Origin of the sequence: Bacillus sp. SN32, from assembly GCF_002837495.1 — a bacterium.
In the GTDB taxonomy this organism is placed as follows: domain Bacteria; phylum Bacillota; class Bacilli; order Bacillales; family Bacillaceae; genus Bacillus; species Bacillus subtilis.
In genome coordinates, this window is sequence record NZ_PJCT01000001.1 from 1,378,030 (window position 1) to 1,490,833 (window position 112,804).

Consider the following 112,804-nt stretch of genomic DNA (forward strand, 5'->3'; position numbering starts at 1 on the left):
ATGATGATTTTCCCTTCATCTGTGACGGCTAGTACCGCTACAGCTCCAGGGTGTTTCACAATTTCACGTTTACTGGCTTTGCCGTTTGGCAGCTCTACATCCTCGACATAAAGATCAATGACTTTACCCGAAAAGATCTGTTCTTTGGCAATTGTTTTTTCTTCTAATGATTTCATTTCTTCATCTCCCGTTCTGTCTCTATATGATGCCCCATACATTTTATCATACTAGAGCAAAAGGGGGCTTCTTCGTGAAAGTGCACCGCATGCCAAAAGGTGTTGTCTTAGTCGGAAAAGCATGGGAAATTCGGGCGAAGTTAAAAGAGTATGGACGCACATTTCAATATGTGAAAGATTGGATCTCAAAGCCATAAAAGTTGAAACTTTAGCTCCTTTATATTACGGTCAATACAAAGCCTAAAAAAGGAGTGTGCACATGAGAAAGCGCAAATTGGGTACATCTGATTTAGACATTAGTGAAGTCGGACTCGGCTGTATGTCTCTTGGAACTGAAAAAAACAAAGCATTGTCCATTCTGGATGAAGCGATCGAGCTCGGCATCAACTATTTGGACACAGCGGATTTGTATGACCGGGGACGCAATGAAGAAATTGTCGGTGATGCGATCCAAAACAGACGCCAGGATATTATTCTGGCAACAAAAGCGGGAAACCGTTGGGATGACGGAAGCGAGGGCTGGTATTGGGACCCTTCAAAAGCTTACATAAAAGAGGCGGTAAAAAAGAGCCTTACACGGCTGAAAACAGATTATATCGACCTTTATCAGCTCCACGGCGGCACGATAGAGGACAACATTGATGAAACGATTGAAGCGTTTGAGGAATTAAAACAAGAAGGTGTCATCCGCTACTACGGCATTTCTTCCATCCGCCCGAATGTGATTAAAGAATATGTAAAAAAATCAAACATCGTCAGCATTATGATGCAATTCAGCCTGTTTGACAGACGCCCTGAGGAATGGCTCCCGCTTTTAGAGGAACATCAAATCAGCGTAGTCGCCAGAGGTCCTGTTGCCAAAGGGCTCTTAACTGAAAAACCGCTTGATCAAGCTTCAGACAGTATGAAACAAAACGGGTACTTGTCCTATTCATTCGAGGAACTGACAAATGCCCGCAAGGCAATGGAGGAAGTGGCTCCCGATCTTTCCATGACAGAAAAGTCGCTGCAGTATCTGCTAGCACAGCCGGCTGTCGCTTCAGTGATTACAGGCGCCAGTAAGATTGAGCAGTTACGGGAAAATATTCAGGCAGCAAATGCACGGCGTTTAACCGAGGAGGAAATCAAAGCGCTCCAATCTCATACGAAACAAGACATTTACAAAGCTCATCGCTCATAGCAGAAAAACCAGCACCTGTACGGGTGCTGGTTTATTTATATTGATGCCAATCCATTTGGCTTTCATTTAGGAGTTCTTCAAAGCTCTTATTTTTTTCGATCTCTTTTTTCTTTCTGATCTGTTCTGCTTTTTCTCTTTCCTGCCTCTTTTCATCCTCTTCCTTCAATTGGCTCTTCATCTCCATAAGCTTTGCTTTGATATCGGATTGAAGGCCGTCTTTTAGCTGGTGTTTGTCAGCGGATTTTTGTTTTTTCATTCAGACTTCCCCCATGTTTTGTTTTGAAGACAGTTTATCACGGAGCATATACACTGAACAAGCAGACTCTCTTCTGGTCACTTTCTCAGCGGAGCAGTGTTTAGGTATAATGATTTCAAACACGAATTACCTATATTTAGTTGAAAGGTGCTGTGACTTTTGAAGAAAATCCTTTTGGCCATTGGCGCTCTCGTAACAGCTGTCATCGCAATCGGAATTGTTTTTTCAAATATGATTCTATTCATCAAGAAAAAAACGGATGAAGACATTATCAAAAGAGAGACAGACAACGGACATGATGTGTTTGAATCATTTGAACAAATGGAGAAAACCGCTTTTGTGATACCCTCCGCTTACGGGTACGACATCAAAGGATACCATGTCGCACCGCATGACACACCAAATACCATCATCATCTGCCACGGGGTGACGATGAATGTACTGAATTCTCTTAAGTATATGCATTTATTTCTAGATCTCGGCTGGAATGTGCTCATTTATGACCATCGCCGGCATGGCCAAAGCGGCGGAAAGACGACCAGCTACGGGTTTTACGAAAAGGATGATCTCAATAAGGTTGTCAGCTGGCTCAAAAACAAAACAAATCATCACGGATTGATCGGAATTCACGGTGAGTCGATGGGAGCTGTGACCGCCCTGCTTTATGCTGGTGCACACTGCAGCGATGGCGCTGATTTTTATATTGCCGATTGTCCGTTCGCATGTTTTGATGAACAGCTTGCCTACCGGCTGAGAGCGGAATACAGGCTCCCGTCTTGGCCCCTGCTCCCTATCGCCGACTTCTTTTTGAAGCTGAGGGGCGGCTATCGCGCACGCGAAGTATCTCCGCTTGCTGTCATTGATAAAATCGAAAAGCCGGTCCTCTTTATTCACAGTAAGGATGATGACTACATTCCTGTTTCTTCAACCGAGCGGCTTTATAAAAAGAAACGCGGGCCGAAAGCGCTGTACATTGCCGAGAACGGTGAACACGCCATGTCATATACCAAAAATCGGGACACGTACCGAAAAATGGTGCAGGAGTTTTTAGACAACATGAATGATTCAACAGAATAAAAAAGCGAAAGGCCTCTTCGGCTCTTCCGCTTTTTTATGTTACAGAACGTCGGTAATGCCATCCATATTTTCTCTGATCCATTCAATCGCAAGATCTATCGTTGTAAACTCCTGCGTCTCGAAGGTCATTTCATCCTGCAATAGCCAGACATCTTTCTTGATGGACTCTGCTCCTCCGATTGACCAGTGAAGCAAGGTATAGGGATGGTTTTGATTCAGGAAGGATACCCACGTTTTATTTTGTGCTGTGTTCTTCATTGCCTTCAGCTTTTGTTCCACGTTTCGCGTCTCCTACTTTACTAATATGCTCATTCTGGGGCTGAGCATTTCAGCCGGGCTTTTCAGCGCCAATGTTTTGGCTTTTTCATTGTAATCGATCGTCATTTGATCGTCAAAAAACACTTTTTGCGACGATTGGATATACAGCGGAATGCCGTTCGTTTCCAGCTGCTCGCACTGTCCCGTTAATTCTTCTGCCAGCCAGATTGTCGGGACACCGCTTACAGCGCAGCCGCATCCTTCTGCATCGTAACGAAGCTGGACTTTTTTTCCCGGGTTGGCGTCAAACGCCTGCTGCAGTGCCTGTTTTGCTGCATCTGTCACATGTATGTTCATAAGGTGAAACCCCCGTTTTCATCATTTTCGCTATTGTAGCATACAACACTGCCATTCGCATTGTTTCTGCCTTTTTTCCACCGCTTCGCATTTTCTTCTGCAGTCTTGATCCACTCATCTTTCCCTTGTATGTACTGATTGATGCTGTCAGGATGCTGGGCCGCCAGCCGTTTTTTGAGAACGGCGTATTCCTTCGCTATGTTTGGATGAGCTCTGAGATAATCTCTGAATAACAGATGCCTTTCAATAGCAGGGTTTCCCTGTTCGTACATATGGACATGATGAGTGCGTTTATTTCCGCCCTTTTGGAAATAACGCCTGCCCGCTATGCCGTTCTCACCTTTTGGTATATAGCCGTTAGCCTTCATTTGTTCATCAAATTGGCTCACGACTTCAATGCTTCTGACTTCAATTAACATATCAATGATTGGCTTCGCTGCCATGTTCGGTATCGATGTGCTTCCGATGTGATGAACAGCGATAATCTCCGACCCGAACACCAGCTTCAGCCGTTCTTTTTCTTCATCGAAACATTCTGCCCATTTTTCGTTGTAGAGAATGACCTCAACTTTTCTTTTCGGATACAAATGAAAGACCGACAGCAATAGACCCTGCGCTGCTTTGACGGTTTCTGCCTTTTGGAATCCGGCCTGTGTATAGAGTGACACGGCCGGGATATTGTTCTCGGCTGTGACTACTTCGATTTTCTCAGCGTCTTCATTATGATCAATGACAAATTGCAGAAGTGCTCGTCCAATTCCTTTTCTGAAACCGTCAGGATGTACAACAAGCCTGCAAATGGTGAGATGATGCATGTTTTTCTCATATGAAATGACACCGATCAGCTTGCCGTTTTCCCGATATCCCGCAAACCGTTCATGGGATGCTTGAATATCCTTCACCTTCTCTTGTAAAGCGGGAATACCGTCAAAACCGATAATCTCTGTTTCCTTTATGTAGGCGGGGATCTGTACGGCTAAAATCTCACGCGCTATAGCGGCTTCCTTACGCTGGAGAAATTCAATCATTCGTGTTCTCCTGAAACAGCCGCTGTCTTTCGATTTTTGCGACGCGGACTGCATACGACTCGTACCAAACGCTTTTTCCTTTTTCTTTTGCCGCTTGATGTTCAGTGTGATGCTTCCAATGGTTAATTGCGTCCATACTGTCCCAATAGGAAACTGTGATGCCCCTTCCATCCGCTTCACGTACGCTTTCCACGCCTAAAAATCCAGGCTGATCCGCCGCAAGTGATACCATCCGCTCCGCTGTTTCTCCATATCCTGTGTCATTTTCGCTTTTGACAGAAGAAAAAATGACTGCATAGTAAGGAGGCTCAGGTGTTTTTGATAAAAAATCCATTATATTTCCCCCTCATATGTTTTTGACAAACAGTACCCTGTCTTGGCCCGGGCCATCATAGTTTGCAAACACTGAGATGCCATTTACCGTCTTGGTGCCCTTTTCAATATCAAACCCCAATTTTGTGTGATATGCGATTGATACCTTATTCACAGGTGAAGTGACGCACTTCACCCGGGTGCAGCCTCTTTGTTTTACTGTTTCGATAAATACATCATACAATTGTTTCCCAATTTGCATTTTTCTGAAATCTGGATGCACACCGGAAAAATGAATGTACGCCGTTTCAGGATCCGATTGCGATTGAAATCCGATTAAAAATCCGGTCATGCTGTTATGTTCGGATGTAATAAAGCTTGTGTCCTGAAAATGCTCAAAAAATAGTCTCGGCAATTTTTCTTTCAGCTGTCTGCCGCCCCACCATTCATTCAGTACAGACGTTACCATTTCATAATCTGAAGACGTGATTGTTCGAATATCCATTACGATTTGATCTCCCTCCGTCTGGCAAAACGAATGTCAGCTCTTTTTCTCACAATATAAAAATTATATTTTGCCTGGCTGGAATTGTAAATGCCTTCTTTCCTGTATCATACGTTTCCAGACTGCCGAGGGAACAATGTTTGATCATTTTATGCCTATTTCTCCCCCAAGCAGGAGGAGAGACTTTACAGCACAATATCAAGCACTTGATCAAGTTTCAGCTTATAAAGCTGATTCTCGTCTCCTTTTATCCATACTGCTTTTTCAAACTCTTCATACCGGCAGATCTTCCCGGTGCAGCGGACAATCTCACCGTCCTGAAAGCAGCTGACAGTGATATCCTGAGCAAACTCCATCGCGGCGCAAAGCGTTTGATTCAGCTCTTCCAGCTTATCGGGGTCAAGGATCGGCTTTTGCAGCTTCTGTTTAAGCCGCTTTCTCTCCAGCAGGCTTTGCTTATGTTCCGGCAGAAACATCCTGCTCCCTTCCCACAGCAGGTTGCCCCTTTTTAAATGGTCGTTCATTTATAGTGCCCCCCTATTTTAGCCGCGCGTTCAAATGCCTGGCCTGCCGCTGTCAGTGACGCCGCCCTGATGATTGCTGTATCGCCGAATCGATTTTTAATGCCGTCCATCACATAGCCTAGGCTCATTTTCTTTGCATAATCCTGAAATAAATTGAGCTGCCATATGTCATCAGATGAGAGCTGAGACAGATTGACACCGAGGCGGCGGACGGGTTTCCCGTCCCAAAATGTAAGAAACAGCCGTCGTACAGCCTCATATACATCCTGCGTAGAATTAGTCGGCTCTGCCAGCTTCACTTGCCGGTTGAAGCCCGTCGGCCAATCAAAATCAGCACCCCGGCAGCTCACTGACACTGTCTGCCCCATGACCCCGGCGTTTCGGCTTCGCCTGCACACCTCTTCACTCAGCTCAAGCAATACGACCTTGATTTCTTTGTCAAAGTGTTCGTAGTCTCTCGGGAGAGTCATTCCATGGCCTATCGCCTTTTGCCCGTCCAGAGACGAAGTTGACACAGGGGAATAGTCGATTCCGTTTGCCGTCATCCACAGCACGTGGCCGTTAATGCCCCATTTCTTTTTTAAAAGATCGAGCGGAAAAGCCGCGAGCCCGCCGATCGTGCTGATGCCCATTCGATTTAAATGATGCTTCATGCGGCTCCCGACGCCAAACATGCTGCCCACCGGGAGCGGCCACATTTCGGTTTTCATATTTTCTTTCGTTAAAGTAAAAATACCGTTCTTATTCTTTTTGGCAAAATTGTCACACGCAATTTTGGCCAGCGCTTTGTTAGGGCCGATTCCGACCCGTGCATAAACGCCGATCTCCCGCATGATTCTGCCCTGAATGCTTTTCGCGATCTCCATCGGCGTCCCAAACAGCTTCTGGCTGCCTGTAATGTCCATGAACTGTTCATCGATAGAATAAGGCTCCACAAGGTCTGTATACTCCTCGAGAATGGCCGTAATTTGCAGTGATACATCAATATACCGTTGCATACGCGGCCGGAGCACAACAGCCTCAGGACACTTTTCCTGCGCCTCCCACAGCCGTGAAGCATTCACCACACCCTTTTGTTTCGCCAGCGGGCAGGCAGCCAATACGACTCCGCCCCTTTTTTCAGGGTCACCCGAAACAATGACGGGCCTATTTTTCAAATATGGATTTTCCGCTTTCTCTACAGATGCATAAAACGATTGCATGTCAACGAGAAAAATCACTTTTTCTTTCATCATACACACCTCTAAAAAGAACTTATGTTCGTTTTTCATTATATGCGAAAGTATGTTCGTTTTATACTGGTAAATGATTCTTGTCTGACAGAAAATATGATCCAAGGGTTTGAGAGAAGAAAAACTTTTAGTAGAATAAAAGCGAAGCATAAGGATAGGAGAGTCATGATGGAGAAATTTGTCGAAAAAATGCTGGGACAGGCATTGCGTCAATACGGCAGAAACGTTGCCATAGATCCGTTAAGCCCGTATGAAAAACAAAGCCTGAAAGCGGCTCTACAAGAGAGACGGAATGAAGAACCAGATGAGGATTTGCATGCCCATATAGAAGATATCATTTATGACTATGTCACAAACCAAGGCCTGTTCTCTTAAACGCATGACTGTCAGTTCGTTCAGCCGCTGATGCGGCTTCCCTTTGAAAACACCGCCCGAAACAAATAAACAGTTTCAGGCTCACAGAAAAAAGCAGGATTTTCTCACGCTCCATAGATTCATATGGCCTGGCATAAAATTCCCCTCAGTGCTCGCGCAAAACGGAATAAGCTGTCCATGATCACGCGTATACACTTTTTCGAAGAGATGTGCTCTCTTGTTCTGTCATGCGGTCCATCGGTTTTCAGCTTACATCTTGATCTCATAGCCGGTTTCACTGCCGATATGATCTATGTCCTGGCGGCTTAAACTAACACACCCTCACTGACCAATCGCTTTGCTTTTCATCGGACATCCCGTCATTTTCCTTCTTCAATTTCAAGATGTAAACTCCGGCAGCCACACGCATCCTCAACGCATAGTATATTGCCATCCATACAATCAGGCATACTACATGTTAATAACGAAATATTTTGAATAATCTATTGGAGAAGGAAATTTTTTCATATATGATAGAGGAAGATCTTACATACAGGAGAGAATATAATTCATGAAGAAATGGAAAGATATCCACCCGATCAGCTGGACAATTATAATCGGAACCATTTTCGGCAGAATGGCAACATCGATGAGCATTCCTTTTTTAGCGATTTATTTGACAGCCGTCCAAGGCGCATCAGCTTCCTATGCAGGGCTGGTCATCGCCGCGAGCTCATCAGTCGGCATCCTCGCAAGCTTTTACGGCGGATATATCTCAGATAAATTCGGCAGAAAAAACATGATGCTTGTATCGATTTTCGGATGGATGCTGGTATTTGCAGGCTTTGCGGCGGCATCTCATCTCTGGGTGTTTTTTGTAGTTAACGCATTAAACGGTCTTTGCAAATCACTGTTTGAGCCCGCTTCAAAGGCCTTGCTGTCTGATATGACAGAAGAAAAAACGAGACTGCTAGTTTTTAATTTACGCTATGCGGCTATTAATACCGGCGTTGTCTTCGGACCTGTGCTTGGCCTATATTTCGGCTCATCGCAATCGACTACGCCCTTTTTGGTGCCTGCAGTCATTTACGGACTATACGGAATTGTGCTTGCCCTCCAATTTAAAAAACATCCATCCTTATCAGCACCAGTCCAGTCCCGAAATATGAGCGTGCGGGAAGCGTTTATGGTCACGCAAAAGGATTATCTTTTTACCATTGCTTTGGTCGGCATTACGCTATGCACCTTCGGCTACTCACAATTCAGTTCCACATTCCCTCAGTATATGGCGCAGAACCCCTTGATCGGCAATGGAACGAAGCTGTATGGGCTGATGCTGACATTAAACGCAATCGTTGTGTTGGCGACGCAATTTCCCATTGTCCATTTTGCAAAACGGTTTTCGCCGCTTTGTTCTCTGATGCTCGGTAATGTGATGGTTAGCATCAGCATGGCCATTTTCACCGCATCACACGGTGTTCCATCACTTGTAATGATTGTCATCACATTTACAATCGGCGAAGTTCTTTTATTCTCTATGATGGATTTGTATGTAGACCAGATTGCAAAACCAGGATTAAAAGGCACTTATTTCGGGGCAATCGGTTTTTCACAGCTCGGAAACGTCATCGGCCCTTGGGTCGGGGGGATATGTATAGACTTGTTTGGCGCTGGCCGGCCGATTTATATTTTTTCTGTCCTGAGCGGCATTACCCTGCTCGGCCTGCCATTTTTAGGGTTCGCCTATCGGCAAATGAAAATGGAGACCACAAAACACCATTCCCGTCTGGAAAAGCCGCTTTACATAAAAAACGGAAGAGAATGAAACTCTCCCGCAAACATGAGGTGAAGAACATGAATATAGGTGATGTGATGTTTCAGCTGTTTGTATTTATTATATTTGCCGCTGTCATCTTTGCGTCTGTTACAGGCTTCAAGTATGCGAAAAACCGAAAAGCGCAGCTGGATCGCATTGAGAAAAAGCTGAACAGCCTGTCCGAAGATCACGATTAACAGCTTGGGGCAACGAGCTCTACCTTAATCCGGTCCGGATCCTCACAATAGACTGCATAATGCCCGTCTCCTCCGGCAAAAGGATGCCTGTCTCGGTACAACACACGATAACCTTTTGCCGTCAGTTTTTCAGTCATCTGATCGACTTGAAGCTTGGATTCAGCATGAAATGCGAGATGGTTCAGACCGACTCGGCATCTATGGTATTCCGGCTCTAGAAATGGCTCTTTCGCCTGCACAATCACTAGGTAAAAACGATCTTTCTTCCAGCTGATGCCTGAGCTCCATTTTTGATACTCTTTATAACCAAGTTCTTTTAAGAACCAGCCCCAAAACCGCCTAGACGTCTCCAAATCAGAGACATACAGTTCAATATGATGCACAATTTCATACCCTCCTTACCAGCACTTCCTCGACCTTATGCCCGTCTCCCTTACGCAAAATGAGATCTGACCTGAATTTAGTCGGCAAAATATTTTCATATAAATTCGGCCGGTTGACACTCTCCCAAATCGAGGCTGCCATCTCGTCAGCCTCCTGATCGGACAAGTCTTTAAATTTATGAAAATATGAATCAGGATTTTGAAAAGCTGTTTCCCGAAGCAGGCGAAAACGCTCTAAATACCAAGTGAAAATCCGGCTTTCCTCCGCATCCACATAAATCGAAAAATCAAAGAAATCGGAAACAAAAATACGCGGGTTTTCCCGGTCATCCTCCAAGGTGGGCGACTGAAGAACATTAATGCCTTCAATAATCACAATATCCGCCTGTTCTACAACCTCGAACACACCTTCCTCGCGGTCATAGGTTAGATGGGAATACACCGGGGCCTTTACGCTGTCCTTTCCTGATTTTAAGTCATTCAAAAATTCGAGCAGCGCCTTTACATCATAGCTTTCAGGAAACCCTTTTCTAGACATCATATTTTTCTTTTTCAGCTCGGCAGTAGGAAATAAAAAACCATCTGTCGTGATAAGGCTCACTTTTGGACGGTCAGGCAAACGCGAAAGCAGCTTCTGCAAGATCCGCGCCGTCGTGCTTTTTCCGACTGCGACACTGCCGGCAATGCCGATAATAAACGGAATTTTGGCTGAATGTGGGTGCTTCAAAAAAACATTGACATGCTTATTGCGTTCAGCCGCAGACTTGACATGTAAATGAAGCAAGCGAACAAGCGGAATATAGATCGTTTCCACTTCTTCAACAGATAGATAATCATTCAATCCTTCCACAGCTTTTGCCTCTTCTTCAGATACAGCAATCGACAAATGCCCCCCAAAACCAGACCAAGACGCCCGATTGTGCTGTGTATATAAAGTATGTAGGTTAAGTTCTTTATTTTTCACTGTTTACACCTGACTCTCTGTAGGTTAAAACCCTTACAAAGATTGTAACGGAAAACCTTTTCACTGTCTGCTTATTTTTCATTTCGTTTTTTTAGCAAATCAGCACCAATTCGGTTATACGCAGCCATTTCATCTTTTGGAACCATGCTTCCTCCCGTTCCCCAGACGACATGTACGGCATGTTCCATCTTATATTTCTGACCATAGCGCCTTCCCTCTTCTGTCGAAAAAAGCTGAACCGGCCCGAACATGCCGGCAAGAGCAGAGGGCTCTAAATATTTATCTTCAGATACAGCCAGCATATGAAGCAAAGTATAAAGCGTATTGTCCTCTACCGTATAACAGCCGCTCAGAAGCGGTTCAATCAGCTTGCCGACAAATCCTGACGGCCTCCCTACGGCAAGTCCGTCAGCAGCCGTCTGATTATCCAGGCCGATATCCTGGACGGAGATCTTCTCGTGAAGTCCTGAATAAAGCCCTAAGAGCATACAAGGTGAATGAGTTGGTTCTGCGAAAAACACATGAACATCATCTCCGTATAGAAGCTTCAGCCCAAATGCTACACCGCCCGGTCCTCCGCCGACTCCGCACGGCAGATACACAAACAAAGGCGTCTCAAGACTCGGCTGTATATTCATACAGTCAAGTTGTGTTTTTAATCGGCTTGCAGCAACAGCATATCCTAAGAACAGCTGACGAGAATGTTCATCATCAATAAAATAACAGAATGGATCTTGTTCCGCCTGCCGTCTCCCTTCGTTCACCGCTTCGCTGTAATCTGTTTCGTACTCCATAACAGTGACTCCCTTTTGGCGGAGGAGATCCTTTTTCCACTGCTTAGCATCGGCGGACATATGCACTGTCACGCGAAAGCCGAGTGCCGCGCCGATGATGCCGATACTTAAACCCAGATTTCCTGTCGAACCGACAGCAATCGAATAGCGGGAGAAAAACCCGGTAAACCGCTCTTCCTGTAAGATGCGGTAATCATCGGTTTCCTGAAGCATTCCTTCTTGAAGCGCGAGATTTTCAGCATGCTTTAACACTTCATAAATCCCGCCCCTCGCTTTAATCGATCCTGAAATCGGAAGCTCATGGTCGCACTTTAAAAGCCATCTTCCCGGAAATGGCTGCTGATATACCGCTTCCAGCTTTTCCTTCATATGCTGAACCTCAAAAAGCGGAGACTCGATGATTCCTTTAGCGCCTTTCGTCTCAGGAAACACCTCGGCAATGTAAGGTGCAAACCGCCGCATTCTTTTTTCCGCTTCCGCTATCTCGGTTGCCCACTCATCTGCACGGGGTAATGGCCCCTCTTTCTTGCCTGAATTTGCCCAGAATACAGGCTCTGCATCAATCAGTTTCTGTATAAACGGATCTTTAAGCAGAGCATGAAGGACTTCTGAATGAACTGACATTCAACAATCTCTCCCTTCCACTATCAAAAACTGCCTCGTGAGAAACAAGCCACTCCACCACAGGCAGTTCCATCATTATTTTTTCATGAACGCGCGTCCTGCCAGCTTTTCTACAAGAGCTGGAAACAGCTGATACAGCTTAGTGCCGGCATTCATTAAACGCGGAAGATTGATCTCCCGCTTTTTCGTAAAAATTGCAGCTGTAATTTGAGCTGCTACGTCATCAGGATCAAGCATCCAGCGGCCGACATTTTTGGCGTAGTCCCCGCCTTTATCAGCAATGGAAAAAAAGTCCGTCTGAATCGGTCCCGGGTTGACTGTTGTCACATAAATGCCGGTTCCCGAAAGCTCCATCCGCAAAGCGTTTGAGTAACCTAACACGGCATGTTTGGTCGCGGAATACAGGCTAGACTTCGGTGTTGCGATTTTCCCCGCTTGAGAGGCGATATTGATGATATGGCCCTTTTTTTGCTCAAGCATTTGCGGAAGCACCGCTTTTGTACAGGCGATCAGGCCGAAGACATTCACATCAAACATCGCTTTCATGTCATCCAATGTAGAGTCTAAAACCGTTTCAAATATACCGAAGCCTGCATTGTTAATCAGTACATCAATCGAGCCGATCTGATCGCGGACCCGGGCGATATCCTCTAGGCGGCCGACATCCAGAGGAAAAATCTCACACTGTCCGCTCCATTCCTCGGTTATTTTCCTTTTGATTTCTATCAAACGATCCTCGCGTCTAGCCGACAGCAGGACATGGGCTCCTTCAGCCGCGCATAAGTATGCGATTCTTTCTCCAAGCCCTCCTGAAGCGCCGGTTATCCAAATCCTTTTTCCCGCTATATGTTTCACCCATTTCACCTCTTCATTGTTTTAAAGTATGCGGTATTTCCTTCCCAATATGACGTGATGGCTTCTTCAGCCTCCAACACATCAAGGTGACCTGCCGTTTCTGACATCGTTAAAAACAATTCCTTTTCATATACAGCAGGAAAAAGCTGCTGACAGACCTGAAAAGCGGTCATCGGCTTTTCATCCAGCATGCGACGCACATCCTCCGTCCTGTTCCTCTGCTTGTCAAAACGCTTCTCAATCAGCGCTTGTACACTGGTGATAGGCTCGCCGTGACCAGGAAATACGATTGTTGGATCAAGTTGAGACAGCCTTCGCAATGACCGCTGATAATCCACTAAAGGCTTTGACCTGACGTCTCCCGCTTTCGGCGCTTCCAAAATCGGATTAGACGAGCTGTTTGCCAGCAGTAGATCGCCGCCAAGCATCCTTCCGCTTTTTTCATGGAACAGAACGATATGCGATTCAGCATGTCCAGGCATCTCCAACACAGACCAGCCCTCAAGCCCATCTATGCCCATACCTTCTCTGATTGATTTTGTCAGAGATCTCGTACAGGAAAATGCGTACGCTGATCGAATCAGCTTTTCCGCCTTCCCCGTATCAAATGGAACGCCTAATTCAGGCAGCAGCTTTTGAAAAAAACGTTTTTGCCAATCCATAAAGGCTTGATTTCGGCTGATATAAGGTTCGTTGAATGCATGCCCAATCACTTCGATTTCATCTGAAAAGACATCAAGCAAGCCTGCATGATCAGCATGATGGTGAGTCAGTACAACCTGCTCGATATCTGACAATTTCACATTTACAGCGGCAAGCTGCTCTTGTAAGGCTCTGGCAGCCTCTTTTGTATTCGGTCCTGCATCAATAAGTGTCAGTGCATCACCTTTTACGAGGTAAACGATAACATCGCCGACAGCAAACGGCGTCGGGACGCGGATCGCAATTACATCTTCAGTTGTCATCCTTTCGCTCCTTGTCTTCATTCATTATTCATATTTTAGCTTTTTCTCGATCTTGTGTCATTATTGCTGAATGAGAACAAACCTTTTTGAAAAAGCTATTGACATCAGCTTGTCCGCCATTGCATAATGAACAACAAACTAAAACGAGAACCATTGGAACGCTATGACGAGGAATAGTATACAAGGCAATGGCCTAAGAGAGCGATACCCCCCGGCTGAAAGGTGTTGCGGCCCGCTTGTTTGTAGAACCTGCCCTCAAGTCGCGGTTAGGAAAACCTAAACGTTTCCCGCGTTACGGGATTTGAGCTGAGCACAATTTGTGCTAATGAGGGTGGTACCGCGAACCTTTTCGTCCTTTACGTGATGAAAAGGTTTTTTTGTTGTTCTGATAGAAGGAGGATATCAATGAAAAAGATAGGATTTGTCGGCGCCGGGTCAATGGCAGAAGCAATGATCAACGGCATTTTGCAAAGCGGCATCACAAAACCAGAACACATCTATATTACAAATCGCTCAAATGACGAGCGTCTGATTGAATTAAAGGAAACGTACGGCGTGCGTCCATGCAGAGATAAAAATGAGTTTTTCACTCACACCGATATCATTATCCTCGCTTTCAAACCGAAAGACGCGGCGGAAAGCATCGACAGCATCCGGCCGTATATCAAGGACCAGCTTGTAATTTCAGTACTTGCAGGCCTTACCATCGAGACCATTCAGCATTATTTTGGCAGAAAGCTCCCGGTCATTCGCGTCATGCCTAATACATCGGCGGCAATCAGAAAATCAGCAACCGGATTTTCCGTAAGCGCGGAAGCAAGCAAGAATGATATAATTGCCGCAAAAGCTCTATTGGAAACAATCGGTGATGCAACACTGGTTGAGGAGCGGCATCTTGACGCTGTCACTGCAATTGCAGGCAGCGGCCCGGCCTACGTGTATCGTTATATTGAGGCGATGGAAAAAGCGGCACAAAAAGTAGGATTAGATAAAGAAACGGCAAAAGCACTCATTTTGCAGACAATGGCAGGGGCAACAGATATGCTCCTTCAAAGCGGCAAACAGCCGGAAAAGCTGCGTAAAGAAATCACTAGTCCTGGAGGCACTACAGAGGCAGGTCTTCGCGCTTTACAGGACTCCCGCTTTGAAGAAGCAATTATTCACTGTATTGAAGAAACAGCTAAACGGAGCGCAGAAATCAAAGAACAGTTTGCCGGTGCCGCCTTAGAGAGACATTCTTAGATGTAAGACAAAAACAGAAGGCACAGTGCCTTCTGTTTTTTATTTTTCCCGCAGCAGCTGGCCGGCAGATTCTGATTGCTTTAATAGCGCGGAGATCGTAAATGAAAGCAAATCGGGAAGCACTTCAAAGGAATAAGGCATATACAATCTTTCCGTCCATTTATGCGGGTCTTTACCAGCCGGACCGACATTTAAAACCGGGACATATAAAGCCTGATTTTTACCGCTTGGCAATGAATATCCTCTGTTAAAGAGCGGCATATTGCTTGTGTATGCATCAACCTCCTGCTTTTCCAGCTGAAGATAACTCAAGTCCGAAAGTCCGGGGAAATACTGAACCTCCCGTAATGCAATGCCGTATCGGTCAGCCGCGTACTGCATAAGCTGATCAGCTGTATTCCTGATCAATTGATCATCCTTCGAAGAAACCGCCGGATACAACGGCGGGCTGTAAAAAAGCACAATGAGCGGCGCATCCTCCTTACAAAGCGAAGCAAGCTCAGAAACAATTTTCGTCGAAAAATCCCTGTCTCCAAGCTCCCCCCTGTTAGCAAAGGCATAATTTAGAGCCCGCTCTGTTTCCGAGATCCCCGCACGCTTTTTTGCACGCGAGACCAGCTCATCAAATGTCAAAACAGTGATGTTCCGCTCAATCGGCTGAAATGGCTCAAATTGTTGAAAATCCTGTGTTTTCTTCCGAACGTTCGACATGATTTCCTCCGCCGCCTGTTCTGCTGTTTTAAGCAGCATCTGATGCATCTCACTAGCTGAGCGTTTCATTGACAGCACATTAAATAATGTGACAGCTGTATGCGGTGTCTGGACTGAATATGCCTCTTTCAAGTCCTTTTGCATTAAGTTTACCGGCGGCGGAGCGACCTCGCCATCAACCTTTTCGCAATAATCAGCATTCAGTTCAAGCAAACGGTTAATCTCAGATACCATTAAATTTGCGTTTAGGCCTGAAAACGGCTCTCCAACATGTGTCTCAATCCCCTTGCAGAAAAAACCCGCAAGCACCTTGCCAATGCTTCCTGTATAAAAATATTGCTGCTGATCGCCGGGAAATTTTTCAAACATCGGTTCGGCATTCAGGCAAGCGGTTAATGTGATATCATGCTTTTTCTCCATTTCCTTCAATGCAGGAACCGCTTCAATCATGCCTCTTGAATTCACTTCCTCGTCCGGAACCGTTATCAACAGCAGATTGCCCTCAAAATGCCCGTTCATTGCCCTCTCCAGCATCGACAGTTGAACACAAAGCCCCGCTTTCATATCCATCGTCCCTCTTCCGAACAGCCAGTCTCCGCTTTCGGCATCTCTTCTCACACGTTCCGGGAGCAGCTCTTTTTTCTCTAAAAAGGAGCTCAAAAGCTCAGCAGGCTTGCAAGCCATATGTTTAAATTCGCCGTAATCTTCTATGTCAACGACATCAAAATGACTCAGCAGAAGCACTGTCTTTTTGACATTCTTCTTTTTGACTAGAGCCGTAAGAAAAGATCTGCCATCGTCCATCGGATGAAGTGTTACATCATCAGGGTGCTTTTGAAAATAGGGCTTGTCCTTCAAAATAAAATAAAGATACTCTGCAAGTGCTGCCTCGCCCTTTGAACCGGTGATGCTTTCGTATTGCACAAGAGAAGTTAAAAGTGCCAGCAATTCGTCCTTCGTCTGCCAATTCATTGATTCCGCCCCTCCTATGAATAAAAATGCTTCTATACTGAAAAATAAACTGATTTCTCGTCTATTATACAGAAATGTTTGACAAAAACGGTTCTTTTGAGCAGTTTATATGACGGGAAAGATATGACTTGATATAATCAATCTCTAAAAACCTTACGGGAGGCGAAAGAAATGGCCAGAAAATTATTCACACCGATTACAATTAAAGATATGACGTTAAAAAACCGCATTGTCATGTCGCCAATGTGCATGTATTCTTCTCATGAAAAGGACGGAAAATTGACACCGTTCCACATGGCACATTACATATCGCGCGCAATCGGCCAGGTCGGACTGATTATTGTAGAGGCGTCAGCGGTTAACCCTCAAGGACGAATCACTGACCAAGACTTAGGCATTTGGAGCGACGAGCATATTGAAGGCTTTGCCAAACTGACTGAGCAGGTCAAAGAACAAGGTTCAAAAATCGGCATTCAGCTTGCCCATGCCGGACGTAAAGCTGAGCTTGAAGGAGATATCTTCGCTCCATCGGCGATTGCGTTTGACGAACAATCAGCAACACCTGTAGAAATGTCAGCAGAAAAAGTAAAAGAAACAGTTCAGGAGTTCAAGCAAGCGGCTGCCCGCGCAAAAGAAGCCGGCTTTGATGTGATTGAAATTCATGCGGCGCACGGATATTTAATTCACGAATTTTTATCTCCGCTTTCCAACCATCGCACAGATGAATACGGCGGCTCACCTGAAAACCGCTATCGTTTCTTGAGAGAGATCATTGATGAAGTCAAACAAGTATGGGACGGTCCTTTATTTGTCCGTGTATCAGCTTCTGACTACACTGATAAAGGCTTAGACATTGCCGATCACATCGGTTTTGCAAAATGGATGAAGGAGCAGGGTGTTGACTTAATTGACTGCAGCTCAGGCGCCCTTGTTCACGCAGACATTAACGTATTCCCTGGCTATCAGGTCAGCTTCGCTGAGAAAATCCGTGAACAGGCGGACATGGCTACTGGTGCCGTCGGCATGATTACAGACGGTTCAATGGCTGAAGAAATTCTGCAAAACGGACGTGCTGACCTCATCTTTATCGGCAGAGAGCTTTTGCGGGATCCATTCTTTGCAAGAACTGCTGCGAAACAGCTCAATACAGAGATTCCGGCCCCTGTCCAATACGAAAGAGGCTGGTAATGCCCATAAGAGATATCCTGTAGAGGATATCTCTTTTTTTATTTTTAGAGAAACGATCGGCTAAGGTTCTCCGTCTCCCTAGTAGAACCAATTAGAGGAGATGACTCCAATGAAATCAGCTTGGATGGAAAAGACATATACAATTGACGGATGTGCGTTTCATACACAGCACCGGAAAGGATCAAGCGGTGTAACGATTGTCTTTGAGGCCGGCTATGGTACTTCTTCTGAGACGTGGAAACCATTAATGGCGGACATTGATGATGAATTTGGCATTTTCACATATGATCGGGCAGGCATAGGAAAAAGCGGGCAAAGCAGAGCTAAACGAACAGCTGATCAACAAGTGAAAGAATTGGAGAGTTTGCTTAAAGCAGCTGATGTAAAACCTCCTTATTTGGCTGTTTCACACTCATACGGAGCTGTCATCACCGGTTTATGGGCCTGCAAAAACAAGTATGATATTATCGGCATGGTCCTTCTTGACCCAGCTTTAGGCGATTGCGCCAGCTTTACCTTTATACCCGAAGAAATGCACAAATCACATACGAGAAAGATGCTTGAGGGCACGCATTCAGAGTTTTCAAAAAGTCTGCAGGAGCTCAAAAAGCGTCAAGTCCACTTAGGAAACATGCCTCTCCTTGTGTTGTCATCAGGAGAACGGACTGAGAAATTCGCTGCTGAACAGGAGTGGCAAAACTTGCACAGCAGCATATTGTCTCTATCTAACCAAAGCGGCTGGATTCAAGCTAAAAACAGCTCCCACAACATCCATCACGATGAACCTCATATCGTTCACTTGGCTATTTATGACGTATGGTGCGCAGCGTGCCAGCAGGCCGCTCCTCTTTACCAGGCAGTCAATTAACGTAAAAAAAAGACCGGGCCGTAAGGGATTCCCGGTCTTTTATATTATTTTGTTTCACGGTGAAGGGTATATTTCTTTAAACGCGGTGAATATTTTTTCAGCTCCAAACGGTCTGGATTGGTGCGTTTATTTTTTGTTGTGATGTAATTTCGGTCTCCCGTTTCAGTGCAGGCTAAAGTAACATTTACTCTCATAATTAACGTCTCCTTATAAAGCGTAATGATTACGTTTTATTATACAACATCAGCACAAATTGTCAAATAAGAGCTCCGCCTTCAGCCTCGCGGGACATTTACCTCTAAGAAATCATATGCCGCCACGCTATTGGGGAAAACGTCAACCGCTTCTTTTTGAAGCTCCAAAGAAGCATCTCCCTGGTATCTTGCGCTGATATGGGTTAAAATGAGCCGCTTCGCCCTTGCTTCTTTCGCTGTTACAGCCGCTTGTTCCGTTGTACTGTGATAATAATCATAAGCAAGTTTACGGTCTTCCTTAGCAAAGGTTGCTTCATGAACAAGCACATCACAATCCCTCGCAAGCTCTTTTAGTTTGTCACTTACTCTCGTATCACCGGAGAACACAACAGATCTTCCCTTTTTGGGAGGCTCCAGAAAATCATTCCCATTGATGATTCGTCCGTCTTCAAGCGTTACCGTTTCGCCTTTTTTGATTTTCTGATATACAGGTCCGGGCGGGATGTTCATTTCTTTTAATACATCAGCCTTCAAGGAACCCGGTACGTCTTTTTCCTGCACACGGTACCCAAAGGCTTCCACTCCATGAATAACAGATACCGCTGTGACAATAAACTGATCGTCCTCAAACACGATTCCTTCTTCAATTTCCTGGATCGCAAGCCGATATGTCAAATGGGTCTTCGTGACGGCAAGGCTTGTTTCAATAAACGCCTTGATCCCTTTAGGTCCGTACACTGTCAGCTCGTCCTCTCCGCCTTGAAAGGAACGGCTCCCCAGAAGCCCCGGAAGTCCGTATACATGATCGCCGTGCATGTGTGTAATAAAGATTTTCTCTATTTTACGAGGTTTAATCGTTGTATGTAAAATTTGATGCTGTGTGGCTTCCCCGCAGTCAAAAAGCCATACCGAACGCCTTTCTTCAAGCAATTTTAATGCCACCGACGTTACATTTCTCGCCTTGGCGGGGATGCCGGCTCCCGTCCCTAAAAAAAGTAATTCCACGTTTCCTTCCTCCTACTAGAACCAGATACCTACAAGAATACAGGATCAAGCGCAAAATGTGAATCTTGCCTCTGAAAAGAACAATCCTTTCGTGCTAGAAACATTTTTTCAGCATTCTGCTTAAAAAAGGGCTTAAATGTTTGCTTTCGTTGAATTTTAGATTTAAAATGAAGGAAATATACGGGGTGTACTAAAATAAAGCTTCGAATAAAGTGAGGTACTTTTAGTGAAAACAAACCAACAACCAAAAGCAGTAATTGTCATATTCGGTGCAACTGGAGATTTAGCAAAACGAAAATTGTATCCGTCTATTCACCGTTTATATCAAAACGGACAAATCGGAGAAGAGTTTGCAGTGGTAGGAGTTGGAAGAAGACCTTGGTCTAATGAGGATCTTCGCCAAACTGTTAAAACATCCATTTCCTCATCTGCAGATAAGCATATAGATGATTTCACGTCTCATTTTTACTATCACCCGTTTGACGTGACAAACCCTGGTTCTTATCAAGAGCTTAACGTATTGCTTAACCAGCTGGAAGATACATATCAAATTCCTAACAACAGAATGTTCTACTTGGCAATGGCTCCTGAATTCTTCGGAACGATTGCAAAAACATTAAAATCAGAGGGTGTAACAGCTACAACCGGCTGGTCCCGCCTTGTCATCGAAAAACCGTTCGGCCATGATCTGCCAAGCGCACAGGCATTGAATAAAGAAATCCGCGAAGCATTTACGGAAGATCAAATTTACAGAATCGACCATTATCTAGGCAAACAAATGGTTCAGAACATTGAAGTGATTCGATTTGCCAATGCGATTTTCGAACCGCTTTGGACAAACCGCTACATTTCAAACATTCAAATCACATCTAGCGAATCACTAGGCGTTGAAGACCGCGCAAGATATTACGAAAAATCAGGCGCCCTTCGCGACATGGTGCAAAACCATATTATGCAGATGGTTGCCCTTCTTGCAATGGAGCCGCCTATCAAATTGAACACAGAAGAAATCCGCAGCGAAAAAGTGAAGGTGCTGAGAGCACTTCGTCCTATTGCAAAAGACGAAGTGGATGAATACTTTGTGCGCGGACAATATCAAGCTGGTGAAATTGACGGTGTACCGGTTCCTGCTTATACAGATGAAGATAATGTCGCTCCTGACTCCAATACAGAAACCTTTGTTGCCGGCAAGCTCTTGATCGACAACTTCAGATGGGCTGGTGTTCCATTCTACATCAGAACCGGAAAACGAATGAAAGAAAAGTCCACAAAAATTGTCGTTCAATTTAAGGACATTCCGATGAACCTGTACTACGGTAATGAAAACAACATGAATCCGAACTTGCTTGTCATTCATATTCAGCCTGACGAAGGCATTACGCTTTACTTAAATGCTAAAAAGCTTGGCGGAGCAGCACACGCACAGCCAATCAAACTCGATTATTGCAGCAATTGCAATGACGAGTTGAACACCCCTGAAGCATATGAAAAACTAATTCACGACTGTCTTCTTGGCGATGCAACAAACTTTGCACACTGGGATGAAGTTGCCCTTTCTTGGAGCTTTGTCGACTCTATTTCTGAAACATGGGCAGCAAACAAAACCTTATCTCCTAACTACGAATCAGGCTCGATGGGACCGAAAGAATCTGATGATCTTTTGGCGAAAGACGGCTTACACTGGTGGAATATATAAGAAAAAAAAGCCGAAAATGCTTGTAAGCATTTTCGGCTTTTTTGCAGTTGCCACAAAGGTATAACAATCTTTTTAATAACAAAACCCCCAAAGCTCTAGAGCTTCGGGGGTTTCTATTGATTACTTCATCCATTCAGTATGGAAGATGCCTTCTTTGTCAGTACGCTCATAAGTATGAGCGCCAAAGTAGTCGCGCTGTGCTTGGATTAAGTTTGCAGGCAGTACGGCTGTGCGGTAGCTGTCATAGTAGGCTAATGCGCTTGAGAATGATGGCACCGGCACACCTTGGGCAACTGCAAGTGAAATCACTTGGCGAAGCGCTCCTTGGTAGCTTTCTACAATATTCTTGAAATAGCTGTCAAGAAGCAGGTTGTCAAGCTCAGGCTCGCGATCGTAAGCTTCTTTGATCTTCTGAAGGAATGCCGCGCGAATGATGCAGCCACCGCGGAAGATCATAGCGATTTCACCATATTTCAGATCCCAGTTGTATTCTTCAGAAGCAGCTTTCATTTGGGCAAATCCTTGCGCGTATGAGCAGATTTTACTCATGAACAACGCTTTTCTGACCGCTTCAATCAGCTCTTCTTTATTTTCTGTAACAGGCTTCACTTCTGGTCCTGAAAGAAGTCCGCTCGCTTTCACACGCTCTTCCTTCATAGCTGAGATAAAACGTGCGAATACAGATTCAGTAATAATCGGAAGCGGAACGCCTAAGTCAAGTGCGCTTTGGCTTGTCCATTTTCCTGTTCCTTTTTGCCCTGCTTTATCAAGAATCACATCAACAAGCGGCTTGCCTGTCTCTTCGTCTTTTTTTGTAAAGATGTCAGCCGTAATCTCAATCAGGTAGCTGTCAAGCTCGCCTTTATTCCATTCAGCGAAAACTTCATGAAGCTCATCAGCAGAAAGGCCCAGCACCTGTTTCAGAATGAAATATGATTCAGAAATCAGCTGCATATCTCCGTATTCAATTCCGTTGTGCACCATTTTTACGTAATGGCCGGCGCCGTCCGGACCGATATATGTCGTACAAGGTTCTCCGTCAACTTTTGCAGAAATGGCTTCAAGAATCGGTTTTACAAGCTCATGTGCTTCTTTTTGTCCGCCAGGCATGATAGAAGGTCCTTTAAGTGCCCCTTCTTCTCCGCCGGAAACGCCTGTTCCGATAAAATGAATGCCGCTTTCAGCGAGTTCTTTGTTACGGCGCTGTGTATCTTTATAGTATGTATTACCGCCGTCAATTAAAATATCATCCTTCTCTAGATGAGGAAGAAGAGATTGAATTGTCGCATCTGTTGCAGTTCCCGCTTTAACCATTAATAAGATTTTGCGCGGTGTTTCCAAGGATTGGACAAATTCTTCAATGCTGTATGTGCCAACAACATTTTTTCCTTTTGCCTCCTGTAAAAACTCCTCAGTTTTACTGCTTGATCTGTTGTAAACAGAAACAGAAAATCCCCGGCTTTCGATATTTAAAGCCAGATTTTTACCCATGACCGCAAGTCCGATAACGCCGATTTGTTGTTTTGACATATTCTAACGTCCCTTCTGCAAACGTTTAATCATTTTAAAATTTAAATTAAAATAAAATGATATTTATAATAAAGAAATTACCATACATTCACCCTTTTTTTCAAGCGATTCAGCTTTTCTTTTCATCATGAAAAAAATCTTTATTAAAGCTTGTTCCCTTTGTTTTGCTCTCCTCTTTTTTTAACGTTGCCCCTTTTCTGATCAGTTTGGTACCGTACTTTTTATTCAGCTTTTCCATCATCTGCTGAATAGGCTCATCCTTCGCATCTTCATTAAAGCTGAACAAATCGAGCTGTTTATAGGCCTGCTCTTTTTCTACTAAATCCGTTCCGGTAATGCCAAGCAGCCTGACAGGATTTTTATTCCAGTGTTTAAAAAAGAGGTGCTCCGCTTCTTTCAAAATGTCATTTTTTTGATCAATCGGGTTTCTCAGCGTGGTGCTTCTTGTGATGGTTTTCCAATCCGCATATCTAATCATAATAAAAAGCTTCGAAGCCATGACTTCCTTGCGCTGTAAACGGGCACTCACAGAAGCAGCAAGCTTTCTAAAGACGCCTAACAGCTCTTCTTCATCACTGGAATCATGGGAAAGTGTCGATGAGTTGCCGACGCTTTTAAATTCGTAAATGCGCTCCGGGTCAACCGGCGCATGGTGAATGCCATTTGCTTTATTTTTAAGGCGCGGACCGTTTATGCCAAGCAGGCGTTTCAGGGAGTGTTCATCAGCTGCAGCTAGCTCTCCGATTGTATGGATGCCGAGTCCCTTCAGTTTTTCCGCTGTCTTTTTGCCGACTCCGTGCATCTCTCCAACAGGAAGCGGCCACAGGATATCAGGCACTTGCCTCTTTCTTAAAATCGTAATTCCAAGCGGTTTTTTCATATCAGACGCCATTTTAGCGAGAAATTTATTCGGTGCGATCCCTATGCTTGACGGGAGCAGCAGCTCTTTTTGCAGCCTGCTTTGGATTTCTTTTGCCGTCTCTAGCGCGCGGCTGCTGTATGGTGTATCGGTCATGTCCATATAGCCTTCGTCGATGGAGACAGGCTCTACTAGGTCAGTATATTCACGGAGAATGGTAAACATCGCTCGTGAAGAGTTTCTATAGCGGTCAAAGTTCGGCGGAAGAACGATGAGCTCAGGGCAATGGCGCTTCGCTTGCCAAACCGGCATCGTTGTTTTGACGCCGCGCGCTCTTGCTTCGTAGCTGCATGTTACCACAATGCCCTTTCGCTCCTTTACGTTTCCGGCAACTGCGACCGGCTTTCCCCGGAGAGCCGGATCATATGCCATTTCAACCGACGCATAAAAGCTATTCATATCAATATGGAAAATAATTCGGCTCTTTCCCGGCATAAACAAATCTCCTTTTCGGTCATTAGACAACAGCTTGTACATATAGTAAAATGAAGCTATTGAATGGATGTGATGACAATGTTTGTGGAATCGATAAATGACGTTTTATTCTTAGTCGATTTTTTCACAATTATTCTTCCTGCTCTAACGGCAATCGGGATTGCATTTCTCTTACGAGAGTGCCGTGCGGGCGAGCAATGGAAATCAAAACGAACAGATGAACATCAGACGGTCTTTCACATTAACCGAACAGACTTTCTTATTATTATATATCATCGCATTACAACTTGGATACGTAAAGTCTTCCGCATGAATTCGCCTGTGAACGATGAGGAAGACGCCGGTTCTCTTCTTTTATAAACCGCATTTATAAAAAGGAGGAGAACAAAATTGTTAAAAACATATCAAAAACTTTTGGCTATGGGTATCTTTTTGATCGTATTATGCTCGGGCAATGCTGCATTTGCAGCGACTAATCAGGTGGGAGGCCTCAGCAACGTAGGTTTTTTCCACGATTATTTAATCGAACCGTTTTCCGCTCTGCTTAAGGGTGTTGCCGGGCTGTTTCACGGAGAATACGGACTCTCTATTATCCTCGTAACCATTATTGTGCGTATGGTTGTACTGCCTTTGTTTGTTAATCAGTTCAAAAAACAGCGCGTGTTCCAAGAGAAAATGGCCGTTATTAAACCTCAGGTTGACAGCATTCAGGCCAAATTGAAAAAAACGAAGGACCCTGAAAAACAAAAAGAGCTGCAAATGGAAATGATGAAGCTGTATCAAGAGAACAACGTCAATCCGCTTGCTATGGGATGCCTCCCAATGCTGATTCAGTTTCCTATTGTGATTGGGTTTTATTACGCGATTCGCTCTACACCTGAAATTGCGTCACACTCGTTTTTATGGTTCAGTTTAGGACAATCTGACATTCTCGTGTCTCTTAGCGCGGGAGCAATGTACTTTATCCAGGCCTATGTCGCTCAAAAACTGAGCGCGAAATATTCCGCTGTCCCGCAAAACCCTGCGGCACAGCAATCCGCAAAATTGATGGTGTTCATCTTCCCTGTGATGATGACGATTTTCTCGCTTAATGTTCCGGCAGCCCTTCCGCTGTACTGGTTTACAAGCGGACTGTTTTTGACAGTGCAAAACATCGTCCTTCAGATGACGCATCATAAAAGTAAAAAAACAGCCGCTCTTACTGAGTCTGTGAAATAAAAAAGCAACCCCGCGCGAAAAGCCGGGGTTGTTTTTTTGTTACTTGCAAAGCATACCGCACCAAACAGTCTTGTTTATCATGGCTGAAGCAGAAATGGCTATCCTAAAAAAACAGCCGTACCGTTTAAAAAGAAGGAGATCGGGAATACCTTTACTCACCTCCATATGAAAGGAGCATGTACGTTGACGGAACGCTTTCAGCAAAAAAATATTTCTGTACCTGAAGGAATCTGGATTATGAGACAAACCTGGAATGATGTCTTATTTGCCCACTGGCCTGTTGATGTTTCTATCCTTCGCGCTTTGGTACCGTCCGTTTTAGAATTAGATACATATAACGGGCAAGCTTGGATCAGCATGCTTCCCTTTATGCTCACGAACCTGAGGGCGCGTTATCTTCCTGCCATTCCCGGTGCGCGTGCATTTCCTGAGCTTAACCTCCGCACCTATGTCACGTATAAAGGCAAGCCCGGCATTTATTTTTTTAGCTTAGATGCCGATCATCGGCTGGCCGTCCTTGGCGCTCGCACATTCTTTCATCTGCCTTATTTTTACGCGGATATGAAAGCCGAAAAAAACGGTGATGGCATTGACTATGTCAGCAAGCGGAAAGATGACAAAGAAGCAGCATTCCACGCCGCATACCGGCCCATTTCAGCTCCTTTTACAGCAGAAAAGGATTCGCTCGATTACTGGCTGACAGAACGGTATAGACTCTATACTACCAATCAAAACAAACTCTATTACGAAGACATCCATCATCATCCATGGCTGCTGCAAAACGCTGAAGCGGAAATTTCAGTCAATACGGTGACTGATGCTCACGGCATTACATTGCCAAAGTCAGACCCCTTGCTTCATTACGCTAAAAAACAGGACGTGTTATTTTGGCCGCTTAGGAAATGGAGCTAAAAAAACCCGATGCGGGAAATCGCACTCGGGTTTTCTTTTTTTATTTTGCCGCCTCTTCAATAATGGCAACAACCATTTCTGCCGTTTTAACGAGCTCTTCGATCGGCATTTTTTCATTTTTTGTATGGATTTGCTCATAACCGACAGCAAGATTGACCGTCGGGATGCCATGACCAGCGATTACGTTCGCGTCGCTTCCGCCGCCGCTCGTTTGCAGCTCGCTTGGACGTCCGATTTTAGCAGCCGCTTTTTTCGCGATTTCAACAACTTGGTCGCCGTCTTGATATTTAAAGCCCGGATACATAACCTCAATTTCGACTTCTGCGCGTCCGCCCATATCAGCAGCTGCCTCTTCAAAAGCAGCTTTCATTTTTTGAACCTGAGCTTCCATTTTCTCAGGAACTAAAGAGCGCGCTTCAGCAAGAATATGAACTTCGTCGCACACAATGTTTGTTTGTGTGCCGCCTTCAAACCGGCCGATATTAGCTGTTGTTTCTTCATCGATACGGCCCAATGGCATTTTTGAAATGGCTTTGCTAGCGATTGTAATCGCTGAAATGCCTTTTTCAGGTTCAACCCCGGCGTGCGCGGTTTTCCCGAAAATTGCCGCTCTTACCTTCGCCTGTGTCGGCGCGGCCACAATAATATTTCCGACTTTTCCGTCTGAATCAAGAGCATAGCCGTAGGATGCAGTGATCATAGAACGGTCAAGAGCCTTCGCTCCGATCAGACCCGATTCTTCCCCTACTGTGATGATGAATTCAATCGTGCCGTGTTCAATGTTTTCTTCTTTCAGCACCTTAATCGCCTCAAACATTGCAGCCAGCCCCGCTTTATCATCAGCGCCTAAAATCGTCGTGCCGTCAGTTTTGACGTAACCGTTCTCTACAACTGGTTTTACGCCGTTTCCGGGTACAACTGTGTCCATATGAGATGTAAAATAGATCGTATCTGTTTGTTTTGTCCCTTTTAGCGTGCAAATCAGGTTACCGGCTCCGTGGCCCGTGATATCCATTGTATCGTCTTCTTTAACGTCCACACCTAAATCAGAAAATTTTCGTTTCAGCACTTTGCAGATTTCAGCTTCGTGCTTTGTTTCTGAGTCAATTTGGACAAGCTCTAAAAATTCTTCCAGCAGGCGTTTTTCATTCACCATTTGTAAGTCCCTCCATATTAAAGCGGTATGTTACCGTGCTTTTTTTTCGGTCTCTCTTCTGTCTTATGTGCAAGCATATGAAAAGCTTGAATCAGTCTTCCCCTTGATTCTTCCGGCAAAATGATGTCATCGACCATTCCACAAGCGGCCGCTTTGTATGGGCCGGCGTTTTGCTTTTTGTATTCAGCTGTTTTTTCGCGTTTCGTCTTTTGCGGGTCAGCTGAAGCTTTGATTTCCTTTTCATACAAAATCGATGCCGCACCTTCTGGACCCATCACTGCGATTTCAGCATTCGGCCATGCAAACACAAGGTCCGCTCCGATCGCTTTGCTGTTCATGGCCACATAGGCGCCGCCGTACGCTTTTCTAATGATGAGTGTGACTTTTGGGACAGTCGCTTCAGCATAAGCAAACAATAATTTTGCTCCATGCCTGATGATTCCGTTGTGCTCTTGCTGAATACCCGGCAGAAACCCCGGGACATCTTCGACAGTCAACAGCGGGATATCAAATGCGTCACAAAAACGGATGAACCTTGCTGCTTTATCAGCAGCGTCAATCGTCAGGCTTCCCGCCAGATGCTTCGGCTGGCTCGCCACGATGCCGATTGCTTTTTCTCCCAGCCTTGCAAACCCAATGACAATGTTCTTCGCAAAAAATGGCTGAATCTCAAAAAAAGACTGCGGGTCGGCCAGCTCCCTGATCACCTTCCGAACATCATAAGGCTTTGTCGTGTCAGCAGGGACAAGACGGTTTAATAACGGTCTGGACGCCTCTTTCTCTGGCTTCGGCTCTGTTGTCCGGCCATTCAGCGGCAAATAAGACAGCAGTTTTCTCACCCCTGTCAGAACCTCCTTCTCCGTATGTCCGGAAAAGTGCGCGTTTCCGCTGACGGCATTATGTATCCCCGCTCCGCCTAAGCTCTCCGCATCAACCTGTTCCCCTGTCACTTTTTCAATCACCTTCGGGCCGGTAATAAACATCCGGCCGGTCTGTTCAGCCATAAATATAAAATCTGTGAGTGCCGGAGAATATACAGCGCCTCCAGCGCACGGCCCTAAAATAACCGATATTTGCGGAATGACTCCGGAATATAAGACGTTTCGGTAAAATATGTGACCGTATCCATCTAATGATACCACACCCTCTTGAATTCTCGCACCACCTGAGTCATTCAGCCCGATAATCGGCGCCTTATTTTTTGCTGCCAGATCCATCAAAGCGCAGATTTTCCTGGCATGGGTTTCGCCAAGCGCCCCTCCGAACACTGTGAAGTCTTGCGCAAATACATAAACTGAGCGGCCGTCAATTGTGCCGTACCCTGTCACGACCCCATCCCCTAACATGCGCTGTTCTCTTGTTAACACTTGACTTTCCATGAAGGGGTGTAATTCGATAAAGCTGTCCTGATCTAGAAGAAATATGATCCTTTCCCGAGCAGTGAGCTTGCCCTTTTGCCGCTGCTGAGCCAGCTTTTCCTGTCCTCCGCCTTCTTCTGCCTGCTTGCGTTTCGTGTATAAATGATCCATATGCTCATTCATGTTCATTGTGTTGGTCTCCTTTCGGTTCACAAAGCTCTACAAGAACACCGTTTGTTTCCCGAGGGGAAATAAACGCGATCTTTTTCCCGTTCGCCCCCTGTCTTGGATACCTGTCAATCAATTGAACATGCCGGTCAGACAATGCTTGAAGCTGTTCAGATAGGCCGTTGCACAAAAACGCAATATGATGCAGTCCCTGCCCTTTCTTCTCCAAAAATAAACGGACGGGGCTGTCAGCTGTCAACGGCTCTATCAGCTCAAGTTTGACGCTACCAGCTTGAAAAAAAGCAACATTCACCTTTTGCTCTTCAACCGTTTCTTGATGAAGAAATGCAAGCCCCAATACATTTTCATAAAAGCTTCTTGCATCTTTTATCGAAAAAACGGCTATCCCGATATGGTCAAGCCTGTTCATTTGCATCCCTGCTTTCGCTAATAGATATCGCTTGTCCGCCCATTCAAAACACGCTAAAATATAGACAGATTGTTTAAGGAGTGAAAATCATGTCTCAAAAACTGATGAAAAGCGTTTTGATCGTGATTTTGGGAGTTTTTATTCTTTCAACTGTACTCTCAGGAATCGTCATGTTTTTATAACGATAAAAAAGCAGGCGCCTTATTCAATGGGAATATCCTGCTTTTTTATCAGAGCTTTATGCTCGATGGCAATCTCCTCAAAAGAGCGGTTGTCGTCCGTGATCAGCACTCTCGTTCCTACTGGTATCGTTTGAAACAAATGAACGACCTCATCGTTATGCATACGTATACAGCCGTTAGACACAAATTTCCCTACTGATTCCTCTCGGTTTGTCCCATGAATTCCATAAATCCGCCCGTCCGTTCCTTTCGCGTCAAATCCGATCCATCTGGCCCCAAGCGGGTTGTCAGGAGATCCCCCTTCAATATTTTTCTTTCTGTAGTAAGGATTTTCCGCTTTTACCGTTACCGAAAACTCTCCTTCAGGCGTCAAATCATCTGTTTTTCCAGTCGCCACACTATACACGCCTTCTACTTTGTTGTCGAGGATAACAGCAAGTTCATTTGTTCGCTTGTTGACAATAACATATGGATCACCCGGCAGCGGATTTTCGCCGAGAGGCCAAATCGGTGAAATCATCATAAAAATCGAACATAAGAAAAAACGCATAAGCTCCTCCTTTTTCATTAGGTTGACCAATGAAGGAAGAGCTCATGCGAATCATCCGAGTGATTTTTGCGCTTTTATTCCTTTAAAATAACTTTTAATCACTAAATATTGTTCCATTTCGCCGAGAAGGTGGAAGAGAGCGGCCCTCGCTTCAAATTCCTCTCTAGTCGCCGGAAGCGGCATCTCCTCAAATTCTTTTCTCATGTCAGCAAGTCTTTTCAGAAATTTGTACGCTGTATTCCCAGGGTGTATCGCCTCCCGCAAATCATGAATAAATTCAGCGATCATTTTTCCCTGATCTACCGTGATGGAGATCGATGTCACTTTAGGGAGAAGGCGTTCGATAATTTCAAATTGCTTTTCTCTCATTTTAAAATAATGATAATGCAGATTTTCGTAACGCAAAATGTGGTTTTGCACATCTCGATATGCCAGGTTTTTAGCCTCCGTAATGAGCTGGTGCGTTTCCGGAATTTCTTTTCCTGACCAATCTTGCTCACCAGTTAACAAATACCGTTCGATTTCTGCAAAAATGACAGCAAAGTTATCCTCTATCTTTTTGCGGTAGGCAATCAGTTTCCGATCAAGACTAGGCATATACAAGTTCATCAATAGAGCGACGCCGATGCCAACCGTAATCAGCTGAACTTCATTCCAGATGAAAGCAAGCGTAATGCCGCCGGACATGTATAAATGAAGGATAATAACGGAACTGGTGACGATACCCTCGTTAATTTTTAACAGAACCGTTATCGGAATGAATATCAAAAGAAGCGCTCCGATCACAAACGGGTGGTAGCCAATAAGCTCGAAAAAGAGATAAGAAAAAACAATTGCCAGACAGCATGCCGCAAAGCGGGCCCATGAGGCCTGAAGCGACCGTTTTTGTGTGATTTGTATGCACAAAATGGTGATGATTCCTGCTGATGCGAAGTTTTGCAAATGCAATAACTGGCTTATATAAATAGCCAAAGCTGTTCCAAGCGCGGTCTTTATTGTGCGGTAACCAATTTTAAACATGTCGGACTCCATTTCTATTTGTTTCTTCAATAAAAAAGAAGAGGCGGCCAGCCTTCTTCTTTTTTATATTCTATAATATTTTCTCTAAAAAGTCCTGCGCTCTTTTGGATTTTGGCGACATAAAAAATTCCTTCGGATTGCCGTCTTCGACAATCATTCCTTGGTCCATAAACAGCACACGGTCTGCCACTTCTTTTGCGAAGCCCATTTCATGTGTGACAATCACCATGGTCATGCCGGTTTCGACCAGCTCTTTCATCACCTGTAGCACTTCTTTGACCATCTCTGGATCAAGGGCGGAGGTCGGCTCGTCAAACAGCATGATGTCCGGATTCATCGCAAGAGCCCTGGCAATCGCGACACGCTGTTTTTGTCCGCCAGACAAACGGTTTGGATAGTCATTTCGCTTTTCAAACAAACCGACTTTGCGGAGCAGGTCCTCAGCTTTCTCCTGTGCAGCCTGTTTTGATTCTTTTTTCACATTGACAGGCGCGTACATGATGTTTTCGAGAACTGTTTTGTGCGGAAAGAGATGAAAATGCTGAAAAACCATCCCGATGTTTTCCCGGACCTTTAATGTGTTGGTTTTCGGCTTCGTAATCTCTGTGTCTTTTATTGTAATGGTTCCGCCGTTAGGCTTTTCCAACAGGTTTAAACAGCGTAGGAACGTTGATTTGCCTGAGCCTGAAGGACCGATCACGGCAACAACCTCACCCTCAGCGATTGTTGTTGAAATGTTTTTTAATACTTCGTGTTTCCCAAATGATTTTGACAGCTTTTCAACCTTAATCATTGGATTTCAGCTTCCTTTCTACAGCCTTGCCGATAAACGTTAAAATCAGGACAAGCACATAATAAATCAATCCCGCGATAATGAGCGGCTCAAGGTAATTGTAAGTGGCGGCGCCAGCTTGATATGCGCGTCTCATGACATCACCAAGCCCGATGACGGTGACGATCGCCGATTCTTTTGTTAACGTAATTAATTCATTCACAATTGCAGGTGATATATTTTTGAAGGCCTGCGGCAGCAGCAGATCCTTCATCATTTTTCCATACGGGACACCGAGTGCAACAGCAGCTTCTTTTTGCCCTTTATCAATAGCATTGATTCCCGCTCTGATAATTTCCGATACATAAGCGGCGGAATTCAAAGACAATGCGACAACCGCAGCCCAAAACTGGTCAATTTGAAATCCGAGCAGCTGAGGAAGGCCAAAATAGACAATCATAAGCTGCAGCACTAAAGGCGTGCCTCGGAACACTGATGTATAAAAATCAGCGATCCAGATAAACGGGCGGAATATGCTGATCTTGCATAAGCTTAGCACAATACCGAGTATAAGTCCGATAATAGCAGATACAACAACAATTTTTAATGTAATTGCCAAGCCTTCTAATATAAAAGGAATTTGGGGGATCGTTGCTGAAAAATCCAAATTCATAGCCTTTGTCTCCTTTTCTTACAGGAAAAAAGATTTCCTATTCAATAAAAAGGCTCAACGAAAAAGTTGAGCCGCTTTTTTACTTCTCGCCAGTGAACCATTTTTTCTTCAATTTCTCAAGCTCTCCGTTATCTTCCATTTCCTTGAGCGCTTTATTGAATTTGTCTGTCAGTTCACTGTCCTTTCTAAAAGCAATTGCTGAACCGGCTTCTTCCGCTTTCGCATCAGGAATCACAAAGCCTTGCAGGTCATCATTTGATTTGAAATACCCTTCTGCAACAATGTCTTCAATAATCGCGGCATCGAAGCGGTCAGATTTGATTTCCTGCACCAAATCAGAAATTCTGTTGCGGTCTTCTGTTTTAAAACCATATTCCGGAGAAAGCTCTTTCCCCTTCTCTTCCTGAATAGAGCCAAGCTGAACGCCAACTGTTTTTCCTTTCAGGTCTTTCAAAGATTGAATGCCGCTGTCTTTTTTGCTGACAATCATATGGTTCGCTGTGTAATACACATCGGAAAAATCAACTTGTTTTTTACGCTCAGGCGTTGGTGTCATTCCTGACAAAACGAGATCCACCTGTTTTGATTTAAGCGCTGTAATTAAGCTGTTGAAGTCCATATCCTGCACTTCAATTTCATAGCCTGCCTTCTTTGCCAGAGCTTTTGCCAACTCTACATCAAAGCCGACAATATTATCGCCTTCTTTATATTCAAACGGTTTGTAATCCGCCGAAGTACCCATAATTAATTTTTTCTTGCCGCCTTCTGAACCTGAATTGCTTGAGCTGCAAGCAGATAATGCAAAGGTAATGCAGGCAGCTACAAGTAATAAGAGCCATTTTTTCATGATCCATTTCCCCCGTATTCATTACTTTTGGTGTATTTGAATATTTATTCGTTAATTTGTATTTTAAACAGTTTCTTATTTTTATGCAATACTATTTTTAAAAATTATCTTCAAGCTTATCTTTCCAGTGATCTCTTTTTGATATTACTAGATAAAAATAAAATCACTGTACAATCCGATTGAATAATCCCTTAATATTTATTCATATACCCTTGGAAATTTATGCACAAAAAAACCCGGGCCGCTTGGGCATCCGGGTTGTTCGTCTTATACTTCTTCACAATATTCTTCAAAGGCTTCCTGCAGCTTTGCCACTACAGCCATCGGCTCGTGGCCTTCAATTTCATGGCGCTCTACCATTTTCATGATCTTTCCGTCTTTCAAAATCGCAAAGGACGGAGAAGATGGCGGATAACCTTCAAAATAGTCACGCGCACGCGCTGTCGCTTCTTTATCCTGTCCGGCAAAAACGGTGACGAGCTGATCAGGTCTTTTATCATAGTGAACGGAATGGTAGGCTGCCGGTCTTGCAATTCCTCCGGCGCATCCGCAAACAGAGTTTACCATGACGAGCGTCGTTCCTTTTTTCGTAAGTGCCTCATCCACCTCTTCGGCTGTTTTAAGCTCGGTGTATCCGGCAGCTGTTATTTCTTGTCTCGCTTGGCGGACAATATCATTCATAAATAAATTAAAGTCCATGTTCAATGAAGACCTCTCCTTTTTCATCATCTGTTCTTATGATAGCAAGGAAACGTCCATATCGGCAAATGACTTTGCTTCGCCGTGCACTTTTTTTGCTCTTCGTTTACTGCTTACAGAAAAAGGGGATTATATAACCAGAAGTAAAATAAAGGAGCAGTTGTATATGAGCCACCGGAAAGCGTTACTGATTCATAACGGAAATGCCGGCAACAAAAATATAGAAAAAGCACTTGGTGCTGTGGTGCCGGTTTTATCTCACCATTTAGATGAGGTGATTATTAAGCAGACAAAGAAAAAGGATGATGCGTATCATTTTTGCCAATCCATTGATGATTCTGTCGACACCGTCTTCATTCTCGGCGGCGACGGCACGATCCATCAATGCATAAATGCTATCAGCGCTCTAGAAAGAAAACCCGCGGTCGGAATTTTGCCCGGCGGCACGTGCAACGACTTTTCAAGAGTGCTTGGCATCCCTCAAAATCTTGCAAAGGCCGCGGAAGCACTTATGGCAGGAAAAAAAACCAGCGTAGACGTATGTCAGATGAATGACCGTTATTTTTTGAATTTCTGGGGGATCGGCTTAATTGCAGAAACGTCGAATCAAATCAACGAAACGGAAAAAGCATTATTGGGAAAAATCAGCTATTTTACAAGTGCCTTGCGAACCGTCTCATCCGCTGCATCGTTTCCGATGACATTAAAAATTGATGGAGAAGAAATTAAAGAAGAAGCCGTTATGCTGCTTGTGATGAATGGCCAATACATTGGAACGAATCGAATTCCTCTGCCCGATGCCAGTATTGAAGACGGCTTACTTGATGTTCTCATATGCCGCAACACCAACCTCACCGCGCTGCGGGAGCTGATGAGCATGGAACAGGGCTCAATTGATCGTTTTACCGGAGAGCTGTCCTATGTCCAGGCCTCCCGTATCGAGATTGAAACAGACACTGCCAAAAAGGCGGATATGGATGGAGAAGTTTATACACATACACCCGCAGTCATTCAGGTCCTGCCGCAGCATATCGACATGCTTGTTCCCGCAAATGAATAACTGTCATAAGGCTTTAGAAAGATTTTGCAAATCCGTTGACTCTCCCCCAGGAGGAGGTCTTACAGTATAAGGGATACACACTTGAAAAAGGGGAAGTCATATGGAGAAGAAAAATATTACCTTAACTATATTATTAACCAATTTATTTATTGCTTTTTTGGGGATCGGGCTTGTGATTCCAGTAACGCCGACCATTATGAATGAATTGCATTTATCAGGGACTGCGGTCGGCTATATGGTTGCCTGCTTCGCTATTACACAGCTCATTGTCTCACCAATAGCCGGACGATGGGTTGATCGCTTCGGGCGCAAGATCATGATCGTGATCGGCCTATTGTTCTTTAGTGTGTCGGAGTTTTTATTCGGCATTGGAAAAACAGTTGAGATGTTATTTATCTCCCGTATGCTGGGCGGTATCAGCGCAGCCTTCATTATGCCTGGGGTCACGGCTTTTATCGCAGATATCACGACCATTAAAACACGGCCGAAAGCGCTCGGTTATATGTCAGCCGCTATTTCAACAGGATTTATTATCGGTCCCGGCATCGGGGGATTTTTAGCAGAAGTCCATTCCCGGCTGCCTTTTTTCTTTGCGGCAGCTTTTGCACTGTTAGCAGCCATTTTATCAATCCTCACGCTGCGCGAGCCGGAACGAAACCCTGAAAATCAGGAAATAAAAGGACAGAAGACAGGCTTTAAACGGATTTTTGCCCCCATGTATTTCATAGCTTTTCTCATTATCTTAATTTCGTCTTTTGGTTTAGCATCATTTGAATCTTTATTTGCATTATTCGTGGATCATAAATTCGGTTTTACGGCCAGCGACATTGCCATTATGATTACAGGAGGAGCGATTGTTGGCGCCATTACGCAAGTCGTCTTATTCGACCGCTTCACAAGATGGTTTGGTGAAATCCATTTAATTCGGTACAGCTTAATTCTCTCGACGAGTCTGGTATTCTTGCTGACAACGGTAAATTCATATGTTGCGATTCTGCTGGTGACAGTCACCGTATTTGTCGGATTTGATCTCATGCGGCCTGCGGTAACGACTTACCTGTCAAAGATTGCGGGAAATGAACAGGGGTTTGCCGGCGGTATGAATTCAATGTTTACAAGTATCGGCAATGTATTCGGGCCTATTATCGGCGGAATGCTGTTCGATATAGATGTAAACTATCCTTTCTACTTTGCAACGGTCACCTTAGCCATAGGGATTGCACTGACCATTGCTTGGAAAGCGCCTGCACATCTTAAAGCCAGCACGTGATAAGAAGCGCATTCTTTGTGTACTGCAAAGAATGCGCTTCTTCTTTATACTGATGATAGAAGGAGTGATGGCATGAAGGAATCGTATTACTCAATTGGGGAAGTATCAAAACTGGCAAACGTGTCGATAAAAGCGCTCCGTTATTACGATAAAATTGATTTATTTAAACCAGCCTACGTCGACCCGGATACCAGCTACCGCTATTATACAGATTCTCAGCTCATTCATCTGGATTTGATCAAATCATTGAAATATATCGGCACACCTTTAGAAGAGATGAAAAAAGCACAGGACTTAGAGATGGAAGAACTGTTTGCTTTTTATACCGAGCAGGAGAGGCAAATCAAGGAGAAATTAGACTTTTTATCAGCACTGGAGCAAACCATTTCATTGGTGAAAAAGCGGATGAAACGGCAGATGGAATATCCCGCGCTCGGTGAGGTTTTTGTTTTAGATGAAGAAGAAATACGGATTATTCAGACAGAGGCAGAAGGAATCGGGCCTGAAAACGTGCTCAACGCCTCCTACAGCAAATTAAAAAAATTTATCGAGTCAGCAGATGGATTTACGAACAATAGCTACGGCGCTACTTTCTCTTTTCAGCCCTACACCAGCATTGATGAAATGACTTACCGTCATATTTTCACTCCTGTATTGACGAATAAACAGATTTCATCAATTACGCCGGATATGGAAATCACAACAATCCCTAAAGGGAGGTATGCGTGTATCGCGTATAATTTTTCGCCTGAACATTATTTTCTCAACTTACAGAAGCTTATCAAATATATCGCAGACCGCCAATTAACAGTTGTCAGTGATGTATACGAGTTAATCATACCGATTCATTACTCCCCGAAAAAACAAGAAGAATATCGAGTCGAAATGAAAATACGGATCGCTGAATAATAAAGCATAGAAAAAGAGCATTTTTTGAAACAAAACTTCAAAAAATGCTCTTTTTGCTTATTTAGTAAACAGATGTCTTCTCGTCAATCGATTCTAAAATTTGTTTCACACGTCCCAGGAATCGTCCGCACACGAGACCGTCAAGCACTCTGTGATCTAAGGACAGACACAGATTAACCATGTCTCTGACAGCAATCATGCCATTCTCCATGACAACCGGGCGTTTGACGATGGATTCTACTTGAAGAATCGCAGCCTGAGGGTAGTTGATAATGCCCATCGACTGAACAGACCCGAACGAACCTGTGTTGTTGACGGTAAACGTGCCTCCCTGCATGTCATCTGCAGTGAGTTTTTCGTCTCTTACTTTTTTAGCTAGGCCGGTAATGTCTTTCGCAATGCCTTTAATTGTTTTTTCATCAGCGTTTTTAATCACCGGTACAAATAAAGAATCCTCTGTGGCAACTGCAATTGAAATATTGATATCCTTCTTCTGAATAATTTTGTCCCCCGCCCACATGCTATTCATTTGCGGGAATTCTTTTAACGCCTGAGCGACCGCTTTTACAAAAAAGGCGAAGAACGTTAAATTAAAGCCCTCTGTCTTCTTAAAGGAATCTTTTATACTGTTGCGATATGCAACCATATTTGTGACGTCGACTTCCATCATCGTCCAAGCATGCGGAATTTCTGTTTTGCTTCGCTTCATATTGGAAGCAATTGCTTTTCTTACACCTGTGACAGGGATTTCTTTATCACCGGCTGCAGACGCAGGATATGACGTCTCTTCTTTTGGCTCAGGTTTTGATGCAGACTTCGGTGCAGGAGCTGCTGTTTTCGGCTCCTCAGCCTTCTGTTCTTGCGCGCCGCCTGTTTCAATTAAGCGCTGAATATCTTTTCGTGTGATGCGCCCGCCGGCACCTGTTCCTGTTACTTGTTCAAGATCAATGCCGTGCTCTCCTGCCAAACGGAGTACAGCTGGCGAGTAGCGCTTTTTATTGGGCTGATCAGCTGCTTCGGCACTTTTTGCAGCAGGCGTCTCAGCGGCTTCTGAAGCAGCTGGCTGTTCTTGTTTTTGTTCAGCCGGATTCGCGACTTCTGTTTCAATTTTGCAAATCACTTCTCCGACTTGCAAGGTTTGGCCTTCTTCTCCCACAAGCTCTGTTATCGTACCAGTAAAAGAAGACGGAACCTCTGCATTTACCTTATCTGTCATGACTTCCGCGATTGGATCGTATTTGTTCACTTTATCACCGGGGGCGACAAGCCATTTGCTGATCGTCCCCTCTGTTACGCTTTCTCCAAGCTGCGGCATCGTCATTTGTTCAATTGCCATGATTTTATCCTCCCTTACGTCTTTAAAACTCCGCTAATTCTCTCATCGCCGCTTCCACTTTATCAGGATTGACCATAAAGTATTTTTCCATTGTCGGCGCATAAGGCATAGCCGGAATATCAGGACCTGCAAGCCGTTTGATTGGCGCGTCTAAGTCGAACAGACAATGCTCGGATATAATTGCGGCTACTTCGCTCATGATGCTGCCTTCTTTTGTATCTTCTGTGACCAAAAGAACCTTTCCAGTTTTGGACGCAGCTTCGATGATGGCTTCTTTATCAAGCGGGTAAACTGTTCTTAAATCCACCACATGCGCTGAAATGCCATCTTTTTCGAGACGTTCTGCAGCTTGTAAGGCGAAGTGGACACACAGACCGTATGTGATCACTGTGATGTCGTCGCCTTCCCTTTTTACGTCCGCCTTGCCGATTGGCAGGACATAATCATCAGCCGGAACCTCGCCCTTTATCAGACGGTATGCCCGCTTGTGCTCAAAAAACAGCACGGGGTCTTCGTCACGAACTGCGGCTTTTAAAAGCCCTTTCGCGTCATATGGTGTTGATGGCATGACAATTTTCAGTCCGGGCTGGTTGGCGAAAATTGCTTCGACTGATTGAGAATGATACAGGGCTCCGTGCACGCCTCCGCCGTATGGCGCTCTGACGACAATCGGACAGCTCCAGTCATTGTTGCTGCGGTAGCGGATTTTAGCCGCTTCAGAAATAATTTGGTTGACTGCCGGCATAATGAAATCAGCAAACTGCATTTCAGCAATCGGTCTCATTCCGTACATTGCCGCTCCGATACCGACTCCTGCGATCGCAGATTCAGCAAGCGGCGTATCCATAACGCGCTCTTCCCCAAATTTTTCATAGAGTCCGGATGTCGCTTTAAACACACCGCCTTTTCTTCCTACATCTTCCCCAAGGACGAAAACGCGAGAATCTCGTTCCATTTCTTCTTTCATCGCCAAATTGATTGCATCAATATATGACATTACTGACATTTGTTCTTCCTCCCTACTTCGCATACACATAATCAAGCGCTGACTCAGGAGCTGCATATGGGGCGTTCTCCGCTTCATCCGTCGCTTCATTTACGATTGCCATAATTTCATCCAGCATGGTTTGTTCTATCTCATCGGACAGCAGGCCTGTTTCCTTTAAGTAAGCTTGATAAGTAAGCAGGGGATCACTTTTTTTCGCTTCCTCTACTTCTTCACGGCCTCTGTAGCTGCTGTCATCGTCATCACTGGAATGTGGTGTAAGGCGGTAAGAAATCGTTTCAATTAATGTCGGGCCTTCTCCTCTGCGTGCCCTTTCGCGTGCTTCTTTAACCGCTTGATAAACTTCCAGCGGATCATTTCCATTCACAGTTACGCCAGGCATCCCATAGCCTATGGCACGGTCGGAAATGTTCTCACATGCGACTTGCTTATCGTAAGGCACTGAGATTGCGTATTTGTTGTTTTCACACATGAAAATAACCGGCAGCTTATGGACAGCGGCAAAGTTCGCCCCTTCATGGAAATCGCCTTGGTTTGAAGACCCTTCCCCAAATGTAACAAAGGCTGCGATATCCTTTTTCTCCATACGTCCCGCAAGCGCAATACCGACTGCGTGCGGCACTTGCGTTGTAACCGGAGATGATCCCGTCACAATGCGGTTTTTCTTTTGTCCGAAATGTCCCGGCATCTGGCGGCCTCCTGAGTTCGGATCTGCTGCTTTTGCAAACCCGGACATCATTAAGTCCTTTGCTGTCATGCCAAACGCGAGCACGACACCCATGTCTCTGTAGTACGGCAATACATAATCCATTTCACGGTCAAGTGCGAAAGCCGCTCCTACCTGTGCTGCTTCCTGTCCTTGACAAGAGATTACAAATGGAATTTTGCCAGAACGGTTTAACAGCCACATTCTTTCATCGATTTTTCTTGCTAACAGCATGGTTCTATACATATCAACGGCTTCCTGATCAGTCAGCCCTAGTGCTTGATGTCGGTTTGTACTCATTCAAGCCCCTCCTTTATGCTTTTAAAAATGAATGGCTTTGCCATCTGCGGCAAGCGCTGCTTCTCCAATTGCTTCAGAAAGCGTTGGATGCGGGTGAATCGTTTGCCCGACCTCCCACGGCGTTGCGTCCAGCACTTTGGCAAGACCCGCTTCAGAAATCATGTCGGTGACATGCGGGCCGATCATATGAACGCCGAGAATATCATCTGTATCTCGGTCAGCCACGATTTTGACAAAACCGTCGCTTTCACCGTATACAAGCGCTTTTCCAATCGCCATAAATGGGAACTTGCCGATTTTGACATTATGCCCGTTCGCCTTTGCTTCGTCTTCGGTTAAGCCGACACTGGCAGCTTCAGGGCTTGAGTAAATGCACTTCGGCACAAGCGTCGGATCAAGCGGATGCGGATTGAGACCTGCAAAATGCTCAACAGCAATAATTCCCTCATGTGAAGCAACATGAGCTAACTGCAGGCCACCGATTACGTCTCCGATTGCATAAATATGAGATTCCTTCGTTTGGCAGCTTTCATTGACTGAAATCATGCCATTTTCAGTAACAATATCGGTGTTCTCTAGGCCGATGCCTTCGATATTTGCCTGTCTGCCGATGGAAACAAGCATTTTCTCAGCAGAGTAGGTAACGGTTTCTCCGTCTTTTTCCGCTTGTATGCTGATATCGTCTGATGTTTTTGTCATTGTGTCAGGCAGCACTTTTGCCCCTGTTATGAACTGGATGCCTTTTTTCTTAAGAAGACTTTCCATTTCTTTTGAAATCTCTAGATCTTCAGTCGGCAATATGCGATCCGCGTATTCAATAACCGTTACCTTCACGCCAAAATCATGAAGCATAGACGCCCATTCGATACCGATAACCCCTCCGCCGACAATGATGATTGATTGTGGCAGCTCCTCCATTTGGAGCGCCTCATCTGAAGTCAGTACAGACTTACCGTCCGCTTCAAGACCCGGAAGCATTCTCGGTCTTGATCCTGTTGCAATGATCACTTGTTTCGGTATCAGCATGTCATTTTCTTCACCATTTCCCCGCTCAACAGAAATTGTTCCCGGCAGCGGAGAGAAGATTGACGGTCCAAGGATACGTCCATATCCGGTGTACACGTCAATTTTTCCTTTTTTCATTAAATGATTTACACCCGCTGCAAGCTTATCAACAACGGCTTGCTTACGCTGCTGCACTTTTTCAAAGTTGAGGGACACGCCAGCCGTTTCCACTCCGAATTGATCGGCTTCACGAGCTGTCCGGTATACCTCTGCGCTTCTAAGCAGCGCTTTACTCGGGATACAGCCTTTATGCAGACATGTTCCCCCGAGTTTTTCCTTTTCCACAACGGCTGTTTTTAAGCCGAGCTGAGCGGCTCTGATGGCCGCAACATAACCGCCGGTACCGCCGCCCAGAATGACTACGTCATACTCAGTTGCCATGGTGACTCACTCCTGTCTGTCTATTCAATACGATATTGTTTGGATTGCTCTTCGCCCTGCAATACTCTGAGCGCCCCTTGGGCAAGAGACTGCAGTTCATTTTCACCCGGATAGACTAAAACGTCTGAAATCCAATCTATGTATGATCTGATAGCAGAAACAAAACTTTTTCCGTACGCAAGGCCTCCCGTCAGCACAATCGCTTCAACTTCGCCTTTTAACGCCGCGCTGGCTGCCCCGATTTCCTTTGCTACCTGATATGCCATGGCATCATAAATGAAGCGGGCTTTTTCATCGCCCCCTTGAATCATCTGTTCCACTTTTACTGCATCATTTGTACCGAGATAGCCTAAAAGTCCGCCGGTGCCAACAAGCTTTTTCATGATTTCTTCTTTTGTATATTCCCCTGAAAAACATAGATCAACAAGATCTCCCGCAGGCACTGTTCCTGCTCGTTCAGGACTGAATGGTCCCTCGCCGTGCAGGCCGTTATTGACATCCACCACTCGCCCGCGGTCATGGACGCCAATTGTAATACCTCCGCCCATATGGGTAATAATCATTTTCATGTTCTCATATCGTTTGCCAAGAGAGGCTGCCGCTTTACGAGCGACAGCTTTTTGGTTTAACGCATGGAAAATGCTTTTCCGTTCAATTTCAGGCATGCCTGAAACTTTCGCAAGCACTGACATTTCGTCTACGACAACAGGGTCGACGATATACGAAGGGATATTCAGGCCGTCAGCGATTTCCCGCGCGATAATGCCGCCGAGATTAGAAGCATGCTGACCGGCGTAGCCGCTTTTCAAATCCTCAATCATCTCATCATTCACTACGTAGGTCCCGCCTTCAATTGGCCGGAGAAGGCCGCCTCTTGCGCAGACTGCATCAAACTTTGAAATATTGATTCCCTGTTCATGAAGCGTTTCGAGAATATGGTTTTTACGAAATTCATACTGATCAATAATTCGGTCAAATCGCTGCAGCTCTTCTATGTTGTGTCTCAATGTTTTTTCAAAAATGCTTCTTTCGTTATGAAAAACACCGATTTTCGTTGAAGTTGAGCCTGGATTAATTGTGAGAATGCGTTTTTCGTCATGTAGCACTTTCATAACCTCCAGATCAATTTCTTAACGTCTGCTTAATACACTGTGGCCGTTTTGCAAAAACTGGCTTCTTGAGCGGCGCATGCGTTCAATACGTTCCTCTGCCAAGCGGTCAGCCGCTAAATATGCAGGAATGCCGTCACGCTGAGAAATCTCTAGTACACGCTCGATATTGCCGTAAATGCCTTCAACTTTTTTCAATGCACGTTCTGCATTATAGCCGTAAAGCTCATCTGCCACGTTGATGACACCGCCCGCGTTAATCACGTAATCCGGTGCATAAACGATGCCCATTTCGTGAATTTGATCACCATGGCGTGTCTCTTTTAATTGGTTGTTAGCCGCACCTGCGATCACTTTCGCCTTCAGCTGTTTAATGGTATCGTCGTTAATAGTCGCACCAAGGGCACACGGCGCATAAATATCGCAGTCTTGTGAATAAATATCATCAGGATCTACCGCACGGGCGCCAAAATCTTCAACTGCACGCTGTACAGATTGTTTGTTGATATCCGTAACGATTAAGTTTGCTCCTTCTTCATGCAGGTGGCGGCAAAGGTTATAGGCTACGTTCCCAACACCCTGTACAGCAATGGTTTTTCCTTCAAGAGAGTCGGTTCCGAAAGCAGCTTTAGCTGCTGCCTTCATTCCTCTGTACACCCCGTACGCTGTGACTGGGGACGGATTTCCAGAAGAGCCGAAAGCAGGAGAAATCCCTGTAACGTAGTCTGTTTCATCATGAATGATATCCATATCCTCGACCGTTGTGCCCACATCTTCAGCCGTGATGTATCTGCCGTTCAGCCCTTGAATATAGCGGCCAAACGCGCGGAACATTTCTTCATTTTTGTCTTTGCGCGGATCGCCGATAATGACTGTTTTTCCGCCGCCAAGGTTTAAGCCTGCCGCCGCGTTCTTATAGGTCATGCCTCTAGCCAATCTGAGCGCATCTTCAATTGCCGCTTCTTCATTTTCATATGTCCACATTCTCGTTCCGCCAAGCGCCGGACCAAGCGTTGTATCATGAATCGCGATAATCGCTTTTAATCCAGATTGTTCATCCTGGCAGAATACCAATTGTTCGTAATCGTATTTCTCCATATATTTAAAAAGTTCCATGTTCGTTCCTCCTAATGTGTGTATTCTTCAGATGCGCATATTGCCAGCGCAATGGAATACAGTTTATTTTCAGCAGAGTCCGCTCTGCTTGTTAAGGCAATCGGTGCTTTTGCTCCTGTAATGACAGCCGCCACGCTGGCCTTGGCAAAATAAATCAGTGATTTATATAAAATATTGCCGGCCTCAATTGTTGGGACGAGAAGGATATCAGCGTTGCCCGCTACGTCTCCCGAAATTTTTTTCTGGGCCGCGGCAATTTGTGAAACTGCGTTATCCAAAGCAAGCGGTCCATCAACAATGCAGCCTTTGATCTGGCCCCTTTTGTACATTTGAGCTAGAGCAGCTGCATTCACGGTCGCTTCCATTTTAGGGTTCACCGTTTCGACCGCTGCAAGGGCAGCTGCTTTTGGCATATTGTTCCCCACTGCATGGGCCACATGAACGGCATTTTGCAAAATCTGCCGGAGCTCTTCCAGCGAAGGAGCAATATTCATTGCCGAATCTGTCACAAACATCAGCCGGTCAAAATCCGGTATATCGAAGACAGCCACGTGAGAAAGGACACTTGCTGACCGAAGCCCCTCCTGTCTGTTCAATACCGCTTTAAGCAAAACAGAAGTCGGCACATTGCCTTTCATTAAAACGTCTGCTGTTTTATGATGTACAGCACGAACCGCTAATTTCGCCGATTCCTCAGGAGTATCGGCATGGACGATTTCCACTTGATGCCCTTGCATGGATGATGTCAGCTCGTTCAGTTTTGTGCTGTCGCCCGTTAACAAGAAACGGGCAGATAGGTGCTCGGCTGCCAGCTTTACAGCCCGGATCACTTCCTCATCCTCAGCATGAGCAACCGCAATGGTCTTATTTTTGTGTATCGACGCTTTGCCGATTAAATCTTTCAGCTTCATCTGTTACCACCTTTCTTGTTTCGACTCCGCCTTTTATTATGCAAGTTCCATGCCAGCTCTTAAGGGTGCTGTCATACCAGGTATATTGAAACATTCGTGCAGATGTTTGCGTTTATTCTGCAAATTATTGCATGCCTTCATTTGCAAGGCCATATTTATCCATTTTGTAATATAAGTTCCGAATGCTGACACCGAGAGCTTTTGCTGTTTTTGTCCGGTTAAAATGATGCTTTTCAAGCGTTTGCTGGATCAAATGTGCTTCAAATTTTTCTACTGCGACAGACAGCTTTTCGCCTTCAATATCTGGAAAATCAAAACCTGTTCCCTGGTCTGTGTCATTTTCTTTTTGCTCAAGTTCGAATACAGGCAAGTGATCTTTTTCAATCCATTCCATATGCGGATTCAGAAAAATCATGGCTCGTCCAAGGACATTTTCAAGCTCCCGGACATTCCCAGGCCAATGGTAGGCAGATAAGGCGCGCAAGGCTTGCTGTGAGAGCCCTTTTACATTCCTGCCGTAATCCCGGTTGATCTTTTGGATAAGTCTGACGCTCAGTGCTTCAATGTCCTCCAACCGCTGACGCAAAGGCGGGATGGAGATCGGATAGCGGTTGATCCGGTAATACAGGTCTTCCCGGAACGTTCCGTCCGCCATCGCCTTTTCAATATTTACATTTGTCGCCGCGATCACTCTGACGTTGACAGGGATCGCTTTCGTGCCGCCCACTCTGACGATTTCCTTTTCTTGAAGGACGCGTAGCAATTTGGCCTGCATATTTTGTGTCAGCTCACCGATTTCATCTAAGAAAATACTGCCGTTATTTGCTTCCTCAAATAAACCCTTTTTACCGCCGCGCTTCGCTCCTGAAAACGCGCCATCCTCATAGCCGAACAATTCTGATTCGAGCAGGTTTTCAGAAAGGGCTGCACAATTCACGCGAATAAATTTATTGTATTTCCGGTCACTTTCGTTATGGATGGCATGGGCGAACAGTTCTTTTCCTGTTCCTGATTCCCCGCGCAGCAAGATGGTTGCCGGTGTTTTCGCACCGAGCTTCGCCTGCTCAAGCGCAACCAGCATTTGCTCGCTTTTGCCGATAATGTCGTCAAACGTGTATTTCGCTTCAAGCGTGCGAATAATTTGTCTGGCGCGATTAAGCTCCGCTGTCAGCATTTTAATTTCGGAAACATCGTGAATCACGCCGACGCTGCCTTTCAAAATCCCGTCCACAATCACCGGTGCTACATTAACGATGACCTCTTTTTCATTCGGGCCGACCTTCATTCTGACACCGCGAACAGGACGTCTTGTTTCAAGCACCTTTAAATGCATGCTTTCGCCTTCGGAAATATCAGTGTTTGCAGGCTTGCCGATGACTTCTTTTTCAGAAAGCCCCGTCATTTTCGTATACGCTTTATTGATTAGCAGGCCGATGCCGTTTTCATCAACGACAGAAATCGCCTCATCGGAGGATTGAATAATTGCCTCCAGCATCGTACGGACCTGCTTTAAGTTGGTCACTTCCTCTGCCAGCTCGACCGCATCAGTGATATCTTTAAACACACAAAGAGCCCCGAGCAGACGTCCGCCTTCATCAATAATCGGCAGCCTTGTAGTCACAATTTGCAAATGATCGCCTAACAGCTGCTTCTGGTTGTATTCAGGCACTCTTGTTTTTAAGATCCGCGGCATCTTAGTGCTCGGAATCACTTCTTTTATTGGGCGCCCAATGACTTCCTCACGTTTTTTCCCAACCATTTTTTCGGCCATATGGTTAAAGAGAATGATTTCTTCATTGATATCAATAAAAATCATTCCATCATGGGTCGAATTAAAAATTCTGTCATATTTATAGGTTTGCTCTTTTAGCATTTGAATCAGGTGCTGCTTTTCTTCCATCAGCTGAAAAACGATGTATGCCATTTTTCCCGGCATGACAATGGTATCTTCATGCTTTCTTTGAAGGAGCTCGTCAAACACGGCTTGATCGCCGGTGGTATGAATGACGATATCCGGTTGTTGTTGTATGTAAGGTTTCCAATCAGATGAAACGGCAATCCCATACTGTTCTGCTTCTTTCAATCCCGGCGCCTCGGGGTCTTTGTCAACTACGGCAATGATATCTATGATGGCTGTTTTAATCAGAATATGTAATAACGCCGTTCCCCTTTTGCCGGCACCTACTATCAGTACCTTTTGCATCCCGATACCCCTTTGTATGAAAAAATTTGCACACCTATTTATTCCGTTGCAATAATTTGCACAACCCTATGTTACCACGTTTTCTTCTCTTGACAAAATATTTTTTCCGCTGGACAATAAAGGAAATGAAAAGATAAAGGGGTTTTCTGAAGATGAGCCGACTTCTTGCGCTTTTAATATTAGTCATCCCCGGGGCTATTTCTGCTTTAGGCATTAAACTGATGAGAGATACACTTTTCGGCCATACAATCAAGCCATTTTCAGCTCTTTGGCTCCAAGGGTTGTCAGGATTCATCTTTTTTGCGATCGGCCTCTATGTGCTGGCCGGGTTCATTTTATACAGAGACAGAAAACGCAATCAAGTCAGCCCGCGATTCAGAAAACGATAGCTGCAAAAAAGCCGGAGAATGCTCCGGCTTTTTTTTGTTGCATTATTCGTCAGGCAAAACGGTCTTGGCAATCGTTTTGTCTAACGCTTCATAGTCATAATAAGAAATCGTATCGTACAGTTCTTTTCGTGTCTGCATATCATGAAGTCCTTCTTTTTGTGAGCCGTGCTCCTTTATCAAACCAAACATCCGCTCATAAGCTTTTGCCGCCGCTCGAAGCGAGGTGACAGGATATATCACCATGTGAAACCCCATATCTTCGAATTCATCGGCACGATAATATGGCGTTTTCCCAAATTCAGTCATATTCGCAAGGAGCGGAACGGAGATACGCTCAGCAAACTGGCGGAATTCATTCTCCGCCTGTAGCGCTTCCGGGAAAATTGCGTCCGCCCCCGCCTCAATGTAAGCCTCTGAACGTTTTATTGCGGCATCAAGCCCTTCCTGCGCCCTGGCATCAGAACGGGCAACAACAATAAGGGAGGGAGCCGCTTGTTTAATGGCTTTTATTTTTTGCGCCATTTCCTTTATCGGAACTAGCTGTTTGCCATTTAAATGTCCGCATTTTTTTGGGAGCTGCTGGTCTTCTATTTGAACGGCTGCTACCCTGGCTTCAAGCATCTCCCGGGCTGTTCGGGCGGCATTTAAGACACCGCCAAATCCCGTATCGATATCCACAAGCAGAGACAGATCAGCTGCACGCACAAGATCTTTGGCCCGTTCAGCTATCTCTGCCGATGTGATGATCCCTAGATCAGGCAGCCCCCTGCTGGCTGTATAGGCAGCACCGGACAAATAAATAGCAGAAAAACCGGCTTCTTTCGCAAGCAAAGCGGCCATCCCGTCATGGGCGCCGGGAATTTGAAGAATGTCCGGTGCTGACATCAGCTTGCGGAAACGCCCGGCAAGCTCCTCTTGTGACGATTGCTTATTGACGATCCACGACATGAAACAAATCCCCCTTTTACATGCAGAACATGTCTACGAATTCATTTACGCGCATCGTTTGTAATGTCTCATAGCTGGTACAGCGCTCATAAATGTGTTTGTGCTGTTTATCAGGAAAATGGGTTTTGAGATTGTCAGAAAACTTTTCAAGCAGTTTCGGCACTGCTTCCTCTCTTCGAAAACGATGGCCGAGGGGAAACTCACATTCCACCATTTCCGTGCTCGTTCCGTCTTTAAAATGAACCTGAACGGCATTTGAGATGGAACGTTTATCAGGTTTCAAATAATCCTCGGTATATGTTTTATTTTCAGTCACTTCCATTTTATCACGAAGTTTATCTATTCTCGGATCACTCGCTGTTTCAGCTTCATAATGCTGTGCGGTGATATCACCAAAAAGCAAACCGATTGCTGTAATGTATTGGAGACAGTGATCACGGTCTGCCGGATTATGGAGCGGGCCTTTTTTATCAATGATTCGGATAGCGGATTCATGCGTTCTGATGACAACACGGTCAATCTCGTCAATCCGGTTCTTTACCTGCGGGTGAAGAATGACGGCGCACTCCGCCGCTGTCTGGGCGTGAAATTCCGCAGGATAAGACACTTTAAATAACACATTTTCCATGACATAAGCGTCGAGCGGACGGGCAAGCTTGATCTCTTTCTTATTGAATAAAACGTCTTGGAACCCCCAACCCGGTGCACTCAGGGCTGTCGGATAACCCATTTCCCCTTTTAACGACATCAGCGCCAAATGAACACCTCTGCTCGTTGCATCTCCTGCCGCCCATGATTTGCGTGAGCCCGTATTCGGTGAATGGCGGTATGTCCTCAATGCTGCATTGTCAATCCATGCATTCGAAAGCGCATTTTTGATTTCTTCTCTTCCGCCGCCCAAAAGCTTTGCCGCAACAGCAGTAGTCGCAACTTTGACAAACAGCACATGGTCAAGGCCAACTCGATTTAAGCTGTTTTCTAACGCCAGCACACCTTGGATCTCGTGTGCTTTGATCATCATCTCAAGTACGTCGCGTACTGTTAACGGCTCTTTTCCTTCAGACAGCCTCACTCTTGATACATAATCAGCAGCGGCAAGGATTCCTCCCAAGTTATCGGATGGATGCCCCCACTCCGCCGCCAGCCACGTATCGTTGTAATCGAGCCAGCGAATCATGCAGCCGATATTAAACGCTGCCCTCACAGGATCGAGAACATATGACGTTCCCGGCACTTTGCTTCCATTCGGCACAGTCGTTCCTGGAACAATCGGGCCAAGCAGCTTTGTGCATTCCGGATACCGTAGCGCCAAGATCCCGCAGCCCAGGGTATCCAGCAATACATGCCCCGCTGTTGTATACGCTTCGGCACTTGTAATCTCTTTTTCAAGCACATAGTCTGTGATTTCTTCGATAACACGATCCGTTTTCGGCATTCTACCAGCTCCTTTCATGATTTTGTTTGATATCGCGGGCCCATGTAACTGACACGGGGACGGAAGAGCCGATTATTGGCATGCTGTTCGATCACATGGGCGCATAAACCGGACGTTCTTGCGCTGAAAAAGATCGGCGTATATAAAGGAATCGGTATGCCGAGCATCCAATACACTGGGGCAGCATAGTAATCCAAATTCGGGTAAAGCCCTTTTTCCTTCTCCATCAGCCGCTCACCCGCTTCGCACATCTCATATAAACGATGGTCACCGGCTTTATCGCATAATTGCTGCAGTGCCTCTTTCATCATGAGTGCTCTCGGGTCCATTTTTTTCATATACACCCGGTGGCCGAAGCCCATGATTTTTTCTTTTCTTTTCAGTTTTGTTTGCAGAAGCTGCTCAAAATCAGATGTCGTTTTTGCCTCCAAAAGCAAATACATTACAGCTTCGTTTGCTCCTCCGTGAAGATTCCCTTTCAGGGAAGCGACAGCACCAGTCAAAGCCCCATAAAGATCTGAATGTGTAGATGCAATGACCCTGGCCGCAAAGGTTGAATTCGGCATCTCATGCTCACTGTACAGGACGAGCGACCGGTCAAAAATCTGTTCTTCCAATGAAGACGGCAATTTCCCTGTCATCATGTAGAGAAAATTCGCACTATAGGATAGGGTTTGAAGCGGAAGAATCGGTTCTTTCTTATTAATAATCCTGTAGCTGGCAGCAGTGAGGGCAGGCATTTTCCCAAGAAGCTGATAGGCGCGTTCTTTGTTTGCGGAAGGAGACCGATCATCAATTTGCCGATCATAGCCAGCAAGTGCCGACAGGCCGGTACGCAGGCTATCCATTGGATGAGTGCCCTCAGGGAGCAGCTCAAGCAGACGGAGATGATCAGCAGGCAGGCTTGAGGCACTGTTTATTTTACGTTCCAGCGTCTCCATTTCACTTTCTTCTGGCAGCCTGCCCTCCAGCAATAAATGGACAAGCTCCAGATAGCTTTTTGTTTCAGAAAGTTCTATTAAATCATAGCCTCGTATCAAAATCTGGCTGGACTGGGTGTCAAGATAAGAAATATGAGTTTCTGCCGCAATCACACCGTCCAACCCTGGAGAATATTGCTGTTTCTCCTCCATATCCTCAACCTCCGTTTTTGCGTTTTTTGTCTATCAGGTTCCGCCAAGCAAATACTTGGAAATAATCAGTCTTTGAATCTCATTCGTCCCTTCATAGATTTGCGTCACCTTTGCATCGCGAAGCAAGCGCTCAACCGGATAATCCTTCATATAGCCATATCCTCCATAAATTTGAACGGCGTCTAACGCCGCCTTCACGGCTGCATCGGAAGCAAATTGTTTAGCCATAGACGCTTCTTTTCCACAATTTAGGCCGCGGTTATGAAGGTCTGCGGCGTGGTAGACAAGATGCCTTGCCGCCTCTGCCCTAGTCGCCATGTCAGCCAGCTTAAATGATATGCCTTGATTGGCTGCAATCGGCCTTCCAAATTGCACTCGCTGCTTCGCATAATTAACGGCATGCTCAAGAGCCGCCTCTGCAATTCCAAGGGCCTGTGCCGCAATGCCGATCCGGCCGACATTTAAATTCGCCATCGCAATGTGAAAGCCATCACCCTCTTTGCCAAGCAAATTGGCTTCAGGCACTTCTGCATTATCAAAAATCAGTTCCGTAGTATTGGAGCCATAAAGCCCCAGCTTTCTTTCTTTTTTTCCAACGGTAAAACCGGGTGTGTTTTTTTCAACAATAAAAGCCGAAATCCCGTGCCTGCCTTGATCTGGAGCTGTTAAAGCAAATGTGATATAGATATCAGCTGCTCCGCCATTCGTTATGAATATTTTCGATCCGTTTAATAGATATTTGCCGTTCTTTTTGATTGCTGTTGTGCGGAGGCTCCCGGCATCCGACCCCGAGTGAGGCTCCGTTAGTGCAAATGCGCCCAAATGGTCTCCTGACGCGAGCTTTGGTATATATTTCATCTTCTGTTCTTCGTTGCCGAAATACAGAATCGGATTTGTGCCGACTGAGGTATGAACGGAGAGAATCACGCCGACAGCCGCGCTGATTCTAGAAATCTCATGAATTGCCAAAATATAAGAAACAACGTCCGCTCCGGCACCGCCGTATTGTTCCGGCACCGGTATTCCCATCAGGCCGTGTTCACCCATTTTTTTGATCAGCTGAAAGGGAAATTCGTCCGTTTTCTCCATGATTTCCGCAGCGGGAGCAATTTCTTTTCGTGCAAAATCACGCACCATTTTTCGCATCATGACTTGCTCTTGGGTTACATGCAACTCGGCCACCCCCGGATGGAATAGACTTCAGGAAGTCCTCTCCTCATAGTCATAAAAACCGCGTCCGCTCTTTTTGCCAAGCCAGCCTGCTTTGACATACTTGCGGAGCAGCGGGCAAGGACGGTATTTGGAATCGCCAAGGCCTGAGTGAAGGACTTCCATAATTGATAAACACGTATCCAGTCCGATAAAATCCGCTAATGCAAGCGGACCCATCGGATGATTCATGCCCAGCTTCATCACTTCATCTATTGCCTCCGGCTTCGCCACTCCCTCATACACGCAATAGATGGCTTCATTAATCATTGGAAGAAGCACACGGTTGGAAACAAACCCAGGAAAATCATTGACTTCTACCGCTGTTTTCCCCATCTTTTCCGCTAATGCCATAACATCTAAGGCCGTTTCTTCTGATGTAGCTAAGCCGCGAATCACTTCAACCAGCTTCATTACAGGAACGGGATTCATAAAATGCATGCCAATAACCCGTTGAGGCCGGTTTGTTACAGCAGCGATTTCTGTAATAGGCAAGGAAGATGTATTGCTGGACAAAATCGTATGAGGCGGGCAAATGCGATCAAGTGTTTTAAACATCTCAGTTTTTGCCGCCATGTTTTCTGCGATAGCCTCAATCACAATGTCCGCATGCTCTGCCTCCTCAAGCGTTTGAGAAATCGAAATGCGGTTGATTACGCTCTTCACTTCCGTCTCGGTCCTTTTTCCTTTCTCAGCATCACGGGCCAGCTGTTTCTTCAGCCGTTTCAATCCTGCCTCCGCGGCCTCTGGATTCACATCATACATCCGCACATAAAAGCCCGCGTCGGCGGCTGTTTGAGCAATTCCGCTTCCCATCTGACCTGCGCCAGCTACCATGATTTGTTTGATTTCCATTCAAATCCCCTTTTTCATCATGTTTTAATGAACCTGCACTAAGACGGCGTCTCCCTGTGCTGCCCCGCTGCAAATAGCGGCAACGCCCAGACCCCCTCCCCGGCGCTTTAATTCATAAACAAGCGTCATGAGAATTCTCGCCCCGCTCGCGCCGATCGGGTGGCCGAGCGCGATCGCACCGCCATTCACATTTACTTTTTCAAGATCAAAACCTACGATTTTTTCACATGTCAAAACAACTGAAGCAAAAGCTTCATTTACTTCAAACAAGTCAATATCTTGGACAGTCAAACCGTTCTTTTTCAGGAGCTTGTTAATGGCAAACCCCGGCGCTGCCGCCAGCTCGTGCGCTGGCATTCCCGTAGTTGAAAAACCAAGAATTGTAGCCAGAGGCCGTTTGCCAAGCTCAGCAGCTTTTTCCTCAGACATCAGCACGAACGCGCCGGCTCCGTCATTGACCCCGGGAGCATTGCCGGCTGTGATAGAACCGTCACTTGTATAAATCGGAGCAAGTTTCGCGAGCTGATCCAGACTTGTGTCACGGCGAATCGCTTCATCTTTATCAACAACGTTTGGTTTCCCTTTTCGGCCGATCCAGTTGACGGGAACAATTTCATCCTGAAACTTCCCTTCATCGGCTGCCTTAGCTGCCCTTGCATGACTTCTCAACGCCCATTCGTCCTGCTCTCTTCGTGAGACTGCATATTCCTTGGCAGCTGTATTTCCGTGAACGGCCATGTGCACCTCGTCAAATGCGCACGTTAATCCGTCATACACCATTAAGTCCCTAAGCTCGCCGTCCCCCATCCGTGCTCCCCAGCGCCCGGCGGGAACGGCATACGGAATATTGCTCATGCTTTCCATTCCCCCCGCAACAAGTATGTCCGCATCCTGCGCCCGAATCATTTGATCACATAAAGTGACAGCGCGAAGGCCGGAAGCACAGACTTTATTCAGTGTTTCTGACGGCACACTCCAAGGCATTCCCGCCAGACGGGCAGCTTGACGGGAAGGTATCTGCCCTGAGCCGGCCTGGACAACCATGCCCATGACGTTTCCTTCTACATCATCTCCAGAGACTCCAGCCCGTTGCAGCGCCTCCTTCATCACAATGCCCCCAAGCTCAGCAGCTTTCACCTCTTTCAATACTCCGCCAAATTTGCCAATTGGCGTTCTTGCAGCACTTACAATGACTGTTTTCCTCATGGTTTCACCTCATTCAGAAGATAGACAGCGCTTACAATTTCTAGTTGTCTTCTATGAATGTATGCTTTGAAACGGGCATGAATGAATGAAAAAAGAAGGCTGCGTCAAACAGCCTCCTTCTAACAACTATTCATTTTTCAGCAATGCCACAGCCTTTTCTGGAAAGTCGGTAAACATGCCGTCTGCTCCCGCTTCAATGAGACGCTTCATATCTTCCGGACGATTGACTGTATACGGCCTTACCTTAATCGAACTGTTCCTCATTTTCTTCAGCACTTCATCTGTGACCCCTGGGCTGTTTAGCTTCGGGTGATAGCCGGAAGCCGGAATAGACGCGATATATCGATCTGCCTGATAAAGCACATCTGAAGTTAATACTGCCCGTTCGATATGCGGCGCAAGCCGGGCGCATAGCGCCAAGCTGTCATGATTAAAGGTGGATAGGATGACTCTGTCCTCTACATTGAATCGCTTCACTGCCTCCAGCACTTTTTCTTCCATTCCCTCATAGCGGATCAAGCTGTTTTTTAATTCAATGTTGATGAGAAAATCCTTTTTTACCGCCCACGAGAGCACATCTTCTAGCAGCGGCACTTTTATATCGCTGTACGCTTGATCGTGACCAGCGGCCGCATTCGCAGTCTTTACCTCATCATAGGCTGTATCCTTCACGAATCCTTTAAGTGATGTCGTACGGTTAAGTCTTTCATCATGAATTACAACAATGCGTCCGTCTTTCGTCAGCTGTACATCAAGCTCTATCCCATCCGCTCCGGCTTCAATTCCTTTTTCAAATGCAAGCATTGTATTTTCGGGAAATTGACCTGATGCCCCCCGGTGGGCAAAAATCTTTGTCATCGTTTCACCTCAAACCCTAAAGTTTTCTCCATTATACTTATTTTGTCGGCTCCACTCTAGGATTAAGGCTGTATCAATCTACTGATCATAATAAGAATCAATGCCGTTGACAATCGCATCTGCGGCCTTTTGCTGGTATTCTTCACTTCCCAGCTTGTCCGCATCAGAACTGTTCGTGATAAACCCAAGCTCCGCCAACACACTTGGCATTTGTGAATATGTAATGACGTAAAAGTCTGATTCTTTCACGCCCCTGTCTCTCGTTTGTAAGGATGAAACGAGCTGTGACTGAATATCGGATGCCAGACGCCGGCTGTTCTCCCCTTCATAATCAGATTGAAAATACGTTTCTGTTCCTGAAGCTGAAGCAACCCCTGAATTCACATGAATGCTGACAAAAAGGTCAGCCTGATTGGCACTTGCCTTAGCCACTCTTTCCTCCAAGGTCAGAAAATGATCGTCAGACCGGGATGCAACAGGATTGGCTCCCTCTTCTTTTAGTTTGTCTGTCACATGCTCTGAGACAGCCAAATTAATATCCTTTTCAAAGAGCCCGTTTCCGACCGCTCCACTGTCTTCACCGCCGTGTCCGGCATCAATATACACTGTTTTCCCTTCTATCGGCTCTGCTGCCTGTGCACAAGGCGCGAGCGTCAAAGCCAATCCGCACAGCGCCAAGCTCCTCCATAACATTCTCAACTTACTCCCTCCGGTCTTTTTATGACGAGTTCTTTCGCAGCTGAATATCTTCCAGCTGTAAAGTTCCATTATCCTTCTTTGTATATTTCACCAGGACATGTGTCTGATCTGGCAGTGATTCACATTCATCACGTTTATCCTTCGGAACTTGTATCATGGTTTCTTCTCCATTAAGAGACACCGCAATCGTATGAGGATCAGCCGAGCCAATGTATTTTCCCTCTTCGGTAAACCTTGGCACTGAGTCATCCGCACTTGCAACACTGCACCCCGAAAGAAAGAGCGCAGTAAACAGCAAAAGAACCGTTTGTTTCACATGACCACCTCTTCCTGATGTTTGGCTTTTATCTTTGACCAGAATGGCGAATTTGTAAAGACAACGCGAATGCAGGCGAGCAAGTTCCATGATTTTCAAAAGGGCTATACGACCCGATCATTTCCTGTTGTTAGAAAGATAACGAGCAGATTTGTCTATGAGGATGGCTCTAATTGAGGCGCCAATTAGAAAAAATTAGCGGAAAGAAGCAACTTTTTATTCATTTTTAAAAATTTGAGAATAGGGTGAGCAAATCGTTTGACGGGTGGGTCAGCCAGGCGTAACCTTTTAAAGGATATTTACTTTATTGAAAGAAGTTAAAGCCATGAAAAAATTCGTTCTGCTGCTGGCGGCAGCTGTCATCACATGCTCCATCGGCCACCAAATAAGCGGCGGCTACAAAGGCCCCGAAAAAGAGCGGAGAAAACATCACTCTGCACTCAAGATATTCAGTCAGTAAAGCAGATCAATTGCATTAATTTTTACATATAGGCTAGAATATGTGCGAATCCAAACGAAAGAAGATGATCAAATGAATCCTAAGTATAAGCCACTGTTTGAACCATTTACGTTTAAAAGCGGCGTTACAATCGACAACCGGATCGCAGTAGCACCAATGACTCATTACGCTTCTAATGAAGACGGTACAATATCTGAAGCGGAGCTCGACTACATCATCCCCCGTTCAAAAGAGATGGGAATGGTGATTACAGCCTGCGCAAATGTTACACCGGACGGAAAAGCATTCCCCGGGCAGCCGGCCATCCATGACGATTCCAACATTCCAGGTTTAAAAAAGTTAGCACAAGCCATTCAGGCACAAGGCGCTAAAGCCGTTGTGCAAATTCATCACGGCGGCATCGAATGCCCGTCTGAGCTCGTTCCTCAACAGGATGTTGTGGGGCCAAGTGACGTGTTTGATAACGGCAAACAAATTGCTCGCGCATTAAAAGAAGAAGAAGTGGAAAACATTGTGAAGGCGTTTGGAGAAGCGACAAGACGCGCCATTGAAGCCGGCTTTGACGGTGTCGAAATTCACGGTGCAAACGGCTACTTAATTCAGCAGTTTTATTCTCCGAAAACCAATCAGCGCACGGATCGCTGGGGAGGAAGCGATGAAAAACGATTAGCCTTCCCGCTCGCTATTGTCGATGAAGTGAAAAAAGCCGCTTCAGAACATGCGAAGGGTGCGTTCTTAGTCGGCTACCGTCTGTCTCCGGAAGAACCTGAGACACCGGGATTGACAATGACTGAAACTTATACGCTTGTTGATGCTTTAGGGGATAAAGAATTGGATTATCTTCATATCTCACTGATGGACGTGAACTCAAAAGCGCGCCGCGGTGCAGATCCGACTCGCACACGCATGGACTTATTGAATGAACGTGTCGGAAACAAAGTGCCGCTGATCGCCGTCGGTTCCATCCATTCCGCTGATGACGCGCTTGCCGTCATCGAAAACGGTATTCCGCTAGTCGCTATGGGACGCGAAATTCTAGTTGACCCTGACTGGACGGTAAAAGTAAAAGAAGGCCGTGAAAAGCAAATCGAAACAGTGATCAAAGGCACAGATAAAGAAAAATATCATTTGCCTGAACCGCTATGGCAAGCAATTGTGAACACGCCAGGCTGGGTGCCTTATAAAGATTAATGTGCAAAGACTGCCGAAACGATTCGGCAGTCTTTTTTCCATTTATATAAATAGTTTGTGTACACATCTAAACAGCAAAAGAAAGAGCTCCCCACCTACTTCGAAAAGAAAATCCAGGAAAAACCCCTCACGCTTTCTTGCTTTTTTCTTTTTCATTCGTACGTCTCCTTTTTACATGAATACGCCTTACTTACGATTTTGCAGGAGAAAGGTTTCATTTTATAACGGACACATCTAGAGTCGATCATGCTTCGTGATCCTATAAGATGTATGAATGGACCAAGAATGCAGGTAATAACGCCATTAGCTTTCCTTACTTTTCAAACCTATCCTTTACTATACGCGGATACTTAATATTCTTCTCCCATACTAACAAATGTCCCCAAAACAAAACGCCTCCTATTTATCAGCGCAAACTAATAAATAAAAGACGTTTGATTTAATGACCACTTAATAAGCTCATGTTTAAGAAGCCTTATGTTCTAATCTCAGCTTATCCGCAACCATTGCAATGAATTCCGAATTTGTCGGTTTAGCTTTTGTCATGCTGACAGTATAGCCGAACAGCGAGGAAATGGAATCAATGTTTCCTCTGCTCCATGCCACTTCAATTGCATGGCGGATCGCTCTTTCTACACGGCTTGCGGTTGTGTTGAATTTTTTGGCGATGTCCGGATAGAGGACTTTTGTAATGCTGCCGAGCAATTCGATGTCATTGTATACCATTGAGATTGCTTCGCGCAGATAGAGATAGCCTTTAATATGGGCTGGGACGCCGATTTCATGGATAATGCTTGTGATGCTCGCGTCGAGATTTTTCTTCTTTGGTTCAGGCTGGCTGCTGCGTATAATACTGCTTTGCGATGATGGCGCACGATGCGTCACACTGCTGGCATTTCCGCTGACCTGGCGGATATGGCCGACAAGGTTTTCCATATCAAACGGTTTGAGAATAAAGTAGGACGCGCCTAAATCGACGGCCTTTTTCGTGACATCTTCCTGTCCAAAGGCTGTCAGCATAATGACATTCGGCTGTTTTTTCAGATCTGATTCCCTCAGCCTCTCTAAAACCGCAAGTCCGTCTAAATGCGGCATAATAATATCTAATACGAGCACATCGGGATCTTTTTCTTTAAACAGCGACAGGCATTCCTGTCCGTTATAAGCAACGCCGATCACTTCCATGTCTTCCTGTCCTTCTATATATTCACTTAACAGGCTTACCAGCTCTCGATTATCATCAGCAACACAAACTTTAATTTTCTCCACGTTTCTTCCTCCCCAAATGTAGTTAACAGGATTCACCCTTGCTACATGTTTACATTCGACAAAACCGCTATATACCCTCTAAAAAAATCATAATCACCAATATTAGTGGCATATCTTTGTTATTCTATGTTTTTCTCTGTTTTTCGACTAAAAATGAAATTTGACAAACAAGGAAACGTGAATTTGTCGAAAAATCTTCTTTTGTATATTTTACCGTATGTATTCTGAGAAGTGAAGAGGGATCAAAATAAAAAAACTGCCGGAAACTCCGGCAGTCAGCTTGCTTTTTCTTTTCCGTAAATATCGATTCCTGCTTCTGACAGCATCCATTCAATATGAACACCGTAGCCGCTTGTCGGGTCATTTACAAATACATGGGTGACAGCACCGATCACTTTTCCATTTTGAATGATCGGGCTTCCGCTCATCCCCTGTACGATGCCTCCTGTTTCTTTCAACAGCCTTGGATCGGTAATTTTCAACACCATTCCTTTTGTCGCAGGGAATTTTTGCGGCGTTGTGCTGACGATTTCAATATCGAATTTTTCTACTTTGTCATCATCAATAACGGTTAAAATTTCAGCCGGCCCTTTTTTGACTTCGGTAGAAAACGCAACCGGCAATGCTTGATCTGATATGTTGTTTTGAATCGGCTGATGCAGCGTGCCAAAAATTCCAAACGGGCTGTTTCTGTTAATATCCCCGATCGTTTTGCGTTCTGAGGAAAATCGCGCCAGTTTTTCTCCCGGATTACCGCCTGTCCCTTTTTCAATTGATGTTACAGTGGATTTAACGATTTCTCCATTCTCCACTACAATTGGTTTCTTTGTGTCCATATCGGAAATCACGTGGCCAAGTGCTCCGTATTTTTTTGTTTTCGGTTCATAAAAGGTCATAGTGCCGATGCCGGCAGCAGAATCTCTGATATATAACCCGATTCTGTATTTGCCTTCTCCTTCATCCTTTTCTGGGATCAGCTTCGTTTTGATTTTCTGTTTGTCACGTTTGATCAGTAAGTCTAAAGATTCACCAGTTTTCCCAGCCTTTTGAATAAATGGGGCTACATCATTCATTTTTTCAATTTTCTGTCCATTCATCTCAATAATGATGTCGCCCGCTTCAATTCCTGCCGTTTCTCCCGGAGATTTTTTGCCTTCACTTGTATTGATTTGATGAAATCCGACGACAAGAACACCGACGGAATGAAGTTTTACACCGATTGATTGTCCGCCAGGTATAACCTTTAAATCAGGAAGAACATGCACTTTTGTTTTTTTAATTGGAAATCCGGCAAGATCATATACTAATTCTGACTCACCTGATTTTTTGCCCGTCACCTTGATTTCATGCGGATCTTTCTTTACTGTAAACGCTTCTGAGGATTCTGATGTCTGAGCGTTTACCGATAAACTCGTTTCAATCGCTTGTGTTTGGGTTTCAAATACTCTCATTTGCGTTGGAATCAGTAAATATTCTTTTAGCGGTTTGCATAAACCTACACTTAATAACGAAACAAGGAGAATTAAACCTACTGCTTTTCTGATATTATCGGGCATTCACTACTTCACTCTCCTCGCTCCTATCCCACACCTTCTTTATGACTTGCTGCTACATCATTTAATTTTGCCTTCTGACGGCTTATTTATAACTGTCATATGAAGAAAAACATTGGATATACTGATGAACGAATGGATGTGCACGAAAAAAATAAGCTGCGCTTCTCGCGCAGCTTACCCAGTTGTTTTGACTTGATCCGCTTGTTTTAAAAGTTCTTTCGCATGGCGTTTCGTTAAGTCGGTTACTTCGACACCTGCAATCATGCGCCCGATTTCCGCTACCTTTTCCTGCTTAGAGAGCGGCTTGACACGTGTCGTCGTTCTGCCGTCTTTTAACTCCTTCGCAATATAAAGATGCGTATCGGCCATGGCAGCCACCTGAGGCAGGTGTGTAATGCACAGCACTTGTGATCCTATTGACACCTTATGGATCTTCTCAGCAATTGCCTGTGCGACCCTGCCGCTTACACCGGTATCAACCTCATCAAAAATGATCGATGTCACATCCTGTTGTGAGGAAAAAATGCTTTTTATGGCAAGCATCACCCGTGACAGCTCTCCACCTGAAGCGACTTTCGAAAGGGATTTCAGCGGCTCGCCTGTATTGGTTGAAATTAAAAACTTCACCAGGTCAATCCCTTGTTCAGTCAGCTGAACGGGCTGGCCGTTTACAAGCGGCGCCTCTTCATTGCGTGACGCTGTTCTGACCTTAAATTCCGTATCAAAAGTTGATTTTTCCATGTACAGGCTTTTTAATTCCCGATGAATCTCATCAGCCAGCTTTTTCGCCCATGTTTTTCGGATTTGTGACACATTTGCCGCTTCCACTGCGACATCTTTGCCGACGGAGTCAAGCTCCTTTTTCAAGCTTTGAAGGTGGCTGTCCCTGTTTTCAATTTGGTCAATCTCTTCTTCAATTTTAGAAGCATATTCCAAAATGTCTTCAACAGTGGCACCGTATTTTCGTTTCAGCTGTTTGATTTCATTAAGTCGCGTCTCAATATAGTTCAGGCGTTCCGGATCAAATTCAAGCTCATCCAGCATATTTCTCATCTGAAATGTGGCATCCTCAAGCAAATAGTAGGAGTTCGAAACACTTTCAGACAGTTTTTTTAGCGGTTCGTTAATATCAGATATATCTTCAAGCTGCGCTGATGCCATTCCGACCCAGTCCAATCCGCCCTGCTCACTGCGAAGCGCGTTATATGCATTTTGCAGCGATTCATATATCTTCTCAAAGTTTGAAATTTGCTGGCGCTCTTCTTGGAGCTGTTCATCTTCGTTAAGCTCAAGCTTTGCCGATTCGATTTCTTCGAGCTGAAATTGAATAAGATCAAGGCGATGGGCCATTTCCTGTTCGCTTTCAGAAAGCTGCTTAAGCTTTTTGAGCAGCTTCATATACCGCTGGTACCCTTCCTGATACGTCTTGAGCGCGCTTTCCACTTCGGCCCCGGCAAACTTGTCCAAAAGCTGGAGATGATTTTCGTCTTCCATTAACAGCTGGTTATCGTGCTGCCCGTGAATATCTAATAAAAGCCTGCCGATCTCTCTTAGTGAAGCAATCGTGACAAGCTTGCCATTGACACGGCAAACGCTTTTCCCGCTCGTGCTGATATCCCGTCTCATGACGATCATTTCGTCTGAAACGTCGATTCCCTGCTCAGCGCATACATCTAAAACAGGATGGCCGCTCTCCAACAGAAACAGCCCTTCAAGTTCGGCTTTTGCTTCCCCATATCTAACAAATTCAGATGATCCGCGGCCTCCGACTAAAAGAGAAATGGCATCTATGATGATGGATTTGCCGGCTCCGGTTTCTCCTGTTAAAACCGTAAGCCCGCGTTCAAAAGAAACCGTCAGTTCCTCAATAATGGCAAAGTTTTTAATCGATAGTTCAGCTAACAAACAGCATTACACCTCTTATCTTTGTTAGATTTTCTGTTACAGCAGTTCAAGGAGCCTGTTTTTTACGCCTTCTGTATCTTCAGGAGTCCGGCAAATAATTAAAATCGTATCATCCCCGCAAATGGTCCCCATCATTTCATCCCAGTCCAAATTGTCCATCAGCGCCCCGATTGCCTGGGCATTGCCCGGCATCGTTTTCAGCACAATCATATGGCTTGCTGAGTCTATTTTCACAAATGCGTCCATCAATGCCCGCTTTAGCTTTGACAGCGGATTGAAACGCTGGTCCGCCGGAAGACTGTATTTGTAAGAACCATTGTTTGTAGGCACTTTTACAAGGTGAAGTTCTTTAATATCCCGTGATACCGTGGCTTGCGTTACTTTGTATCCATCCTGCTTTAGCATGTCGACCAATTCATCCTGCGTTTCGATTTCATTGCTTGTAATGATCTCTCTGATTTTAATATGCCTCTGGCCTTTGTTCATGTAAGCACCTCTATTTCCAAGCTTATCTGTTCTTTTATGTTATATGATTCTCTGCACATTGTACATGAATGCAGAAAAAAGGAATAATAGCGCCCTATTATTCCGGTACATCTGCTTTTTTTTCTTTTAACGTCTTATGTGCTTCTTCTACAACACGCATGATCTCTTCTTCCGGCAGCTCCTGGCCTTCCTGTCCCTCTCCCGGCCAATGCAAATGAAGGAGAAACTCAATATTTCCGTCTCCTCCCGTGATTGGAGAAAATGACAAGCCTTTACAGATATAGCCTTCAGCGGCAGAAAAACTGATCATTCGCTTGAGTACATCAGCATGCACTTTAGGATCTCTGACAATCCCTTTTTTGCCGACGGATTCCCGTCCCGCTTCAAACTGAGGCTTAACTAGAGCCATGCAGTCGCTGCCCGGTACGAGCAAAGTCCTTAGGACAGGCAGGATGAGCCGCAGTGAAATAAAGGACACATCAATTGTGGCAAACTCCGGCATGCCCTTTGTAAAGTCTGCCGGTGTTGCATAACGAAAGTTCGTCCGTTCCATCACGACGACCCGTTCATCCTGTCTAAGCTTCCACGCAAGCTGATTATAGCCTACATCCACAGCGTATGACTGTTTAGCTCCATTTTGCAAAGCGCAGTCCGTAAAACCGCCGGTGGAGGAGCCAATATCAATCATAATTTTATCTTTGACAGAGACGGGAAACTCTTTCAACGCTTTTTCGAGCTTTAAGCCACCCCTGCTCACATATCTCAGCGGGTTTCCTTTGACGGTTAACGGAAGGTCGCGGTCAATTTTTTCTCCAGGCTTGTCCAAGCGGTTTTCGTTTGAGTAGACGATCCCCGCCATAATGGCTCTTTTGGCTTTTTCACGCGTTTCCGCCAGCCCTCTTTCCACTAATAATACATCTAATCGTTCTTTCTTTGACGTCATGATCCAATTCCTTTGTGTGTCTTTGGCGGCATCAGTAATCTAATACGATTTGCCACCTGCTGTTTTGTCAGTCCAATTTCCTCAAGAAGCGCCGTTACGCTTCCGTGTTCAATAAACCGATCAGGTATACCCATTCTGTCGATCGGAGTATGATATTCACCTTGATCATGAGCGAATTCTAAAATCGAGCTTCCGAAACCGCCTTCTAAGACCGCTTCTTCAATTGTTAAAATTGGCAAGCCTTCTTTTAGCATACTCTTCATCATCTTTTCATCAATCGGCTTAATAAAACGCGCATTCACAACGCGCACGGAAAGGCCTTCTTTCTGCAGCTCTTCGGCTGCTTCAATCGCCATTTCGATTGTTGTGCCGAATGTTAAAATGACAGCATCGTTCCCTGGACGCAGCACCTCCCACGTACCGATCGGAATCGTTTTCAACTGTTCATCCATTTTTACGCCGAGTCCGTTTCCGCGCGGAAAACGCATCGCTATCGGGCCTTCGTCATAGCTAAGTGCTGTATGAACCATGTGCTGGCCTTCATTTTCGTCTTTCGGCATCATTAAGACCATGTTTGGAATGTGGCGCATAAACGCAATATCAAACACGCCTTGATGTGTCTCTCCATCAGCGCCGACGAGTCCTGCACGGTCAATTCCAATAAACACATTGGCGTTTTGGCGGCAGATGTCATGAACAACTTGGTCATATGCCCTTTGCAGGAAGGTTGAGTAAATCGCCAAAAACGGCTTCATACCCTGCATTGCCATAGCTGCAGCCATTGTTGCGGCATGCTGTTCAGCAATTCCTACATCGAACATCCGGTCAGGGAATTCCTTTGCGAAACCTTCAAGCTTTGAACCGACAGGCATAGCCGGCGTAATGGCTACAATGCGTCCGTCCTCGCGCGCCATTCGCTGCACAGTTCCGCTGACAAGGCCGCTCCACGAAGGAGCTGCGGCTTTCGGCTTTACAAAGTCACCGGTATTAATTTTATATGGTCCGGTACCATGCCATGTCCCAATCGTATCGGTCTCAGCCGGTTTGTACCCCTTCCCTTTTTTCGTAATGACGTGCAGAAGAACAGGGCCTTTCGTTTTTTTGGCGTATTGAAGATTCTCAATCAGCTCATGATAAGAATGTCCGTCCACCGGGCCCAAATACGTAAAACCGAGCTCCTCGAAAAACATTCCGGAGACGAGCATGTATTTCAGGCTGTCTTTGACCCGTTCCGCCGTGGCGGCAAGCTTGCCCCCAACTGCCGGAATCTTTTTAAATAAGTATTCAAGCTCATCTTTGACCCACTGGTATTTCCCCGCAGTGCGGAGCCTTCCGAGCATAGAGTGAATGGCACCGACATTTGGCGCAATACTCATTTCATTATCATTAAGAATGACAATCATGTCTTTTTTCTCGTCGCCGATGTGGTTAAGGGCTTCGAGCGCCATACCGCCGGTCAGCGCGCCGTCACCAATGATCGGAATAATATATTCATCCGTTCCTTTAATATCACGGGCAGCTGCCATTCCCATCGCGCCTGACAGAGAAGTCGAGCTGTGCCCGGTTTCCCAAACATCGTGCTCGCTTTCACTCCGCTTTGGAAATCCGCAAAGCCCTTTGTACTGGCGAAGCGTCGCAAATTCTTTTCCGCGTCCTGTCAGCAGCTTATGGACATACGACTGATGGCCTACATCCCATAAAAATTTGTCTTTCGGGCTGTTAAATTCCTTATGCAGGGCAACAGTAAGCTCTACGACACCTAAGTTTGGGCCGATGTGGCCGCCGGAAGCGGATAAACTGGTAATTAAAAACTGACGGATTTCATCACTTAATTTCTCTAATTCATCAATGGACATGTTTTTTAAAAACGACGGGTCCTGTATTGATAAAAGATCCAAAGCGGATCAACTCACTTTCAGCATGAATTTCTGCAATGATACATGTCTTTTGCATGCCGAGCTGACAATAATCTCAGACATAAAAAAAGACAAACGCGCTTTTCCTTTTCATTTTTCATATAAACTGCTTACATTTTACCATATCTCGTGCAGCCGCTTCAAATTAGGATCGTTTTAGTGATCTCTTGCCGCAATTAAATCACAAAGCTCAAATAAAAGGTCTTTTTGAAGAGAGAGTCCGCCGATCAATCGCTTCGCCTCTTTTATATGAACATCCAATTTATGTTTGGCCCCTTCCAATGAAAGAAGCGACGGGTATGTCGATTTGTCATTTGTGGTATCCGAGCCGACACGTTTGCCGATTTTCTCTTCACTGCCTTCTAAATCCAAAATATCGTCTCTGATTTGAAATCCGATTCCAATGTGGCTGCTGAAGGTACGCAGTGTTTCAATGTCTTCCTCAGGCGCATCAGCCAAAATAGCGCCGGCGATTACACAAAAGCCAAGAAGCTTGGCAGTTTTCCGTTCATGAATGGATTCGAGCTCTTCAAGCGTGACTTGTCGGTTTTCCGCTTCCATATCAGCTACTTGCCCCCCGACCATGCCTTCGGTGCCTGCCGCTGAAATCAGTTCATTCACAAGCCGCAGGCGCTTTTCTGCTGACACCTCGTCTGACACGTGGGAGGTAATCAGCTTAAAGCTTTCTGTGAGCAGCCCGTCACCCGCTAATACTGCCGTCGCTTCACCAAACACTTTATGGTTTGTCGGCTTCCCGCGGCGCAAATCGTCATCATCCATGCATGGAAGATCATCATGAATTAACGAATACGTGTGAATCATTTCGACAGCACAGCCCACCGGAATGCCGTCTTTTTCGCTTTTTCCATATGCGTTTAAAACAGCCAGTACAATCAGAGGCCGCAGCCGCTTTCCGCCGGCCTCTAGAGAATACAGCATAGATTTCTTTAATGAGTCCGGCATATCAAGCTTTTCAGTATAGACAGAAAGCTGATTTTCAATTGTTTTTTTCCGGTCCGCCAGAAAGCTCGTTAATTTATTTGTCACCTTCGTCTTCCTCCTGAACACTGAAAGGTGCCAGTTCGCCGTCTTCTTTTAAAATGAAGTCCATTTGCTTTTCGACTTTTTGCAGCTTTTCATGGCACATTTTTGACAGAGCCATGCCTTCTTGGAAATAGTTAATGGCTTGCTCCAGAGGCACATCTCCCTCTTCAAGCTTTGATACAATGCTCTCAAGCCCTTTCATCGCTTCTTCAAATGTCATGTTTTCATTTTTTTTCACGTCTGTCATTTTTCTTCCCCTCTCTTTTCTAATACTTCACAGGTCAGCACGCCATCCTTCAGCTTGACTTCAAGCCGGTCCTGCTCTTCTATCTGACTGACACTTTTAATGAGTTTATCTTCTTTATAAGCCAAGCTGTATCCTCTTTCCATCACTTGAAGAGGGCTTAGTGCATTCAGCTTGCCAAGAACGGTTTGAAATTGGGAATGCAGCTGCTTCATTTGGATATTCATATTTTTTCTCAGCTGATTTGTTTGTTCCTGGTATCGTGTTCTCGCTTGTTTCAGCTGTTCATGAGGATGCAGTGCCTCTAATCTGTACGTTTCACGCTCCAGCTGTCTGCTTTTCCGATCTAAAAGAGCGGTCAGCTGTGCTTGAAACTGCTGGTACGCGAGGTCAAACTGCTGCTCTTTTTGCGCATACAAACGCTTTGGAAAACGAAAGGCATAAGACGATTGCAGCGTTTGGATCCGTTCTTTTTTCTGGCCGAGATGCTGCTGCATTGCTCTTGTCATTCTGACTTCCGCTGTTTTTGTCCGTTCGATTAAATCAGTGGTATGAGGCACAGCAATCTCAGCTGCTCCTGTCGGCGTCGCGGCTCTGATATCGGCGACAAAATCACTGATCGTAAAATCCGTCTCATGTCCGACTGCCGATATAATCGGAATATTGGAAGCAGAGATGGCGCGTGCTACAATTTCTTCATTGAATGCCCACAGTTCTTCTATCGAACCGCCGCCTCTCCCGACAATTAATACGTCGCAAATCTCTTTTTCATTTGCCTCTTCAATGCGCGTAACGATGGATCTGCTCGCATTTTCACCTTGTACGAGCGCTGGAAGAACAATGACTTTTACAAGGGGATATCTTCTTTTTAGAGTTGTAATAACGTCTCTGACAGCGGCACCCGTTGGAGATGTCACAACCCCGATTGTGGCTGGAAATGCGGGGATTTGTTTTTTGTAGCGGTCGTCAAATAAACCTTCTCCGGCAAGCTTCTTTTTTAATTCTTCGTACGCTAAATAAAGCGCTCCAACCCCGTCAGGCTGCATTTCTTTGGCATATAATTGATAGTTTCCGCTCGGTTCATATACGGAAATTCCGCCTCTTACCAGCACTTTCATTCCGTTTTCAGGTTTAAAAGGCAGACGCTCGCTTTGTCTCGCGAACATCACCGACTGCATTCTTGCGTTTTCGTCTTTTAAAGTGAAATAAATATGCCCTCGTGTGTGTATCTTTACATTCGACAATTCGCCTTTAATCCAAATATTTTCAAGGTGAGGATCTACATCGAATTTTCGTTTTATATACTTTGTCAGCGCTGAGACGGTCACATACGCTGCTTCACCCATGTCTAAAAACTCCTCTCCTAAGCATTCCTGCACCATAACTAAAGAAAACCCGCCCTGGCTTTAGGAGCCTGAAGAAGCGGGTATCGTGCTCATATTCAAGGCGGGCAAACATTTCGCCTGTGAATATCTCCAATTATCTATGATAACGTACGTTTCGCAGATTTAACAGTATTATGCGCAAGCATCGTGATGGTCATCGGACCTACTCCGCCCGGAACCGGCGTGATGAAGGACGCTTTTTCCTTTGCCCCTTCAAATTCAACGTCTCCGCAAAGCTTTCCGTTTTCCAGACGGTTAACGCCGACGTCAATGACAACAGCGCCCTCTTTGATCTGGTCTGCACTGATGAAGTTGGCTCTGCCGACTGCCACCACCAGGATGTCCGCTTTTTTCGTATGTTCAGTAATATTTTCTGTTCTTGAATGACAGTAAGTAACCGTCGCGTTTTCATTTAATAAAAGCTGGCCGACAGGTTTGCCGACAATGTTGCTTCGGCCGACTACAACAACCTCTTTACCGGAAAGGTCAATATTGGTTTTCTTCAAAAGCTCAACAATTCCATGAGGCGTGCAAGGAAGAAACGTATCTTCGCCAAGCAGCATTTTCCCTACGTTTAACGGATGAAAACCGTCTACATCTTTATCAGGGGAGATACGTTCGATCACCGCTTTTTCAGAAATATGGTCTGGGAGCGGAAGCTGAACGAGAATGCCATGAAACTCAGGGTCTTGGTTATATTGATCAATAATGGAAAGCAGTTCAGCTTCTGTGAGGCTGCTGTCAAATTGATCGAGCTTGAAATTCATTCCCATTGTTTCTGCCGCTTTTTTCTTTCCTCGCACGTAAGAGTGAGAAGCAGGATCATCTCCAATCAAAATAACCGCCAGTCCGGGAGTGACGCCTTGCTTTTTAAGCTCTTCTACCTCTTTTGCCAATTGTTCGCGTTTTTCTCTAGCCGTTTCTTTTCCGTCGATGATTGTTGCAGTCATTTTCTTTCCTCCTATGATTGTTCAATATCAGATTTAATGTTAGAAAGAACCCCGTTTACAAACTTTGTCGCTTTGTCATCACCAAACCGTTTTGCCAGCTCAATCGCTTCGTTCATGGAGACATTCACCGGAATGTCTTCGGCATATGCCATTTCATATGCTGCCAGGCGCAAAATCGCACGGTCAACATTGGCAATCCGATCGAGCTTCCAATTCACCAGATGCTTGGAGATCATTTCATCCAGCTGGTCTTGGTGTTCCAATACCCCGTGTACAAGCTGTTCAAAGAAAGGATCTGTTTTTTCTTCATCCAGTGCGTGTTCTATGGCTTCATTCACTGCAATATCGCTGACATCAATTTGAAATAGTGCCTGCAAAGCTTTTTCTCTTGCTGTTCTTCTTTTCATTTTCTTTCTCCTTTGATCCTCTTTATCCGCTTGTCGTTAAGCCACAAAGAGATCATAACATATTTTTTTCGTATCCGCATATTGAAATCAAGGTTTTTTACCCTATTGCCGAATATTTTCACACACCTTAATATGATTATTCGGATTTCACGTTCATGAAGAAACTCGGCTATGTAAGCCGGCTTTCTTCATGCTTTGAAATAAAGGGTAACGTGTAAAAAAACCAAAGGGCCGCCCTCCCCTTGGTTTCGTGTTAAGCCATTTACATTTCTTCGTCGATTTGGACTTCTTGGGCTTTTGTGTCAAATTGAATGCCGACGATGTGAATATTGATCTCGTTAATCGAAAGAGACGTCATATTTAATAAGGTTTGACGAATGTTTTCCTGAACGGATGCTGCAACTTTCGGAATCGAAACGCCAAATGTAACGACACAGTATACATCGATCGTAATTCCGTCATCCGCCAGGTCGACTTTGACACCTTTGCCATGATTCACTTTGCCAAAGCGCTCAACGACGCCTGTCGCAAAGTTTCCGCGCATTTCGGCAACCCCATCAACTTCTGATGCTGCAATGCCGGCAATGACCTCAATGACCTCCGGTGCAATCTCAACCTTACCCAAATGCGTATCTTCGTGATCCATTTTAAGCAAGCTGTTGTCTTTCATTCAATTCACCTCCGTAAAAATTATGAGCCCATTACATCATATGTTTCTAAAAATTTCGTATTAAACTCTCCGCTCACAAATGTTTCGTGTTCAAGCAGTTTTAAATGGAAAGGGATTGTTGTCTCAATGCCTTCGATGACGAATTCGCTCAATGCGCGCTTCATGCGGGCGATCGCTTCATCCCTCGTTTTTCCGTATGTGATTACCTTTGCAATCATGCTGTCATAGTACGGTGGGATGGAATAGCCAGGGTACGCAGCTGAATCGACACGGACACCAAGACCGCCAGGAGGCAGGTACATTTTAATTTCACCAGGTGACGGCATGAAATTTTTACTTGGGTTTTCTGCGTTGATTCGGCATTCGATGGCCCAACCTTCAAATTCAACATCTTCTTGCTTGAGGCTCAGTTCCATTCCTGATGCCACTTTGATTTGTTCCTTGATCAGGTCAGTTCCCGTCACCATTTCTGTGACTGGGTGCTCCACCTGGATTCTCGTGTTCATTTCCATGAAGTAATAGCGCTGTTCATTGTAGTCATAGATAAATTCAACTGTTCCAGCACCTGTATAGCCAACCGCTTTTGCAGCCTTTACTGCTGCATCTCCCATTTGCTCCCTGATTTCTGAATCAAGGGCAGGAGATGGTGATTCTTCCAAAAGCTTTTGCAGGCGTCTTTGGATCGAGCAGTCGCGTTCGCCCAAATGGATCGTATTTCCGTAGTTATCAGCAAGCACTTGGATCTCAACGTGGCGAAAATCTTCTATGTATTTTTCGATGTATACACCTGGATTTCCAAATGCAGTTGCCGCTTCCTGCTGTGTAATCTTAATGCCATTAATCAGTTCCTCTTCAGTGCGGGCAACCCTAATTCCTTTTCCGCCTCCGCCTGCGGTGGCTTTTATAATTACAGGATACCCAATTTCATTAGCAAGCGAAACCGCTTCTTCCACATTTTCTATAATTCCCTGTGAACCCGGTACGATTGGCACGCCGGCCTGTTTCATCGTTTCCCGCGCAACGTCTTTTGTTCCCATTTTTGAAATGGCGTCAGCGCTCGGGCCGACAAACGTGACATTAACTTCTTCACATAATTCAGCGAAATCAGCATTTTCAGCTAAAAATCCGTATCCCGGATGAATGGCGTCCGTGCCAGTCAGCTTTGCAACACTCACAATATTTGTAACGTTTAAATAGCTGTCTTTTGATGCTTTCGGTCCGATACAAAAAGCTTCATCGGCCATTTGAACATGAAGGGCATCTTTATCAGCTTCTGAATAAACAGCGACAGTCTCAATTCCGAGCTCTCTGCAGGCTCTGATGATTCTGACAGCAATTTCTCCTCTGTTGGCGATCAATAGCTTTTTAATCATGTTAAGTCTCCTTACTCCGCTTTTACAAGAAATAGAGGTTGTCCGTATTCGACCAGCTGGCCGTTTTCTACTAATACTTCAACGATTTCGCCTTTCACTTCTGCTTCGATTTCGTTGAAAAGCTTCATCGCTTCTACAATGCAGACAACTGTGTTTTCATTTACTTTTGAACCGGCTGTTACATACGGGCCAGCTTCCGGTGATGAAGAAGCATAAAATGTTCCTACCATTGGTGAAGTGATTTTATGCAGATTCTCATCTTGCTTTGGTGCTTCTTGGGCAGGTGCTGCTTGCTGCGCTTGCGGCTGGACTGCCTGCGGAGCCTGTGCTTGTACAGGTGCTGCCGGTGCCTGCTGCATGACTTGAACCGTGCCTGCTTCGTGTTTTTTCAGTTTTAAGGATACACCTTCATTTTCATATACGAATTCGTCAATTGTAGACTCGTCAATTGCTTTAATCAGCTCGTGGATTTCTTTGATATTTAACATTCAATCGCACTCCTATGTATGAAATTTCTTTTTTTATAGGTTACTACTAAAAGTACATACTATGTTCATCTTACAGGAGCGGACTTTTGAATTCAACTCTAATATGACAGCAACGCAAAAAGCCCGCTTGTTTAGCGGGCTTTTTTCCCTCATTCTTATTTAGAGGGTTCAAATGTGACAGCGACATCTTTCATTGTTTTGATTTCTTTTGCCACAAGGTCTATAATGGCTGTCGCCTTCGATTTAGAGTGTTTGTCTGATTTGACTGTAATATTGATTTTATCTCCTTCAGCATTAACAAGCGCATCCTCGTAACCTTGTGTTTTAATCAGCGTTTCCAGCTGTTTTTCTGTTCCTTCCACTTCACTGAGAGCCGTCATTTTATCGTATGCTTCGCTTTTCTCCTTGGCTGTTGCATCATCGCTTGATACAATGGCATTCAGCTCTTCTCTTTCTTTGCTTCTGGCATCTTCTAAATCAAGACGGTACGTTGTAAACAAATCATCATCGGCTGTTTCCGTAACAACAGTTCCTTTTTCACTGGCTTCAGCGGATGTTTCCTTGTCTGCTGATGAATCTTTCGTTCCCTTTGTTCCATCTTCTTTTCCTTTTTCAGTTTCTGCACCGCTTTTTTCTTTCGTGTCTTGCTTGGCAGGCGCTTTTTCAGTTGCGACCTCTCCGCTGTCAGACGCGCTTTTTTCACTTTGCATCTGCACGGCGTTTTTGCTTTCCGGCGACATGATATAGTAGACGCTTAACACCACGACAAGACTAAGCATTGTTAATAGCCAAACGGTTTGTTTTTTAAGCATTTATGAATCCTCCTTTATTTTTTTAGGGGCAACCGCAACCCGGTGGCTTGGAACATCCAGGACCCGTGTCACCGCTTCGATAATGGTTTGTTTTATTTGAACGTTGTCCACTCCTTGAGCAACAACGAGTACACCGCGTATATCAGGTTTTTTCGTTTGGACGACGACAGGTGTTTCTTTATCGCCGTTTTTGATCATGACGATTTCTTCCTCCGATGTTTGGTCTGTAACGCTTCTTGTTCCGCCTTCTTTGTCAGTTTCTTCAGTGGTTGTATTTTTGTTTGATTTGTTTTTTTCGTATACTTTCAGCGACGTTGCATCTACATTCACGACAACCGAGACATCGTCCACACCAATGATTGTTTCAAGGATTTCTTTCAGCTGATTTTCGTATTCTTTTTCATAGTCATCGATCGAGTCTTTAGGTTTATCAGATTTTGAGGCTTTAAACACTTCGGCTGTTTTCTCTTTGCTGTCTGCGGAATGTTGCGATGATACGGCCGTTATCGTTTTGGCGTTTTCAGTTTTCTCAGGTGAAGAAAACAGCTGGCTGACAAGCATAAAGGAAACTCCGAGAACAAAAACGAATAGAAAGTAATGATATTTGGTCAGCTTCGGCTTTTCGCCGTCCTTCGTTTGTCCCGGAAGAAACTGCTTTTTCAATACATTCCATAATCCGTTTTTATTCATTGCCGACACTCTCCCCGCCTTCCATATGAACCGTAATTTTCTCACTTCCGATTTCCCAAATGTCCGCGAGCCGCGTTTGTATCTGTTTGGCTTCTTTTTGTTCGGCTGCTTCTTTCGTTACGTATGCATGATCTGTATCAATGTGGACCGGCGCGACCGTTTGGACCGTTTTTTCAGAAGACGGGGCCATATACACGCTGATTGTTTTAATATCCTCTTCTGAATCTACCTTTTCTCCTGCCGTGAGTTTGATGCGGCCTACTTTATATTCATCATGACTGAATCTCTCCTCCGCTTTCTTTTTTAGTTGGACAGCCATTTCTTCTAGAATATATGCGCGCTGGGAAGCTTGTATTTCTATTTTTTTTGAATTGATTTGATTTTTTATGTCGGCAGACTCTGACTGCCCGTTTTTTGTGAGATATTCAAAGATGATTTCGGGGTCTGTCTTGAAAAGTTTAAAAATCGGCGTAAGCATGACGACAATCAAGAGCAGGCTGACTACCATTTTTGCGTACTTTTGCATGCTGGAGCTCGGCAGCAGCATATCAATCACAATTGCAAATAGGATAAACAACACGATAGTGGTAAGCCATTCCGTTAAAAAACTCATTCGCCTGCCTCCTTCATTTCATCATCATCGTGAGGTTTCCGGCTGTGATTATGACAGTAAGGCTTAAAAAAAACATGAGAGACACAATAGCGAGAGCTGCAAAAATATAAATGACGCTTTTGCTGATGACGTCGAGGCAGGTGATGACGGGTCCGCCTCCAAGCGGCTGAAGAATCGCGGCTGCCAGCTTATAAATAAAAGCGAGGGAAAGCACTTTGATTGCCGGAAATGCCGCGATACAGATCAAAATAGCGACACCGAGAATCCCTACCGTATTTTTCAGCAGTAAAGAGGCGCTGATTACTGTATCTGTTGCGTCTGTAAACATTCGGCCAAGCACAGGAATAAAATTTCCGGTTATAAATTTAGCCGTCCTGAGCGTAATGCCGTCTGTCACTGCAGCTGAGGCTCCCTGAACAGAGATGACGCCGAGAAAGATGGTAAGAAAAACAGCCAGCGCTCCGATGGCGATATTTCTGAGCAGGTTAGCCAGCTGCGTTACTTTGTATTGTTCGGTCATGGTGCTGACAATGCTCAGAATCGCTGATAAGAAAATCAGCGGCATGACGATATTCTGAATCAAGAGACCGCTCGTGTTCATCAGGAAGAGGATAACAGGATGAAAGAAGGCAGCAGATACAGCTCCGCCTGAGGAAGCCAAAAGCGCCAAGAGGAGCGGAATGAGCGCCAGGATAAAGCTGGTCATCGTCTGAATCGCCTCAGTTGCATAGTTAATTGCCACATGAAAGCTATTAAGCGCAAGGATAATCAGCACCATGTACACAATTGAGTAAGCGACCTTACTGACGGTGCTTTGCTGAAAAGCATTTTGCAGAAGCTGCAGAATGACGCAAAAAATCGTGAGCAAAATCAATGTGCCCAGCAGCTTTCCGTTGGCAAGCACTTCATGAAACAAATAAGAAAAGAGAGCTTTCAGCCATTCTTGCGGTGAGAATGATTTATCGCCATTGATAAACTCCATTAAGCTGCCTTTTTGGCTTTCCGGCAGCAGTCCGCCGTATTCTGTCATAATGTCATTCCAAAATTCCCCGATCTTATCTGTTTCAAGCGAGGCTGCTGTCCTTTCCGCTAATTGCTCAGCTGTTTCAGCATGGTCTTCCGTTTTTTCTGCATTACCAGCTGCTTGTACAATTTCTGCACGGCCTGCTATAATCAGCACGGCCAAAAGCAAAACCCATTGAAAGCGCTTCAATCTACCGCCTCCTTTCGGTTATGACATAGAAGGTATAAGTCCGAGAATCGTTTCGATAATGACGGTTAAAATAGGCACAGCCATAACGAGAATTAAAATTTTTCCCGCCAATTCTATTTTCGAGGCGATGGCCCCTTGGCCGGCATCTTTTGTGAGCTGCGCCCCGAATTCAGCAATATAGGCGATTCCGATAATCTTTAAAATGGTTTCAACATAGACCATGTTGACATTTGCATTAATCGCAATTTTTTCTATCATTCGAATAATGTCGTAGATTTGGTCTACTAAATAAAGAAAAATGGCACATCCGGCAAAAACGACGATTAAAAATGCAAAAGTCGGCTTTTGTTCTTTTACGATTAAAGAAAGGAAGGTGGCGATCAGCCCTAAACCTACAATTTGAACAATGTCAATCTGCAAGCCCCCCTATCCTTGGAATAAAAACACAGCTTTTATCTTTTTAAATAGGTCATCTACAATCGTGGCGACCATAAATAAAATATAGATAAAACCTAACAGCGTCACCCACTGAGCGTATTCTTTCTTGCCCATCTGATCCAATATCGTGTGTAAAAATGCGACCACGATTCCCACTCCGGCGATTTGAAATATGACATTCACGTCTACTCCCATTTTATTTTTGCTCCCCTCACGTTTACATCAATAGAAGAATGAGTAACAAGCCCGCTAAAAAGCCCAAACTTTTTATCATCTTTTCATTTTTCGCTTGCGCCTGCTCAGCATCCGCTTCCGCGGCTTCCAAATGTGTCAGCGCCAGCTTAATGTGCTTTTGCTGAGAGATTCGATCATGAATCCCGAGCGTCTCGCCAAACTGCTTCAGCACATCGTATTCGCTTTTTTTCAGAGACAGGGTGTCCCATACCTTCTTTAAGCTTTGCTCCCACGCCGTTTTCGCGGAATCACTTCCCTTGTCCAGCTGATCACTGAATGCGGAAAAAAGAGCTGAAACAGGCTGTGCGAGCTGTTTGGCAATCTGCTGTGAAGCAGTATGAAGCGGTGTATGGCCGTACATGATTTCAGCCTCGAGGGATTGAAGCGCCGCACGCAGCTGGCGGATTTGCCGCGGCCGTTCTGTATAAATCTTCGCCATCTCAAAACCTGTCCATGTTGTCGCTACCACAATGAATACAGCGCCCAGCAGCTTCAGCATGTTTTCACGCCCGTCGTCCTAGACAGCACATTTCCGTCTTTGTCATAAATTTGGCTCACTGTGCCCGGCCCTTTTGCTCTTGATAATTCCAAATAGCGGTCAAAGGCTCTTTCTTCCCACAAACGCTTCAATGAAGGCCGCTTCATCAGGTCGGATATGCTCCAGCCATGCGCCGATACGATTACTGAAACACCGGCATGCAGTGCCTCCAGAAGTGCATCTGTATCTTCCATACGCCCGATTTCATCGACAATCATCACCTCAGGGCTCATGGATCGAATCATCATCATCAGCCCTTCAGCTTTTGGACAGGCGTCTAACACGTCAATTCTCTGACCAAATTGATGCTGCGGAATGCCGCGAAGACATCCGGCAATTTCTGACCGTTCATCGACGATTCCTGTCTTAACGGGCAGCATGGGTTTTTTGCCGGTGCTTGAGAGCCTCGCAAGGTCCCGGAGAAGTGTTGTTTTGCCTGTTTGGGGCGGTCCGATAATCAGCGTATTCAGCCAGCTGTTTTGATATAAGTATGGAAGCAGCGGCTCCGCAATCCCCAGCTTTTGCCGGGCAATTCGTATATTAAAAGATGCGATGTCACGGAGGCCTTTCACACCTCCGTTTTCCGTAATGACTCTGCCCGCCAGTCCGACTCTGTGGCCGCCTCTGATCGTGACATACCCTTTCTTCAGCTCTTCTTCAAGTGTATACATACTATAGTTGCTGAGCCGGCTCAGGATCAGATGGGCATCCTCGGCCGTGCCCGCATAGGACAAATAAACAGGTTGTCCTCTTCGAATCAATTCAACAGGGCGGTTGATCCGAATTCTGACTTCTTCGATTTCCAGCCATTGTTGTTCCGGTATTTCAGAAAGGGCGTTTTTCATGGATTCAGGGAGAACCTCAGCGATTTCATTCAACAGAGCCTCCTCCTTTCTACCGATTGGCTTCTTTAAAATGTATGATGTGAGGCAGACTTTATGACAAGCCTCTCTTTATTTATGAACACCCGCCAAAATCAAGACAACACCCGTAAAAATCAGAATCAGCTTTGCATACGAAAGCTGCCCGGCAATTTGGTAGATTCCGACAGTCATCGTAATGATAAAAATCAACGGACCGACAATAGCGAGAATGCTGTTAACCACAACCGCCTTCCGGACATCGTTGGTCACAAGCATGACAATTGCTGCCGTCAGCTCAATCATAGAGGATAAAACTCGTAATCCCGCCATTGTTAAAACAGTAGAATTGATATTTCCAAGTAAAAATTTCATAGCACTCTCCCAACCTCCCATTTTTTTATATGATATGCTCTAGCTTGCTGAAGTAGTCTTGTCATTTTCGTATAAAAGAAAGATTCTGTTTTTGGGCACAAAAAAAAGCCTGCCCCCATTTGGGAACAGACTTCTTTTTTTCTTTCTATGCTCTTGAAACGTAAGAACCGTCTGATGTATTGACAACAAGTGTGTCGCCTTCATTCACAAAGAACGGCACGTTTACAACAAGCCCGGTTTCAGTTTTCGCAGGTTTTGTACCGCCTGACGCTGTATCACCTTTAATACCAGGTTCAGTTTCAACAACTTTCAGCTCAACTGTGTTTGGAAGTTCGATACCAAGTGTTTCATCCTGGTACATCATGATATGCACAGACATGTTTTCTAGCAGGTATTTTAATTCTTCTTCGATTTGAGTTGCGCTCAGTTCAAGCTGCTCATAAGAAGAAGTATCCATAAATACGTGCTGATCTCCGTTTGCATATAGATATTGCATTGTTTTGGTTTCGATTTGCGCTTTCGCTACTTTTTCACCAGCGCGGAATGTTTTTTCCTGAATCGCGCCAGTGCGAAGGTTGCGGAGTTTAGAGCGGACAAATGCCGCACCTTTTCCAGGTTTTACGTGCTGGAAGTCAACGACGCGCCAAATGCCGCCATCTACTTCAATTGTTAATCCTGTACGGAAATCGTTAACTGAAATCATGTTTAATGTCCTCCTATATTCCAATCACAAAATAATAAGTTCTTTTGGGGAATGGGTGATTGTCCGGTTGCCGTTTTCTGTAATCACGATGTCATCTTCAATGCGGACACCGCCTGTTTCTGGTATGTAAATGCCCGGCTCCACTGTGACCACCATACCCGGTTCAAGGATAGCTGAAGATCTGACGGATAATCCCGGCGATTCATGAACTTCCATGCCGAGCCCGTGCCCGGTTGAATGGCCGAAATAGTCACCGTAGCCTTTTGCAGCAATATGATCCCTTGTGAGGGCGTCAGCCTCTTTTCCTGTCATTCCCGGCTTAATATGTGCGACGCCAAGCGCCTGAGCATCAAATACAACCTGATAGATCTCCTTCAATTGATCACTGGGCTGACCTACAGCGACCGTCCGGGTAATATCAGAACAATATCCTTTATAATAAGCGCCAAAATCAAGCGTAACAAGGTCTCCGCTTTCAATCAGTTTGTCACTGGCCACACCGTGCGGAAGGCTTGAACGAAGGCCTGAGGCGACAATCATATCAAAAGAAGAGCTGTCTGCTCCCTGGCTTCTCATATAAAACTCCAGCTCATTGGCAACAGCGATTTCAGAAATGCCGGGTTTCATAAACGTCAAGATATGTCTGAAGGCATCATCTGCAATCTTCGCAGCTTCCTCTAATATCTTAATCTCTTCACTAGACTTAATCAAGCGCAACTTTTCCACGGATTCAGCCACAGGCACTAATTCGGCATCACTGATAACGGCACTGTATGAAGCATAAGTGCCATATGTCATGCTGTTCTGTTCAAAGCCGAGACGCTTGATGCCAAACGATTCAACAGTGTCGGCAGTGGTCTGAATCAAGCTGCCGCCATGTTCAATGATCTCAAAACCCTTTACCTGAACCTTCGCCTGCTCAGTATAACGAAAATCCGTAATAAACGCTGCTTTGTCACCCGATATAACAGCCAAACCCGCTGAACCTGTAAACCCTGTCATATAGCGTACATTCGTGCTGCTTGTAATCAGCATGCCGTCAATTCCCAGCTGTCCAAACAGGTTTCTTAATTTCTCTAGCTTCATCTTGATTCTCCCCCTTGCTGGCTTAATAAGTAGCGAACAGCAAGCTTGTAGCCTTCAGCTCCAAGACCGACAATCTGCCCTTTCGCAACAGGAGCGATAACCGACTGATGCCTGAATTCTTCCCTGGCGTATAAGTTTGATAAATGCACCTCTACCACAGGAAGACTGATGCTTGAAACAGCATCCCTGATCGCATAACTGTAATGACTCAAGGCGCCAGGGTTCAGAACAATCCCGCTGTATTGCTCCTCAGCCTCATGTATCGCATCTATCAAATCACCTTCGTGATTAGACTGGAAGAAAGTGAGCTGGATATGTAAGGCTTCAGCAAACTGAAAAAGATCTGTTTCAATATCGGTCAGTGTCTGGCGGCCGAATACTTCAGGCTCACGCTTCCCAATCCGGTTAACATTCGGTCCGTTCAAAATCAAAAAATGAGGCACATAATCTCTCCTTTTCGCGAGGGTTTCTCATGTAAAAAATGTTCACTTCTCGTGAACATTTTATCATACTGGAAAAGGATTATACACTATTCTCTATGCATTCCCAGCGCACGTGCAAGCTTTTCCGAATTCAGCTCATTGTATTCAAATGAAATGGAATACCCGACAAACAGCCCGTAAAGCAAATAAATGCAAATGGTCGTAATAATTGTATCTGATGTCAGTTCGGTCACCGTGCGCACTTCTGGAAAAATCGGATTAAAAACAAAAAACACGAGCAGCCAAAGCACCAAGCCGTATAAAATACCCGGCCACATTGTTTTTAAACGTTTCAATAGAAGAAAATAAAGAAACGCTGCGCCAATTGAAATTACTCCAATCAAAATGATGCTGATTACCGTTCCCAGCCCATGTTTTTTCCACTCTCCGAGCACAAACGGCTGCAATATCATATTCGGGCTGATTTCGGAAAAATGAAACAAATATGCGATATAAGCAACGAAACTCCAAAGTACACCTCCGCAAAAACCTGTTGCCGCCACCCTGCCGGCCATTGAAACAGGCGGCTTTTGCTTCTCATTCAATTCTTCATTTTGTTCTGTATCTTTTTCGCTAGTCATCATGGCACCTCCAGTTAAAGTGTGCCCAAAAAATGAAATGTCAATAAAAAAGCTCACACTTTTTGGCAGCTGCGAGTAAAATTTGAAAATAACGGGTATAATGCATGTAGAAAAAGCAAGGCTATGGCAATTTTTTCAGCCTGTCAATCTAGAGGTTTAGCGCTGTTTCCTGTACAATAGAGTGAAAGGAAATGGTTAGCAATCCTAAAGAAATAGGCAGGTTGATAATATGTCAAAACATAAAGTTCCGCCCGCTTACGGCGGGCAGGCTGTTGTGGAAGGCGTTATGTTTGGCGGAAAGCATCATTACGTTACAGCCATCAAAAGAACGGATGGAAGCATTGACTTTTTTAAGCTTCCACGCAAACACAACCCGAAACTGAACATCGTGAAAAAGATCCCGTTTTTACGGGGGATCGCGGCCATTATCGAAGCGAGTGCAAACGGCACAAAGCATCTGAATTTTTCAAGCGAACGTTACGGGCTCGATCCATCTGAAGACGAGACACTTGAGCAGGAAGAAAAAAAATCCTCCGGGCTGTCTATGTATCTCAGCCTCGCAGTTATAGGCGTCCTATCATTTTTGTTCAGTAAATTCGTATTCACATTGGTTCCAGTTTTCTTAGCGGAACTGACAAGGCCGATTTTTTCCTCGGACACGGCGCAAATCGCGGTTGAAAGCCTGTTTAAGTTGATTTTGCTGCTCGGTTACATCTATTTTTTGTCCATGACACCGCTCATTAAAAGAGTGTTTCAATATCATGGAGCCGAACATAAAGTCATAAACTGTTATGAACAGAATTTGCCAATTACTGTGGAGAATGTCCAAAACCAATCTCGGCTTCATTACCGCTGCGGATCAAGCTTTATTTTATTTACGATTATTGTCGGCATGTTTGTTTATTTACTTGTTCCGACAGATCCGCTTTGGCTGCGTGTTATAGATCGTGTCGCACTGATACCGGTCGTGCTTGGTATATCCTTTGAAGTTCTGCAGCTGACAAACAAAGTGCGTGACATTCCCGGTCTGAAATTACTTGGGTACCCGGGACTTTGGCTTCAGCTGTTAACCACAAAGGAACCTAAGGATGACCAGGTTGAAGTTGCCATCGAAAGCTTTAACGAACTTCTCAGACTCGAAGAATTGTCTGAGCAAAATCAGAAGCCTTCTCACAACGTCATCTAAAATCCGTTGCCCTGCTATTACTTTCGGAGGTGGACAGTTATGAATCATCGTGTACAACCTATTATTGCTGTATTAATTGCGCTGGGAGCGTTCGGTTTCCTCTATGTGCTGGTAACCAATCCCGGAGAAATGGCAAAAATGGCGGTAACCGTCATCGTGGCAGGTATCATTATTTATTTTATTGTGAAATATGTAATGAATCGAAATGCGGGCAGCGAAGGAGCAGCCTTCAAAAAAGCGGCGAAACAATCGCGGCGCCGGATGAAAGAACAAAAAGCAAAACACCGCGCCGGACATAAGGGACGTGTCAGCCACCTGCGAAGCGTTCCGAGCGCCAGCAAGCCTAAGCCGATGATTCTCAAGAAAAAAAGCCAGACTCAGCTGACTGTTATAGAAGGGAAAAAAAATAAAAAGAAAAACAGAGCGCTTTTTTAATAGGTCCACTGCTTTAAAAACAGCTCTGTCCGTCTTTTACCTAGCTCAATCAGGGCTAGTTTTTTTTGTTGTGTTAAATGAAAATCAGTTGCCATTACGCCATCAACCGGGAGAAAAATGATATTTTGTTCATAGCGTGATGCAATGTGCCTTGCGTCATGGGCATCCTTCATCGTTTCAAACAGGGCGCCGAACAGTTCAAAAGCGTTGCGGATATTTTTTTTCGGACGCTCTCTTTCACGCGGCGCAAGCGTCACACCGATCACAGGGCGCTTTCTTTCCTTTGAAAACAGCCAGATAGGGAAATTGCTTAACACACCTCCGTCGACAACCGTGGCGGTGCCTGTGTCCGTTTTTAATTTTATCGGTTCAAAAAAATACGGAATGCTGCAGCTCATTCTGACCGCTCTGGCAACCGGGAACATATCTGGATTTAACCCGTAACGGGCCAAATCGTCCGGCAAAACAATCATGGTGCCGTTTGTCAGATCAGAAGCAATAAGGCGCAGAGACCCTTTCTGTAAATCGCCGAAAACCCTTATGCCTTTCGCTCTTAACAGATCAGCAATCCATTTTTCTATCGTATCGCCTTTGTATAATCCAAGACGCCAGTAGATGGACACCCACTGGAGCATTTTTAAGGGGAGAAAAGAGTACCTCTGATCCAGCAATTTCTCTCCGTCCACTTCTTCAATTAAAGCGTGGATTTCCTTACTGGTGTAACCTGACGCAATGAAAGCGGCAATAATGGCGCCCGCGCTTGTACCCGCAACCCTTTTAAAGCGGAAGCCTTTTTCCTCAAGCGCTTCATAAGCGCCTGCAAGCGCAATGCCTTTTACTCCTCCGCCGGAAAACACACCGTCAATATACATCTCATTCCCTCCCCCTCCATCCGATCGTTTATTACCATTTTAAGAAAACACGCGAAGAAATAGACCAATGAATGACGGGCGGCGTCAGCGTATCAAAAAAGACGGCCTCCTTCGAGACCGCCTTTTTACTGATTATGATGTTCTGTTTTCTTTTGGATTGATTTCAGATCTTTTTTACGGGCATCATCTTCTTCAAAATATTGAACAAGATCCCCGATGCGATCAATGCTGTTCCAGCTTAAATGATGTTCGATTCCTTCGACATCGTTATATATTTTCTCTTCATCAACACCAATGATTCTTAAAAACTGCTCAAGCAATTCATGTCTGTATACCAGCCGTTTGCCTATTTTTTTCCCTTTAGACGTTAACACGAGACCGCGATATTTTTCATAAATTAAATATTCGTCTTTATCTAGTTTTTGAACCATTTTTGTTACAGAGGAGGGATGGACTGCCAATGCTTCCGCGATATCGGAAACTCGTGCATATCCTTTTTCTTCAATCAGCATATAAATCTGTTCAATATAATCTTCCATACTTGGTGTTGTCATCGAAACCCTCCCAAAAAGCACCTTAACTTTATAAACCATTACAAGTTTACACTAATGAACTTGAAAAAACAAGGATGCTCCGCGGGTCAAAAGCCCTGTTTACCGCTTATAATTCCATTCATCTGAAGCGTACTTTGTTTCAGCCAAGTGATGAACAAAATCAAGCTCTTCCTGAGAAAGTTCATATGGCTCCAAATGAATGTTAAGACCTGTTTCAAATCCTTCTTTAAAGGCTTTACGAGCCTCATCCATCGTCACCCGCTTTTCAGTGAGTTCATTAATGGCAACCGCTTTATTTTTGAAATTGCGCTGCATCCGTTCTCTTACTCTTTCACTCGGATATAAGAACAGATCGAACAGCTTATCCTCATCCAAATCAAGCAGAATGGAGCCATGCTGAAGAATCACGCCTTTTTGTCTCGTTTGCGCGCTTCCCGCCACCTTGCGCCCCTCAACCACTAGCTCATACCATGAAGGCGCGTCAAAACAAACAGATGACCGCGGATTTTTTAAGCTTTCTTTTTCTTTTTCAGTTCTCGGGATGGCAAAGTAAGCGTCCAGACCGAGATTTCTAAAGCCTTGAAGTATGCCTTCTGAAATAACCCGGTAAGCCTCAGTAACAGTTGCCGGCATCTCGGGGTGCTCTTCCGAAACAATTACGCTGTATGTCAGTTCCTGATCGTGCAGCACACCTCTCCCGCCGGTCGGGCGTCTGACGAATCCGAGATTATATTTATGTACTGCTTCAAAATTGATTTCCTTTTTAATATTTTGAAAATACCCTACAGAAAGTGTCGCCGGATTCCAGCCGTAAAAACGGATAACCGGGGGGATTTTCTTTTCGCTGTGCCAATATAAAAGCGCTTCATCAAGCGCCATATTGAATGCAGGACTTGCATTGCCTGAGTCTATAAACCGCCAAGTTTCTTTTTGCATTTTAAGACCTTCCTTACCGTTTTAATAGAATCAGTTTATCAAACTGTCGGGAAAATGAAAAATATTTTAGTTCCATTATAGATGACAATCACGCTGTGCTTTACTATAATAGTATTTGTCGAAAACGGCTCTATGACCTTGTTTTATGAAGCAGGGTTTTGATTTTATATGCTAAAGGAGTAGAATCACATTGTCTAATATGATCGTTTTGATTATTTTTGCTGCATTTATCATCTATATGATTGCTTCATATGTCTATCAGCAGCGAATTATGAAAACACTTACCGAAGAAGAATTCCGCGCGGGTTACCGCAAAGCGCAGCTTATTGATGTTCGTGAGCCAAATGAGTTTGAGGGCGGACATATTTTAGGCGCCCGCAACATCCCGCTTTCCCAGCTGAAACAGAGAAAAAATGAGATCCGTACGGACAAGCCTGTTTACCTGTACTGCCAAAACAGTGTCCGCAGCGGACGCGCGGCACAAACCCTGCGCAAAAACGGCTGCACTGAGATTTACAACCTAAAAGGCGGCTTTAAAAAATGGGGCGGAAAGATTAAAGCGAAGAAATAAAGCAAACAGCTGTCTGGTAGACAGCTGTTTTTATTTATCTTTCTTCCGCCTCGTATCTGAGCACCGGGTGTCTCGCCGCTTTTGTTTCATCCATTCTTTTTACAATCGTTGTATGCGGGGCCTCCTGAACAAGTTCCGGATTCTCCTCCGCTTCTTTTGCGATTTGAATCATAGCATCAATAAACGCGTCCAGTGTTTCCTTTGATTCGGTCTCTGTCGGCTCGATCATGATGCATTCTTCAACATTAAGCGGGAAATAAATCGTCGGCGGATGATAGCCGAAATCAAGCAGCCGTTTTGCAATATCAAGCGTACGCACTCCCAGCTTTTTCTGCCGCTTCCCTGATAATACAAATTCATGCTTGCAATGGCGGTCAAACGGAAGATCGTAATAAGGCGCGAGTTTTCTCATCATATAATTGGCGTTTAACACTGCGTTCTCAGTAACAGCCTTTAATCCGTCAGGCCCCATGGAGCGAATATACGTATACGCTCTCACATTAATGCCAAAGTTGCCGTAATACGGCTTCACACGGCCGATCGCATGAGGGCGGTCATAATCAAACGTAAAGCGCCCTTCTTTTTTGACTAAAACTGGCTTTGGCAAATAAGGAATCAGATCTTGTTTTACGCCGACAGGGCCTGAGCCCGGGCCTCCGCCGCCATGAGGGCCTGTGAATGTTTTATGCAGGTTGAGGTGCACCACGTCAAATCCCATATCACCAGGTCTCGCCTTGCTTAAAACGGCATTTAAATTAGCGCCGTCATAATACAGTTTCCCCCCCGCTTGGTGTACAATTTCCGCCATCTCTGTAATCTGCTCCTCAAACAAGCCGAGCGTGTTCGGATTCGTCAGCATAAGCGCTGCAGTTTCTTCATTCACTGCTCTTTTTAAATCCTCTAAATCAACAAGCCCTTTTTCATTCGATTTCACCGTAACGGTTTCAAAGCCTGCTACTGTCGCTGATGCAGGATTCGTCCCATGCGCGGAATCAGGGACAATGACCTTCGTCCGCTTGAAATCCCCGCGAGCTTCATGATAGGCACGGATCATCATCAGCCCCGTCCATTCGCCGTGCGCTCCGGCAGCAGGCTGAAGCGTAACCTCATCCATTCCCGTTATTTCTTCAAGGTGCTTGCTTAAATCATATAAAAGCTCTAATGCGCCTTGCACCGTGTCTTCATCCTGAAGGGGATGAATCGCAGCAAAACCAGGTATACGCGCGATTTTTTCATTGATTTTCGGATTGTATTTCATCGTGCAAGAACCGAGAGGATAAAAACCGGAATCCACCCCGTGATTGCGTTTGGACAGCGCTGTATAATGGCGCATGATGTCCAGCTCTGAAACCTCCGGCAGCGCTGCGTCTTCGTCACGAATATAGGTGTCTGACAAGAGGTCCTCCAATTCGATTTCCGGTACATCGAGCTCCGGCAGACTATAGCCGATTCGGCCTTCTCTTGAAAGTTCAAAAATAAGTGCCTGGTCCTGATTACTCATGGCGATCCCCCAATTCCTGAATGAGTGCGTCAATTTCTTCTTTTGTTCTCAGCTCCGTTACAGCAATCAGCATATGGCAGTCCAGCTCCGGATACGTCAACCCAAGATCATATCCGCCAATCATGCCTTTTGCCAGCAAACGCCTGTTCACAGCTCTCACCGGCTCATCCAGTTTGATGACAAATTCATTAAACATCGGCCCGTCAAACATAACGGTAAGGCCTGCTTTTTTTGCTTCTTGCTTTGCATAGTTGGCTTTTAAGAGATTTTGGCGGGCTATTTCTTTTACGCCGTTTTTTCCGAGAGCAGTCATGGCCACTGATGCTGCCAGCGCATTTAAAGCTTGGTTGGAGCATATATTTGATGTTGCTTTATCCCGGCGGATATGCTGCTCCCTGGCTTGCAGGGTAAGCACAAAGCCTCTTTTTCCGTTTTCGTCTTCCGTTTGTCCGACGAGACGGCCCGGCACCTTTCTCATTAATTTTTTAGTAACGGCAAAAAAGCCGCAATGCGGGCCGCCGTATGCTGAAGGAATGCCGAAAGGCTGCGCATCACCGACGACGATATCAGACTGAAACTTGCCCGGCGGAGTGAGAAGACCTAGCGCCAGCGGGTTGGCTGAAACAATAAACATGGATTTCCCTTGATGAGCGATAGGCTCAATATCCTTTAGCGGCTCGATCCGGCCGAAAAAATTCGGGTACTGAACGATCACTGCGGCTGTGTTCTCGCAAACGGTTTGGCGCAATGCATCAAGATCCGTAACGCCATCCGCAGCGGGTACTTCAACAACATCAATATACTGACCTTTTGCGTACGTTTTCAGCACCTCTCGCGATTCAGGATGCACGGTTTTTGACACAACAATTTTTTTCTTTTTCGTGTGGCCTGAAGCAAGCATTGCTGCTTCTGCCAAGGCTGTTCCGCCGTCATACATCGAGGAGTTGGCGATATCCATGCCTGTCAGTTCACAGATCATCGTTTGGAATTCAAAAATAGCCTGGAGCTCTCCTTGTGAAATCTCTGGCTGATAAGGCGTATATGCGGTATAAAACTCAGAGCGCGAAATAACATGATCCACAATGACAGGCTGATAGTGGTCATATACACCCGCTCCTAAGAAAGAAGCGTATTGTACGGTATCACGATTTTTAGAGGCCAGCTTTGTCAGTTCTCTAATTAATTCTGTTTCTGATTTCGCTTTTTTGATTTGATACTCTTTTTTATATTTGACGTTTTCCGGTATATCAGCAAATAAATCATCGATGCTGCTTACGCCGATAGTAGCAAGCATCTCCTGTTTATCCTTTTCTGTTGCGGGCAAATAACGGTGCTTCATGTGTTGTCTCCTCTCTCCAAGAAAAAATATTAGCGTTTATAAAATGGTGTTTTGACAACCTTTGCTTTCACTAATTTTTTGCGAATCTCTACATCTACAACAGTCCCGATCTCACTCGTTTCCGAATCAATTAAGGCAAGGCCGACGTTTTTCCCTAATGTCGGTGACTGCGTGCCGGTTGTCACCTTTCCGACAAACCTGCCATTTTGAAAAACCTCATATCCGTGCCGCGGTATCCCTTTTTCAATCATTTCGAGACCGACAAGTTTGCGCTTCGCTCCGTTTTCTTTTTGTTCACTCAATACTGACTTACCAAAAAAGTCAGACTCCTTTTTGTGCTTTACAGCAAAGCCTATACCTGCTTCAATCGGTGTAATATCCCGGGTCAGCTCCTGACCGTAGAGCGGGAGCTTCGCTTCAAACCGGAGTGTATCACGTGCACCGAGACCGCATGGAATCAATCCGTATGCATCCCCTGCATCGATGATTTTTTTCCAAATATGCATAGCATCATCACTGCGGCAGTAAATTTCATACCCGTCTTCTCCCGTATAGCCAGTGCGTGAAATAAGTGCTTTGCGGCCGCTGATATCGGCTTCATCAATAAACGCAAACGGCTTTAATGCAGACACATCTGCATCTGTCAGATTTTTTAAGATCGCTTCTGCTTTCGGTCCCTGTACAGCCAAGAGCGCGATTTGATCTGACTGATTGTCAATCTGCACATCACCTGCTGCATGTTCTTTCATCCAAGCCAAGTCTTTATCTATATTAGAAGCATTAATGACAAGCAGATAGCGGTTCTCTCCTTTTTGATAGATAAGCAAATCATCGACGGTTCCGCCATCCGGGTAACACATCGCTGTATATTGAGCACGGCCTGGCGTTAACGCGGAAACATCATTTGTCATCAATCTTTGCAAAAAAGACAGACTGTCGTTCCCTGACACTTCGACTTCTCCCATATGAGATACATCAAACAAACCGGCTGCAGTTCGGACAGCCTCGTGTTCTTTTTTTATAGAAGAAAATTGAACAGGAAGCTCCCAACCTCCGAAATCAATCGTTTTTCCTCCATATTCCTTATACAGGTCAAATAACGGCGTTCTTTTCAGCATCTAATTCCTCCCCTTTATCAACGGCGCAGCTAAAAAACATACAAAAAAGGACAGAGAAACACCTCATGTAAAATGAAGGTTCTCTGTCCTGGCACCTGAAAGTTTACTTTGCATACGCAAAGACGTCCCCTTTGGTGGTTTGCGCATCCGCACAAACACTCTCCAGAGTTGCGTCGAGCAAGAGTTCTTTTGCCTGAGAGATTCACTCCGCAGTTTGCTCCTTCGGCGCCTGTATCCCGAGGTTTTCGGTCAGGTCTCTCCCCTTGCTGTCATTCGCTCATATTTTCATGCTGTTATGGACATACTATAGCAATATCTTACATCAAATACATACTCATATCCTACCATCATCACTATATGCTGGGCAACAGCAATTTGGGCAGATTTTTCTTATATTGTTCATCTTAAGAATCGAAGAATTAGAAAGGCGGTTTCAAAGCAATGAATACAGAAATGATCTACGATGCAAAATGGCCTGAAGAATTTGCTGAAAGACTGAAAAACGATGGCCCTTGGGCAAACTGGGAACTGTACAAGCTCTCTGCAGAAATCCAGAAAACATTAGCAATTCCAGATTTTGAAGGCTTACGGGCTCCTTTATATCTGCCTTCCTTTACGCCGCTCCCCCACCAGCTTGAAGTGGCGCAAAAAGTGGTTGAAAAAATGAACGGGAAAGCGATTTTAGCAGATGAGGTTGGTCTCGGAAAAACGGTTGAAGCTGGACTGATTCTAAAAGAATATATGATTCGCGGGTTAGCAAAAAAAATTTTGATCCTTGTGCCCGCTTCCCTTGTGTCACAATGGGTCAAAGAGCTTCAGGAAAAATTTTTGATTCCGGCTGTTGAACAAAAGAAAAGCTATGTGTGGGAGCAATGCGATATTGTCGTCTCATCAATAGACACCGCGAAGCGCTCGCCCCATCGAGAAATCGTTCTGTCTATCCCATATGATCTTGTCATTATTGATGAGGCACACAAACTGAAAAATAGCAAAACGAAGAACTATGAATTTGTCCGGAATCTCGTAAAAAAATATTGCCTGCTTCTTACCGCGACGCCAATCCAGAACCGTATCGAAGAGATTTTCAATTTGGTGTCCTTATTAAAACCCGGCCATTTAGGCAGTCAGAATCACTTTCAGGAGGAGTTCGCCAAGAAGAAATCCAGTTTAGAAGCGCATGAACATTTAAAAGATCTTGTGAATAAAGTCATGATCCGTAACAGGCGGCATGATACAGGGCTGAATTGGAAACAGCGCCATGTTGAAACAGTGCCGATTCAATTTTCTCCATCAGAGCAGGCGCTTTATGATGAAATTTCTCGCTTGAAGGAAAGTATCAATAAACCAGCCAACATGTTCTCGATTATGACCTTGCAAAGAGAATGCTGTTCGAGCAGAGAAGCGGTATATATGACGCTGAAAAAGATGCTTGATCAAAAAGAGAAACAAGCACCTGCCATTGATGAGGATACGATTTCAGTTTTGATAGATCGCATCAATCAAGTGACACAAAACTCTAAAGCGCTTCAAGTTGTTGACTTGATCAAAAAGATCGACGATAAGGTCATCATTTTTACAGAATACCGTGCAACCCAGATTTATCTGCAGTGGTTTCTTCAGCAAAACGGCATCAGTTCTGTGCCGTTTAGAGGCGGATTTAAACGTGGAAAAAAAGACTGGATGAAGGATCTTTTCCGCGGAAAAATCCAAGTCCTTATTGCAACTGAAGCAGGCGGTGAGGGAATTAACCTGCAATTTTGCAATCACATGATCAACTATGACCTGCCATGGAACCCGATGCGGCTTGAGCAAAGAATCGGAAGAATTCACAGACTCGGGCAGGAGCGTGACGTGCACATTTATAACATGGCGACAAAACATACGGTGGAAGAGCATATTCTAAAGCTTTTATATGAAAAAATTCATTTGTTTGAAAAAGTGGTCGGTGAACTTGATGATATTTTAACGAAAATTCAAGTGAACAATTTTGAAGAGCACCTTCATGACATTTTGTATCACTCAGCAACAGAAGAAGAAATGAAAATAAAAATGGATAACTTAACCTCATTTTTGTCTTATAAAAAACAGCTGCCTGCTGAAAAAAGAGGATCTTAGCCTGTAAGGAGGTTTTATTAGTGAGACAGCAAGAGGTTCACGATTTTCTGCTGCGTTTTTTTCAAGCAAACAGCTGCCAAATCGTCGATCAAGGCTTAGGCTATATGACAGTGCAGCTTACAGTTGAAATGGACAAACAAATCATGAACCGCCCTTTCTACTGGCATTGGCGCGAGAAGACAGGCGGTGATCCGAATCCAATGAAAATCACTTTTATTACAGATAAAGAAAATGCGCCAAAAGACCTAGATGGTGAATTTATATATTTTGGGGCCCCGCGTCTTTTTCAAATATTTAAAGCTGTTAAACAAAATGGGAGATTTACCAGAATGTATGAGAAAATTGAATCAGCCGGAGCTAAAGTCCCACTTCAGCCTTGGCTTGGTATAAATGTCACGATTTCATACCAGTCCGACATGAAAAAGGATAAGTTATTGTCACTAGGTCTTCACCTAGTCTCTGGAACGATAATTGAAGATTTTCAAAGCAAGCTGACCCAGTTTTCACTGACGTCTCAAATATGTGACTATTGCTTCACCATTTCACCTATGATTAAACCAGAAAGCGGACTTAAGCGTATGGAAAACTATATTTCCAAATCCGCTATGCAGGAGCCGTCCGACTGGGCGGAACAGGCGGTTAACAGGTGGAAGAATGATATGACATTGCTTGATAAGTTTTACGAGCATATAGAAGAAAAACCAGAAGAATACCATCTAGAAAAACAGGCGCTGAAAACCTTGTATCAACCAAAGATATCAGTTGAAATTGAAAATGGCGGATTGTTTTATCTGCAAAATAATATTTCAAGCTAACTTTTTTACCATTCGACATCATTCTCGTTTTTTTTGAGAAAATACGATTATAATAAAGGTATATTGGAAAAAAATTCTGGCGATTTAATGGCAAATGACTTCCAGAGACTAATGAAGCATACAATAAGTCATGGCCGGACTGGCTGAAATACATAAACAAGTATTTTAGGAGGAGAAACTGCATGAAAAATGCAAAACAAGAGCACTTTGAATTGGATCAAGAATGGGTTGAATTAATGGTGGAAGCCAAAGAGGCAAATATCAGCCCGGAAGAAATACGAAAATATTTACTTTTAAACAAAAAGTCTGCTCATCCTGGTCCGGCAGCCAGAAGTCATACCGTAAATCCTTTCTGAATGTGCTATAATATCACAAGGAAGGTGATGACATTGATTGGCCAGCGTATTAAACAATACCGTAAAGAAAAAGGCTACTCACTATCAGAACTAGCTGAAAAAGCTGGGGTAGCGAAGTCTTATTTAAGCTCAATAGAACGAAATCTACAAACGAACCCCTCCATTCAATTTCTCGAAAAAGTCTCCGCTGTTCTGGACGTCTCGGTTCATACTTTGCTCGATGAGAAACATGAAACCGAATACGATGGTCAATTAGATAGTGAATGGGAGAAATTGGTTCGCGATGCGATGACATCCGGGGTATCGAAAAAACAATTTCGTGAATTTTTAGATTATCAAAAATGGAGAAAATCTCAAAAAGAGGAGTAGTGCCTGAGCAGAGGCACTAACTCCTCTTTTGTCAATAAACATCGAGACGGCCCAGTATATGAATACTGGGCCGTCTCTTTTTATTGCTGTTATTAATTTTTATCCTCGCTGTGCGCTTTTTCATTTTCTTTCACATAACCGTCTTTATCAGTATGGTCCTTTTTGATTGTCAAGCCGTTCCACTGTGTAGCTTCGAACGAGAATTGAAGCTTAATGGAGTTGCCTTGATATTTATTTTGAACCATAAGCCCGTTTTCATCTTTTGTTTTATCATCTTTGAATTGGATTTGCATTTGAACCTGATCGAAGTCAGTTGGTGTTTTTGGAACACCATCATATTCAGGAGCAGTTTTACCGTCAATTGTTGCTACATTGACTTTACCGCTTGCATTTAAGAATTTAGGGTCAATTTGTTTTTTGATTTTTTCAGTAGCCGCTACATCATTTTTAGCAGACATCAAATACAAGTCTTTAAGGTTCGCATCATCTAAAATAATGTTTTTCGGGTAACCATTGCCGCCCTCTTTTCCAACTGTCAACAATGTCACTTCAAACTGGCTGAGGAAATCTTCTGGAGATGTATTGCTGCCGCCGTTTGCTTTAAAATCTCCATAATTAAGCGCCATTAGAACTTCTTTGATCGCAAGTGATCCGTTATTTTCAAATTGGAAATCCTTTGTCAACTTATCTCCCGGCTTTAGATTTGATAAGTTCACACTCGCTGAATTCTCTTTAGCAGATAAATCAAGCGTACCTGATGCAAAAGTAGCATCCTTTGATTTAATGTCGTTAAATGCTGCCCATGTTCCTCCTCCAACTAAAGCTAATCCTAGTGCTGCAGAAGCAACTCCTAAACTCAATTTCTTTTTCATACCCATGGTAAACTCCCCTTTTATTGAATGATTTTATATCGAAACCTGTTGCCAGGTTTACAACTGAAGTTAAGTAGACATGGTGCTGTCCTTTGTATCTGTTTCCAAGGCTTTTGTCTTTCTTTCAATTTCTCTAATGGCGCTGCTGATCGTCACAAAAGCGTAAACTAACAGCATCACGCCGGGAACAATCAATAATACAGCCGTTCCAATCGGCTGACTGGCAAAATGAAGCATATAGCCGGCATATGGAAGCTGAAAACCTGTGTATTGCGCGCGAACATTTTCGTCCGATACAGGCGCTGAATCAGCTGCTGCATTATTATCACCTTTTGTTTTAAATAACAAATGGTCTCCTTGCTTTGTTATGTCAACAATTCTGTGGGTGACCGCCGTATTTGCATCCTGCATAAATGTAATAACGTCACCTTTTTGGAGCTCTTTCACATCAGTGATTTCTTTGACCAATATTAAGGAACCTGTATTGAACTCCGGCTCCATCGAACCTGACAGAACTGATTTCAGCGTATACCCAAACACTGCCGGCTCTCCCCCGGATGAACGTGTTGAAATCACGACAAGTGTCAGCACAATAATAAGAGTAAAGATGATCACGTATAAAATATTACTGATCAGCTTCATTGCTTTTTTCATCCTCTTCCCCGCTTTCCTTCTGGTCTGATTGAGTTTCTTTTTCTTTGGTTACAGCTTCTTGAGATGTTTCTTCTTTCATTGTTTTTTCCTGTATATCTTTTTGTGTTGTTTCATTCTCCTTTTTGACGTCCGGCTTTGTTTCTTTTTTAGGGACTGTCGGTTTTTCATCGCATTTTGCAAGCCTCATAGGCTCCGACCACTCAAATGTACTGCCGTTTGCCGGGTAGCCTGCCGGTTTATATACTTTAAATGCATAAATGCCGGGTTTCATTTTTTTCTTCGTCTCAATTTTATAAAGTGAATCGCCAATTTGATTGGAGACAAATCCTTTTTCGATCACGTTCCCATCCTTTAACGGTTTGCGGGCATTTTCAAGCTTATGAAGCTCCCACTTCCACTTTGATTTCTTAAGTTTCTCACCTGTATTTTCGAGCACAGCAAATAAGGCGAAAGGTGAGCATACAGTGCCTTTCGTATCCGTTTGATCTGATATGTGCAAATCACTTTGATCCCAGCGTTTATCATAATGGCAGTTTTTATCTGTATGCTGAAAGTCTTTACACGTTTGAAGTGAGACATCAAATGTTTCAATATCATGAAAAGCAGCGCTTGTATCATCGGAAAATTGTAAGCATAGTGCGGCAGTCAGACTGAAAATGACTGAAAGCTGAAAGATAAGCAGAACTTTCAGTTTCGTCTTCGCATTTTGCTGATTGTGAAACAATCGAAACATATCTTACCCTCCTGTAAAACACTGTAACTTGATATGACAATCGTTCTCTTTAAAGAACTTCACAAATAGAGTATAATCAACGATTTATAGATTTAAAAACACCGAAATCGCTCATTTCGTTCGTTTAAAAGAATGTTTTCATCATATTACAAAGTCTTGCTCACTATTGCTCAATTTTTCAATTTTTTTGAAATTTTTGGGATTGTTATGTGAGAATTTAAATGCATATTCCATTATTATTTGGTAATAATAAACAAAGAAAGGGTGACAGCATGATGATCAAACAATGTGTGATTTGTCTATCTCTTCTCGTCTTTGGCACCACAGCCGCTCACGCAGAAGAAACACCGCTTATAACCGCCCGCCACATGTCCAAATGGGAAGAGATTGCTGTAAAAGAAGCAAAAAAAAGGTACCCGCTCGCACAGGTACTGTTCAAACAAAAAGTATGGGACCGTAAAAGAAAAGATGAAGCAGTGAAGCAATACCATTTAACTCTGAGGGAAGGGTCAAAAGAATTCGGCGTTTTTGTGACGATTTCATTTGATCCTTATAGCCAAAAGGTCAATAAAATTGCCATATTAGAAGAATATCAATAAGGTCCTCCATTTTTTGAAGGACCTTACTCGTTTATTTGCGGTTATTTTTTCCGTTTCAGCCAAAGCCGGAAGCCATAGGGTAAAATACCGAACCACTGCTGGGAAACAGGCGTTTTTGTTTCTTTCCGCACCTCTTTACGTTCTTTTCGCTCATCTCTCGGAGTATCTATATATTTGACAAATTGCTGCGTCATATATTTAACATAATCATTCGTTTTCACGTGATCACCTCATTATTCAATTATTATGAAGTGTTGTCTCACATGACTTTTTTTATACCCTTTACACTGTTTTATTCTGTCCATCTCAGCAGTTTTTTCTGTTTTTGATCAAACACGATCTGTGCAGTTCTTTCTGTTCCCGACTCCGTTGACACTCTTAAGTTGATTTCTTTTTGCTCTTTTATCGATGTATCATGAATGTAATAAGAAACCCGTCCATATGGAAATTGCTGCGTACCCTCCTGGCCTTTCCGTTCCTCTAGAACATGCCGAATCGAAAGAAGCACCCCATTTTGAAGCAAATTCTCTCCTATGTATAACTCTTTTGTTTCCTTCTCAAACATGCAGCGTGAAATATATTGAGAAGCAGCAAAGTTCACGATTAACAGCACAAGCGCTGACACAAAAAGAACAGCTGGATAAATAAACCCTCTTGTACGATACATTCACCCCCCTCCTAAATACGAATAGACTGGAAAAGCAGTTTGATACACTTTTTGGTCCTCACTCTCAATTTTCAGCAAAACAACACCATTTTTAATATCAGCTTTCATGGCAGTAATATGATCTAAAATCGGAACATGCCCTTTGCCATCCACTCTTTTTCTTATCATTGAATGATAAATTTCGAAACGGATGTCCTGCCCGGAAAGATTGGTGCAGATTAACACGCTCCCATGCTCGGCTGTCTTAACTGCCTGTGACTCCTTGCATTCATTCATCATCTGTTCTACCGAAATCATCCATTCTTGCTGTGTGAAACCGTCATGTTCCTGCTGTCGAGACAAAAACAGATGGAAAATCGCAGCTAACGATCCTGATATGAGCAAAAAGACTGAGAGCGAAAATAATACGTTAAGAAGCGTGTAGCCATTCTGTCTGCAGGATGCTGAGGCAAAATGATTTTTCCTTATAAGCTGCGGCTTTGATACATACGTTTTGATATTCGCCCTCCTCCTCCCACTTCATTGCATAGATATGATTGTTCTTTGTAAACGTTTTTGACGCGGCTCCTTCACCACTCATGACATATTTGCTAATGCTCTCATTCATCATCTGATAGCCGATTTCTCGTGATTCCGCCATTTTTTCATCAGCTATCAGCTTGTCCCACAAGGGGACGACTGTCAGCAGCACAAACAGCCACAGGCTTAGCGCAGACATTGTTTCTATTGTAGAAAAACCTTTATTTTCTCTCCACATTGACTCTCCCGCTCCCTAGATAAACTGTTATGTCATAAACGGCATGGCCTTTTACTCGTATTTTTCCGCCTGCATTCGGGTGCCCTTTCTCATTAAATTCCAAACGGTCTTTTAATGTCAGCAGTTCTATAGAAAGTCCCGTTGCATACGGACGTTCAATAACCGTATCACCAATGACTAATTGATATTCTTTTTTATGAAAGAGAATTTTTGTTCTTTGTTGACGGGAAATAGCAGTCTGCTGTGTGAGCATAATATCATTTTTCAGCTGCCTTGCTGCCTGTCGGACAGCTGTATTGTCATAAGCAGGAGGAAGTGTAGTGAAGACGGCAACCAGGAGGATAGAGGCAAGGCTTAACACAAGCAAACTTTCTAAAAGGGTAAACCCCTCCTCCTCGTTTAATTTAATGTTCAACCTTAACTTCTCCGCCGGTGATGATAATGCGCTTCCCATTTGGACAGACAGCATCCTTTTTCACATAGCCCTCTGACTGTAAATCGGCAAGGCTCGGAGTTTGTCCTTCATGATCAAGCGCAAATGCAGTTATTTGTGCCTTAACCATGTTTTGTAGGCCTTCACAGCCCTTTTTTTGAATGGTTTGATTATGTTTCGTGACGTTCGGTATCGTAATTAAAAGCAAGATCGAAATAATAAAGAGCACAATTAACATTTCAACAAGTGTAAATCCTTTCTCATTCATCAGCCTCTTCCTTTCACATTTGATTCATCATCTGATACATAGGCAAGAGCATAGATAAATACACAAGTAAGATCATTGCAGCAACAAATCCATAAATCATCGGCTGAAGGATGCCTGTCCATTTTTGCGCCTTGTGTTCCAGCCGCTGCAATATGAACTGGCTGTATGTGAAAAGCTCTCGATCCAATCGGCCGCTCAGCTGGCCGTGAGATATGACTTTTGAAAAATCAGTTTCATAAAAAGGGCTTCCACAAATAGCGGCTTCAATTGACTCACCGGCTTTTAGCCGTTCAATCAATTGTTCAGCCTCGCAGCGGTAGAAAGGGAGAAACGTTTGATATTTAAATGCATTAAGGCTGTCATAAATTGAGAGGCCTGATTTTAAAAGGCTGCTTAGCTGCAAAGAAAAAAAGTAACTGTTAAACAGCTTGACAAGCTTTCCAACCAAAGGAATCCTGACACAAATCAGCATTTGCCGGACAGGTGATTTTTTCTTAAACACAAGCCAATAATAAATCCCGATACCTGCTGTAAAAAGAGCCAGCAAAATGATCACAAAATCAATATGCTGGAAAAAAGCAAAAAGCATATCGGTTGAACGTGAGGTTTCCATATTCATCGATTGATAGATACCAGAAAACTGAGGAATGATGATGGACTGTAACATATAAAACATGACAGCGACCGTAAAAATGAGGAAAAGCGGATAGCGCAACACTCTTTTCAGCTGGTCTGCCTGTGCAATTTTTCGTTCCAGCAGCTCTCCGCTCTGGATCATGGAAGCAGGCAGTTCACCATGTGTTTCAGCAAAATAACAAATACCTACGGCTTCCTTATGAAATGACAAACTCTTTAGTACTTGATAAAACGGAGCCCCTTCCCTCAAACAAGTGACCGTATCAGTCAAGTCAGCCGCCTGCCTCTTATTCATCTGAAGTTCCATCAGGCGTAATCCATCCAGAAGCGTATATCCGCCCGCAGTCATTTCACCGAGCCGCTTTAATAACCTCGCTTGATCCTTTAACGACCAGACTTTTCTAATCTTTTTCATGATAAACCCACCGGTCATAGTTGTTTGTCGTTAAATAGCCGAGCGCAATTCCTTTCCTGATAATTTGACGAAGCGTTTGATATTGGTAATTTGCATGATTTCCTTTTGCCTCCTGGATACATTGCTGAAGATTTTTCCCGTAAAGAAGCTCATAAACGCTAGCTCTCCTGGTATTTCGTGACTGGCGACAATACACTGATGAACATCCGTTTTCACAAAACGGGCAAGCCAAATCAACCAAGCGCTGAGCCGCTATTGCAATGACAGTCTGTTCAATTTCATTCATATTGATACCGAATTCAAGCAGTCTGTAAATTGCGCCCTTTGCGTCTCTCGTATGAAGGCTCGTCAGTACCAGATGTCCCGTCATCGCTGCCCGCACCGCAATTTCAGCTGTTTCCGCGTCTCTGATCTCACCTAAAATAATCATATCGGGATCATGGCGCAAAATTGCTTTCAGACCTGCGGAATAAGTTACACCGGCTTTTTCATTCACCTGAACCTGAAGAACATCTTCGTCCCTTGTTTCAACAGGGTCCTCTAATGTGACAATATTTCGATTAAAGTGTTTTTTTGCATATTGAACGAGAGAGTATAATGTGGTAGTCTTTCCTGAACCAGTTGGCCCGGTAAAAATGAGCATGCCATGGGAATGTTTTAAAAACGAGAGTAATGTGGCTCCTGTCTTCGGAAATAGCGACAATTTATCAATCGAAGGGATATTGTATTGGGGCATCACTCTGATCACGAGGCTTTCTTCATTAATTGTGGGCAGCGTTGACATTCTTAAATGAACATTTCCCTCTTTCAGCTTTAGCGTAAGCGAACCGTTTTGCGGCTTTCGCCTTTCACCTATATCCATTGCTGAAAGAAATTTAAAATGTGAAATCAGCCTTACGCACTCTTCTTTTTTCATGTCCCTTTTTTTCAGCAAGGCATGATCGACCCGAAAATGAATGATAGCGTCCCGCTCCCTCGGCACGATGTGAATATCAGAAGCCTTTGTTAGATATGCCTCTTCAATCAAGTTTTTGCTTAACTTTTCTATTGAATCCAATTTGATTCCCTCTCCTTTCAACGCATATTGTAGAAAAAGAAGGAGCGGTAATCAAACAGGAAAAACGTGATTTTGTGAGACGTTATATGCTGAAAAACCAATTCTTTCTCGCAAGAAAAAAAACTTCCAACTGAATGTGCCCCTTTCATTATAATTTTCCCAATAATAAAAAAGCAGACATGGTCACCATGCCTGCTTGATTCCATTTTCATTATGCTGTTTTCGCTTTTTGACCAGTATCTTTTTCAACGGAAAGGTCGCCTAATGCAACAATACCGGTCATTTGGTCATTTTCAAGAATCGATAAACTGCGGATTTGATGCTCTGTCATCGTATCCGGTCACCCTGATATGTCTGGTGAAAAAGCGGGGCACGCTGCACAAAATATGAAACATCCTATAGAGTCCGCCTTTTTCGAGGTTTCTTTTTCTTCTTCCGCTCCTGCAGCATATCTCCCGTCCAGCCTTTTTTTCTCAAATAGAGATAGATCAGAACTGTAGATGTGACAATCAATAAGAGAGAAAAGAGATATCCGTATTTCCAATTCAGTTCCGGCATCACTGAAAAGTTCATCCCCCATAAGGCACCCAGAGCTGTAATCGGCGTAAAAAGCGTCGTGAAAATGGTCAGTGCTTTTACAATTTCATTCCCCCTATGTGAGGTAATGACTTCCTCTGAATGCAGCAGATTGTTAAGCTCCCCTTCAAATTCGCTGATGTATGTAAATCCCCTGTCAATCTTCAGTTGTGTCCGCTGATAATCCTTTTTCTCTTCATTTTGAGGTAAAAAGGTTTCTTTCAACGCCATTTCAATTTTTTTAGCGCTTAGTATCAAATTTTTCCAAATCATCAGTTCATGGCGCAGGAGATGGACGCGGTTTAAAATGCTTTTGCTATTGTCGTCTTTAATCTGCCATCTGAGCTTTCTCAGCTTTACTTCAAATTCATCAACACCGATTAAATACGCATTCATTAGTTCGCCGAGCAGAATTAAAAACCCCTCTATCGCATTGTCCGCTCGTTCCATTTGCCGGACAACTTCTTTGCCTTTAATCTCTCTCAAAATCGAAAAGTCAAAGTTGATTGTAAAAAAATATTGTCTGGTGATATAAAAGTGAAAAACAGTATGGTCTTTTTCTTCACCAAGCCCCTGATCATAAACAATCGACCCAAATACCGCTTCATTTTCCGTTTCAGTTGTATCTACCCGCAAAAAATTAACGTGGTGGTTATTTTCAAACCACTTTTCACACTGAGGCCAGTGAGAAAAATGGATTAGATCTCTTGCCTTACTTCTTTCTTGAGGCCCCATTTGGTACCAAAACCAATCCTTTCCTGTATGTGCCTTCATGTCAAGATCCTCCAAACTTTTGTTCTTTATTCTTTAATTGCCCAATAACCGCGTCACTAAACCAGTCTGCCGCTTCCACACATGTTTTATGAGCATTTTCAGGTGGTATGGAATGTAGAAAGACATCGGAAAAGGGAGGTGCATGCCTTCCTTGGAGAAGGCAGTTGTTTTGGAATTTGTCAATTTACTAGCAGTCGCTATTCTCATTTTGTTAACAGGATTTTTTGTTGCCGTAGAATTTTCAATCGTAAAAGTGCGGCGGTCCAAAATTGATCAGCTTGTCGCAAAAGGAAAGAAAGGTGCTAAAGCGGCAAAGCATGTCATCACTCACCTTGATGAATATTTATCAGCCTGTCAGCTGGGCATCACAGTCGCAGCTTTAGGACTGGGATGGCTTGGGGAACCGACTGTGCAAACTCTGCTTCGACCGCTTTTTCATAAAGCAGGCTTAAATGAATCGCTTACCCACCTGCTTTCACTCGTCATCGCATTTTTAGCGGTTACGTATTTAAATGTCGTTATTGGGGAACTGGCGCCAAAGAGTTTCGCCATTCAAAAAGCAGAAAGCATTACCTTGTTGTTCGCTAAACCGCTTATTTGGTTTTATAAGATCATGTTTCCATTCATTTGGCTGTTGAACCACTCTGCCCGATTGATTACAGGAGTGTTTGGGCTGAAGCCGGCATCAGAGCATGAGCTGGCTTATACAGAGGAAGAACTTCGGGTCCTATTGGCTGAAAGCTATAAAAGCGGCGAGATCAGAAAAAGTGAATTAAAGTACATGAATAATATCTTCACCTTTGATAAACGAATGGCAAAGGAAATTATGGTGCCGCGAAATGAAATGGTTAGTTTGTCACTAGATGAAGACTCCATTTCAAATCTTCAGGAAACAGTCAAGCAAACAAAATATACACGGTACCCGGTTATAAGAGAGGATAAAGATAACGTCATTGGCGTGATTAATATGAAAGAAGTGCTGTTTTCCATGCTGACGAAAGATTTTTCAATCAAGAAGCATCAAATTGAACCTTTCGTACAGCCCGTTATGCATGTCATTGAGACGATTCCTATTTATAAACTACTGCTGAAAATGCAAAAGGAACGCACTCATATGGCGATCCTCATAGATGAATATGGCGGGACGTCCGGTTTGGTCACTGTCGAAGATATTATCGAGGAAATTGTAGGAGAAATCCGTGATGAATTTGATGCGGATGAAGTGCCTCATATCCGCGAACTTGGAAAGGATCATTACTTGTTAAATGCAAAATTATTAATCAGCGATGTTAACAGCCTGCTTGGAACCGATTTGTCAGACGCAGAAGTAGACACCTTGGGCGGCTGGTTTTTGACACAAAACATAGACGCTGAGCCTGAAAGTACCATAGAATATGATGGCTACTCTTTTAAGGTAAAAGACATCAACAGCCATCACATTTTATTTATAGAAGTTAAAAAAGCTGAATAGCCCGTGAAAGGCTGTTCAGCTGCTATCTTTCAAGATAAACATGGCAAAGGCATCAACACTCTTTTATTTTAAACCCTTTATTGGCCAGGGCTTTAGCAAGACTTTGCTCGGTTTTCACATTCGAAAAATCCAGACCCAGCTTCACGACAGTTTGGGCAATTTCCGGCCTGATTCCTGAAATAATCGTCTCAATGCCGAGCAATTTGGTGCTGTCAATCACTTTAAAAATTTGATAGGCTACCATGGTATCAACGATAGGAACGCCCGAAATATCTAAAAATAAATACGAGAGCTTTAACGCTGAGCACTGCTCCAGCACAGACTCCAAAATCGTCCTCGCTCTGTACGTATCAATTTCACCGACAAGCGGAAGAATCCCAATTCCATCAGTAATCGGCATAATCGGCGCACTTAATTCATTAATCATTTCTTTTTGCGCGTTTAATTGTATCATGGTCACCTGGTGATATTCTTCCGTAAACACTTCTATGATCTCATCAATGTTTTGATTCAAGATCCGGCTCCACTCATAAAAATCCTGAATGCTGATGTCTTGGGAAGAAGCTTCGCTGAATTTCTGAATCCATTCAAACATGATGTGCCTGAAGGTGTTAAACTGGCCGACACTTTCTGTTACCGTCACTTCATGAACGGCACGGTCTCTGGCGCATTGAAGAGACCACCGGTTGAGCTCATCCTCTACGTCTTCTTTTCTAAGGGATTTTGCTACGATGGTCACCAATAATTCATGCTGGTCTTTTAACTTTTGTTCTAGTTTTTGCTGATCTTTCGCTGAATACAACCAGCTGCCTTTTGACGTACAAACTTCCAGCCATTGTTGCGTGATATCTTCTTTGTGCTCTGTTAAGTGCTGATCAAGAGCTATCATCTTAATGAGTTACCTCCTGTTTTTGAAAAATTATGCTTTATATGTATAACGCATCTGCCTTTACACATACTATGTTTACATTCAATGGGCTATAGCCAAGCGGTAAGGCAATGGACTTTGACTCCGTGATCGTTGGTTCGAATCCAGCTAGCCCAGTTTCTGAACAGGTGAAAAACCGAAGATAAGCTGATTCGTATAAATCAGCGGATCTTCGGTTTTTCATCATGCAGATTGATGAACCGTTTTCTTCTTTGATAACTTCAACAGTTCTCCCGGGTTATAACCAATCACCAGCTTTTTGTTGTCCACTAGAATCGGGCGTCGCAAAAGCTTAGGCTTCTCGATTAAAAGTTCCAGCACCTCATTTACCGTCATTTCTTCAATGTTTAAATTTAAATTTTTGAAAGTCTGGCTTCTTGTCGCCAAAATTTCATCAATTCCTTCTGTCGTTAATGATAAAATGTACTTTAATTCTTCTCTTGTCGGGGTTTCTCTGAATAAGTGCCGTTCGTTAAATTCAATTTGATGTGCTTTAAGCCAATGTTTTGTTTTTCGGCATGACGTGCAGCTTGGATATGAGTAAAAAGTTAATTGTTGTTCCATTCGTTTTTTCCTCCTCAGTTAACCATCTCTTTGTAGAATAACTACCCGGATCATTTTTCATTTAAACCATTTACAGAACTTTTTTCGGATTATTTTTTAAAAAACATTCATACAATAGAAAACACAATCAAAGGGACAAATTCCATTTGTATATTAATAATGAAAATGTTTACATTTCTAGGTGTGATCTATTATAATAACAGTCAGAGGGACTCTCGGGAGGGGATAAAAATGAATCGCATGTTCCGGGTGTTAGGATTTTGGACGGGAATTTTTGCAGTCATGTTTTATTTAGGTGATATGAAAGATGCTTCCCTTTTATTTTTTGGACAGACGATCTTATTTGTGTTTCTATCGTATTTGAACTTAACCGAACGCATGTATATTTATATTTTTGGCGCTTATTTAACAATTTTCTTCGCCGGCTTTACATATTACTCAATTTTTATTATGGTGCCCGGCGGCGGAGGCCATTAAATGCAGAAAGAGACAAACCTTATCGGTTTGTCTCTTTTTTTACAATGAAAACCCATTTAAAAACGGATTTTGGTCCTGCTCAGTCAGTACGTCTGTTTCAGGTCCATGGCCGCTTAACACCAGCGTGTGTTCCGGAAGCGTAAGCAGTTTTTCATGAATGGACGTCAGCAGTGTCTCTTGATCGCCGCCTATTAAATCCGTACGTCCTATACCGCCTTGGAACAAAACATCTCCGGAAATGACCAAGTCTGCATCTTTCACGTAGTAAGACACACTGCCTGGTGAATGCCCCGGCGTAAATAATGTTTCCAAATGAAACGGCCCGATATTCAACTCACCGTCACCTTCAATTAAATGATCTGCAGGTTTAGCTGTGATTTCTATCCCTCGCAGCATGCCGGAACCGTTTAAAGAAGCGTCCGTAAGCCAATTTTTTTCATTTTGATGCAGGTAAACAGGGATATCCCATTTTTCTCTCACTTCATCAAGCGCCCCAATATGGTCAAAATGGGCATGTGTAAGCAAAATGGCTAAAGGCGTCAGCCCTTTTTCTTTTATGTATTGATTGATTTTATGTCCCTCGCCGCCCGGATCAAAAATCAGGCATTGATCATCACTGATGAGAAAATATGCGTTCGCTTGAATCGGCCCTACTGGCATTCGTCTCCATTTCACTATTATCACCTCTTTCTTTTTTATGCTCTTATTATGAGGGTTTTTAAAAAAAGATTCAAACAATCGCAATGAAAACGCTATCGACAAACCTATAAAAAACAGGTAGAATAATACTGGAAAGAATTGCAGGTTTTTCAATGTAAAGGGGGCTGTGTTATGTTACTTGTCGTGATTTTCGGCCTTGTCGCTCTTTTCGCTTTATGGGGAGTCTTGCGTTCTGTTAGAAATAAAAATATACTCGGGTTTTTATTAGCCGGTGCCACCTTATTTGTCTTTGGATGGTTTACCGTGATGACCGTAATAAACAGCGGGTATCCAACCGCACATTAAAACCTGTATCCGATCGGATACAGGTTTATTTTTATGGCTGTAAATGTTTATTGACACTTTCTATTTTGCTCTCAAGCGTCGTTTTTTTGTCACGCCTGTCATCGATGCGGATATTCGTTGCCACTCTGTGCAACCCTTTTTGAAATGGCGCTTCGTGAATTGCCTGAATGACTGCAAAAAGGTCACTGAGTTCTCCCTCGATCAGCGTATTCATCGGTGTCAGCTGATATTTGATTTTCCCTTCTGCTTGATATCCTTCTAATATCTTTTGCACATCGGCTACGTAAGCACTGACACTGGGTGTTTCAGTACCGATTGGGATAATGGTTACATCTGCGATAGCCATCGTTATTTCATCTCCTTTTGATCAATGATGAGTTGCTTCGTTTCATGTGATTTCAATAAAATAATTTGCTCAAAATGAAAGCCGTATAACGCATATTTCCCGTTCGGAGATATTTGAATCGGCTCCATTTCCCGCAGAGACACAAGATCTTTTGTCTCTCCCGATGCTACATTGACTGCTGCGAGCTTATATGCATCGCCGCTTTGTTTGAATGTATAAAACAGGCCTCCTGCTTCATCATAGTCATACTCCATTGGAGCCAAACTTGTATATTTCGCTTGGAGCGGCCATTTCGCTGTAACAGGTGATGTTGATTGCGGCGTTTTAAACTGATACGTCCCTTTTCCTCCGGAAGCTGATTTGACAGTAAAACTCATTTTATGGAAAGAATCGAAGAATAGAACGTCATCCTCAAGCTTCTGTTCCGTCTTAGAAGCTGTATCGAACGTATATAAAGGCCCTGTTTTATCGTCTCTTCCCTCTTTTACATAATCAAATGTATTTTTGGATGTCCAATGAATGAACGGAACCTGTACCGGGCTTAAGAAAGATTCGTCTTTTTTAGCATTCACCTGATATGTATGGAAATCCCAGTTTTCATTGAATTCCGTCACCATCATTTGATAAGGATCATAATGATTCCAAGCAGCCTCCAGCTCATACGTTTCGTAATCTTTTTCGTAAAGCGTCTCCCCTTCTGCATTAAGCAAAACTACTGCCGTCTTTTGGCTATGTGTGATTTGCAGCAGAATCATCTGCTCCCTCGCATTGATTTGAACATCAACGATTTGACCATCCGTTTGATAGAGCTTTTTCGCTTTGCCTGTAAAGATGCGGTACGCAAAAAGCTCTGTTTTTGTCGGATTAGACGCAGTATATAATATTGTGCTGTTATTCAGCCAGCCTTCCGCCCCATCCGCTTTTTCCGTGGAAAGCGGTATGATGTCTTTTTTCTCATCTTTTGCCGCCGATGCCTGTTTTTGCTGCTGATGAGATGGTTCGCATGCCGATAAACTAAACAGCAATACCGCCAGCAGAATAAAACAAACTGATCTCATCAGCATTCCCCTCCGATCATCTTTATTCTCTCATATTTGCTTCGGCAGAAAAAAGAAAAAGTTTCAGTTATTCATAAAAAAATAACGCCCTCCACAAGATGCCGCTTGTGGCGTTATATATGTGTGAAAACTGCTGAAACGGCAAAGGATTTTGGCCTTTTCCAAGTTCCACCGTATATCCTTCCTTAAAATAATGGTGAATAAACCAATCACGAAATCCAGCATAGCTGTCTATATCCCTTACTCCCTTATAAATGTTCCCGCTTAACTCCTCAAACTCTTTTATGACGGCAGCAGATTCCTCAGGCTCAAGGCCTTTATAGCCCCAATAAATTTCTTCTCCTTGAGTATGAAGAGCCAGCAGTCTGTCAGGCGGATTCTCCGTGATCAGCCGGTACATCGCAATGGATTCCGGCTCCGTAAGCGGAGAGATTCCCGGAAAATCGCGGTAGCTGGGTGCTGTCGGTTTTCGGTATTTTTCAATTTCCCATAATGATGGAAATTGTTTATTTAAATCAACCCCGTTTATATTCGCCTTCCATTCATTAAAATTCGGACGATGTTCATTTAGCCTTTCGAGCTCATCTCTTCTGGCTCCCATGACTTCTGATCCGTTTAAAACAAGATCAACGCCATCCGGATTGACAAGAGGAACGAGGGATAAGGATGTGCTGTTAAACAGCTTCATGGGAGAAAAGCCAAAGAAAGACGAATTGCAGCATAATGACATACAGTATTCCTTAAACCATTTTAGCAGGACAGACGTTGTAATCCACTCATTCGCATGAAATGACGCGTTCATATGGACCTTTTTTACGGCATGCTCCCCACCAGCCTTCAGCTCCCAGATAGGCCTGCCGAGTACAGAACGGCCAATTTCCCGGCATGAGACAAACGGAAAAACATCAATAATCTTCTTTATTTCCTTTTCAACAGCTGAATCATCATAGATTTTCTCTTGCTCAATCCAGCTATCAGAAAGTTTCAGCTGCCGAGGCTGTAAAAAGCGCTTTATGTCCTGAATGGTTTGAAGCTCTTTGCCGCTATGCTCCTCTATCACATAACCAGGGCAATACAATTGATGTTTTTGTGCGGAGCGATTTGCACTTTTAAGCAATTCCTCGTCTATCTTCAGTTCTTTCGCCACTCTGGCCAAATTGTTCTTGATCTCAGGTTTCACCGTAATAAACGCCATCATCATCCCCCTTTTTTGTTACTATATGACAGCGTATTAAAAAAAAGAAAGCCTCCCGCTCACTTTGACGCGGGAGACATTGTGATTACGATGCCTGATCAAGCATTTGTTTTTCTTTCCGTTTTGACGAATTGTCCAGCCTTTTCTGATCATAAAATCGCAACAAATCCCCATAAATGATTTCATCAGAAAGTGATAGCTCCTGTTTTGCTTTATCAGCAAATGCTTCACATTGTTTTGTCTCTTCTAACGGTTTTCCCGTCTCTTTGTCATAACACGCACCGTCTGTATAAACAACCTGATCTGTGATAAAACTCCCGTCCCGAAGCACCGTAAAGTCCAGTTTTTCGTCTGAAAGCAGATCGTTGCCGAATTGAATTTGATCTTTCGTATCAATCCCTAAAAGATTCATCAGCGTCGGCCTGATATCAATCTGCCCGCCTACTGTTTCAATGGTTTGCGGCTTTTTATCAGTAATACCCGGAATATGAATGACCAGCGGCACTTTTTGGAGCTGTACCTCTTCAAATGGAGTTATTTCTTTTCCTAAAAACTGCCCCATCGCTTCATTATGGTTTTCTGATATACCATAATGGTCACCGTACAATACAATTACAGAGTTGTCGTATAATCCGTCTTCCTTCAGCTTTTCGATAAACCGTTTCAGCGCCTCATCCTGATAACGCACTGTCGGAAAATATTTATTTAGCGTCTGGCTGCTTGAATCATATTCATCAATCAATTGATCCTCTTCATCAAGATCAAAAGGGAAGTGGTTCGTCAGTGTAATCAGCCTCGAGTAAAACGGCTGAGGCAGATTTTTCATCAGCTCTGAAGACTGCTCAAAAAATTCTTTATCCTTCAGTCCCCAGCCGACTGAATTTTCGTCAGTTACATCATACGAGTTAATATCAAAAAACGAATCATATCCAAATGAGTCGTACATTAAATCACGATTCCAAAAGCTCTTATTATTAGCGTGGAGCACCGCTGAATAGTATCCGCTGTTTTTCAAAATTTCTGGAGCGGCCATATATTGATTGCCCGCATTCGTAAAAAACACGGCACCTCGTCCAAGCGGATACAGTGAATTGTCCACGATAAATTCAGAATCCGAGGTTTTCCCCTGGCCTGTTTGGTGGTAAACATTATTAAAGTTGTAGCTCTGTTTTATAAAGTCATTCAGAAAAGGCGTGATTTCTTCTCCATTCAATTTTTCATTAATCACGAAGCTTTGCGTCGACTCTAAGGATACGAGAATGACGTTCCTTCCTTTTGCAGCGCCGAATAAGCGTTTGTTGGCATCCTTCGCATTAGCGGTTACGTAGTTTTCAATTTCCGTCAGGCTGTTGCTGTCTGCCAACGCTCTCTGTGCAGATTGCTTTGACTGAAGAACGCCATCGTAAATATGAAAATTAAACAGGCTAATGTTTTTAACAAGCATTTCTCTGTCAAATGAGCGTGTCAATAGCTGAGGTCTTTCCGCCTCAGACAAGCCCAGGTTGAAGAAATAAACAGAAGCAACGAACAAAAAATAAGCCGCCCGTTCATTTTTCGTTGAGGGAATGTCCGATTGAAAAGCTTTTTGCCGGATGTGAAGCCATATTAAAACCGCAATATCTACAGCTAATAGGAGGTCTGTCGGCTCAAGAAGTGTTCCGATGCTGCTTCCGAGATCCCCCATATTGCTCGTTTGAAAAAGAACAGGGATTGTTAAGAAATCATTGTAAAAACGGTAAAAAACCATATTTGCCAGCAATACAAACGTGACAAGACAGCTCATCGCGATAATGTAGCGATTTCTGTTTTTGCCTTTTAAAAACAGGCTGAGGCCAAAAATAAGCAACAAAAAACTCAATGGGTTGATAAACAGAATAAATTCCTGTGTTAGATTGTCGATTTTAATATGAAAACTGGTTTTGTAAACAGCATACGTTTTCAGCCACATCAATAAAATGGCAATCAGCATAAATGAAATCTTCGAAAAAAACGTTTTTCGCATTTCAACCTCCTATGCAGCACGCTCAAAAAAATCAGTCTATTCCCAACATTCTCATTAACACATCAAATTAAATCTTAACCTGAGCACAACAAAAAATCAATTTCATTTACACAATTTTAACAATTTTGATGTTTAAGCCATTCATTTTTAGCGATCCAAGCGCCTCCGATAACGCCGGCATCATTTCCAAGTGCTGCGATTGAAATATCAGCAGCTTGGGCTGCCCGCGGAAACGCGCATTTGCGGAATGTTTTCTCAACTTTTGATCTCAGCAGTTCTCCGGCTCTCGATACGCCGCCGCCAAGAACGATTTTGGACGGATTAAGCGAGCTTGCCAAATTTCCGAGCACCAAACCAAGATGCTTGGCTACATAATCAACCACCTCAAGGGCAATTTCATCATTTTCACCCGCCGCTTCAAACACATCCCGCGCTGACAATTGTTCGGTTGCTTTTAAACGTGTCGTCTTTTTAGCATTTGCTATTTTTTCTTTTGCAATTCTTACAATTCCGGTTGCTGACGCAATTGTTTCGATACAGCCCGTTTTGCCGCAGTTGCAGGGCGCTCCGCCTTCAGGGATGCTGCAAATATGGCCGATTTCTCCGCCGGCGCCATTTATGCCATGTACAATTTCACCATTTGCAATGATGCCGCCGCCAACTCCTGTGCCAAGCGTCACGAGAATGACGTCTTTTGCGCCATCACCCGCTCCCTTCCACATTTCCCCGAGCGCAGCAATATTCGCGTCATTTTCTATAACAGCTGGGATGCCGGTTTCTGTCTCCAGATGGTTTTTCAAAGCATAATTTTTCCACCCTAGATTTACTGTTTCATAAACAACTCCTGCCGCCATATCTACAGGGCCTGGTGCACCCATTCCGATGTATTTGATGATGTGCTTCGGTTTTTGCAGCTCATCCAGCTTGCTGTCGATTGTTTTTGCAATTGCGACAGTAATCGTGTCGCCGGTTTTATCAGTCGGAACTTCCCACTTATGCTGAATTTCGCCATATTGATTAATAAAAGCGAGTTTAATCGTCGTTCCTCCCAGGTCAATGCCTGCAAACCATATCTCGTCCATTTTTATCACCTTAGCCTTTATAAAAATCTCTTCCGTTTTTTGTTTGTTCTAATTCTTTTCGAAGGACAGCTGCCGCTCTGGCCCACTGCTCCTTTTCAATCATGTGGTTCATGTATAATTCCTTTAATTCATCC

At 44.2% G+C, this 112,804-nt stretch carries 130 protein-coding genes, 1 tRNA gene and 1 riboswitch (2 of these 132 running past the window's edge); of the genes, 32 read left to right on the forward strand and 99 right to left on the reverse strand.

Annotated features, from left to right (window positions below):
- Nucleotides 1-176 carry the start of an ADP-ribose pyrophosphatase gene (gene nudF, locus CW370_RS07050; RefSeq protein WP_024572751.1) on the reverse strand. It extends 382 nt beyond the left edge of the window, so 176 of the gene's 558 nt are visible here — the first part of the coding sequence; its start codon is at nt 174-176; the stop codon falls past the left edge of the window.
- 74 nt (nt 177-250) lie between these two features.
- On the opposite strand from nudF, the gene mciZ reads away from it, so the two are divergent.
- Both mciZ and CW370_RS07060 read left to right on the forward strand, forming a co-directional pair.
- Nucleotides 251-373, forward strand: coding sequence for a Z-ring formation inhibitor MciZ (gene mciZ / locus CW370_RS07055; protein ID WP_003230420.1), 123 nt, complete (start codon nt 251-253; stop codon nt 371-373).
- A 62-nt stretch (nt 374-435) separates the two neighbouring features.
- Nucleotides 436-1,356, forward strand: coding sequence for an aldo/keto reductase (locus CW370_RS07060; protein WP_015714213.1), 921 nt, complete (start codon nt 436-438; stop codon nt 1,354-1,356).
- 31 nt (nt 1,357-1,387) lie between these two features.
- Here CW370_RS07060 and CW370_RS07065 read toward each other — a convergent pair whose 3' ends face one another.
- The gene (locus CW370_RS07065) at nt 1,388-1,612 is read right to left on the reverse strand and encodes a YqkE family protein (protein ID WP_003230416.1); all 225 of its coding nucleotides are present in this window, start codon (nt 1,610-1,612) and stop codon (nt 1,388-1,390) included.
- 159 nt (nt 1,613-1,771) lie between these two features.
- Here CW370_RS07065 and CW370_RS07070 point away from each other — a divergent pair, with 159 nt between their 5' ends.
- The gene (locus CW370_RS07070; RefSeq protein WP_024572750.1) at nt 1,772-2,689 is read left to right on the forward strand and encodes an alpha/beta hydrolase; all 918 of its coding nucleotides are present in this window, start codon (nt 1,772-1,774) and stop codon (nt 2,687-2,689) included.
- A gap of 39 nt (nt 2,690-2,728) precedes the next feature.
- On the opposite strand, the gene CW370_RS07075 is transcribed toward CW370_RS07070, so the two are convergent.
- From CW370_RS07075 to CW370_RS07105, 7 genes are all read right to left on the reverse strand, one after another.
- The gene (locus tag CW370_RS07075) at nt 2,729-2,968 is read right to left on the reverse strand and encodes a YqkC family protein (RefSeq protein ID WP_003230411.1); all 240 of its coding nucleotides are present in this window, start codon (nt 2,966-2,968) and stop codon (nt 2,729-2,731) included.
- A gap of 12 nt (nt 2,969-2,980) precedes the next feature.
- The gene (locus CW370_RS07080; protein ID WP_024572749.1) at nt 2,981-3,304 is read right to left on the reverse strand and encodes an iron-sulfur cluster biosynthesis family protein; all 324 of its coding nucleotides are present in this window, start codon (nt 3,302-3,304) and stop codon (nt 2,981-2,983) included.
- Nucleotides 3,301-4,332, reverse strand: a complete 1,032-nt coding sequence (locus tag CW370_RS07085; RefSeq protein ID WP_024572748.1) for a GNAT family N-acetyltransferase — start codon at nt 4,330-4,332, stop codon at nt 3,301-3,303. Before CW370_RS07085 ends, CW370_RS07080 begins: the two co-directional genes overlap by 4 nt.
- Nucleotides 4,325-4,669 (reverse strand): antibiotic biosynthesis monooxygenase family protein, encoded by a 345-nt coding sequence (locus CW370_RS07090; protein WP_072557091.1) that lies wholly within the window; start codon nt 4,667-4,669, stop codon nt 4,325-4,327. Before CW370_RS07090 ends, CW370_RS07085 begins: the two co-directional genes overlap by 8 nt.
- 9 nt (nt 4,670-4,678) lie before the next feature.
- Nucleotides 4,679-5,149 (reverse strand): GNAT family N-acetyltransferase, encoded by a 471-nt coding sequence (locus CW370_RS07095; protein WP_004398668.1) that lies wholly within the window; start codon nt 5,147-5,149, stop codon nt 4,679-4,681.
- Between the two features lie 185 nt (nt 5,150-5,334).
- A complete protein-coding gene (locus CW370_RS07100; RefSeq protein WP_024572747.1) occupies nt 5,335-5,673 on the reverse strand; it encodes a YolD-like family protein in 339 nt (112 codons plus the stop codon).
- Complete coding sequence (locus CW370_RS07105; RefSeq protein WP_080263027.1) at nt 5,670-6,908, reverse strand: DNA polymerase IV; 1,239 nt, start codon at nt 6,906-6,908, stop codon at nt 5,670-5,672. The genes CW370_RS07100 and CW370_RS07105 overlap by 4 nt, the downstream gene beginning before the upstream one ends.
- A gap of 165 nt (nt 6,909-7,073) precedes the next feature.
- Between CW370_RS07105 and CW370_RS07110 the strand changes: the two genes are divergently transcribed.
- From CW370_RS07110 to CW370_RS21410, 3 genes are all read left to right on the forward strand, one after another.
- Nucleotides 7,074-7,280 (forward strand): YqzH family protein, encoded by a 207-nt coding sequence (locus tag CW370_RS07110; RefSeq protein WP_004398642.1) that lies wholly within the window; start codon nt 7,074-7,076, stop codon nt 7,278-7,280.
- Nucleotides 7,281-7,830: 550 nt separating this feature from the next.
- Complete coding sequence (locus CW370_RS07115) at nt 7,831-9,084, forward strand: MDR family MFS transporter (RefSeq protein ID WP_024572436.1); 1,254 nt, start codon at nt 7,831-7,833, stop codon at nt 9,082-9,084.
- A 29-nt stretch (nt 9,085-9,113) separates the two neighbouring features.
- Nucleotides 9,114-9,272, forward strand: coding sequence for a hypothetical protein (locus tag CW370_RS21410; RefSeq protein ID WP_032679889.1), 159 nt, complete (start codon nt 9,114-9,116; stop codon nt 9,270-9,272).
- Here the strand turns inward: CW370_RS21410 and CW370_RS07125 are convergent.
- From CW370_RS07125 to CW370_RS07145, 5 genes are all read right to left on the reverse strand, one after another.
- Complete coding sequence (locus CW370_RS07125) at nt 9,269-9,655, reverse strand: VOC family protein (RefSeq protein ID WP_024572437.1); 387 nt, start codon at nt 9,653-9,655, stop codon at nt 9,269-9,271. The genes CW370_RS21410 and CW370_RS07125 overlap by 4 nt on opposite strands.
- Nucleotides 9,656-9,659: 4 nt before the next feature.
- Nucleotides 9,660-10,619: a type I pantothenate kinase gene (gene coaA / locus CW370_RS07130; RefSeq protein WP_014480189.1), complete on the reverse strand. Its 960-nt coding sequence runs from the start codon at nt 10,617-10,619 to the stop codon at nt 9,660-9,662.
- A 71-nt stretch (nt 10,620-10,690) separates the two neighbouring features.
- Nucleotides 10,691-12,037, reverse strand: a complete 1,347-nt coding sequence (dsdA, locus tag CW370_RS07135) for a D-serine ammonia-lyase (RefSeq protein ID WP_024572438.1) — start codon at nt 12,035-12,037, stop codon at nt 10,691-10,693.
- A 75-nt stretch (nt 12,038-12,112) separates the two neighbouring features.
- Nucleotides 12,113-12,892 carry an SDR family oxidoreductase gene (locus CW370_RS07140; RefSeq protein ID WP_024572439.1) on the reverse strand — a complete coding sequence of 260 codons (780 nt, stop codon included), beginning with the start codon at nt 12,890-12,892 and terminating at the stop codon, nt 12,113-12,115.
- A gap of 5 nt (nt 12,893-12,897) precedes the next feature.
- On the reverse strand, nt 12,898-13,857 hold the full coding sequence (locus tag CW370_RS07145; RefSeq protein ID WP_024572440.1) for an MBL fold metallo-hydrolase: 960 nt from the start codon (nt 13,855-13,857) through the stop codon (nt 12,898-12,900).
- A 405-nt stretch (nt 13,858-14,262) separates the two neighbouring features.
- Here CW370_RS07145 and proC point away from each other — a divergent pair, with 405 nt between their 5' ends.
- Entirely contained in the window at nt 14,263-15,099 is an 837-nt protein-coding gene (gene proC / locus CW370_RS07150) for a pyrroline-5-carboxylate reductase (RefSeq protein ID WP_029946536.1), read from the forward strand.
- A gap of 39 nt (nt 15,100-15,138) precedes the next feature.
- On the opposite strand, the gene CW370_RS07155 is transcribed toward proC, so the two are convergent.
- Complete coding sequence (locus tag CW370_RS07155) at nt 15,139-16,782, reverse strand: M20/M25/M40 family metallo-hydrolase (protein ID WP_101169533.1); 1,644 nt, start codon at nt 16,780-16,782, stop codon at nt 15,139-15,141.
- Between the two features lie 171 nt (nt 16,783-16,953).
- Between CW370_RS07155 and namA the strand changes: the two genes are divergently transcribed.
- Nucleotides 16,954-17,970 (forward strand): NADPH dehydrogenase NamA, encoded by a 1,017-nt coding sequence (namA, locus tag CW370_RS07160; RefSeq protein WP_003230377.1) that lies wholly within the window; start codon nt 16,954-16,956, stop codon nt 17,968-17,970.
- A gap of 109 nt (nt 17,971-18,079) precedes the next feature.
- Complete coding sequence (locus CW370_RS07165; RefSeq protein ID WP_024571718.1) at nt 18,080-18,838, forward strand: alpha/beta fold hydrolase; 759 nt, start codon at nt 18,080-18,082, stop codon at nt 18,836-18,838.
- Nucleotides 18,839-18,882: 44 nt separating this feature from the next.
- On the opposite strand, the gene rpmG is transcribed toward CW370_RS07165, so the two are convergent.
- Nucleotides 18,883-19,032 carry a 50S ribosomal protein L33 gene (rpmG, locus tag CW370_RS07170; RefSeq protein ID WP_003226511.1) on the reverse strand — a complete coding sequence of 50 codons (150 nt, stop codon included), beginning with the start codon at nt 19,030-19,032 and terminating at the stop codon, nt 18,883-18,885.
- A gap of 81 nt (nt 19,033-19,113) precedes the next feature.
- Entirely contained in the window at nt 19,114-20,037 is a 924-nt protein-coding gene (rnz, locus tag CW370_RS07175) for a ribonuclease Z (protein WP_024571719.1), read from the reverse strand.
- 226 nt (nt 20,038-20,263) lie between these two features.
- On the opposite strand from rnz, the gene zwf reads away from it, so the two are divergent.
- A complete protein-coding gene (gene zwf / locus CW370_RS07180) occupies nt 20,264-21,733 on the forward strand; it encodes a glucose-6-phosphate dehydrogenase (RefSeq protein ID WP_014114310.1) in 1,470 nt (489 codons plus the stop codon).
- A gap of 120 nt (nt 21,734-21,853) precedes the next feature.
- Here zwf and gndA read toward each other — a convergent pair whose 3' ends face one another.
- Nucleotides 21,854-23,263, reverse strand: coding sequence for an NADP-dependent phosphogluconate dehydrogenase (gene gndA, locus CW370_RS07185; protein WP_003230365.1), 1,410 nt, complete (start codon nt 23,261-23,263; stop codon nt 21,854-21,856).
- 109 nt (nt 23,264-23,372) lie between these two features.
- Nucleotides 23,373-24,617, reverse strand: coding sequence for a DNA polymerase IV (locus CW370_RS07190; protein WP_024571720.1), 1,245 nt, complete (start codon nt 24,615-24,617; stop codon nt 23,373-23,375).
- Nucleotides 24,618-24,689: 72 nt separating this feature from the next.
- On the opposite strand from CW370_RS07190, the gene mifM reads away from it, so the two are divergent.
- The 3 genes from mifM to CW370_RS07205 all read left to right on the forward strand — a co-directional run bounded on the left by mifM (nt 24,690) and on the right by CW370_RS07205 (nt 26,747).
- On the forward strand, nt 24,690-24,977 hold the full coding sequence (mifM, locus tag CW370_RS07195) for a membrane protein insertion/folding monitor MifM (RefSeq protein WP_010886563.1): 288 nt from the start codon (nt 24,690-24,692) through the stop codon (nt 24,975-24,977).
- Nucleotides 24,978-25,007: 30 nt separating this feature from the next.
- Nucleotides 25,008-25,835, forward strand: a complete 828-nt coding sequence (locus CW370_RS07200) for a membrane protein insertase YidC (RefSeq protein WP_024571721.1) — start codon at nt 25,008-25,010, stop codon at nt 25,833-25,835.
- 183 nt (nt 25,836-26,018) lie between these two features.
- Nucleotides 26,019-26,747, forward strand: a complete 729-nt coding sequence (locus tag CW370_RS07205) for a YqjF family protein (RefSeq protein WP_024571722.1) — start codon at nt 26,019-26,021, stop codon at nt 26,745-26,747.
- A 40-nt stretch (nt 26,748-26,787) separates the two neighbouring features.
- On the opposite strand, the gene CW370_RS07210 is transcribed toward CW370_RS07205, so the two are convergent.
- From CW370_RS07210 to mce, 3 genes are read right to left on the reverse strand one after another with little or no spacing between them, the layout of a single operon-like run.
- Entirely contained in the window at nt 26,788-27,903 is a 1,116-nt protein-coding gene (locus CW370_RS07210) for a tripeptidase T (RefSeq protein ID WP_003230352.1), read from the reverse strand.
- A gap of 17 nt (nt 27,904-27,920) precedes the next feature.
- Nucleotides 27,921-29,444 carry an acyl-CoA carboxylase subunit beta gene (locus CW370_RS07215; RefSeq protein ID WP_080262591.1) on the reverse strand — a complete coding sequence of 508 codons (1,524 nt, stop codon included), beginning with the start codon at nt 29,442-29,444 and terminating at the stop codon, nt 27,921-27,923.
- The gene (mce, locus tag CW370_RS07220; RefSeq protein ID WP_014477275.1) at nt 29,437-29,859 is read right to left on the reverse strand and encodes a methylmalonyl-CoA epimerase; all 423 of its coding nucleotides are present in this window, start codon (nt 29,857-29,859) and stop codon (nt 29,437-29,439) included. The genes CW370_RS07215 and mce overlap by 8 nt, the downstream gene beginning before the upstream one ends.
- A gap of 89 nt (nt 29,860-29,948) precedes the next feature.
- Between mce and prli42 the strand changes: the two genes are divergently transcribed.
- Nucleotides 29,949-30,041, forward strand: a complete 93-nt coding sequence (gene prli42 / locus CW370_RS21220) for a stressosome-associated protein Prli42 (protein WP_003226489.1) — start codon at nt 29,949-29,951, stop codon at nt 30,039-30,041.
- Nucleotides 30,042-30,060: 19 nt separating this feature from the next.
- On the opposite strand, the gene CW370_RS07225 is transcribed toward prli42, so the two are convergent.
- The 6 genes from CW370_RS07225 to brxB all read right to left on the reverse strand — a co-directional run bounded on the left by CW370_RS07225 (nt 30,061) and on the right by brxB (nt 34,608).
- The gene (locus CW370_RS07225) at nt 30,061-30,591 is read right to left on the reverse strand and encodes a L,D-transpeptidase (RefSeq protein WP_004398604.1); all 531 of its coding nucleotides are present in this window, start codon (nt 30,589-30,591) and stop codon (nt 30,061-30,063) included.
- Between the two features lie 51 nt (nt 30,592-30,642).
- Complete coding sequence (locus CW370_RS07230) at nt 30,643-31,611, reverse strand: aromatic acid exporter family protein (RefSeq protein WP_014480207.1); 969 nt, start codon at nt 31,609-31,611, stop codon at nt 30,643-30,645.
- Nucleotides 31,612-31,681: 70 nt separating this feature from the next.
- On the reverse strand, nt 31,682-32,404 hold the full coding sequence (gene artR / locus CW370_RS07235; RefSeq protein WP_004398740.1) for an arginine ABC transporter ATP-binding protein ArtR: 723 nt from the start codon (nt 32,402-32,404) through the stop codon (nt 31,682-31,684).
- Complete coding sequence (gene artQ / locus CW370_RS07240; protein ID WP_024571724.1) at nt 32,397-33,056, reverse strand: arginine ABC transporter permease ArtQ; 660 nt, start codon at nt 33,054-33,056, stop codon at nt 32,397-32,399. Before artQ ends, artR begins: the two co-directional genes overlap by 8 nt.
- Before the next feature lie 79 nt (nt 33,057-33,135).
- On the reverse strand, nt 33,136-33,903 hold the full coding sequence (gene artP, locus CW370_RS07245) for an arginine ABC transporter substrate-binding protein ArtP (protein ID WP_024571725.1): 768 nt from the start codon (nt 33,901-33,903) through the stop codon (nt 33,136-33,138).
- A 267-nt stretch (nt 33,904-34,170) separates the two neighbouring features.
- On the reverse strand, nt 34,171-34,608 hold the full coding sequence (brxB, locus tag CW370_RS07250) for a bacilliredoxin BrxB (RefSeq protein ID WP_003226477.1): 438 nt from the start codon (nt 34,606-34,608) through the stop codon (nt 34,171-34,173).
- Nucleotides 34,609-34,768: 160 nt separating this feature from the next.
- Here brxB and CW370_RS07255 point away from each other — a divergent pair, with 160 nt between their 5' ends.
- The 3 genes from CW370_RS07255 to bmrR all read left to right on the forward strand — a co-directional run bounded on the left by CW370_RS07255 (nt 34,769) and on the right by bmrR (nt 37,841).
- Nucleotides 34,769-35,662 (forward strand): diacylglycerol kinase family lipid kinase, encoded by an 894-nt coding sequence (locus CW370_RS07255; protein ID WP_029317938.1) that lies wholly within the window; start codon nt 34,769-34,771, stop codon nt 35,660-35,662.
- A gap of 100 nt (nt 35,663-35,762) precedes the next feature.
- Entirely contained in the window at nt 35,763-36,932 is a 1,170-nt protein-coding gene (gene bmr / locus CW370_RS07260) for a multidrug efflux MFS transporter Bmr (RefSeq protein ID WP_024573463.1), read from the forward strand.
- A 72-nt stretch (nt 36,933-37,004) separates the two neighbouring features.
- Entirely contained in the window at nt 37,005-37,841 is an 837-nt protein-coding gene (gene bmrR, locus CW370_RS07265) for a multidrug efflux transcriptional regulator BmrR (protein WP_024573464.1), read from the forward strand.
- Between the two features lie 61 nt (nt 37,842-37,902).
- Here the strand turns inward: bmrR and bfmBB are convergent, their stop codons facing one another.
- The 8 genes from bfmBB to CW370_RS07305 form a co-directional block, all read right to left on the reverse strand.
- On the reverse strand, nt 37,903-39,177 hold the full coding sequence (bfmBB, locus tag CW370_RS07270; protein WP_024573465.1) for a branched-chain alpha-keto dehydrogenase complex dihydrolipoyllysine-residue (2-methylpropanoyl)transferase: 1,275 nt from the start codon (nt 39,175-39,177) through the stop codon (nt 37,903-37,905).
- A 22-nt stretch (nt 39,178-39,199) separates the two neighbouring features.
- Nucleotides 39,200-40,183: a 3-methyl-2-oxobutanoate dehydrogenase subunit beta gene (bfmBAB, locus tag CW370_RS07275; RefSeq protein WP_024573466.1), complete on the reverse strand. Its 984-nt coding sequence runs from the start codon at nt 40,181-40,183 to the stop codon at nt 39,200-39,202.
- 13 nt (nt 40,184-40,196) lie between these two features.
- Nucleotides 40,197-41,189, reverse strand: a complete 993-nt coding sequence (gene bfmBAA, locus CW370_RS07280; protein ID WP_004398565.1) for a 3-methyl-2-oxobutanoate dehydrogenase subunit alpha — start codon at nt 41,187-41,189, stop codon at nt 40,197-40,199.
- Nucleotides 41,190-41,210: 21 nt separating this feature from the next.
- Nucleotides 41,211-42,635 (reverse strand): dihydrolipoyl dehydrogenase, encoded by a 1,425-nt coding sequence (lpdA, locus tag CW370_RS07285; RefSeq protein ID WP_015384052.1) that lies wholly within the window; start codon nt 42,633-42,635, stop codon nt 41,211-41,213.
- Between the two features lie 20 nt (nt 42,636-42,655).
- Nucleotides 42,656-43,747: a butyrate kinase gene (buk, locus tag CW370_RS07290; protein ID WP_003230311.1), complete on the reverse strand. Its 1,092-nt coding sequence runs from the start codon at nt 43,745-43,747 to the stop codon at nt 42,656-42,658.
- A gap of 18 nt (nt 43,748-43,765) precedes the next feature.
- Nucleotides 43,766-44,860, reverse strand: coding sequence for a branched-chain amino acid dehydrogenase (gene bcd / locus CW370_RS07295; RefSeq protein WP_003230309.1), 1,095 nt, complete (start codon nt 44,858-44,860; stop codon nt 43,766-43,768).
- 11 nt (nt 44,861-44,871) lie between these two features.
- Nucleotides 44,872-45,771 (reverse strand): phosphate butyryltransferase, encoded by a 900-nt coding sequence (yqiS, locus tag CW370_RS07300; protein ID WP_017696446.1) that lies wholly within the window; start codon nt 45,769-45,771, stop codon nt 44,872-44,874.
- Between the two features lie 124 nt (nt 45,772-45,895).
- A complete protein-coding gene (locus CW370_RS07305; protein WP_029946442.1) occupies nt 45,896-47,974 on the reverse strand; it encodes a sigma-54 interaction domain-containing protein in 2,079 nt (692 codons plus the stop codon).
- Between the two features lie 152 nt (nt 47,975-48,126).
- Between CW370_RS07305 and CW370_RS07310 the strand changes: the two genes are divergently transcribed.
- Nucleotides 48,127-48,363: a DUF2627 domain-containing protein gene (locus CW370_RS07310; protein ID WP_003230304.1), complete on the forward strand. Its 237-nt coding sequence runs from the start codon at nt 48,127-48,129 to the stop codon at nt 48,361-48,363.
- Between the two features lie 42 nt (nt 48,364-48,405).
- Here CW370_RS07310 and prpB read toward each other — a convergent pair whose 3' ends face one another.
- From prpB to CW370_RS07355, 9 genes are all read right to left on the reverse strand, one after another.
- Nucleotides 48,406-49,311, reverse strand: coding sequence for a methylisocitrate lyase (gene prpB / locus CW370_RS07315; protein WP_029946443.1), 906 nt, complete (start codon nt 49,309-49,311; stop codon nt 48,406-48,408).
- Nucleotides 49,312-49,327: 16 nt separating this feature from the next.
- Nucleotides 49,328-50,746, reverse strand: a complete 1,419-nt coding sequence (locus CW370_RS07320) for a bifunctional 2-methylcitrate dehydratase/aconitate hydratase (protein WP_015251743.1) — start codon at nt 50,744-50,746, stop codon at nt 49,328-49,330.
- A gap of 14 nt (nt 50,747-50,760) precedes the next feature.
- Nucleotides 50,761-51,879: a citrate synthase gene (mmgD, locus tag CW370_RS07325; RefSeq protein ID WP_029946103.1), complete on the reverse strand. Its 1,119-nt coding sequence runs from the start codon at nt 51,877-51,879 to the stop codon at nt 50,761-50,763.
- Nucleotides 51,880-51,912: 33 nt separating this feature from the next.
- A complete protein-coding gene (locus CW370_RS07330; protein WP_029946102.1) occupies nt 51,913-53,052 on the reverse strand; it encodes an acyl-CoA dehydrogenase in 1,140 nt (379 codons plus the stop codon).
- Between the two features lie 27 nt (nt 53,053-53,079).
- Complete coding sequence (locus tag CW370_RS07335) at nt 53,080-53,943, reverse strand: 3-hydroxybutyryl-CoA dehydrogenase (protein WP_024573144.1); 864 nt, start codon at nt 53,941-53,943, stop codon at nt 53,080-53,082.
- A gap of 24 nt (nt 53,944-53,967) precedes the next feature.
- The gene (locus tag CW370_RS07340; RefSeq protein WP_101169534.1) at nt 53,968-55,149 is read right to left on the reverse strand and encodes an acetyl-CoA C-acetyltransferase; all 1,182 of its coding nucleotides are present in this window, start codon (nt 55,147-55,149) and stop codon (nt 53,968-53,970) included.
- A gap of 126 nt (nt 55,150-55,275) precedes the next feature.
- Nucleotides 55,276-56,007, reverse strand: coding sequence for a glycerophosphodiester phosphodiesterase (locus CW370_RS07345; RefSeq protein ID WP_024573146.1), 732 nt, complete (start codon nt 56,005-56,007; stop codon nt 55,276-55,278).
- Nucleotides 56,008-56,085: 78 nt separating this feature from the next.
- Entirely contained in the window at nt 56,086-56,706 is a 621-nt protein-coding gene (locus CW370_RS07350; protein ID WP_010886565.1) for an N-acetylmuramoyl-L-alanine amidase family protein, read from the reverse strand.
- 19 nt (nt 56,707-56,725) lie between these two features.
- A complete protein-coding gene (locus CW370_RS07355) occupies nt 56,726-57,022 on the reverse strand; it encodes a hypothetical protein (RefSeq protein ID WP_014480225.1) in 297 nt (98 codons plus the stop codon).
- A gap of 307 nt (nt 57,023-57,329) precedes the next feature.
- Between CW370_RS07355 and CW370_RS21225 the strand changes: the two genes are divergently transcribed.
- Nucleotides 57,330-57,482: a hypothetical protein gene (locus CW370_RS21225; protein ID WP_134156339.1), complete on the forward strand. Its 153-nt coding sequence runs from the start codon at nt 57,330-57,332 to the stop codon at nt 57,480-57,482.
- A 72-nt stretch (nt 57,483-57,554) separates the two neighbouring features.
- Nucleotides 57,555-58,673 carry an NADH-dependent flavin oxidoreductase gene (locus CW370_RS07360; protein WP_017696437.1) on the forward strand — a complete coding sequence of 373 codons (1,119 nt, stop codon included), beginning with the start codon at nt 57,555-57,557 and terminating at the stop codon, nt 58,671-58,673.
- A gap of 465 nt (nt 58,674-59,138) precedes the next feature.
- On the opposite strand, the gene spo0A is transcribed toward CW370_RS07360, so the two are convergent.
- The 27 genes from spo0A to CW370_RS07500 form a co-directional block, all read right to left on the reverse strand.
- Complete coding sequence (gene spo0A, locus CW370_RS07365; RefSeq protein WP_003226427.1) at nt 59,139-59,942, reverse strand: sporulation transcription factor Spo0A; 804 nt, start codon at nt 59,940-59,942, stop codon at nt 59,139-59,141.
- A 275-nt stretch (nt 59,943-60,217) separates the two neighbouring features.
- A complete protein-coding gene (spoIVB, locus tag CW370_RS07375) occupies nt 60,218-61,498 on the reverse strand; it encodes a SpoIVB peptidase (protein WP_004398697.1) in 1,281 nt (426 codons plus the stop codon).
- A gap of 174 nt (nt 61,499-61,672) precedes the next feature.
- Nucleotides 61,673-63,403 carry a DNA repair protein RecN gene (recN, locus tag CW370_RS07380; protein WP_024573058.1) on the reverse strand — a complete coding sequence of 577 codons (1,731 nt, stop codon included), beginning with the start codon at nt 63,401-63,403 and terminating at the stop codon, nt 61,673-61,675.
- A 36-nt stretch (nt 63,404-63,439) separates the two neighbouring features.
- Nucleotides 63,440-63,889, reverse strand: a complete 450-nt coding sequence (gene argR, locus CW370_RS07385; RefSeq protein ID WP_003230265.1) for an arginine repressor ArgR — start codon at nt 63,887-63,889, stop codon at nt 63,440-63,442.
- Nucleotides 63,890-63,986: 97 nt separating this feature from the next.
- The gene (locus CW370_RS07390) at nt 63,987-64,832 is read right to left on the reverse strand and encodes a TlyA family RNA methyltransferase (RefSeq protein ID WP_003230264.1); all 846 of its coding nucleotides are present in this window, start codon (nt 64,830-64,832) and stop codon (nt 63,987-63,989) included.
- Nucleotides 64,829-66,730 (reverse strand): 1-deoxy-D-xylulose-5-phosphate synthase, encoded by a 1,902-nt coding sequence (gene dxs / locus CW370_RS07395; RefSeq protein WP_029946101.1) that lies wholly within the window; start codon nt 66,728-66,730, stop codon nt 64,829-64,831. The genes CW370_RS07390 and dxs overlap by 4 nt, the downstream gene beginning before the upstream one ends.
- Nucleotides 66,731-66,904: 174 nt before the next feature.
- Nucleotides 66,905-67,795 (reverse strand): polyprenyl synthetase family protein, encoded by an 891-nt coding sequence (locus CW370_RS07400; protein WP_024572940.1) that lies wholly within the window; start codon nt 67,793-67,795, stop codon nt 66,905-66,907.
- Nucleotides 67,785-68,039, reverse strand: a complete 255-nt coding sequence (locus CW370_RS07405) for an exodeoxyribonuclease VII small subunit (protein WP_003226409.1) — start codon at nt 68,037-68,039, stop codon at nt 67,785-67,787. Before CW370_RS07405 ends, CW370_RS07400 begins: the two co-directional genes overlap by 11 nt.
- Complete coding sequence (xseA, locus tag CW370_RS07410) at nt 68,036-69,382, reverse strand: exodeoxyribonuclease VII large subunit (RefSeq protein ID WP_029946100.1); 1,347 nt, start codon at nt 69,380-69,382, stop codon at nt 68,036-68,038. Before xseA ends, CW370_RS07405 begins: the two co-directional genes overlap by 4 nt.
- A gap of 137 nt (nt 69,383-69,519) precedes the next feature.
- Nucleotides 69,520-70,371, reverse strand: a complete 852-nt coding sequence (gene folD, locus CW370_RS07415) for a bifunctional methylenetetrahydrofolate dehydrogenase/methenyltetrahydrofolate cyclohydrolase FolD (protein WP_003230259.1) — start codon at nt 70,369-70,371, stop codon at nt 69,520-69,522.
- An 11-nt stretch (nt 70,372-70,382) separates the two neighbouring features.
- The gene (nusB, locus tag CW370_RS07420; RefSeq protein ID WP_003230256.1) at nt 70,383-70,778 is read right to left on the reverse strand and encodes a transcription antitermination factor NusB; all 396 of its coding nucleotides are present in this window, start codon (nt 70,776-70,778) and stop codon (nt 70,383-70,385) included.
- A gap of 262 nt (nt 70,779-71,040) precedes the next feature.
- Nucleotides 71,041-71,448 carry a fatty acid biosynthesis protein YqhY gene (yqhY, locus tag CW370_RS07425; RefSeq protein WP_003230254.1) on the reverse strand — a complete coding sequence of 136 codons (408 nt, stop codon included), beginning with the start codon at nt 71,446-71,448 and terminating at the stop codon, nt 71,041-71,043.
- Between the two features lie 20 nt (nt 71,449-71,468).
- Nucleotides 71,469-72,821 (reverse strand): acetyl-CoA carboxylase biotin carboxylase subunit, encoded by a 1,353-nt coding sequence (gene accC, locus CW370_RS07430; RefSeq protein ID WP_003230253.1) that lies wholly within the window; start codon nt 72,819-72,821, stop codon nt 71,469-71,471.
- An 11-nt stretch (nt 72,822-72,832) separates the two neighbouring features.
- A complete protein-coding gene (gene accB, locus CW370_RS07435) occupies nt 72,833-73,309 on the reverse strand; it encodes an acetyl-CoA carboxylase biotin carboxyl carrier protein (protein WP_024573250.1) in 477 nt (158 codons plus the stop codon).
- A gap of 155 nt (nt 73,310-73,464) precedes the next feature.
- Nucleotides 73,465-74,121, reverse strand: coding sequence for a stage III sporulation ratchet engulfment protein SpoIIIAH (gene spoIIIAH, locus CW370_RS07440; RefSeq protein WP_029946099.1), 657 nt, complete (start codon nt 74,119-74,121; stop codon nt 73,465-73,467).
- Nucleotides 74,122-74,811, reverse strand: a complete 690-nt coding sequence (spoIIIAG, locus tag CW370_RS07445) for a stage III sporulation protein AG (protein ID WP_014477307.1) — start codon at nt 74,809-74,811, stop codon at nt 74,122-74,124.
- The gene (spoIIIAF, locus tag CW370_RS07450; protein ID WP_024573103.1) at nt 74,804-75,424 is read right to left on the reverse strand and encodes a stage III sporulation protein AF; all 621 of its coding nucleotides are present in this window, start codon (nt 75,422-75,424) and stop codon (nt 74,804-74,806) included. Before spoIIIAF ends, spoIIIAG begins: the two co-directional genes overlap by 8 nt.
- A gap of 13 nt (nt 75,425-75,437) precedes the next feature.
- Nucleotides 75,438-76,637 carry a stage III sporulation protein AE gene (gene spoIIIAE / locus CW370_RS07455; protein ID WP_017696428.1) on the reverse strand — a complete coding sequence of 400 codons (1,200 nt, stop codon included), beginning with the start codon at nt 76,635-76,637 and terminating at the stop codon, nt 75,438-75,440.
- An 18-nt stretch (nt 76,638-76,655) separates the two neighbouring features.
- Entirely contained in the window at nt 76,656-77,057 is a 402-nt protein-coding gene (gene spoIIIAD, locus CW370_RS07460) for a stage III sporulation protein AD (protein WP_003230228.1), read from the reverse strand.
- A gap of 6 nt (nt 77,058-77,063) precedes the next feature.
- Entirely contained in the window at nt 77,064-77,270 is a 207-nt protein-coding gene (gene spoIIIAC / locus CW370_RS07465) for a stage III sporulation protein AC (RefSeq protein WP_003153142.1), read from the reverse strand.
- 22 nt (nt 77,271-77,292) lie between these two features.
- Nucleotides 77,293-77,808: a stage III sporulation protein SpoIIIAB gene (gene spoIIIAB, locus CW370_RS07470; protein WP_024573104.1), complete on the reverse strand. Its 516-nt coding sequence runs from the start codon at nt 77,806-77,808 to the stop codon at nt 77,293-77,295.
- Nucleotides 77,802-78,725 carry a stage III sporulation protein AA gene (spoIIIAA, locus tag CW370_RS07475; protein WP_029317922.1) on the reverse strand — a complete coding sequence of 308 codons (924 nt, stop codon included), beginning with the start codon at nt 78,723-78,725 and terminating at the stop codon, nt 77,802-77,804. Before spoIIIAA ends, spoIIIAB begins: the two co-directional genes overlap by 7 nt.
- A 75-nt stretch (nt 78,726-78,800) precedes the next feature.
- On the reverse strand, nt 78,801-79,082 hold the full coding sequence (locus CW370_RS07480; protein ID WP_004398639.1) for a YqhV family protein: 282 nt from the start codon (nt 79,080-79,082) through the stop codon (nt 78,801-78,803).
- Between the two features lie 145 nt (nt 79,083-79,227).
- Complete coding sequence (gene efp / locus CW370_RS07485; protein ID WP_003226377.1) at nt 79,228-79,785, reverse strand: elongation factor P; 558 nt, start codon at nt 79,783-79,785, stop codon at nt 79,228-79,230.
- A gap of 24 nt (nt 79,786-79,809) precedes the next feature.
- Nucleotides 79,810-80,871: an aminopeptidase PapA gene (papA, locus tag CW370_RS07490; protein WP_015251726.1), complete on the reverse strand. Its 1,062-nt coding sequence runs from the start codon at nt 80,869-80,871 to the stop codon at nt 79,810-79,812.
- Complete coding sequence (aroQ, locus tag CW370_RS07495) at nt 80,868-81,314, reverse strand: type II 3-dehydroquinate dehydratase (protein WP_101169535.1); 447 nt, start codon at nt 81,312-81,314, stop codon at nt 80,868-80,870. Before aroQ ends, papA begins: the two co-directional genes overlap by 4 nt.
- An 86-nt stretch (nt 81,315-81,400) precedes the next feature.
- Nucleotides 81,401-81,937, reverse strand: coding sequence for a YqhR family membrane protein (locus tag CW370_RS07500; RefSeq protein ID WP_072557057.1), 537 nt, complete (start codon nt 81,935-81,937; stop codon nt 81,401-81,403).
- A gap of 226 nt (nt 81,938-82,163) precedes the next feature.
- Here CW370_RS07500 and CW370_RS07505 point away from each other — a divergent pair, with 226 nt between their 5' ends.
- Both CW370_RS07505 and CW370_RS07510 read left to right on the forward strand, forming a co-directional pair.
- Nucleotides 82,164-83,120, forward strand: coding sequence for a DUF1385 domain-containing protein (locus CW370_RS07505; RefSeq protein ID WP_101169536.1), 957 nt, complete (start codon nt 82,164-82,166; stop codon nt 83,118-83,120).
- 39 nt (nt 83,121-83,159) lie between these two features.
- The gene (locus CW370_RS07510) at nt 83,160-83,555 is read left to right on the forward strand and encodes an SA1362 family protein (protein ID WP_003226367.1); all 396 of its coding nucleotides are present in this window, start codon (nt 83,160-83,162) and stop codon (nt 83,553-83,555) included.
- Here the strand turns inward: CW370_RS07510 and CW370_RS07515 are convergent.
- The 3 genes from CW370_RS07515 to lipM form a co-directional block, all read right to left on the reverse strand.
- Nucleotides 83,552-84,427, reverse strand: coding sequence for a patatin-like phospholipase family protein (locus CW370_RS07515; RefSeq protein ID WP_015251724.1), 876 nt, complete (start codon nt 84,425-84,427; stop codon nt 83,552-83,554). The genes CW370_RS07510 and CW370_RS07515 overlap by 4 nt on opposite strands.
- Before the next feature lie 125 nt (nt 84,428-84,552).
- A complete protein-coding gene (mntR, locus tag CW370_RS07520) occupies nt 84,553-84,981 on the reverse strand; it encodes a transcriptional regulator MntR (RefSeq protein WP_003236923.1) in 429 nt (142 codons plus the stop codon).
- A 99-nt stretch (nt 84,982-85,080) separates the two neighbouring features.
- Nucleotides 85,081-85,917, reverse strand: a complete 837-nt coding sequence (gene lipM, locus CW370_RS07525) for an octanoyltransferase LipM (RefSeq protein ID WP_014664579.1) — start codon at nt 85,915-85,917, stop codon at nt 85,081-85,083.
- Between the two features lie 190 nt (nt 85,918-86,107).
- On the opposite strand from lipM, the gene CW370_RS07530 reads away from it, so the two are divergent.
- Complete coding sequence (locus tag CW370_RS07530; protein WP_004398485.1) at nt 86,108-86,488, forward strand: rhodanese-like domain-containing protein; 381 nt, start codon at nt 86,108-86,110, stop codon at nt 86,486-86,488.
- 34 nt (nt 86,489-86,522) lie between these two features.
- On the opposite strand, the gene gcvPB is transcribed toward CW370_RS07530, so the two are convergent.
- From gcvPB to gcvT, 3 genes are read right to left on the reverse strand one after another with little or no spacing between them, the layout of a single operon-like run.
- The gene (gene gcvPB, locus CW370_RS07535) at nt 86,523-87,989 is read right to left on the reverse strand and encodes an aminomethyl-transferring glycine dehydrogenase subunit GcvPB (RefSeq protein ID WP_101169537.1); all 1,467 of its coding nucleotides are present in this window, start codon (nt 87,987-87,989) and stop codon (nt 86,523-86,525) included.
- Nucleotides 87,982-89,328 carry an aminomethyl-transferring glycine dehydrogenase subunit GcvPA gene (gene gcvPA / locus CW370_RS07540; RefSeq protein WP_101169538.1) on the reverse strand — a complete coding sequence of 449 codons (1,347 nt, stop codon included), beginning with the start codon at nt 89,326-89,328 and terminating at the stop codon, nt 87,982-87,984. The genes gcvPB and gcvPA overlap by 8 nt, the downstream gene beginning before the upstream one ends.
- Nucleotides 89,329-89,357: 29 nt before the next feature.
- Entirely contained in the window at nt 89,358-90,446 is a 1,089-nt protein-coding gene (gene gcvT, locus CW370_RS07545; RefSeq protein WP_101169539.1) for a glycine cleavage system aminomethyltransferase GcvT, read from the reverse strand.
- A 171-nt stretch (nt 90,447-90,617) separates the two neighbouring features.
- Nucleotides 90,618-90,719: riboswitch (glycine riboswitch) on the reverse strand.
- Nucleotides 90,720-90,887: 168 nt separating this feature from the next.
- Here gcvT and CW370_RS07550 point away from each other — a divergent pair.
- The 4 genes from CW370_RS07550 (at nt 90,888) to sinR (ending at nt 94,101) form a co-directional block, all read left to right on the forward strand.
- Entirely contained in the window at nt 90,888-92,561 is a 1,674-nt protein-coding gene (locus CW370_RS07550) for a DEAD/DEAH box helicase (RefSeq protein WP_101169540.1), read from the forward strand.
- A 20-nt stretch (nt 92,562-92,581) separates the two neighbouring features.
- Nucleotides 92,582-93,376 (forward strand): YqhG family protein, encoded by a 795-nt coding sequence (locus CW370_RS07555; protein ID WP_003230200.1) that lies wholly within the window; start codon nt 92,582-92,584, stop codon nt 93,374-93,376.
- Nucleotides 93,377-93,558: 182 nt separating this feature from the next.
- The gene (gene sinI, locus CW370_RS07560) at nt 93,559-93,732 is read left to right on the forward strand and encodes an anti-repressor SinI (RefSeq protein ID WP_003230187.1); all 174 of its coding nucleotides are present in this window, start codon (nt 93,559-93,561) and stop codon (nt 93,730-93,732) included.
- Nucleotides 93,733-93,765: 33 nt separating this feature from the next.
- A complete protein-coding gene (sinR, locus tag CW370_RS07565; RefSeq protein ID WP_003226345.1) occupies nt 93,766-94,101 on the forward strand; it encodes a transcriptional regulator SinR in 336 nt (111 codons plus the stop codon).
- Between the two features lie 92 nt (nt 94,102-94,193).
- Here sinR and tasA read toward each other — a convergent pair whose 3' ends face one another.
- The 3 genes from tasA to tapA all read right to left on the reverse strand — a co-directional run bounded on the left by tasA (nt 94,194) and on the right by tapA (nt 96,360).
- Entirely contained in the window at nt 94,194-94,979 is a 786-nt protein-coding gene (tasA, locus tag CW370_RS07570; RefSeq protein ID WP_101169541.1) for a biofilm matrix protein TasA, read from the reverse strand.
- A 63-nt stretch (nt 94,980-95,042) separates the two neighbouring features.
- A complete protein-coding gene (gene sipW / locus CW370_RS07575) occupies nt 95,043-95,615 on the reverse strand; it encodes a signal peptidase I SipW (protein ID WP_003246088.1) in 573 nt (190 codons plus the stop codon).
- Nucleotides 95,599-96,360 (reverse strand): amyloid fiber anchoring/assembly protein TapA, encoded by a 762-nt coding sequence (gene tapA, locus CW370_RS07580; protein WP_101169542.1) that lies wholly within the window; start codon nt 96,358-96,360, stop codon nt 95,599-95,601. The genes sipW and tapA overlap by 17 nt, the downstream gene beginning before the upstream one ends.
- A gap of 272 nt (nt 96,361-96,632) precedes the next feature.
- On the opposite strand from tapA, the gene CW370_RS07585 reads away from it, so the two are divergent.
- A complete protein-coding gene (locus CW370_RS07585; protein ID WP_024573388.1) occupies nt 96,633-96,959 on the forward strand; it encodes a YqzG/YhdC family protein in 327 nt (108 codons plus the stop codon).
- Between the two features lie 41 nt (nt 96,960-97,000).
- Here CW370_RS07585 and CW370_RS07590 read toward each other — a convergent pair whose 3' ends face one another.
- From CW370_RS07590 to corA, 9 genes are all read right to left on the reverse strand, one after another.
- A complete protein-coding gene (locus CW370_RS07590) occupies nt 97,001-97,180 on the reverse strand; it encodes a YqzE family protein (RefSeq protein ID WP_003230176.1) in 180 nt (59 codons plus the stop codon).
- Nucleotides 97,181-97,251: 71 nt separating this feature from the next.
- The gene (gene comGG / locus CW370_RS07595; protein ID WP_086344080.1) at nt 97,252-97,626 is read right to left on the reverse strand and encodes a ComG operon protein ComGG; all 375 of its coding nucleotides are present in this window, start codon (nt 97,624-97,626) and stop codon (nt 97,252-97,254) included.
- Nucleotides 97,627-98,010: a ComG operon protein ComGF gene (gene comGF / locus CW370_RS07600; protein ID WP_101169543.1), complete on the reverse strand. Its 384-nt coding sequence runs from the start codon at nt 98,008-98,010 to the stop codon at nt 97,627-97,629.
- A 25-nt stretch (nt 98,011-98,035) separates the two neighbouring features.
- Nucleotides 98,036-98,383 carry a ComG operon protein 5 gene (comGE, locus tag CW370_RS07605; RefSeq protein WP_086344081.1) on the reverse strand — a complete coding sequence of 116 codons (348 nt, stop codon included), beginning with the start codon at nt 98,381-98,383 and terminating at the stop codon, nt 98,036-98,038.
- A complete protein-coding gene (gene comGD / locus CW370_RS07610; protein WP_024573390.1) occupies nt 98,367-98,798 on the reverse strand; it encodes a comG operon protein ComGD in 432 nt (143 codons plus the stop codon). The genes comGE and comGD overlap by 17 nt, the downstream gene beginning before the upstream one ends.
- Complete coding sequence (gene comGC, locus CW370_RS07615; RefSeq protein WP_101169544.1) at nt 98,788-99,084, reverse strand: comG operon protein ComGC; 297 nt, start codon at nt 99,082-99,084, stop codon at nt 98,788-98,790. The genes comGD and comGC overlap by 11 nt, the downstream gene beginning before the upstream one ends.
- A 13-nt stretch (nt 99,085-99,097) precedes the next feature.
- Complete coding sequence (comGB, locus tag CW370_RS07620; protein ID WP_101169545.1) at nt 99,098-100,135, reverse strand: comG operon protein ComGB; 1,038 nt, start codon at nt 100,133-100,135, stop codon at nt 99,098-99,100.
- Nucleotides 100,122-101,192: a competence protein ComGA gene (comGA, locus tag CW370_RS07625; protein ID WP_024573393.1), complete on the reverse strand. Its 1,071-nt coding sequence runs from the start codon at nt 101,190-101,192 to the stop codon at nt 100,122-100,124. Before comGA ends, comGB begins: the two co-directional genes overlap by 14 nt.
- A gap of 396 nt (nt 101,193-101,588) precedes the next feature.
- On the reverse strand, nt 101,589-102,542 hold the full coding sequence (gene corA / locus CW370_RS07635) for a magnesium transporter CorA (RefSeq protein ID WP_015483432.1): 954 nt from the start codon (nt 102,540-102,542) through the stop codon (nt 101,589-101,591).
- 142 nt (nt 102,543-102,684) lie between these two features.
- Between corA and CW370_RS07640 the strand changes: the two genes are divergently transcribed.
- Nucleotides 102,685-104,013, forward strand: coding sequence for a hemolysin family protein (locus CW370_RS07640; RefSeq protein ID WP_024573395.1), 1,329 nt, complete (start codon nt 102,685-102,687; stop codon nt 104,011-104,013).
- A 52-nt stretch (nt 104,014-104,065) separates the two neighbouring features.
- Here CW370_RS07640 and rsbRD read toward each other — a convergent pair whose 3' ends face one another.
- On the reverse strand, nt 104,066-104,902 hold the full coding sequence (gene rsbRD, locus CW370_RS07645) for an RsbT co-antagonist protein RsbRD (protein WP_015384093.1): 837 nt from the start codon (nt 104,900-104,902) through the stop codon (nt 104,066-104,068).
- Nucleotides 104,903-104,987: 85 nt separating this feature from the next.
- Between rsbRD and CW370_RS07650 the strand changes: the two genes are divergently transcribed.
- Nucleotides 104,988-105,058: transfer RNA gene (locus tag CW370_RS07650), tRNA-Gln, on the forward strand.
- A 66-nt stretch (nt 105,059-105,124) separates the two neighbouring features.
- Here the strand turns inward: CW370_RS07650 and mgsR are convergent.
- Nucleotides 105,125-105,505 (reverse strand): transcriptional regulator MgsR, encoded by a 381-nt coding sequence (gene mgsR / locus CW370_RS07655; protein WP_003230147.1) that lies wholly within the window; start codon nt 105,503-105,505, stop codon nt 105,125-105,127.
- Nucleotides 105,506-105,736: 231 nt separating this feature from the next.
- Here mgsR and CW370_RS07660 point away from each other — a divergent pair, with 231 nt between their 5' ends.
- Nucleotides 105,737-105,982, forward strand: a complete 246-nt coding sequence (locus CW370_RS07660) for a DUF2626 domain-containing protein (RefSeq protein ID WP_003226300.1) — start codon at nt 105,737-105,739, stop codon at nt 105,980-105,982.
- 39 nt (nt 105,983-106,021) lie between these two features.
- On the opposite strand, the gene CW370_RS07665 is transcribed toward CW370_RS07660, so the two are convergent.
- Nucleotides 106,022-106,657 (reverse strand): MBL fold metallo-hydrolase, encoded by a 636-nt coding sequence (locus CW370_RS07665; RefSeq protein WP_024573396.1) that lies wholly within the window; start codon nt 106,655-106,657, stop codon nt 106,022-106,024.
- 156 nt (nt 106,658-106,813) lie between these two features.
- Here CW370_RS07665 and CW370_RS07670 point away from each other — a divergent pair, with 156 nt between their 5' ends.
- Nucleotides 106,814-106,987, forward strand: coding sequence for a DUF2759 domain-containing protein (locus tag CW370_RS07670; protein ID WP_003230141.1), 174 nt, complete (start codon nt 106,814-106,816; stop codon nt 106,985-106,987).
- A gap of 31 nt (nt 106,988-107,018) precedes the next feature.
- Here the strand turns inward: CW370_RS07670 and CW370_RS07675 are convergent, their stop codons facing one another.
- The 6 genes from CW370_RS07675 to CW370_RS07700 form a co-directional block, all read right to left on the reverse strand.
- Complete coding sequence (locus CW370_RS07675; RefSeq protein WP_003230139.1) at nt 107,019-107,333, reverse strand: MTH1187 family thiamine-binding protein; 315 nt, start codon at nt 107,331-107,333, stop codon at nt 107,019-107,021.
- 2 nt (nt 107,334-107,335) lie between these two features.
- A complete protein-coding gene (locus CW370_RS07680; protein WP_080262696.1) occupies nt 107,336-108,397 on the reverse strand; it encodes a hypothetical protein in 1,062 nt (353 codons plus the stop codon).
- Between the two features lie 61 nt (nt 108,398-108,458).
- Entirely contained in the window at nt 108,459-109,589 is a 1,131-nt protein-coding gene (locus CW370_RS07685) for a M14 family metallopeptidase (RefSeq protein WP_080262695.1), read from the reverse strand.
- Nucleotides 109,590-109,671: 82 nt separating this feature from the next.
- Nucleotides 109,672-111,588, reverse strand: coding sequence for an LTA synthase family protein (locus tag CW370_RS07690; RefSeq protein WP_003230133.1), 1,917 nt, complete (start codon nt 111,586-111,588; stop codon nt 109,672-109,674).
- Nucleotides 111,589-111,704: 116 nt separating this feature from the next.
- Nucleotides 111,705-112,670 (reverse strand): glucose kinase GlcK, encoded by a 966-nt coding sequence (gene glcK, locus CW370_RS07695; RefSeq protein WP_024573551.1) that lies wholly within the window; start codon nt 112,668-112,670, stop codon nt 111,705-111,707.
- Nucleotides 112,671-112,680: 10 nt separating this feature from the next.
- A protein-coding gene (locus tag CW370_RS07700; RefSeq protein WP_004399107.1) for a YqgQ family protein crosses the window boundary here: on the reverse strand, nt 112,681-112,804 show its 3' portion. The gene runs 92 nt beyond the window's last position; only the last 124 of its 216 coding nucleotides appear in the window; its start codon lies beyond the right edge, outside the window; its stop codon occupies nt 112,681-112,683.

Bases quoted from the DNA above. Each gene is read 5' to 3' on its own strand.
- lipM (WP_014664579.1), bottom strand. From the start codon at position 85,917: ATGCAAAAAGAAACTTGGCGGTTTATAGACTCAGGCAATGCAAGTCCT.
- CW370_RS07685 (WP_080262695.1), bottom strand. From the start codon at position 109,589: ATGATGGCGTTTATTACGGTGAAACCTGAGATCAAGAACAATTTGGCC.
- CW370_RS07680 (WP_080262696.1), bottom strand. From the start codon at position 108,397: ATGCTGATGAGATCAGTTTGTTTTATTCTGCTGGCGGTATTGCTGTTT.
- corA (WP_015483432.1), bottom strand. From the start codon at position 102,542: ATGAAGGCACATACAGGAAAGGATTGGTTTTGGTACCAAATGGGGCCT.
- CW370_RS07320 (WP_015251743.1), bottom strand. From the start codon at position 50,746: ATGCCGAAAACGGATCGTGTTATCGAAGAAATCACAGACTATGTGCTT.
- buk (WP_003230311.1), bottom strand. From the start codon at position 43,747: ATGAAAGTGCTACATGACGAAAAACGCATTCTCACAATTAATCCAGGC.
- comGC (WP_101169544.1), bottom strand. From the start codon at position 99,084: ATGAATGAGAAAGGATTTACACTTGTTGAAATGTTAATTGTGCTCTTT.
- tapA (WP_101169542.1), bottom strand. From the start codon at position 96,360: ATGTTTCGATTGTTTCACAATCAGCAAAATGCGAAGACGAAACTGAAA.
- bfmBAB (WP_024573466.1), bottom strand. From the start codon at position 40,183: ATGTCAGTAATGTCATATATTGATGCAATCAATTTGGCGATGAAAGAA.
- CW370_RS07255 (WP_029317938.1), top strand. From the start codon at position 34,769: ATGAGCCACCGGAAAGCGTTACTGATTCATAACGGAAATGCCGGCAAC.
- CW370_RS07085 (WP_024572748.1), bottom strand. From the start codon at position 4,332: ATGATTGAATTTCTCCAGCGTAAGGAAGCCGCTATAGCGCGTGAGATT.
- bfmBB (WP_024573465.1), bottom strand. From the start codon at position 39,177: ATGGCAATTGAACAAATGACGATGCCGCAGCTTGGAGAAAGCGTAACA.
- CW370_RS21410 (WP_032679889.1), top strand. From the start codon at position 9,114: ATGAATATAGGTGATGTGATGTTTCAGCTGTTTGTATTTATTATATTT.
- lpdA (WP_015384052.1), bottom strand. From the start codon at position 42,635: ATGGCAACTGAGTATGACGTAGTCATTCTGGGCGGCGGTACCGGCGGT.
- CW370_RS07215 (WP_080262591.1), bottom strand. From the start codon at position 29,444: ATGAATGAGCATATGGATCATTTATACACGAAACGCAAGCAGGCAGAA.
- yqhY (WP_003230254.1), bottom strand. From the start codon at position 71,448: ATGAAAGACAACAGCTTGCTTAAAATGGATCACGAAGATACGCATTTG.
- CW370_RS07505 (WP_101169536.1), top strand. From the start codon at position 82,164: ATGTCAAAACATAAAGTTCCGCCCGCTTACGGCGGGCAGGCTGTTGTG.
- comGE (WP_086344081.1), bottom strand. From the start codon at position 98,383: ATGTGGAGAGAAAATAAAGGTTTTTCTACAATAGAAACAATGTCTGCG.
- spoIIIAG (WP_014477307.1), bottom strand. From the start codon at position 74,811: ATGAATAAAAACGGATTATGGAATGTATTGAAAAAGCAGTTTCTTCCG.
- spoIIIAB (WP_024573104.1), bottom strand. From the start codon at position 77,808: ATGCTGAAGCTGCTGGGCGCTGTATTCATTGTGGTAGCGACAACATGG.
- CW370_RS07405 (WP_003226409.1), bottom strand. From the start codon at position 68,039: ATGACAGACGTGAAAAAAAATGAAAACATGACATTTGAAGAAGCGATG.
- gndA (WP_003230365.1), bottom strand. From the start codon at position 23,263: ATGTCAAAACAACAAATCGGCGTTATCGGACTTGCGGTCATGGGTAAA.
- gcvPA (WP_101169538.1), bottom strand. From the start codon at position 89,328: ATGAAGCACCGTTATTTGCCCGCAACAGAAAAGGATAAACAGGAGATG.
- bmr (WP_024573463.1), top strand. From the start codon at position 35,763: ATGGAGAAGAAAAATATTACCTTAACTATATTATTAACCAATTTATTT.
- mmgD (WP_029946103.1), bottom strand. From the start codon at position 51,879: ATGGAGGAGAAACAGCAATATTCTCCAGGGTTGGACGGTGTGATTGCG.
- CW370_RS07640 (WP_024573395.1), top strand. From the start codon at position 102,685: ATGCCTTCCTTGGAGAAGGCAGTTGTTTTGGAATTTGTCAATTTACTA.
- CW370_RS07510 (WP_003226367.1), top strand. From the start codon at position 83,160: ATGAATCATCGTGTACAACCTATTATTGCTGTATTAATTGCGCTGGGA.
- accC (WP_003230253.1), bottom strand. From the start codon at position 72,821: ATGATTAAAAAGCTATTGATCGCCAACAGAGGAGAAATTGCTGTCAGA.
- CW370_RS07500 (WP_072557057.1), bottom strand. From the start codon at position 81,937: ATGATGACTAGCGAAAAAGATACAGAACAAAATGAAGAATTGAATGAG.
- CW370_RS07210 (WP_003230352.1), bottom strand. From the start codon at position 27,903: ATGGTGAATGAAAAACGCCTGCTGGAAGAATTTTTAGAGCTTGTCCAA.
- CW370_RS07480 (WP_004398639.1), bottom strand. From the start codon at position 79,082: ATGAAATTTTTACTTGGAAATATCAATTCTACTGTTTTAACAATGGCG.
- accB (WP_024573250.1), bottom strand. From the start codon at position 73,309: ATGTTAAATATCAAAGAAATCCACGAGCTGATTAAAGCAATTGACGAG.
- spoIIIAC (WP_003153142.1), bottom strand. From the start codon at position 77,270: ATGGGAGTAGACGTGAATGTCATATTTCAAATCGCCGGAGTGGGAATC.
- CW370_RS07390 (WP_003230264.1), bottom strand. From the start codon at position 64,832: ATGACGTCAAAGAAAGAACGATTAGATGTATTATTAGTGGAAAGAGGG.
- CW370_RS07515 (WP_015251724.1), bottom strand. From the start codon at position 84,427: ATGTATATTGACGGTGTGTTTTCCGGCGGAGGAGTAAAAGGCATTGCG.
- mntR (WP_003236923.1), bottom strand. From the start codon at position 84,981: ATGACAACACCAAGTATGGAAGATTATATTGAACAGATTTATATGCTG.
- CW370_RS07165 (WP_024571718.1), top strand. From the start codon at position 18,080: ATGAAATCAGCTTGGATGGAAAAGACATATACAATTGACGGATGTGCG.
- CW370_RS07675 (WP_003230139.1), bottom strand. From the start codon at position 107,333: ATGGCTATCGCAGATGTAACCATTATCCCAATCGGTACTGAAACACCC.
- nusB (WP_003230256.1), bottom strand. From the start codon at position 70,778: ATGAAAAGAAGAACAGCAAGAGAAAAAGCTTTGCAGGCACTATTTCAA.
- CW370_RS07105 (WP_080263027.1), bottom strand. From the start codon at position 6,908: ATGATGAAAGAAAAAGTGATTTTTCTCGTTGACATGCAATCGTTTTAT.
- bmrR (WP_024573464.1), top strand. From the start codon at position 37,005: ATGAAGGAATCGTATTACTCAATTGGGGAAGTATCAAAACTGGCAAAC.
- spoIIIAH (WP_029946099.1), bottom strand. From the start codon at position 74,121: ATGCTTAAAAAACAAACCGTTTGGCTATTAACAATGCTTAGTCTTGTC.
- artQ (WP_024571724.1), bottom strand. From the start codon at position 33,056: ATGAATTTGGATTTTTCAGCAACGATCCCCCAAATTCCTTTTATATTA.
- tasA (WP_101169541.1), bottom strand. From the start codon at position 94,979: ATGGGTATGAAAAAGAAATTGAGTTTAGGAGTTGCTTCTGCAGCACTA.
- papA (WP_015251726.1), bottom strand. From the start codon at position 80,871: ATGAAGCTAGAGAAATTAAGAAACCTGTTTGGACAGCTGGGAATTGAC.
- sinI (WP_003230187.1), top strand. From the start codon at position 93,559: ATGAAAAATGCAAAACAAGAGCACTTTGAATTGGATCAAGAATGGGTT.
- CW370_RS07095 (WP_004398668.1), bottom strand. From the start codon at position 5,149: ATGGATATTCGAACAATCACGTCTTCAGATTATGAAATGGTAACGTCT.
- CW370_RS07065 (WP_003230416.1), bottom strand. From the start codon at position 1,612: ATGAAAAAACAAAAATCCGCTGACAAACACCAGCTAAAAGACGGCCTT.
- CW370_RS07230 (WP_014480207.1), bottom strand. From the start codon at position 31,611: ATGTTTAAAATTGGTTACCGCACAATAAAGACCGCGCTTGGAACAGCT.
- CW370_RS07660 (WP_003226300.1), top strand. From the start codon at position 105,737: ATGAATCGCATGTTCCGGGTGTTAGGATTTTGGACGGGAATTTTTGCA.
- mgsR (WP_003230147.1), bottom strand. From the start codon at position 105,505: ATGGAACAACAATTAACTTTTTACTCATATCCAAGCTGCACGTCATGC.
- CW370_RS07345 (WP_024573146.1), bottom strand. From the start codon at position 56,007: ATGACAAAGATTTTTGCCCACCGGGGGGCATCAGGTCAATTTCCCGAA.
- gcvPB (WP_101169537.1), bottom strand. From the start codon at position 87,989: ATGAGTAATCAGGACCAGGCACTTATTTTTGAACTTTCAAGAGAAGGC.
- xseA (WP_029946100.1), bottom strand. From the start codon at position 69,382: ATGGGTGAAGCAGCGTATGTGACCGTCTCAGCGCTGACAAAGTATATA.
- CW370_RS07155 (WP_101169533.1), bottom strand. From the start codon at position 16,782: ATGAATTGGCAGACGAAGGACGAATTGCTGGCACTTTTAACTTCTCTT.
- rpmG (WP_003226511.1), bottom strand. From the start codon at position 19,032: ATGAGAGTAAATGTTACTTTAGCCTGCACTGAAACGGGAGACCGAAAT.
- bfmBAA (WP_004398565.1), bottom strand. From the start codon at position 41,189: ATGAGTACAAACCGACATCAAGCACTAGGGCTGACTGATCAGGAAGCC.
- artR (WP_004398740.1), bottom strand. From the start codon at position 32,404: ATGATTAAGGTTGAAAAGCTGTCAAAATCATTTGGGAAACACGAAGTA.
- CW370_RS07190 (WP_024571720.1), bottom strand. From the start codon at position 24,617: ATGCCGGGAAAGAGCCGAATTATTTTCCATATTGATATGAATAGCTTT.
- prli42 (WP_003226489.1), top strand. From the start codon at position 29,949: ATGTCTCAAAAACTGATGAAAAGCGTTTTGATCGTGATTTTGGGAGTT.
- prpB (WP_029946443.1), bottom strand. From the start codon at position 49,311: ATGTCGTGGATCGTCAATAAGCAATCGTCACAAGAGGAGCTTGCCGGG.
- mce (WP_014477275.1), bottom strand. From the start codon at position 29,859: ATGAACAGGCTTGACCATATCGGGATAGCCGTTTTTTCGATAAAAGAT.
- CW370_RS07110 (WP_004398642.1), top strand. From the start codon at position 7,074: ATGGAGAAATTTGTCGAAAAAATGCTGGGACAGGCATTGCGTCAATAC.
- CW370_RS07310 (WP_003230304.1), top strand. From the start codon at position 48,127: ATGAGCCGACTTCTTGCGCTTTTAATATTAGTCATCCCCGGGGCTATT.
- CW370_RS07145 (WP_024572440.1), bottom strand. From the start codon at position 13,857: ATGACAACTGAAGATGTAATTGCGATCCGCGTCCCGACGCCGTTTGCT.
- folD (WP_003230259.1), bottom strand. From the start codon at position 70,371: ATGACTGCAACAATCATCGACGGAAAAGAAACGGCTAGAGAAAAACGC.
- proC (WP_029946536.1), top strand. From the start codon at position 14,263: ATGAAAAAGATAGGATTTGTCGGCGCCGGGTCAATGGCAGAAGCAATG.
- spoIVB (WP_004398697.1), bottom strand. From the start codon at position 61,498: ATGCCCGATAATATCAGAAAAGCAGTAGGTTTAATTCTCCTTGTTTCG.
- argR (WP_003230265.1), bottom strand. From the start codon at position 63,889: ATGAACAAAGGCCAGAGGCATATTAAAATCAGAGAGATCATTACAAGC.
- mifM (WP_010886563.1), top strand. From the start codon at position 24,690: ATGACAATGTTTGTGGAATCGATAAATGACGTTTTATTCTTAGTCGAT.
- sipW (WP_003246088.1), bottom strand. From the start codon at position 95,615: ATGAAGCTGATCAGTAATATTTTATACGTGATCATCTTTACTCTTATT.
- comGG (WP_086344080.1), bottom strand. From the start codon at position 97,626: ATGTATCGTACAAGAGGGTTTATTTATCCAGCTGTTCTTTTTGTGTCA.
- CW370_RS07225 (WP_004398604.1), bottom strand. From the start codon at position 30,591: ATGCGTTTTTTCTTATGTTCGATTTTTATGATGATTTCACCGATTTGG.
- artP (WP_024571725.1), bottom strand. From the start codon at position 33,903: ATGAAAAAATGGCTCTTATTACTTGTAGCTGCCTGCATTACCTTTGCA.
- CW370_RS07060 (WP_015714213.1), top strand. From the start codon at position 436: ATGAGAAAGCGCAAATTGGGTACATCTGATTTAGACATTAGTGAAGTC.
- CW370_RS07690 (WP_003230133.1), bottom strand. From the start codon at position 111,588: ATGCGAAAAACGTTTTTTTCGAAGATTTCATTTATGCTGATTGCCATT.
- CW370_RS07670 (WP_003230141.1), top strand. From the start codon at position 106,814: ATGTTACTTGTCGTGATTTTCGGCCTTGTCGCTCTTTTCGCTTTATGG.
- CW370_RS07305 (WP_029946442.1), bottom strand. From the start codon at position 47,974: ATGCAAAAGGTACTGATAGTAGGTGCCGGCAAAAGGGGAACGGCGTTA.
- CW370_RS07550 (WP_101169540.1), top strand. From the start codon at position 90,888: ATGAATACAGAAATGATCTACGATGCAAAATGGCCTGAAGAATTTGCT.
- rsbRD (WP_015384093.1), bottom strand. From the start codon at position 104,902: ATGATAGCTCTTGATCAGCACTTAACAGAGCACAAAGAAGATATCACG.
- CW370_RS07080 (WP_024572749.1), bottom strand. From the start codon at position 3,304: ATGAACATACATGTGACAGATGCAGCAAAACAGGCACTGCAGCAGGCG.
- CW370_RS07100 (WP_024572747.1), bottom strand. From the start codon at position 5,673: ATGAACGACCATTTAAAAAGGGGCAACCTGCTGTGGGAAGGGAGCAGG.
- efp (WP_003226377.1), bottom strand. From the start codon at position 79,785: ATGATTTCAGTTAACGATTTCCGTACAGGATTAACAATTGAAGTAGAT.
- comGB (WP_101169545.1), bottom strand. From the start codon at position 100,135: ATGAAAAAGATTAGAAAAGTCTGGTCGTTAAAGGATCAAGCGAGGTTA.
- CW370_RS07115 (WP_024572436.1), top strand. From the start codon at position 7,831: ATGAAGAAATGGAAAGATATCCACCCGATCAGCTGGACAATTATAATC.
- CW370_RS07585 (WP_024573388.1), top strand. From the start codon at position 96,633: ATGATGATCAAACAATGTGTGATTTGTCTATCTCTTCTCGTCTTTGGC.
- namA (WP_003230377.1), top strand. From the start codon at position 16,954: ATGGCCAGAAAATTATTCACACCGATTACAATTAAAGATATGACGTTA.
- glcK (WP_024573551.1), bottom strand. From the start codon at position 112,670: ATGGACGAGATATGGTTTGCAGGCATTGACCTGGGAGGAACGACGATT.
- CW370_RS07335 (WP_024573144.1), bottom strand. From the start codon at position 53,943: ATGGAAATCAAACAAATCATGGTAGCTGGCGCAGGTCAGATGGGAAGC.
- bcd (WP_003230309.1), bottom strand. From the start codon at position 44,860: ATGGAACTTTTTAAATATATGGAGAAATACGATTACGAACAATTGGTA.
- yqiS (WP_017696446.1), bottom strand. From the start codon at position 45,771: ATGAAGCTGAAAGATTTAATCGGCAAAGCGTCGATACACAAAAATAAG.
- dsdA (WP_024572438.1), bottom strand. From the start codon at position 12,037: ATGTCAGTTCATTCAGAAGTCCTTCATGCTCTGCTTAAAGATCCGTTT.
- CW370_RS07340 (WP_101169534.1), bottom strand. From the start codon at position 55,149: ATGAGGAAAACAGTCATTGTAAGTGCTGCAAGAACGCCAATTGGCAAA.
- gcvT (WP_101169539.1), bottom strand. From the start codon at position 90,446: ATGCTGAAAAGAACGCCGTTATTTGACCTGTATAAGGAATATGGAGGA.
- spoIIIAF (WP_024573103.1), bottom strand. From the start codon at position 75,424: ATGAGTTTTTTAACGGAATGGCTTACCACTATCGTGTTGTTTATCCTA.
- CW370_RS07360 (WP_017696437.1), top strand. From the start codon at position 57,555: ATGAATCCTAAGTATAAGCCACTGTTTGAACCATTTACGTTTAAAAGC.